The following is a 115,343-nucleotide window of genomic DNA, read 5'->3' as shown; positions in this document are numbered from 1 at the left end:
TCGCGTGGCCGCCAGGGCCGCCACCCAGTGGCTGACCAGCCAACTCGGCGACGATGGCACCCTGCGCAACCCGCTCAACGACGCGCTGCCCGACCACGGCCTCATGATCGACCTGCTCTACGCCGCCCACGCCTCAGGCGCGGGCGCGGCGGCCGAGCCGGTGGTGGACTACCTGGACGACCAGCGGCACGCCAGCGACTACTTCACCTGGGACGGCCTGCTCCCCGGCCAGGGCTTCGACGCGATCATCGTCGGTGGTTACGCCGCCAAGGTCCTTGTGGCCGCCGAGGTGGCGGGCCGGGACCCGCGCTCCTTCGGCGGTTGGGACATGGTCGCCGAGACCAAGGCCGCGATCATGCGCTCCGGTCCGCACAAGGGCCGGGTCAGCAGCTACTCCAAGAACCCCGACTTCGCCGACTTCGTCAGCAACGACACCAACATCTTCGGCCAAGCGCTGGCCGTCATCGGACTCGCGGGCGTGGCCGACAACGACCAGCTCGCGATCGACAAGCTGGTGAGCCAGCAGTGCGCCGAGGGCTACTTCCGGATCTTCTTCGGCGTCGTGCCGACCACCGAGGTCGGCGACCACGTGCTGCCCAACGGGTACAAGTTGTCCACTTGCGACGAGGGCAAGCCGTTCGACCAGTCCGCTCCGGACAACGACGCCACCGCGATGGGCCTGTCCGCGCTGCTGGCCGCCCGCGAGGCCGGTGCGACGGGGCTCGACGCGCCCATCGACCGCGCCGTGGCCTACCTCTCCGGTGCGCAGACCGCCGGCGGTGGCTGGGGCGGCGGTGTCCTGACCGAGGCGCCCAACACCAACAGCACCGGCTTGGTGGTCCAGGTCCTCACCCAGGTCGGCGGGCACGACGCCCAGGTCGACGCCGGGATGGCCTACCTCAAGTCCGCCCAGGTGGGCAGCGCTGACGCGGAGAACGCCTTGGCGGGCGACATCGGTGCGATCGCCTACAACCCGCAGGAGTACCAGGCCGCGAAGGCGACCGGTGTGTCCGGTGTGGACACCTGGATCCGGGCGGGCGCGCAGGCCGCACTGGGGCTCGCGCAGGTCAGCTTCTACGACCTCGTCACCGGCAACGTCCCGGACGACGGCGAGCAACCCCCGGTCACGACCACCCCGACAGCTACACCGACGACGGCCCCCACGACGAGCGCCCCGGTCACGGAGACCGCGACGGCGACGCGCACGACCACCGTGACCAAGGTCGTCCAACGCAAGCCGGTCAGCCCCAAGGCGGGCACCCAGGCGCCGCCGCCGAACACCCCGCCCGGCCAGGTCGTCCTCCCCGTGCCCACACCGGCCGAACCCCCGACGGCGACCCCGAGCACCCCGACCGCCCGGCTCGCCGGGTACCTGGCGGCCAGGCTCGTCGACGGCGACCACATCGAGGTCACCCAGGACGGCCGGACCTTCGTCGACTACGACGGCACCGCCGATGTCGTGTTCGCCCTGCGCGCGCTCGGTGAGGAGCAGGAGGCCGCCGACAGCACCACCAGGTTCCTGCTCGACCCCGCCTCCGTCGCCGCCTACGCCCACGGCGCCCCGTACGAGCCGAGCCCCGCCGCCTACGCGGAACCGCTGGCCAAACTCCGCCTCGCCGCCGGGTTCCTGCCCGACGAGTTCGGCAAGGACATCGCCGACCTCGACCTGGCACTGACGGAACTGCGCACCGGCGACGGCACGTTCGTCGACACCGGCAAGTTCGCGGACGCCTCCGAAGCCATCGAACGGCACGTCTGGGCCACCACGGCGACCATCGCGGCTTCGGACAGCGACGCCGGGAAGGCCGTCCAGACCCTGCTCGACCGGCAGTGCCGCGACGGCACCTTCCCGGTCGACCTGTCGGTCACCGGGTGCGGCACCGGCGACCTCACCGCCACCGCCGTCGCGATCACCGCTCTCAACGCGGGCCGGTCAGCGGCGAAGTCCAACTCGCCTGCGAACCGGGAAGGCTGGTCCCCCAAGCGGTCCACCGCCCTGGAAGCGGCCGCCGCCGCGCTCAACGAGAAGTCCACACCGGACGGAACGGTGCGGGGCGGTGATGATCAGGTCGACGTCGTCCTCACCTCGGCCGTCGCGACCGCGCGCACCGTCGCCGGACTCGACAGCACCCCCTCCGCCCGCGCGCTCGCCGCGGCCCTCGGGCCTGACGGCGGTGTCGTGACCCGGGAGGGCACCGACAGCAACCTCCCGATGAGCGTCTCCGTCGCACCCGGGCTCGCCGCCCGGTCATGGCTCTCGGCCGAGCACTCCCCGGTTGTCGCCGTGCTGCGCCTGCCGCTGCGCCCCGCCGACCGCGCGACCGCCACCGCGGCCGCCGCCACCCAGCGGGTCCCCGCGTGGATGGGCGCCGGACTCGTCGGTCTCGGCTTCCTGCTCGCGGTCACCGCCGCCGTCGCCGCACGCCTGCTGATCACCCGGAACGCCAACCGCAAGAACCCGACCCGCGAGGTGGTATCCCCATGAGACGGATCTCGACCCTGGCCGCCGGTCTGGCCCTGGCCGCGGGCCTGGCGGTGGCGGTGCCGACCGCCGCCCCGGCCATCGACCCCACCAAGGGGTACGCCGGGATCTGCACCGGCGCCGACGCCCTGAGCGGCGTCACGGTCGTCGTCGACTTCAACGAGCTCGACGGCAACGGCGGCACCGCGGCGCCGACCATCACCCGCTGCTCGCCCAACGCCAGCCCCGGCACCCAGCGCACCGGCATCAAGGCGCTGCAGGACGCGGGGATCGCCGTCGCGGGCACCAGCCAGTGGGGCCTGGGCTTCGTGTGCCGGTTGGAGAACCGGCCGTCGTCCACCGAGACCATCCCGCGCACGTCCAACCCCACCTACAAGGAGGCGTGCGTGTTCACCCCGCCCGCCGAGGCGTACTGGGGTTACTGGCACGCCGACGGCGCGGGCAGCACCTGGACCTACAGCAGCTACGGCGCGGCCAACCGCAACGTCACCCCCGGCGGGTTCGAGGGCTGGTCGTTCTCGCTGAACAAGACCTCCACCACCAACCCGGCGCCCGGTGTCACCCCGACCAACCCGGCGGTCGGCCCGAGCAACCCGACGGTGGGCCTGTCGGTCAACGACCTGGACCGCAAGATCAACCTGGGCCAGACCACCAGCCTGACCTGGACCTCCACCAACGCCACCACCGTCACCGCGCACGCGGTGTCCCCGGCATCGGGCGGCGGCACCTGGACGGGCACCCTGACCAACCCCGGCGGCACGGCGTCCATCACGCCGACCGCGAAGGGCACGTACTTGTACACGGTCAAGGCCACCGGCACCGGCGGATCGGTCTACTCCACCGCGACCCTGACGGTGCAATGAGGTTGAGGCTCCGTATCACTCCCTCCCGCCACCCACCCCCTCGTCCCCGCCCGGCATCGTCCCCGGTATGGCAGGGACCCTCTCGGCATCGTTTCGGTTCTGGCAGGAGGCTGCACGCGCTCGCGGCGGTCGCCGCACTGGTGGCTGTCGTGGGTTTCGCGCCGTCCGCCCGGGCGATCGACCACGGCAAGGGACAGCCCGGGTTCTGCACGAGTCCCACAGGGGTCACCGTCGTGGTGGACTTCCAGGACCTCGGTGGCACGACCATCGTGCGGTGCTACCCGCAGGGCACCCGGGGGACCGGGCTCGACGCGCTCAAGGGCGCCGGGTTCCAGGTCGCCGGGGTCGCGCGCTGGGGTGAGGCGTTCATCTGCCGCGTCGAGAACCGGCCGTCCGCCGTCGAGGTGCTGCCGATCCAGGGCCGCGAGGGCTACCGCGAGCTGTGCGTCGACACGCCACCGGCGGCCGGGTACTGGTCGTACTGGCACGCGGGCAACAACTGCGCGTGGACCTACAGCCAGTGGGGCGTCAAGAACCGCGACTTCGTCCAAGGCGGCTTCGAGGGCTGGACGTTCTCGCTCAACGCCACCGCGGACTCCAACCCGGTGCCGCGCGTCGCACCGGTGCGACCGGGGACCGCCGGGCAATCGTGTGTGGCGAAGGAAGAGCCGAAGCCCGACACCGACGACCCGAACGAGCGGCAGGTCCCAGCGGCCCAGACCCCGTTGACCCAGCGGAAACCCGATCCGACCACGACCACGACCGCGGCCAGGGAGACGGCGCAACCCGTGCCCGGCGGCCAGGTCACGCCGTCGAGCGGAGCCGCGCTCCCGCCGCCCATGCCGCGCACTGTGTCAGCCAAGCCGGATCCGGCGAACAACGTCGCGTTCACCGGCGGCGAGGGCGCACCTGACGTCAACGAGGTCCTGGCGGACCAGTCGGGGTCGAGCCCGTTGGCACCGTGGGTCGCGGGTGGCGTGGTGCTGCTCTTGGCCGCCGCCACCGGGTACACCGCAACTCGCCGCGCCCGCGCGCGGGAGTCATAGGTGCGGACGGCGACCTACTTCCTGCCCCGCGAGCTGCACCCGGCGGCGTGGTGGCTGTGGGCGCTCGGGCTGGCCGTGGCCGCGAGCCGGACCACGAACCCGTGGCTGCTGGGCACGATCCTGGCGGTCGCGGGGTATGTCGTGGTCGCCAGGCGCACCGACGCGCCGTGGGCGATGGCGTTCCGCATGTACCTCTACCTGGGCGCGGCCATCGTCTTCTTCCGCGTCTTCTTCAGGTTCGTCTTCGGTGGTGCCGAGGGGGAGACGATCCTGGTGCGGTTGCCGGAGATCCCGCTGCCGGAGTGGGCGGCGGGTATCCGGTTGCTTGGCGCGGTGTCGGCGGAGTCGCTGCTCGGCGGGTTCTACGACGGTCTACGCCTGGCGACGATGGTGGTGTGCCTCGGCGCGGCCAACGCGCTGGCCAACCCGAAGCGGCTGCTCAAGGCGATGCCGCCCGCGCTCTACGAGGTCGGCACGGCGGTGATCGTGGCGTTGTCGGTGTTCCCGCAGCTGGCCGAGAGCGTGGTGCGGGTCCGACGGGCGCGCAAGCTGCGTGGTGGTGGGGGAAAGCGGTTCCACGTCTTGCGGGCGATCATGATCCCGGTACTGGCCGACGCGCTGGACCGGTCGTTGCGGCTGGCGGCGTCGATGGACTCGCGGGGGTACGGCCGGGCGGGGATGGTCGATGCCCGGAAGCGGTTGGTCACCGGAGCCTTGATGATCATCGGACTGCTCGGGGTGTGCGTCGGCGTCTACGCCACTTTGGACGGTTCGACGCCCCGCTACCTCGCTGGGCCGTTCCTCGCCGGTGGGCTGGTCGTCGGCCTGCTGGGGTTCCGGACGGCGGGTGCGCGGGTGCAGCGGAGCCGGTACCGACCCGGGCAGTGGAACCTGGCCGAGGTCGTGGTCGCGCTGTGCGGGATCGCGGTGGCCGTGGTCCTGTTCACGACGTCCAGTGTGGACCCGACGAACCTGAACCCCTCGCTGATCATCCTGTCTTGGCCGATGCTGTCGTGGGCGCCGCTGTGCGGGGTGCTGGTTGGCGTGCTGCCCGCCTTCTTGACGCCGGTGCCCGACACCGAGAAGGTACCCGCGTGATCGAACTCGACCGTGTCAGCTTCTGGTACCACGGGCAGGCCGACCCGGTGCTGTCCGAGGTCACGCTCTCCGTCGGGGAGGGCGAGTTCGTGCTGATGGCCGGGCGCACGGGGTCCGGGAAGTCGACGCTGCTGGGGACGATCAACGGGCTGGTGCCGCACTTCACCGGCGGCCACCTGGACGGGACCGTCTCGGTCGACGGCGTCGCCACGCACGCCCACCCGCCGCGCGAGTTGGCGCACCTGGTCGGGGTGGTGGGGCAGGACCCGTTGGCCGGGTTCGTGACCGACACGGTGGAGGAGGAACTCGCCTACGGGATGGAGCAGTTGGGTGTCGCGCCGCAGGTGATGCGCCGCCGGGTCGAGGAGACGCTCGACCTGCTCGGTATCGCCGACCTGCGTAGACGCGCGCTGCGGACGTTGTCCGGCGGGCAGCAGCAGCGGGTGGCGATCGGCTCGGTGCTGACCATGCACCCGAAGGTCCTGGTGCTCGACGAGCCGACCTCCGCGCTGGACCCGACGGCGGCGGAGGACGTGCTGGCCACCCTGGCGCGGCTGGTGCTTGACCTGGGGACCACGGTGGTGGTGGCCGAGCACCGGATGGAGCGCGTGGTGCCGTTCGCCGACCGGATGATCTACGTCCCGGGGGACGGGTCGGTGGTCGACGGGGAGCCCGCTGACGTGCTGCGGTCGACTCCGGTGGCGCCGCCGATCGTGGAGCTGGGCCGGTTGCTCCGGTGGGACCCGCTTCCGTTGTCGGTGCGCGACGCCCGTCGCCGGGCCCGTGACCTGGACCTTCCTGCTCCGCCGGTGCGGCATGAACCGAACTCCGGGGTGGTGCTGTTATCGGCTTCCGATGTGGTGGTGCGGTATGGCGCGACCGTCGCTGTGCGGGGCGTGGACCTGACGCTGCGGGCCGGGGAGGTGCTGGCGGTGATGGGGCGCAACGGGTCCGGCAAGTCGTCGCTGCTCTGGGCATTGCAAGGCTCTGGTCCTCGGCAAGGCGGCTCGGTGACTGTGGGGGAGAAGGACCCGAAGACGTTGTCGAGCGCGGAGGCCCGCAAGGTCGTCGGCTTGGTGCCGCAGACCGCCAGTGACCTGCTCTACCTCCAGACCGTCGACGCCGAGTGCGAAGCGGCCGATCGTGAGTCCGGTGCTAGTGCTGGCACCTGTCGTGCGCTCCTGGACCGCTTGGCTCCCGATGTCGCCGCGGACCGGCATCCCCGCGACCTCTCCGAAGGTCAGCGACTGGCGCTGGTGCTGGCCGTGCAGTTGTCCGCCGCGCCTGCTGTGGTGCTGCTCGACGAACCCACCCGGGGGTTGGACTACCCGGCCAAGTCCGCGCTGACCCGCATGATCGCCGACATCGCATCTGATGGCCGCACCGTGGTCGTCGCCACGCACGACGTGGAGTTCGTCGCCACCACGGCGGCTCGGACCGTGGTCATGGCGGAGGGCGAGATCGTGTCCGATGGGCCGACCACCGAGGTTCTCGGTGGGTCACCGGCCTTCGCCACCCAGATCGCCAAGATCCTTGGGCCCGACTGGCTCACTCTCGCCGATGTCGCCGCGGCCTTACCCCAGGCGGCGCGATGACAGCGGATCAGCGCGGGGGAGTGCGTTGCCGGGATCTTCGCTGGTCGACGGGATCTGAGGAGGTGGTGCGGTGAAACGGGACTGGGGCCGGGCGGACCAAGCGGTGCGGGTGGGGCCGAGGTCGGCGGCGGTGCTGGCGCTGGTGTCGGTGGCGGGGCTGATGATGTTCATCTGGCCGCTGCTGGTCCGGGTCGAGCCGCAGAGCATGCAGCACGGGCCGGACGCGCCGTTCGTGTTCATGGGGGTGTTGCCGCTGCTCATCGTGATCGTCCTCGCCGAGCTGTCCGAGGGCGGCATGGACACCAAGGCGCTGGCGATGCTGGGCGTGCTGTCGGCGATCAACGCGGCGCTGCGACCGCTGGGTGCCGGGACGGCGGGCATCGAGACGGTGTTCTTCATGCTCGTGCTGGCGGGCCGGGTGTTCGGCGCTGGGTTCGGGTTCGTGCTCGGGTGCACCTCGTTGTTCGCCTCCGCGTTGCTCACCGCGGGGGTGGGGCCGTGGTTGCCGTTCCAGATGCTGTGCTCGGCGTGGATCGGCATGGGCGCGGGCCTGTTGCCGCGCCGGATCACCGGCAAGGCCGAGATCGCGATGCTCGTCGGGTACGGCATCGTGGTCGCGTACTTGTTCGGGCTCTTGATGAATCTCTGGTTCTGGCCGTTCATCACCGGTGTCGAGGTCCCGTACCACAGCGGCCACATCTCCTACGTCCCAGGCGATTCCGTGTGGGAGAACCTGCACCGGTTCCTGGTCTTCACCTTGCTCACGTCGACAGCGGGTTGGGACACCGGTCGTGCGATAACCAACACCGTCGCGATCCTGGTGCTCGGTCCCGCCGTCCTCGCCACCCTGCGTCGCGCTTCCCGCAAGGCGTCCTTCGGTGTGCTCCCCACTTTCGGCCTGCCTCGTCCGGATGGTCGATTGACGGGCCCGCTCGGCCTGAAAGACTGACCCGGCAACACCACGCCCGGCGACGGGGGAAGTCCGGTGCGAACCCGGCGCTGACCCGCAACGGTGTGCCACCCCAGCGGTGGCGAGCCCGATTACCCGTGCCGAGCGTCGATCCCCCACCCCGTCGTGGTCCGCGGGCCGGGAGGCGGTGCCTCGGCGCCCGCTCCGGTTCGCGGTGCCCGGAAAGGTCCACATGAGACTCCGGTCCGCACTCGCGGTCGCCATCACCTGTGCCGCCACCATCGTCGCCGCACCCGCCGCTTCGGCCGCCACCACGCACCGCCCGGCGGACGCGGCCTCGGGCTGGCTCGCCCGCCAGTTCGTCGGCGGCGACCACCTGGAGACCGACTTCGGCGGCACCAGCTACCCCGACGCGGGACTCACCCTCGACGCGGTGTTCGCCTTCGCCTCCTCCGGCAACGCCAACGACTACGGCGCCGCCGCGCTGACCTGGCTGGCCCAGCCCGCCAACCTCACCGGCTACATCGGCGACGGCACCGAGGCCTACGCCGGTGCCACCGCCAAGACCGCCCTCGCCGTCCAGGTCCGCGGCGGCAACCCGACCTCCTTCGGCGGGGTCAACCTGGTGACCAGGCTCAACTCCCTGCTCACCCCGTCGGGCCGCTTCTCCGACCAGTCCATCTACGGCGACTACACCAACGCGTTCAGCCAGTCCCTCGCCATCATCACCCTGGACCGCACCCCCGCGGGCGCCCCGGTGTCCGCGGTGGATTACGCCGCCGCCACCCAGTGCCCCGACGGCGGTTTCCCCATCGTCCTCGGCGCCCCCACCTGCTCCAGCGACACCGACGCCACCGCCCTGGTCACCCAGGCCCTGCTCGCCACCGGCCGCACCGCCAAGGCCCAGCAAGGCCTCACCTGGCTCAAGTCCAAGCAGCAAGCGGGCGGCGGCATCGCCTACGGCAACGGCTCCGGCACCCCCAACGCCAACACCACCGGCCTAGCAGGCCAGGCCTTCCGCGCAGGCAACCGCCCCGCCGCCGCCCTGAAGGCCCGCCAGTACATCCTCTCCCTCCGCCAGACCTGCACCGCCCCCACCGCCCAACGCGGCGCCATCGCCTACGACGCCACGGGCTACGACCCCACCACCGTCACCCGCGCCACCACCCAAGCAATCCTCGGCCTCCACGGCGCCCCCTTCGCCACCCTCACCTCCGCCGGCTCCACCACCGGCGCCCCCACCCTGGCCTGCTCGTAGCCCCCTTCGGGTACCGCCCCTCACCGGGCGGTACCCGAGGACTGGGTGAAAGCTCCGCCTGTCACAACGTGGGCCCTGCATGGACGACAACTTCTACGCCTGGGAGGCGGGTCGCGTGAAGGTTGTCCATAGGGACCTGCACGGTGTAGCAACCAGATCACGTGCTGGCTACCGTGTCAGCCGGTCGTCCGACGAGTCGCCGCTCCAGTTCCGCGAGCCGAGCCGGGCGCAAGGGAAGGCTGAGGCGGTAGCGGTCCACGGGCCCACCGTCACGAGCCGACCAGAACGGCTGCGATTTCCCCAAGATGCCCACGGTGCCGAGGTCCTTGCCGAGGTCCTCTGCGAAGTGCAGGTGCGGCATGCCGCTGCCGCCACGCAGTGGAGCGGGCAGTCCCGCCCGCTCGGCGAGGGCGACTACCTGCGGCGCCACCTCGGCGATCCGAGCGCGCAGGCGCGTGGTCACGTCACCCAGTCGCAGGACCGCGGCACCCAGTCGCAACGATATCGAGGAGGCGAGCATGGGTGGCACGAACCCGGTGACCACGCCGGTGAGCGCTGGCGAACTGACGCAGTAGGCCAACCGGATGCCACCGAGCCAGTACCCCTTGGACAGTCCGCGGAACACGACGAGGTTGTCGACCTGGTCGGCGATCGTCACCGCGCTGAAGCCAAGCGGTCGGTAGTTCGCGTAAGACTCGTCGACAACGACGACCGCGCCGTGGCGTGCCGCCTCCGCGCAGAGCTCACGCAGGTCGTGGAGGTCGTCGAAGGCCGTGCCGGTCGCGGACGGCCGGTCGAGCGACACCAACCGCGGTCGCGACTCCCGCACTCCCCGCAGGTGGTCGTCGGCGGTGACCAGTTCGCCGCCGAGTCGCCGCACCCAATGCGGCAGGTCCGGGTACACCTCGCCGACCACATAGGTGTTGCCACCCGGCGCGAGGGCGGCGACTGCCTGCAGCAGTGAGTTGACCCCTGCGGCGCAGACCACCCCGCATGCCCAGTCGTGCCGGTCGAACAGCGCGCTGACCACTGGGCCAAGCGCCGCTGAGCCGTGCGGGTCCTTGACCAGGTAGGTGTCCGTTGCGGCGAGGGTGGTCGCCTCCGCGGTCAGCTCCGCGCGCAGCAGCGCCGGGATGTCGACATCGAGCAGTTCGCGTTCGTCCAGTGTCCACGCGAGATTCAGGGTGTGCTCGTCGTCGCCGAGCAGCGGCAGCGAGCGGTAGGACGAGTTGGCCAGGGCCACGGGTGAACCTCCGGATGGTCGGGACGGGGGAATCCTGTTGTGGCAGGATGATCGAGTGCCATGGACGCCAGGCGAGCAGGTCGACATCGGCGGTATGCCCGCGGCCGCCGAGTGGGAGCAGTTGTCCGTCGTTCCCGTGAAGCGGGAGCTGCTCGGTGCCGATCTGTACTTCCGCGAGGGGTGGGCCGACGTCGTCGAGGTGTTCGGCGCGGACGCGATGGACGCGCTGCACGGCCTGGCGATGTTGGTCGTGAAACCGGACGCGGTTGTCGGCAGGCGGCTGGGTGTGATCCTGGACTACCTTCTCCAGCACGGGTTCACCCCGGTCGCGACGACCAGTCTCGCGTTCACCAGGCACTCCATGCGCGAGGTCTGGCGCTACGACTGGCACGTCTACACGATCGACCGCCTGCGGTTGTGCTCGTTCTGGTACGTCACCAACGACGTGCTGCTGTTCCTCGCCCGCGACACCCGGCCGGTCGCAGGCCTCCCCGCGACCGTCCGGCTCAGCGAGCTCAAGGGCTTGGGCGACCCGGCGAAGCGGGGACCGCACCACCTGCGCACCGCGCTCCGCCCGCCCAACCGCATCCTCAACTTCGTCCACGTCGGCGATGAGCCTGCCGACGTCGTCCGAGAACTGGCGATCTTCCTCGACGCCGCGGAGCGCGGGCGGTTCCTGCGGCAGTTGCGTGCCGACATCCGATCCGACCGCACCGACCAGGCGCGCGCGGCGATCACCGACATCGAGTCGCGGTACCCCGCGCACGACCTCGACATCGAGGCCGTCCTGGTGCGGCTGGCGCCGTTCGTGGCACAGCAGGCGCTGCGCCACCTGCGCGAGGTCGTCAACGGTGCGGAGAAGATCGGATGGGACGAGTTGACCGAGGCCGTACCCGTGGCGCGGGTCGATCGCTGGGACGTGATCGTGCTCGCGTCCTACGTCGTGCGCAACGAACGCCCGGTTCCGCACGCGCTGCTCCCCTCGGTGACCGCCGCGGACTGGGTCACCCGCGCCGCGGGTCAACCGTCGTAGGTCTGGTCCCCGCTCTCGCGGTGCCACACCCGGACCAGGTGCCGTGTGCGCCGGGGGTCCGTGCTGTCGGTGAAGGCACTCCGGAAGTGCGCGCACTCGAGGTTGTTCAGGTACTGCAGTTGGCCTCTCCGGATGGTGAAGTCGACCCACAGCCTGGGGTCGGTGGTGATCTCGTGCAACCGCTGCAGAGCCGCCGCCAGCAGGTCGTCCATCGGCTCACCGACCATGTCGTAGCCCCGGCGGATCAACCCGGGTACCAGACGCGCTCGCAGCCGTTCGCCGTCGTACCGCAACACGCGAGCGGACATGACCTTGGGTGCGCCCGGGGCGTGCTCGGCTTGGCGGTCGAAGTACGCGGGTTCGTAGAGCCGTCGCAGCAACCGGGGGTGTTCGGCCAACATCCGGTTGTGCACCGAGTACAGGCTGCAGAACCGGCTGACGCCCCCGGTCTCGGCTGGGCGCAGGCACAGCAGGCCCACGTAGTCCGGCAACGTCGCGCCGAAGCCGTTGTCGGTGTGGAAGGACAGTTCGATGTTGGTGGTCGACCCGCGAACGCCGTAGCCGAACCGTTTGCCGGAGTCGCGGACGTGGAAGGCCATCGTGCCGTCCCACTTGGTCGCCACCGGCGCGGCCAGGAACTGCCCGAGCAGCCAGTAGACCGAGATCGCCTCCTCCTCGGTCCACTCCTCGATCGGCAGACCGTCCACCACCGCCAACCCCATGCCGGTGGTGAGACGGGCCTTGACCGCAGCCATGCACCGTGCCGACTCGGTCAGGTCGAACCGCTCCGGCCGGAGCAGCAACATCGGCAGTGGGGCGCGGCGCAGCCGGGCGACCACGGCGTTCAGCTCGGCCACCGCCGCGCCGGTGAGGTGGACCACCCACTCGCCGGGTGCCACGCTGTCGCGCGTCCACGCCTTCGGGCCGCGGACCTCGCGCGCCAGCGCGACCCCGGTGGGCTCAGCCAACCGCAGCACCTGTTCGTCGCCTGCCAGGTCGTGGTGGTTCGGTGTCCCTGTGTGCATCGTTGTCTCCTCAACCGCGCTGCGACGTGTCGTGCGTCCGCCGCAGCGCCGCCTCCGCCCACGTCGCGATGGTGTTGAGCACCGCGCTGTTGGACTGCGGTCGCGCGGCGCTGAGCTGGAAGTAGGCCACCCCCTCCACCGGGGCGCCCAGCACCGTGATCCGGGTGTCCACAGTGCCGTCCCGGCGCACGGGGTGGAAGTCGGTGGTGACGTCGAGCCCACCCGGGTGGAAGTCGTGGCCTGGTCGCGCGGCGGGGTTGCGCCACCGGCGGACAAGGCCACGGCGCACCATGGCCGGGTACAGCGGGCGCACGTCGTGCTCGGCGTCGAACGGGTGCGACCGACCCTCCACGACGGTGCCGACGTGCCTGCGTTCACCGGTTGTCGGCCCGGTGATCCGGAAACCGGCAGCCCCGGGCGTCACCTCGGCCCCTGGCCCGATTCGCAGGTCGACGATGTCCGCCTCGACGAGGGCGAGGATCCGGCGCATCGGCTGCAGGCCGGTGCCGTTGGACATCCTGGTGTAGTGGCGCAGGTGGACCCGGGTGAACTCCCGCTGCGACTCGGCGGTGAGGCCGCCGAAGTCGACCACGGCGGAGAACACCGACCGCAGGTCGCGCCACACCCCGTCGCACGCCGCCTTCACCGGGTTGCGCAGGTTGCCCTGTGCCGCGGCGATTTGGTCTCGCCGCATCGCCGCGATGACCCCGTCCCGCCACCGCTCACCCGTCAAGTCCCTGTCGCGATCCACCGGGTCGAAGAAGCGCCGCCACGCGAACCGGTGGTCCTCGGGCGCGCTCGGGTGCGGGAAACCGCTGTCGACGACCCGCAGGAACGCCGCTGATTGCTCAGCGTCGAGGCCTACCGCGAGCACGTCGTCGTAGCAGGCGGTCACGGGAGCCAGCAGGTAGTCGATCGGGTCCTCGGTCCACCCCGCGCCGCCGTGCGCCAGGAACTCCGCGTAGCGTGGCGCCACCGCGGCGCGCACGCGGCCGCCGAACCCGTTGCCGAGCAGCGTTCGGTGGTAGACCTCGGCCAGTTCGAGCACGACGAGCGGGAACACGTGCCTGGCGAAGTCGAGTTGCCGCACCGGCCCGCTCGGCAGCACCGCGGGCACCCCGTGCCTGGCGCGCAACTCGTGCACCGCCTCGATCGTCAGGAACACCGGCCTGTGCTCCAACGCCGCGTGCCCGAGCCCGGTGCTGTCCACCGCCTTGAAGTTCTCCGCGCGGCTGCTGGTGAACATCCCGCTCGGGCTGATCGCGACGATGGGGGAGGGCTCGCGCCCGCTGGGCACGTAGCGCAGCGCCCCGGACTGGCCCGCCACGGGCTCCTCGACGAAACGACCACCCCGGCCCTCGGTCAGGTGGAGCAGGAGATCGATGGCCGTCAGGCCCAGTCCGAGCACACCCAGCGGCGCGCCGGGCGGCACCGCCCGTTCGTCCAGCCGGTGCTCGAGCGGGTACGCCTGCGGGATGTAGTTCGCGCCCGGCTCACGCTCGGCGTGCGCCGCCAGTCGGGCCGCGCGGGTGCCCGGCGCGGGTGTGTTGGTCGAGTGCCCCGTGACGAGCAGGATCCGGTCGGCGGCCACGCCTGGCGTACTGGTGCCGTGGACCAGGTACGGGTGATCCGCACCCGGTCGTGGCTCGATGTCGACGACCTCGTCCGCGTGCAGGTCGACCACGACACCCGGTACCGCGCGCAAGACGTCGACGTAGTGGTCGAACATGTCCCTGAGGGCCTGGCCGTGCAGGTGCCTGCGCGGCACGTCCTGGGGCGCGAGGTCGTACCTCGGGTCCCCGGTGGCCAGGAAGCGCTCGCGGGACCACTCCACGAGCGTGGGCCGCAATCGCCGGGGCAGCAGTGCCGTCGCGGCGCGGTTGGACTCGTCGGCGGCGAAGGCGATCTGGCTGGCCACCCGGTTCAGGTAGCTTGTCCACGCCTGGTTGTCGCTGTGCGTCGCGCCCGCCCCGAACCGACCGGTGAGCTCGAAGACCGAGATGTGGACCGGGTGTTCCGGTGGACTCGTCGACAGCAGCGCCGCGAGCCGCTCCACCGCATAGGTCCCCCACGGCCCCCCGCCCACGACCACCACTCGGTGCGGGATCACGTGACGTGCTCCGCGGGGTCGAGACGCGGGTACAGGTGGCTGACGCCCACCGCGCTCTCGAAGGCCGCGCCGACGCGCAGCACCGTGCGTTCGTCGAACGGCCTGCCGACGAGTTGGATGCCCATGGGCATCCCGGACGCGCTGAAGCCGCTGGGCACCGACAGCGCCGGGTTGCCGGTGACGTTGAACGGCGCGGTCTGCACCGCCACGGACACACCGGGTGGCGGCCAGTCACGGGGGAACTCGTCGAGTCGCGCGGCGGGGGCGAGTCCCGTCGTGGTCAGCAACACGTCGTACTTCGCGAGCGGGCCGTTGTTGAGCTCGACGGTGAGTTCACGCCGGAGCCGCTGCGCCTGCACCAGGTCCGCGGCACTCAGCGTGGCGCCCGCGGCGATCCGCTGGTAGGTGTACCTGCCGTAGTCGAGCGGGCGGGATCGCAAGGTGTCCTCGTGGATCGCGAACGCCTCGGCGAGCATGATGATCCGGCCGCAGGCCTTGAACAGGTCGAAGTCCGGCAACCGCACCTCCTCCACCACGGCGCCGAGTCCAGCCAGCAGGTGCGCGGCGGCGTCGACGGAGGCGACCACCTCGGGAGAGACGCCGGGTGTGTCGGCGAACAGGTCCCGGGCGTAGCCGATGCGCACCCCCTCGACCCCGAGGGCCAGGTCCGCGGTGTGGTCCACGACCGAGTGGGCCGCGCTGCTCGGATCACCCGGGTCGTGGCCCGCCACGACGTCCATCGCCACCGCGGCGTCGGCGACGCTGCGCGTGATCGGCCCGCAGTGGTCGAGCGAGAACGACAGCGGGTAGACACCGCGCCGCGACACCAGGCCGTAGGTGGGTTTGAGCCCCACGACGCCGCAGTGGCAGGCAGGCGAGCGGATCGACCCGCCGGTGTCGGACCCCATCGCCAGCCGGACCAGGCCCGCGCCGACCGCCGCGCCGCTGCCCGTGGAGGAGGTACCGGTGAAGTGCTCGGTGTTCCAGGGGTTGCGTGCCTGCGGGAACGGCAGGTCGGTGCCACCGCCCAGTGCGAACTCGGCGGTGTTGAGCTTGCCGACCAGCACACCGCCGCCCCGAGCCAGCCGGGTCTGCACCTCGCTGTCCTCGGCGGGGATGTTGTCCAGGAGCAACCGGGAGTTGCACGTGGTGCGGATCCCCGCCGTGGCGTAGATGTCCTTGAGCGCGTAGGGGATGCCGTGCAGCGGTCCGCGGTCGACTCCTGCGGCCAGCTCGGCGTCCGCCCGGCTGGCGTCGGCCATCGCGCGTTCGGCGGTGACGAGGATGAACGAGTCGATCCGCCCGTCGATGGCGTGGATCCGGTTGAGCGTGTGCTCGGCCAGGTCGATCGCCGTCACCGCACCGGCGCGCAGCAGGGTGCCGAGCTCGGTGATGGGGAGCTCGTGGACCTCGTGCCCGCCGTTCATCGCCGGTGCCCTGGCAGGATCGCATCGATCCGGTACTGCCCCGCGGGCTCGCTGTCCGCGTGGCGGGGGACGCGCAGCAGCGCGGCCATCGCCGCCAGTTCCCGGTGGACGGCCACCGTGCCCCGGCGCAGGTCCGGCGGCACATCGATCCCGGCTTTGCGCATCGCGTGGTCGAATGGGTCTTCCGCGGGCACCATCGCTGGACCTCCCCCAAGGCGGAACAATGCCGCGGCCCCATGGCCGCGGTTGTATCCGACAGTACCGGACAACAAGCCTGAGTGAATGAGATGTGCGTCCTCGTTCTTTGTCTCAGGTGGTCGAGGAAAACCACCTGAGACAGTCATTTCGCTATTGCGTCGACGTACCGGAAGTTCCTTGCTCGTGTTTGGTGGCTCCCGTAGGGTCGGGAGCGGCCAGTCCGCTTGGGGGAAGCGGAATAGTCGTGATGGCCATTGCCGGTCGGCTGTGTCGAGTCGTCGGTCCGGGAAATCCCCATTCGCGGTGTCAACCGGTCTCCACTCCGGAGACCCGACGTCAAGGAGGCGATGTGACGGTCGAGCACGCGCCCGGGATCCGCGCGGTCACCGAGCAGGAGGTCGACCACTACCGGGAGAAGGGGTGGGTGCGGTTGCCCGCGTTGTTCTCCCCCGAGGTCGTCGCGGGTCTGCTGGCCAGGGCCCAGTCCAGGATGGGAGTCGCCGAGCCGCTGACGGTCAGCAGGCAGTCGCCGCAGGAGTTGGAGCCCAACGAGTACGACTGGTACGCCAGGTGGGACGGCTGCTCGCACGAGGACCCGTGGATCCGCGGCGTCGGGCAGTCCCGGGCGCTCGCGACGGCGGCGAGCACGCTCATGGGCGACAAGATCCGGTTCTACTTCGACCACTTCTTCGTGAAGGTGCCCGCCGCGACCAGTGGGACGGAGACGCCATGGCACCAGGACCTGCCGCACCACCCGCTCGACCGGCAGGGCGTGTTGACCATCTGGGTGCCCCTGGTCGACTGCCCCCCGGAGAAGGGCTCACTCCGGTTCCTGTCCGGCTCGCACCGGGCAGGTCTGCTCGGCCGCTACCTCAACCGCCGCGACGACGTGCAACTGGTGGACGAGCACCCGTGGATCCTCGACGAGTACGAGATGTCCCCGCCGCTGCACCTGCGTGCCGGTGACGCCACGGTGCACAACCTCGCCATCACCCACTACGCCCCGCCGAACGCGACCGACACCGCCAGGTGGGTCTACTCCACCCAGTGGCTGCCGCACCGCACCCGCTACACCGGTGCCCCCAACCACCGCACCGACGGGCTCGGATTGCCCATCGACCGGCCGCTCGAACACCCGCGGTTCCCGATCATCGAGACCGACGCCGGGTAGCACCGGCGAGCGGCGCGCCTGCTCGCGGTCGGGAGCGGGGTTTCTGACAGGATGGGGACTCGACTTCGCAGTGACGACACCACTTCAGATGAGGAGTGACATGACCGCGATTGCGCGCGTCGTGGGACGGCAGGTCCTGGACAGCCGCGGCAACCCGACCGTCGAGGTCGACGTGCTGCTCGAGGACGGCTCCCTCGGTCGGGCGGCGGTGCCCTCCGGCGCCTCGACCGGAACCAGGGAGGCCGTCGAGCTGCGCGATGGGGACAAGTCCAAGTACCACGGCAAGGGCGTGCGCACGGCCGTGGACGCGGTCAACGGCGAGATCGCCGACGCCGTGCGCGGTCTTGAGGCCGAGGCGCAGGCCGATGTCGACCGCGTCATGGTCGAGCTGGACGGCACGCCGAACAAGGCGCGGCTGGGCGCCAACGCGACACTGGGGGTCTCGCTCGCGGTGGCCAAGGCCGCCGCGGCCGCGCACCGGCAGCCGCTCTACCGCTACGCGGGTGGTGTGTACGCGCACCTGCTGCCGATGCCGATGATGAACATCATCAACGGCGGCGCGCACGCCGACAACGCGATCGACTTCCAGGAGTTCATGATCGCCCCCGTCGGCGCGGAGAACTTCGCCGAGGCGGTGCGTGTGGGGTCGGAGATCTTCCACACCCTGCGCAAGGGCCTGCACGACGCGGGCCACAACACCAACGTCGGCGACGAGGGCGGGTTCGCCCCCAACCTCAACACCGCGGACGAGGCCCTGGAGTTCATCGTCGGCGCGATCGAGAAGTCGGGCTACACCCCCGGCGAGGACGTCGCGCTGCTCCTCGACCCGGCTGCCTCGGAGTTCTACGCCGACGGCGTGTACGACTACCGGGGCGAGGGCCGCAAGCGCTCGGTCGAGGAGCACGTCGCCTACCTGGCCGAACTGGTGCGGAGGTTCCCCATCGTGTCCATTGAGGACGCCATGGCGCAGGACGACCTGGATGGGTGGAAGCTGGTCACCGAGGCCATCGGTGGCCACTGCCAACTGGTCGGCGACGACGTGTTCTGCACCAATGCCCAGTTGCTCCGTCAGGGTATCGACCTGGGTATCGCGAACTCGATCCTGGTGAAGGTCAACCAGATCGGCACGCTCACCGAGATGCTGCTGACCGCGAACACCGCGTTCAAGGCGGGCTACTCGGTGGTGATGTCGCACCGCTCCGGCGAGACCGAGGACACCACCATCGCCGACCTGGCTGTCGCCACCAACTGCGGCCAGATCAAGACCGGCTCACTGTCGCGTTCGGACCGCACCGCCAAGTACAACCAGCTCATCCGCATCGAGGAGGAGCTCGGCTCCGAGGCGGTGTACGCGGGTCGATCCGCGCTGAGCGCTCGGCGTTGACCACCCGGTCGGGTGCGCGGCGGGCGAACGTCCGTCGCGCACCCGACGCGTTCAGCGCCAGGACCCGGGGGCGGGATTGGTGATCACCTTGCGCTCGCCGGGCTCGTCGCACACGATCAGCCCCGCGCCGAGGGCCGCCAGGTCCCAGTGGTGCACCTCAGCGCCACAGGCGCGTACCGCCTCCACCACCTCCACCCAGCCGACCGGTGCACCGGCCCGGAGCTGCTCGAGCAACTTCATCGCGTGTTCCCCGCCCTCGGCGCGCCTGAGGGCCGCTGCCACCGCGGTGCCCGCCTCGTCCGGCGCGAAGCTCCGGTGAGTGCCCGCCGCGCGCTCGGCGGTGACGAGTCTGCTCAGTTCCGCGGCCTCCTCGTCAGTGGGGCCAGCGCCCGCCGCCAGCGCCCGCAACGCGCCGCGCCGCTGCGCGGTGTCGAGCAGCAGGCCCAGTTCGCGCACCAGGTCGGCGGGCTCGTCGGCGACGTGGATGTAGCTGAAGTTGCGATTGTGCTGGCGCAGCAGGTCGCGCAGGGTGCCCGGCCGCTGCTTGGCCAGGTCGGCCGACCCCTTCAGGGAGGCGAGGCGCAGAGTCGCAGGCAGGGTGTCCGGCCGCTCGTCGCGCAGTAGGAGCAGGAGTCCGGCCCCGACGTACACCGAGTCGTTGAGGGCCAAACGATCGATGGTGGCCGAGGTGAGCTGGTAGCGCCACATCTCCCGCCACAGCAGCGGGGTGAACCCCGGTCGGCGTGCCACCACCACCGCGAACCCCCGGTCGGCGAGGAAGTCCAGGACCGCCTCGACCTTGCCCGCGGCGATGCCATCGGGTTTGACCATGAGCAGTGCGGTCGCGTGGAGCACCTCGGTCGCGCGGTCGCCGAGCACCCGCTCGACGTCGCGCAGGGCTTCTCGGTAGTAGGTCTCCCGGCGGTAGTGGTCCAACTTGCCCGGCGTGCGCGACAGCGCGGCGCGGTCGACTGTGTTGATCGTGACCCCCTGAATCGTTTCGCGGTGGACACCCGATGCTAGCAATCACCGATTTCGTCCGGTTCCCGTTCCTGGAGCAGAACGGGTGGCAGTGCTGGATTCAGCGGCAAACTGCCTGTCCCTTGAACAGGTGCGGTGGCTGGGGTAGTCTTCGGAGAAGTCTGGGTAGTCGGCGTGGGGGCATCGCGGACATTTCTGGGGTTGTCTGGTGATGTCTTTTCTGGGGCCGCGCATTCTTTCCGCCGTACCCGGCTGTTCGATTCGATCGGCACATCTGATGGCAGGGCCGGATGCCAAGCGGTATCCGTGCCAGGACCGGAGAGGATCGGCTGGCCGCATGATTTCGGAGGACACCGTGTCGCCCACGATTTCCATCGTCACCGCGCACGGCAGGCAGGTGCTGGCCGGTGACGGCGACGAGCGGCTGGTCGACCTGCTCAACCGGTACCGCGTGCCGTGGTCGGCGGTCGCGGCCTACGTGGTGCCGCACGGAGGCGGCGAGCCGAAGCTGTCGCCGTCGCTGGACACCCGGCTGGCCGACTTCGAGGACGCGGCTGAGGTGCTGCTCTACTTCAACCGCAACGTCAACCCGTTCCTGTTCGCCCTCGACGACTTCAAGACGATCGAGAGCGCTGACCCGTCGCTGGGCACCGAGTACTTCTACCAGCGGCTCGACAACGAGGCCGGGGTGGCGGAGGCGTTCCTCAAGAAGCTCAGCCCGGACGAGTGCAAGCAGATCATCGCCGAGCGGGTGGCCGAGACCGTGCGGGCGTCGGTGCCGCCGGGGTCGACCCTGGTCGTGGGCGTCAGCGGCGGCGGTGACAGCAACGCGATGCTGTGGGGCCTGAGCAGCCTGGTCGACCACGGCATCACCATCGATCCGGTCATCCTCAAGGGCATCCCGGACTGGGACGCGGGCGTGCCGCGTGCCCGAGCGCTCTGCGAGTCCTACGGGCTCGACCTCACCGTGATCGACGAGGACGAGGTGAAGGACCTGCTGGGCATCCCGGTCGACGACCCGACACCGCTCATCGACCGGTTCGAGCGCGAGTTCGCGGGTGACGACTTCGAGTTCCTCGGCACACTGCTGATCCGGCTCGCGCTGACCAAGCGGGCCAAGGACATGGGCACGTCCTACATCTGTACCGGGCTCAACCTGGAGGACGTGGTCTGCGAGGCCATGTTCCGGGTGTCCTCGGGGATGAAGCCCGCTCCCTTCCCCGCTCGCGAGATCGGCGACACCACACTGCTGTTCCCGCTGTGGATGTGCCCCAAGCGCATCATCGACGGGTGTTTCCCGAAGTACTCCTTGGACAACTACGACGCGCGCTACCCGTGCTTCTCCCTGGGGCGCAACATGTACTACAGCGTGGTCTACGCGATGCAGTCGCAGTTCCCCGGTTTCCTCGAGCAGTTGACCCGCGGCCTGTCGGCAACGAGCATGGCCGACCCGATCAGCTACACCTTCGACGAGCAGCTCGGGTTCTACACCGAGCGGGCCGTGCCCTTCCCGTTGCGCAGGCGTTTCCAGCGGATGCTGGGGCTGGCGCCCACGGGACGGTGAACGCGGTCGGACACCCGCAGTCGGTGACCGCTGTGCGGTCCCGGCTGGCGGGTTTGGTCGAGCGGCAGGCGGCGGGCGCGGGCGGGGCAGTTGTCGTGTTCGCCCTCGACGGGGTCGGCCGGGGTCTGGCCGACCGGGCCTGGCGCGCGGCCGAGGTGTGCACGATGCGGTCGGTGTTCCCGTCGACCTCGGCGGCCGCGTGGTTGAGCAGCCTCACCGGGGTCCCGGTCGCGCGGCACGGCATCCCGGGCGTCGTCTTCACCATCGACGACGACCTCGTCAACGTCTACGAACACCACCGGCCGTTGGTCGACGGCGGCCAGGGCAATGTGTTCGGTGACGCGGTCGCGCACGGCTACCGAGCCGTCGCCGCGCTGTGCGACCTGGTCAACTACCCGTGCTCGTGGCGGGACCTGTTGTTGCGGGGAGCGGAGGTGGTCGTGGGGACGCCGCTGTACACCAGACCGGGTCCGTACCGCGCACCGTCCGCGGACGAACTCGACACCGGGCTGCGGGCCGCTGTCGCGGCGGGCCTGGCGGGCGGCGACCGCTGCCTACTCTGGTGCTTCGTCGAGGTCGACACGCACATCCACCACCACGGTGACGACGCCCACGCGGTCGAGGCGCTGCGCGTGGTCGAGCGGCTCGCACTCGACCTGGTCGCCGATGGTCACGTGGTGGCCGCGCACTCCGACCACGGGCACACCCCGACCACCCACGACACCTGGCTGGCAGAGCTGCTCGACGGCCTCGCCGCGGAGTTCGGGTTCACCATGGGCGGAGCGGGGCGCACCCGATGGCTCTACCCGGCGCCGGGGACGTCTGAGGCGCTGGCCGCCCGGCTGCGCGCCGAGCTACCCGGATCGATCCGGGTGGAGCGATCCGATTCGGAGTTCCCACCCGGCACCGCCGCGCGCGACCGGGTCGGCGACCTGCTCCTGGTCGCGGAGGGGACGCGGTTCTTGACGGTCGACGGCTACCGCTTTGACCACGGTTCCCGTACGCGGGAGGAGATCGAGGTCCCGTTCGCGGTCTGGGGTGTTCGGTGAACACCACTGGTGCGCGGTCCGCGGTCGCCGGGCTGGTGCGCACGCTCCTGGCGACCGCGGACATCGACGACATGCTCAGCGCGCTCGCCGAGGTCGCGGCTTTCGACCGGTTCCAGGCGTCCGCAGGCATCCAGAGCGCGGCTGACGTGGTAGCCGCGCGCGCTGTGGCAGCGGGGCTGACCCAGGTCGAGGTCCGGCAGTACCCGGCCGACGGCGGCGCCCAGTGGTGGACGTTCGACGCCCCCACGTCGTGGACCCCTACCGCGGGCAGGATGTCGGTTCCTGGCGCGGTCGAGGTGGACCACGAACGGCACCCCTTCGCCCTGGCGACTCACTCGGCGGCGGCGTCGGTGCGCGGGGCGCCACTGGTGGGCACCGGGGCGGTCACCCGCGGCGCGGTCGTGCTCCTCCCGGCCGCCGAGTTCGCGACCGGGCACTCGATCGGTGTGCTCGAGCGCGGGGGAGCGATCGGGTTTCTCACCGACGGCGCGGCCAAGGCAGGCGGCGAGCGCGGCCGGATCGAGCTCCCCGCGGGCAGCGGGCTGTTCGGCTTCAGCCTGACCCCTGTGGAGTTCGCGGCCGCGGGCAGGCACAACCTGGTGGACGTCGAGGTCCGCCTGGGACCGGTCGCGCGGATGCCGGTGGTGACCGGTCTGCTCCCCGGGTCGGGGTCCGGTGAGGTCTGGCTGATGGGGCACCTGTGCCACCCGCGCCCCGGCGCCAACGACAACGCCTCCGGGGTGGCCGCGTTGCTCGGCGCGGCGCGGGCGTTGGCCGCGGGCCGCGGCGCGGGCAGGCTCCCGGTCTCGGAGAGGGGTGTGCGGTTCATCTGGGGACCGGAGTTCACCGGCACGGCGGCTGCCCTGCACGGTGTGCTCACCGCGGACGGTAGGCCGGGGTTGCCCGTCGCCGTGGTGAACCTGGACATGGTCGGCGAGGACCAAGCGTCGTGCGCCTCGCCCTTCGTCGTCGAGCACCCACCGCGGGCACTGGCATCACCGATGGCCGCGCTCGCCGAGGTGGTGGTCGCGGAGGCCTTCGCGCAGACCGCGGCCGACCCCGGCACGTGGTTGCCCGCCCGGTTCGCGGGCTTCTCCGACCACGCCCTGTTCGCCGATCCCTTCATCGGCACACCCGCCGTGCAGTTCTGCCACCCGGCGGACCGCTTCAACCACAGCGCGGGCGACTCCCTGGACAAGGTGTCCGCGGTCGAGATGCTGCGCTCGACCGCCGCCGCGGCGGCGTTGGCGCACCTGGTCGCCGACAGAGGCGCTGGTGTGGACCTCGCGTCCGTCGTGTCCCGGTGGTGCGATGAGGATGCCAGGCTGGTGGGCGCCGCGGCGCACCACCACCGCCACGTCGAGGGCGGTGGCTGGAGCGACCGGCTGGTCGGGCACGCCCAGCGGCACCACGCCGCCGTGCGTGCCCGCGTCGCCACCGGCCGAGCGCCCCGGGTCGAGCGAGGCGGGCGGTCCGGTGGCCTCGTGCGCACCTGGGACGGCCCGCTCAACGTCCGGGCGATGCTGGCCGCGGCACCCGCCGCGGCCAGGGACGCCGTTGCTCGGCTGGTCGCCGAGGACAAGGCCACGCTGTCGTTGGCGTTGACCTTGGGGATCACGATGGACGGTGGGTTGAGCCGGGCGCGGCTGGTCGATGAGATCTCGTTTGACCGGCTGCGCCCGGTGGACCCCGAGGTGGCGCGGGTGCTGCTCGATGCCTACGTCGACTCGGGATGGGCACGGACACAGACACCGCTCAATCGGGATTTGGGGGCTGGCGATGACCGTCGCAGTGGGCACTAGTCCGCCGAGTTGCTCGTTCTGCGGCGAGCCGCGGACCGAGCAGCGGCACCTCGTCTCGGCGCGCGACGCGCACATCTGCGACGGGTGTGTCGACGAGTGCGTCGCCGAGATAGTCGAGCGCAGGGCGGCGCGCGGTGCCGACGGCGAGGACGTGTCACTGCCGAGACCGCGTGAGATCGGTGCTCTGCTCGACCGGTACGTCGTCGACCAGCACCGGGCCAAGCGCTCGCTGGCGGTCTCGGTGTACAACCACTACAAACGGAACCTGCCGGGGCGGGCGGCCCCGGGCGGCGATGACGTGGAACTGGTCAAGTCGAACATCCTGCTGCTCGGACCCACCGGGTCCGGGAAGACGCTGTTGGCGCAGACCCTGGCCCGGATCCTGCGGGTTCCGTTCACCATCGTCGACGCGACCGGGCTCACCGAGGCGGGCTATGTCGGCGACGACGTCGACAGCGTGCTGCTCAAGCTGCTGCAGGCGGCGGGGGGCGACATCCGCCGGGCGCAGATGGGCATCGTCTACATCGACGAGATCGACAAGATCGCGCGGCGGGGCGGCGGCGCCGCGCACGGCAGCAGGGACGTCTCGGGTGAGGGCGTCCAGCAGTCGCTGCTGAAGATCATCGAGGGTGCCGTGACCACGGTGGTGCCGCGCGAGCGCGGTGGGAACCTCTCCCGCGGCAGCCGCAGCCGCACAGCGCAGGAAGGGATCCAGCTCGACACCAGCGACATCCTGTTCATCGTCGCTGGGGCCTTCGCGGGCATCGAGGACATCGTGGAGAAGCGCTTGGGGGCTGGGGGTATCGGGTTCGCGGGCGACCGGCGGCAGCGGGTGCGCCGCACCGCGTCCGAGTTGGTCGCGGAGGTGGGACCGGAGGACCTGGTCGAGTTCGGCATGATCCCGGAGTTCGTCGGCAGGCTGCCGATGATCACCTCGGTCGACCACCTCGGGCGGGCCGCGTTGCTGCGGGTGCTCACCGAGCCGAGGAACGCCCTGGTGCGCCAGTACCGACGGCTCTTCGAGATCGATGGGATCGAGCTGGAGTTCGGTCCCGGCGCGCTGGAAGCGGTGGCCGACCAGGCGATCGAGCGGGGGACCGGCGCGCGCGGCCTGCGATCCATCTTGGACAACGTGCTGATCTCGGTGATGTACGACGTGCCCTCGCTGGCCGGAGTGGCCAGGGTGGTGGTCACCGAGCGGACGATCACCCAGGCGGGGGCGCCGGAGCTCTACAGCGCTGACGGCGAGGTCCACCCGTACGACGAGGTGGCCCCGGCCTGACCCGGGGCTGTCACCACCACATTGCGCTCGGCGAGTGCCTCGACCAGTGCCCAGGTGTCGGCGATGGCGTCGAGCAGTGCGTAGCGGTACCGGTCGGCGAGGCGTGCCGCGATGTCGTGGACGGTCGCGGCACCGTCGATTGCCCGGAAGACGAACTCGGCTTCCTCGTTCAACTCGAAAGCGCGCTCGGAGGTGGCGATCACGAGGACTCCGCGGTAGCGGCGGGTGCGCACATCCGCTCGGCGCAGGGGAATCGTGTGCTCCACGGGGTTCACCTGACCTCGATGTCCAAGGCCAAGCCGCGGCACGCCGAGATCGTGTCCTGGATCCACGGCACCGGTTCGTCCTGCTCGTACCCGCTCATGGTCTCGATCGCCCAGTACTCGGACAGCCGGAGTTCGTCCGGCGAGGTCTCCTGGAACCGGCGAGCGCGCCACTTGGGGATGCGTGAACCGTAGTTGCCCCGGCTCTCCAACAGCGCGTCGACGACGTGGCCCCACGCCTGGCGGGCGGACAGCGCCGCGCTGAGGTGGTCGCCCGCGGCGAGTTGGCCCAGGGCGTCGGCCACGCGATTGTCCGCGGCGGCGAGCGAACGCGTCGTGACGAACGCGCGGAACGCGCTGTCGGCGAGTTGCGCGGAACGCCTGGCCACCCACTCCGCGCCGTCGAGGGCGACGCACGTGGTGAGCCGCTCCAGGAACAGTTCCTCGTCCTCCGCCAAAACGTCGGTGGGGGACCGGCCGCTCTCGAAGCGGTCCCAGCTCACCTTGGCCAGCATCTCGCTCACCTGTGTGTTCGTCCAGTACTTGAACTCCCACCTGCGCCCGTCGACCTGCACGACCCTGGTCGGCACGCTCGGTGTGCGCAGGGGAACCCGGATCGTGCGCGATCCGGTCGCCTGCGGCACGCGGTCCGCCACCACGTTGAAGTCGTAATCGCTGCTGCTGTTCGCCCAGCCCCTGGCCAATGAGCCGACCGCGCACACAGCGATGTGCTCGGCCGGCAGCGCGCCGTGCTCGGCCAGCGTTCCCACATCGGGAACACCGGTGATTGCGCGCGTGTGCTGAGCGATCTGAAGTCGCGCTGACAAATAAGCCCCCAGGCTGTCGCGTCCTCACGGTTTCGCCATCGTGTCGGCAAAACCGCTGACCACGTTATTCTGCCATTGCACCATCGGCGCGGGCGCGCGGTCAAGGGCGGGCAGGACAGGGGAAGGGCCGCCCCGTGTTCCGGGGCGGCCCTTCCAGGTGTTGCCGACTACTGCGCGCCGGTCTCGCAGCTGGCGCCGGTGATGGCCTCCAGGCCGTGCTTGGAGGCGGGCACCGCCGCGCCGCCGACGCGCAGCGCCTCGAGCTCGCCGACGCTCATCACGACGGTGGTCGTGACACCGGCGGACGGGATGAGCTCGACGAGCTCGGTCTTCAGGTCGAAGTTCGTGCTCTGCGTCGGGGTGGAAGTCGCCTCACGCATGACAACTGCTCCTTCGGTCCGGCCAGACTGTTGTCTCGCTCTGGTATTAATGTACTTTCTCCAGGGCCGTCGTCGACAAGGATCTTCGCGCGATTCGATAAACCTGCCGTATCAGGTGGTCGCGCAATCCCGCGAGCTTGTCTCAGGTGATTCTTGGGATATTTCTTGTTGTACCACCTTGCGTGGTCCGAAGAGGCGTTCGACGAACGTCCCGCTGAACTCGCGGATTATCCTCGGGCGGGGGCGCCGCGCCGCGGCGTCCCCGGGCGGTTGGCTGGCGCTCTCGCTCGCGCCCAGTCGCGTGTTGGCGGCGGCGGTGATCGCGTTCGCCCAACACCGAACCCCCTCGTCGAGCGCGGTGTCCGCCACCAGCAGGCCGATCGCGGTCCAGACGCCCTCGCCCGCCCACTGCGCGAACCGGCGGTGCGCCGTCTGCCACGACACCCCGAAGACCTTGGGGACCTCGCGCCACGCGCAACCGCTTGTGAGGACATAGGCGATGGCGGCGAAACTCGCCTCGTTCTGCGCGCGGGGAGTCCCGCCGCCCTGGGGGCGGGAAACCGGTCTCGGCAGCAGTGGTTCGACGTGGGGCCACAATGCCATCGGTGCGAGCCAGGTGAACCGGTCCATAGTCCCATCATGCGCTTCCTCGGCGTGTGCGCAAAGCGTCTGGTCGTGTTTTTGGTGACTGGTCGCGCTGGTGCGATATTTCACGTGGCGCGGCCACTTCGCTGCCTGTGGGTATGTGAACCGTTGGCAGTGCCTAACGTTGCAAAAGCCCGAAATATTTGAGGGTCGCGGCCGATGGCAATACGCCAATCGGGTGTTTGGCGGCGGTCAAGGATGTCGCGGGTGGTGTTGGTGCCGCTCTGTTTGGTATGCGCGGGAGGTGAATCGATTTACTACGGGGTTCGTCCGGCTGTTGTGTTGTAATCCTGCTCACTGCTGTAGGCCCCGTTGGGCGGTCGGGTGCGGTAAGGGCGGAACGGGTGAATGGTGAAGGTCGGATCTGATTCGTTTCCACCTGATTGACACCCTCTTTCGGTGCTGGCATACTCCCGTCAGTTCGCTGTGCCGGACGTATTTACTGGGGAAGGTCGAGCACGCGAGGGGGCAGTGCTGTGTCTAGCGACCGCTATGAGCTGACCTGGCGACTACTGGAACGAGTCAGTGTGCATGACGACGCCGATTCCGCCGGAGTCGCTTTCGAGTCACTTGTCGACGGCGTCGACTGGGACCTGCTGGTGGCAGGGGCACTTCGCCAGCGACTCCTGCCGAAGCTCGCCGATTTCGTCATCCGCTCCGGTGGGATGTCCGTGTTGGGAAAGGAACTGCGGAAGATCCTCGTCCAAGCGCGGCACGAGAACCGGCACAAGGGCCGCTTGGCCGCGCGTGAGGCCGCCAGGGTGGTTGAGGCGCTGACTGCCGCGGGCGTCAACGTCGTGTGCACCAAGGGGGTCGTGCACCAGGCGGCGCTCTACGACGGTTCCGGTGGCCGCGTCTTCGGCGACGTGGACCTGATGATCGACCAGGCGGGCGCGGCGGCGTGCGCGCAGGTCATGCCCGCGCTCGGCTACCTGCCCGGTCTGCGCCACGACCTCGTTGCCGACACCCTGGTCCCGCTCGAGAAGCGCGACCTCGCCATGTACAAGCTCTACCCGGACCACCTGCCGCACTTCCTGCGCCCGCTGCTGGGTGAGGCGCTGCCGTACTTCATGGTCGACTTCTGCTTCGACATCGTCTGGTACGGCGCCGCGTGGCGGATCCCCATGGCCGAGGTGCTGGCCGAGACCAGGCTGGTGACGGTGGACCTCGGCGACGGGACGGTCGAGCTCCCCGCGCTGACCCAGCCCTACGACTTCCTGTTCACGGTGACGCACCTGTTCCGGGAGGCATGGTTCGAGCGGACGGCGGCCGTGGCCAACCCCCGGCTCAACCAGTTCGCGGACCTCTGGCGGCAGTGGTCGCGGTTGTCCCCGGCGACCGTGGTCGAGTTGCGCGAGTTGGTCCATCGCCACGAGATCGGCCCGCCGGTCGCGTGGGGGTGCCACTACGTGGACCAGTTGCACGGCAGTGACATCGTCGGCGCGCTCGGTCTCGCCGAGTTCTGCGACGAGGGGTGGCTGCGCAGCGCCTCGGGCACAGGTGGGCAGTACCTGTCGTGGTCCGGTGACATGCGCGCCCGGGTCCGGGCGCTCGGCCCGCCCGAGTTCCTCCCCGCTCCCGAGCCGAGGTTCGGCTCGGGAGCCCGCGCGGTGTCCGGTCGGGTCCACGCGGGTGATCGGTGATCGACTCGGTGCCCGGTGCCGCCTCGGGCCTGTGGACCCTCCTCGCGGAGACCGCGGCCACCGCCGGGGACCGGCCCGCCGTGCGCGACAGCACGGGCGAGACGAGCTATCGCGAACTCACCCGCACCGCGCGGCGAGTCGCGGTCTGGCTGAGGGGCAGGGGGATCCGGCGCGGTGATCGGGTCCTCGTCTGCGCGTCGTCGGAGCGGGTGACCGTCGCCGTGCTGTTCGGCTGCCTGCGGATCGGCGCGGTGTTCGTGCCGTTCGGCCCAGGTGTCACCGTTCACCAGTTGGGGCAGGTGGTCGCGGACGCGCGGCCCGCGGTCCTGCTGGCCGCGAGCCAGGAACACCTGTCCTTGGTGCCCCGAGCCGCGGGTGTCCTGCTCGGCGACCTCGTCTCCGCGTTGCCCGCCGACGTCGATGGCGACGTGGTCGGCGCGGTGAGCGAGGACGACGCGGCTGTGCTGCTCTACACCTCCGGCAGCACGGCGGCGCCCAAGGCGGTGGTCTGCACGCACGCCCAGGTCCTGTTCGCCGCGCGAGCGGTCGCGTCCCGAGTTGGCTACCGCGCCGAAGACGTCGTGTTCTGCCGTCTTCCGCTGTCCTTCGACTACGGGCTCTACCAGGTTTTCCTGTGCGCCATGGCATCCGCGGCGCTGGTACTTGTCCCACCGGGGCGCGATGTCCACCTGCTCTCGGAAGTGTGCGCGGCCGGGGCCACGGTGGTGCCCGTCGTGCCGTCGATGGCCGCGATGCTCGTCGCGCTCGCCCGCGGCCGGGTGCTCGAGGGCAGCAGGGTCCGCTTGTTCACCAACACCGGTGAGCACCTACCCGCGGCCACCGCCGCCGCACTGCGCCATGCCTTCCCCGCCGCCGGGGTGCAGCTCATGTTCGGCATCACCGAGTGCAAGCGGGTGACGGTCCTGGAAGTCGACGGCGACCTCGCCCGACCCGGGTCTGTGGGACTCGCGCTGCCCGGCACCCGCGTCCGCGTCGTCGACGAATCGGGCGCCGAGGTACCCGCCGGTGTGGTCGGGGAGATCAGTGTCTACGGGCCGCACGTGATGGCGGGCTACTGGCGCGCGCCGGAACTGACCGACCAACGCTTCCGCGTGGATGCGGTCACCGGCGAGCGGTTCCTGCTCACCGGTGACTACGGGCACCTCGACGACGATGGCCACCTGTACTTCACCGGACGTCGCGACCACGTGTTCAAGCACCGCGGGGTCCGAGTCTCGACCGTGGAAATCGAATCCGCGGCGATGAGCCTGCCGGGCGTGCGTGCCGCGGCGGTGCTGCCGCCGGTCGGCACGGCGGGACCCGTGCTGTGCGTGGCGGCGAGTGGGACCGGCCAGGAAGTGCTGCGTGGACTGCGGGAGCTCCTCGGGACGGCGCGCACCCCGTCGCAGTGCCGGGTCGTTCCCGCTCTCCCGCTCACCGCCAACGGCAAGGTCGACCGGCGGAAGTTGGCTGAACTGCCGGAGGTGCGGTCGTGAACGGCTTCCGCGAGCTCGTCTCGCGCTACGGCAGCCCGCTCTACGTCTACGACTTGGACGAGGTGGACGCCGCCGCGGTGGCGCTGCGCGGTGCCCTCCCCGAGTCCGCCCTCCTCTACTACTCGCTCAAGGCCAACCCGCACGTCCTCGTGGCTCGGGCCCTGCACGCGTCCGGTTGCCGCGCGGAGATCAGCTCGGCCGGGGAGCTGCAAGCGGCCCTCGCGGCTGGCTTCGCCCCGGCGGAGTGCCTCTACAGCGGCCCCGGAAAATCCTCGGAGGAGGTCGCGGGGGCAGTGGCCGCGGGCGTCCGGCAGTTCTCCGTGGAGTCGGCTGTCGACTACCGCAGGGTTGCCGCCACCGCCCAGCGGGCCGGGGTGACGGCCCAGTGCCTGCTCCGCGTCAACCCGCCCACGGCACGCGGCCGCGGCGGGTTGCGGATGAGCGGGGTCGCCTCGCAGTTCGGGCTTGACGCCGAGCAGCTCGTCGCGGATTCCGGGCGGTTCGCACCGCTACCCGGCGCCCGGATCATCGGCCTGCACTTCTTCTCGCTCAGCAACGCCAAGGACGCCGACGCCATCGCCGCCGAGGCGGTGGCCAACATCGAACTCGCCGCGCGTCTGCGCGTCGAGGCCGATGTGGACCTGCGGGTACTCGACCTCGGCGGCGGGTTCGCCGCGCCCTACGCCGAGCCTGGTCACCGCGTGGACTACACCGGGCTGCGTTCACGGCTCGCCGCGGCACTCGACGACCACCTGCCGGACTGGCGTCTGGGCGCACCTCGGGTCGCCTTCGAGTCCGGGCGGTATCTCGCCGGTGGGTGCGGCTCGCTCGTGACGACGGTGGTGGACGTCAAGCGCAGCCGGGACCGCGTGTTCGCGGTCCTTGACACCGGCATCAACCACCTCGGCGGACTGGCGGGGTTGGGCAGGCTCCTGCCCGTCTCCGCGCGGGCGATCACCGGGGCAGGCGGGGAGCCGCACGGCCGGACGACGCTCGTCGGTCCGCTGTGCACCCCAGCCGACCAGCTCGCCAGGGAGGCCGAGATGCCTGCGTTGTCCGAAGGGGACCTGCTGGTCGTTCCGAACACCGGCGCGTACGGCCTGACCGCGAGCCTGCTCGGCTTCCTCGGCAGGCCGGTTGCCGCCGAGGTCGTCTTGCGCGGCGGAATCGCGGTCGAGGCCAGCAGGCTCGAACTCCGACGGGTGCCGCTCGCGACCACTGGGGGTGGCGCGTGAGCGCGGTGCCGTGGCGGGCGGCGCTCGTCGACCGTGTCCTGCCCGTCGTGGCCGAGCACGCGGCCGTCGTGGACACCGAGGCGGCGTTCCCAGCTCAGGGTATGGCCGAGCTCGCGGCCAGCGGGCTGCACGGCCTGCTGGTGCCAGCGGAGTTCGGCGGGCTCGGCGGTGGTCTGCACGACCTGGTCGGCACGGCCCAGGACCTGGCCGGTGCCTGCCTGTCCACCGCGATGGTGTGGGGGATGCACTGCCAGCAGGTCGACACACTCGTGCAGCACGCCACGGGTTCGCTGCGGGACGACGTGCTGCCCCGGATCGCCCGCGGCGAGCTGTACCTGGCGTCCGTCACCACCGAGCCGGGAAAGGGCGGCCACCTGTTGACCGCTGTCGCCGCGCTGCGCGACGACGGCGACGCACTGCTGGTGGACCGGGACGCCCCGGTGGTCACCGGGGGGCTGCACGCCGACGGCTTCCTGATCACCATGCGGGAAGCCGAGGACGCGGGCTCGCAACGGGTGACCCTGGTCTACGCCGACCGCGACCAGCTCGCGGTGGAGCGGTCCGGTGGGTGGGACACGGTGGGGATGCGCGGCACCGAGAGCGTCGGCCTGCGGATCGCAGGCCGGGTCCCCGCGGGCCAAGTGGTCGGGCAGCCCGGCGGCTTCCGCGAGATCGCCCTGCGCAGCATGGCCCCGGTCGGGCACCTGGTCTGGTCGGCGTGCTGGCTCGGTGCCGCGCGGGCGGCACTGGCGGACCTGGTCGGCTGGCTGCGGTCGAGCGAGCGGGGCAAGGGCGTCGACGTGCGGTCCGAGCTCACCGCCGAACGCGTCGCGCGGGTGCGGATGGACCTCGAGGTGGTCAGCGCTTACCTCAGCCGGGTCACCGACGAGGTGGTCGCCTCGCGCGCGGGCGGCGCGAGCCTGTCCGGCGTCGACGCCCAGATCCACCTCAACACCCTCAAGGTCGTCGCCGCGGAGTCCACCTTCCGCGCGGTGGACCGGATGGTGCGGATCGCGGGGCTGACAGCGGGCTACCGCAAGGACTCGCCGCTGCGGTTGGAACGCCGCTTCCGCGACCTGCGCTCGGCGAGCCTGAACTACGCCGACGACCGGCTCCTCGTGTCGACGGGCGCGCTCACCCTCATGGACCGCGCTGTGCGCCTGCTCTAGACCACCCCGACCACACAGATGGGAAGAAGTGAAGCGATGACTGGCTCGCCCTGGTCAGCCGAGTTCGAGCGGGTGCTGCGCGGCTACCTGCCCCTGCACGGCCCCGACGCGCGGCTGCGCCCAGACGACAGCCTGGCCGACCTGGGGCTCGACTCGATGGCGACGGTCGGCCTGCTGGTCGACGTCGAGGAGGAGTTCGGCATCGCGCTGGCCGACGACGACCTCACCGACCAGACCTTCGCCAGTCCCGCGGCCCTGTGGGCCGTGGTCGACCGCCTGCGGGGAGCCTCGCGGTGATCTCGCGAACCGCGCCGCTGACCTTCGGGCAGTTGTCTGTGTGGCGGATCAACGAGACCTATCCCGTTTCCCGATGGTCCGAGACCTACCTGCGGCGGACCGCTCGCCTCCCGGGCGGGTGCACCGTCGACCAGGTCTTGGCCGCGGTGGCGACGGTGTGCGCTCGTCACGAGGCACTGCGGACGCACTTCGTGGTGGGGGCGGCAGGACTGTGCCAGCTCGTGCGGCCCGCGGGTCGCGAGGTCCGGGTCGAGGTCGTGGAGCGGTCGCCGGTCACCCCCGCGGTCGCCGACGCCGTGGCCGACGAGCTGGCCGCCGACCGCATCGATCCGGCCGAGGAGTTCGGGGTGCGCTTCGCCGTCCTCACCGAGGGGGCGGCGCCGGTGCTGCTCGCGGTGGTGGTCGACCACCTCGTCGCGGACGGGACGGGCCTGCGCCGCGTCTGCGCCGAGGTGGTCGCCGCGCTGGGTGGGGATGACCCCGAGGGCGGGCGCTGGCTGGCGCAGCGACCGCCGCAACCGGTCGACCTGGCGGCCGAACAGCGAGGGGGTTCTGGTCTTCGCCGTGCCGAGGCGGCGCTCGACCACTGGCGGGCTCTGCTGCGCGACGTACCACCCGAGGTGTTCCCGCTCCCGCGCCCGCGAACGGATGAGCCCGGCCGGGTCGAGGCGATCCTCACCTCGTCGTCGGGACGCCACAACCTCGCCGCGGCTGCGGCGGCGACCGGGGTCTCCCCCCAGGACGTGCTGCTCGCGCTGACCGCCGTGGCCACGGCCGTCGTTGTCGGCAGCGACCGGGTCGTGCTGACCCTGCAGTCGGGCAACAGGTTCGGCGGTCGGTGGCACTCGATCGTGAGTTCGATGAACCAGTACGCGCCGCTGCTGGTGGACCTCGGGCCGGGGCACGTGGGCTTCGCTGACTTCGCCGAGGCGCTGCACTCGGCCACCCTCAAGGCCTACCGCGCGGGCTCCTACGACGTGGACGCCGTCACCGACCTCGTCCGCCGCGAACGCGGGATCGACCTCGGTTTCGACAACTTCTTCAACTTCATGGCCCACGACGTCGACAAGCGCCATGAGGTCACCGCCGTGCCCGCTCGGGGTGTGGTGACCGACACCGAGCCCAACCGGCAGATCGGCCCGCGCCTGGACGTGAAGGTCCGTTCCGGCCCTGATCTCCCGGTCGTCGTGCGGACCGATCCCCGGCTGCTGCCGCGGCCCGCCCTGCGTGCCCTGCTTGGCTGGTACGACGATCAGGTGCACCGCGTCGCCACCGGACGGGTCACCGTCGGGGAACTCGTGAACGACTGCGCGCGAGCGCTGGGGCGGGGGGCGCGGGCGTGAACGCGACTGCTGAGGGCCATGGACGGCTGCGGCTGCTGGGCCTGCTACCGCTGATGGGTGGCAGGGTGCTCGCGGGCTTGCTCGCCGTGCACGTGCTCGCCGTGCTGACTCCGGCGGCGACGGCTGTGGCCACTGGCTGGCTGCTCACCCGAACCCTGCGGGAGGGGACGGGCGCGGACATGGTGTTGCCGTTGGCCGCGGTGGCCGCGCTCGTGTTGGCGGGCCGGTGCCTGCTGCTCGGGCGCGAGCCGCTCGACGAACTGGCCGCCCGCCGGGTGGACGGGCGGTTGCGGGCGGAGTTGCGCCGCCAGGTCGGCGTGCCCCGCGGCTTGTCCCACCTGGACGAGGAGGAGTACGCCACCGCGGTCGCGCGGGTCTCCGAGCTCGGCGGTTGGCGGCGGCGCACCCCCGGGACCGGGGTCGTCGGGCAACTCGCGCTGGCGGCGAGGTTGACCGGGGCGGCGTTGTGCGCGGCCGTTCTCGCCACGTACTCCCCGGTGCTCGCGGCGGGGCTCCTCGCGGTCACCCTGGTGATGCGCGCGACCATCAGGCGCCAGTGGTTGCGCCTCGGGCGGGTCTGGGACGCCCACGCGGGCAGCAGGCGCCGCATGGACTACTGGGCCGACACCCTCAGCGAGGTCGCGACAGCCAAGGAGGTCCGGCTCTACGGCGTGCGGCACTGGCTCGCCGATCGGCACGCCGAGCAGGCACGCGGCTGGCTCGACGAGATCTGGGCGCACCGCAGGGGCATCCTCCGCCGCCAGTGGTGGACCTTCCTGCTCGCGGGCGCCGCGGGATTCGCGGCGCTGTACGTGCCGGGGCTGCTGCTCTCGGACGCGGCCATCGACCACGGTGACCTGATCACGATGGTGCTAGCGGCGTGGGGTGTGTTCGAGGCGGGCGCGATGGGGCACGAGGCGTTCGACATCGAGTACGCCACTGGCGCGATGGCCTCGCTGGCCGGGCTGCGCGCCCGGGCGGCCGCGGACGGCGCGCACCCCGGCGGGCAGGCGGCTCCTGGTGGCACGCCGCACATCCGGTTCGAAGGCGTGCGGTTCGCCTACCCCGGGCGCGACCGGCCGGTATTGACCGGGCTCGACCTCGACATCCGCCCGGGTGAGGTGCTCGCCGTGGTCGGCGAGAACGGCGCGGGGAAGACGACAATGCTCAAACTGCTCGCGGCCCTGCGGGAGCCGACCGGTGGACGGATCACAGTGGACGGTCAGGACCTGGCCGAGCTGGACGTGGACGGGTGGCGCAGGCGGATCTCGACGGTCTTCCAGGACTTCCTGCGCTACCCGTTGACGGCCCGGCAGAACATCGCGCTGGGCGCCCCGGAAGCGCCCGCCGACGACGAGTCCGTCCTGCGCGCCGCCGAGGCGGGCGGTGCGCGGGAGCTGATCGAGCGGCTGCCGCTCGGCCTGGACACGCTGCTCACCCGTGAGCACACCGGAGGGGTCGACCTGTCCGGCGGGCAGTGGCAGAAGATCGCCATCGCCAGGGCCATGTTCGCCGTCGCCGCGGGCAGGCGCGTGCTCGTGCTCGACGAGCCGACCGCGCACCTGGACGTGCGCGCCGAGACCGAGTTCTACGACGAGGTGATCTCCGCGGTGTCCGGGATGACCGTCGTCCTCATCTCCCACCGGCTCTCGACGGTCCGGCGCGCGGACCGCGTGGTGCTGCTCTCCGGTGGTCGAGTCGTCGAAGAGGGCTCCCACGACCAGTTGATGGCGTTGGACAAGCGCTACGCCTACCTCTACCGGCTGCAGGCTGATCGCTTCACCGCCGACGAGGCGGCCCGAGTGGACGGAGCACAGCGATGAGCGGCAGGCCCACCGTGGTGGGCAGCATCCTGCGCCTCGCCTACGCCGCCGACGCGAAGGCCACCGTGCTCGTGGTGGTGCTGGCTTGCGTGAACTCCGTTTCCGTCGCCGCCAGCGGGCTCAGCGTCCGCTGGTTGGCCGACTCGGCGCGCGCCGCCCCCGCCATGGTGCTCTGGGCGGCGCTGCTCGGGGCACTGGCCTACGCCGCGATGGCCGCCGTCGAGCGGGTGCAGCACAACGTCGAGGTCGACCTGACCGAACGCGTGGACCTCGTGCTGTCGCAGCGGTTGTTCCGGCTCACCGGCGGGGTGCCCACCGTGGAGCACCTCGAACGCGCCGAGTACCTCGACCGGTTGAGCCAGATCCGCCGCGGCACCGAGACCCTGGCCGGTGCCTGCTGGGGCGCGGTCGGCGCCGCGTCGTCGGTGTTGAGCCTGCTGCTCAGCGCCTGGCTGCTCGCCCTGGTCCACCCGGCGCTGGTGCTGCTGGTGCTGTTCGCGATCCCCCCGCTGGTCTGCGCGCGGCGCGCCAGCGGTGTCATCGGGCGGGCCAGGACTGCCGTGGCCGGGGCCGAGCGCCGAGAGGCGCGGTTGCACCGCATGGCCACCGACGCGGGCGCGGCCAAGGAGTTGCGGATCAGCGGCAGCTCGGCGGCGGTCAGCTCGGCGGCCACCGCCTTCTGGGACGAGGCGACCGAGGTGCTCGTCCGCGCGGGCAGGCGGGCCGCGTTGTGGCGGGCCGCGGGCTGGGCGCTGTTCGCCCTCGGCTACATCGGAGCACTGGCCTTCGTCGCGCTGCTCGTGGCGCGGGGCGAGCGCACACCCGGCGACCTGCTGATGGTGGCGGGCCTGTCGACCTACCTCAGGACGCAGCTGAACAACACCGTGGAGGGCTCCACCCAGCTCGCTGAGGGCCGCCACGTCATGGCCCAGTTCACCTGGCTGGAGCGGCACGCCGCCGACCGGCGGCACACCGGGATCGACCTCGTCCCGGCACGGCTCGCCGACGGCATCCACCTGCGGGGGGTCAGCTTCGCGTACCCCGGCACGGACACCCCGGTGCTCCAGGACGTGAACCTGTTCCTGCGCGCCGGGACCACGGTCGCGGTGGTCGGGTTCAACGGCGCGGGCAAGACCTCCCTGGTGAAGCTCCTGACCGGCATGTACGAGCCGACCAGCGGCGACATCGAGGTGGACGGGACGGCATTGCGCGCGATCGACCTGGACGCGTGGCGGTCCAGGACCAGCGCGGCCTTCCAGGACTTCTGGCAACCGCAGGTGAGCGCGGGCCAGGCGATCGGGCTCGGCGACCTGCCGCACGTCGACGACCGGCCCGCCGTCGCCCGCGCCGCGGCCGCGGCCAACGCGGACACCGTCGTCGCCGGTCTCCCGGCGGGGTTCGACACCCGACTCGGCCGGGTGTTCGGCGGCGCGGACCTCTCCCACGGCCAGTGGCAGCGCCTGGCCACCGGCCGGGCGCTGATGCGAGCGACGCCGCTGCTGGCCATCCTCGACGAGCCGACCGCCGCGCTCGACCCGCAGTCCGAGCACGACCTGTACGAGCGGTTCGTCGGTGCGGGCCGCGCGGACCGCACCGCGGCGGGGAGCATCACCCTGCTGGTGTCGCACCGCTTCTCGACCGTTCGAATGGCCGACCACATCGTGGTGCTCGCGGCCGGGTCGGTGGTCCAGGAGGGCAGCCACGAGCAGCTGATGGCGGCGGGCGGGCACTACGCCGACCTATACCGCACCCAGAGCCGCGCGTACACAGCCGGACGGACGCCGGATGAGTGAGGAACAGCCCTACCCACCTTCCCACGCGCAACGCGGACTGTGGTTCCTCCACCGCTTGCACGGCCCCGACACCGCCTACCACCTGCCCGTGGCGGTGGCGCTCGACGGCGACCTGGACGTGGCCGCACTGCGTGCGGCGTTGGCTGACCTGGTTCGGCGGCACGAGCCGCTGCGGACCGTCTTCCCGGAAGTCGACGGTGAACCCGTACAGGTGGTCTTGGCGCCGGAAGCTGCGCGACCGGGTTTGGCTGTTGTCGTCGTGCCGGAGGCGGAGCTGGACGAGTCGTTGCGCGACGCCGCGAGCACCCCCTTCGACATCGAGCGTGTGCCGCCGTTGCGCGCCACCTTGTTCACTCTCGCACCGGATCGCGCGGTCTTGCTGCTCACCCTGCACCACATCGCCGCGGATGGGTGGTCGATGCGTCCGCTCTTGGCGGACCTGTCCGCCGCCTACCGCTCGCACGCCGGGGGCCAGGTCTGCCCGAACCTGGCTGATCCTCCCATCCGATACGCGGATTACGCGCTGTGGCAACGGGAGTTGCTCGGTTCACGTGACGACCCCGAGAGCCTCGGTGAGCGCCAAGTATCGTTCTGGCGCGATACCCTCGCCGGGCTCGGCGAGGTGCTGAGGTTGCCGGTGGACCGGCCGCGGCTGGGGACTCGGCGCCGCACCGGCGCCCACGTGCCGATCCAGTGGCCCGCCCGCAGGCACCGCGCCGTGGCCGAACTGGCCAGGGCGGCTGGGTGCTCGGTGTTCATGGTCGTCCACGCGGCGTTGGCCGCGCTGGTGACCAGGCTCGGCGCGGGCACCGACATCCCGATCGGCACCGTCCTCGCGGGACGGACGGAGGACGGGCTCGCCGATCTCGTCGGGCTCTTCGCCAACACCGTCGTGGTGCGCGTGGACACCTCTGGTGACCCCGCGTTCCTCGACCTGCTGCACCGGGTGCGGGAGGTCGACCTCGACGCCCAGGAGAACCAGGACCTGCCGTTCGACCGCGTCGTGGAGGCGCTCAACCCCCCGCGTGGGCTGGCCCACCACCCGTTGTTCCAGGTGATGCTGGTGCTGGAGAACGTCGAGCGCGCCGATGTGGACTTCGGCTCGGTGTCGGCGCGCCCGCACGAGGTCGTCCTGCCCGCGGCCAAGGTGGACCTCACGTTCCAGCTCGTCGACCACTACGACGACGCGCGCGCGCCGCGGGGCCTGAGCGGGTATGTGGAGTACGCGGTCGACCTGTTCGACGAGGACACGGTGGTCGCACTGGTGGACCGCTTGGCCCTGCTCGTCGACATCGTCACCGCCGAACCGGGCACGCGACTCGGCGACATCGACGTGCTGCTGCCCGGTGAGCGCACCCGGGTGCTGTCCGAGTGGGTGTCGACGGCTCGCCCTTACCCCGTCGACACCCTGCACGGTCCAGTGTGGACCCAGGCGCGCCGCTGCCCGGGGGCCGTCGCCGTCGTTGACGGGGCCCGTGAGACGACCTATGCCGATCTCGTCGCCCGAGCCGACCGACTGGCGGGCGCGCTGGCGGGCCTGGGGGTGCGGCCTGGCTCCGTCGTCGCGATCGCCCTTCCACGATCGACGTCGTTGGTGGTCGCGCTGATGGCGGTGCTACGAGCAGGCGCGGCGTACCTGCCCCTCGATCCGGACGTGCCCCCGGCGCGGGTGGCGCACCAACTGCGCGACGCCAGTCCGGCCTGCGTGGTGGCGGGCAGCGACGGCGTGCCCGTTCCGCTCGCCCCCGGGGTTCCTGTCCTGGACATCACCCAGCACGCGAGGTGGTCGCTGGGGCCGCTGCCCGCGACGACAGACCCACTCTTGCCCGCGTACGTCCTCTACACCTCGGGGACCACCGGCGCTCCGAAGGGCGTCGTGGTCGCCCACCGCGCCATCGACAACCGACTGCGGTGGATGCAGGAGAACTACGGCTTGGTCGCGGGGGACCGGGTCCTGCACAAGACCCCGGTCGGGTTCGACGTGTCGATCTGGGAGCTGTTCTGGCCGCTGCGCACCGGCGCGACCCTGGTGCTCGCCGCCCCTGGGGAGCACCGTGACCCGGCCCGGCTGGCCCGCCTGATCGTCGCCCAGCGGGTCGCGGTGGCGCACTTCGTCCCCTCGGTGCTGCGCGAGTTCCTCGCCGAGCCCGTGGCGGCGGACTGCACCGGGCTGCGGTGGGTCGTGTGCAGCGGCGAGGAGCTCACCAGGGACCTGGTCGACCGCTGTAGCGACGTCCTCCCGGGCGTGGTCGTCGACAACCTGTACGGCCCGACGGAGGCCGCGGTCGACGTGACCGCACACCGTTGCGCTGTCGGCGAGGTAGGCGCGGTGCCCATCGGCGAACCGATAGCCAACACCGGCGTCCGCGTGCTCGACGAGCGGTTGCGCCCGTGCCCGGTCGGTGTCGTCGGTCAGCTCTACCTGACCGGGGTGCAACTGGCGGACGGCTACGTGGGCAACACGCCGCTCACCGCGAGCCGGTTCTGCGCGGACCCGCATGGTGGACCAGGCGAGCGGATGTACTGGACCGGCGACTTGGCGCGCTGGCGCGCTGACGGCGCGTTGGTCTACGCCGGGCGCGACGACCGGCAGGTGAAACTGCGGGGGCAGCGGCTTGAGCTCGACGAGGTCGAGGCCGTGCTGCTGGCCGCGAGTGGGGTGGCCGCAGCGTGTGCCGTGCTGCGCGATGACCAACGGCTGGCCGTCTACGCCGTCGGCGCCGCCGACCGGGTGCTCGACCCTGCCGCCTTGCGCTTGAGGTTGGCCGCCCGACTGCCCGCAGGAGTGCTGCCGGACACCATCACGGTCCTCGACAGCCTTCCACTCGGCACGAACGGCAAGGTTGACCGGTCCGCGCTGCCTGCCCCCAGCCCTGCCTCGGCCGGGACCACCGGACGCCCACCGGGCACACCGACCGAGGTGGCGCTCGCCCGGGTCTTCTGCGACCTGCTCGATCTGCCGCAGGTCCGCGTGGACGATGACTTCTTCGCCCTTGGCGGGCACTCGATGCTCGCCATCCGCCTCGTCCGCGCGGTGCGCGCGGCCACTGGTGCGGACCTGCCGGTCGAGGCGGTGTTCCGCTCCCCGACGGTCGCGGCACTCGCGGGCGAGTTCGACCGGCCAGGGCCCGGGCTCGGCGAACCGGTGCTGGTGCTGCGAGCGACGGGCGAGGCCGATCCCGTGTTCTTCGTCCACCCGGGCACCGGGCTGAGCTGGTGCTACTACCGGGTGCTCGACTCGGTCCCGCGGCAGTACCCGGTGTACGCACTGCAGTCGCGCGGGCTTGAGCCGGACTCGGCACTGCCCGCATCGCTCGCGGAGATCGTCGACGACTACGTGGCGAGGGTGCGGGCCATCTCGCCGCGTGGACCGTACCGGTTGCTGGGGTGGTCCTTCGGGGGGATCGTCGCCCACGCCGTGGCAGCCCGCCTGCGGGACTCGGGTGAGGAGGTCCCGGTGCTGCTGGTTTTCGACAGCTTCCCCAACGCCGTCGACGAGCCGCCCGCGCGGGAGCGGCTGTTGGCAGAGGCGCTGGTGAACCTCGCGGGTGGGCGCCGCCACGCGGTTGACGACCCGCGCGCGCACGCGCCGGTGCTGGCGGGCGCCTCGGACGAGGTCGTGCGGACCGTGGTCTCGGTCGGCGTCAACAACTTGCGCATCCACTACAGCGCGACGCACCCCGTCTTCGACGGTGACCTGACGCTCGTGGCCGCCGCGAGCGAGCGAGTGAGCCAGGGCGGGCAGGCCTCGGCGTGGCGGGAGCACGCCACCGGACGGGTCGACGTGCGCGTCGTCGACTGCGAGCACCACGAGATGTTCACCTCGGCGGCCGCGGCGACCGGTGCGGTCCTGCACGAGGTTCTCGCCGCGACGACCACCCAGGAGTGCCCATGAGCTCCGGAACCGATGGCCGCGACCCGAACCGCCCGATCCCGGTGCGGCGGTTCGAGGACCAGGCGCGCCGCACACCGCACGCGGTCGCGGTCGAGTGCGCGGGCGAGACCCTGACCTACGCCGAACTCGACCACTGGGCCACCTGGTTGGCGCGCGATCTGATCGCCTGCGGTGCTCGGTCGGAGCGGTCGGTGGCGGTGGTGGTGCGCAGGTCGGTCCGCTTGGTGGTCGCGCTGGTCGCCGTGGCGAAAGCCGGATCCGCTTGTCTGCCCCTGGACCCGCACCACCCCGAGGCCAGGAGAGCCGCGGTCGTGGCGGTGGCCGACCCGGTGCTCGTGCTGACCCAGGTCGCGGACGGCCCCACCGGAGGTGGTGCGGACCTCGCCGTTGACCTCGCCGCTGAGCACCTGGCCTACATCCGGTTCACCTCGGGGTCCACCGGTGCGCCCAAGGGGGTCGCGGTCACCCACGGGAACCTGTCCGCCTTGCTCGCCGAGTTCACGGCCCGGTTGCGGTTGGGCGTGGGCGATCGGTTGCTGGCCGTCACCACGACGTCGTTCGACATCGCGGAGCTGGAGGTGTGGGCGCCGCTGGTCACCGGGGCGTGCGTCGTGCTGGCTGACGAGCACGAGCACCGCGACCCGGCGCGGGTGGCCGCGCTGCTCGGCCGCGCCGCCCCGACGGTCGTCCAGGGCACGCCCACCTTGTGGCAGGCCGTTTTGGAGGCCGCGCCAGCACCGCTGGACCTCAGCGGCGTGCGGTTGCTCGTGGGCGGCGAACCGCTGTCGGAGTCGCTCGCCCGGCGGTTGCGCGCGACCGGGGCGGAGGTGACCAACGCCTACGGCCCCACCGAGACGACCGTGTGGTCCACGGCCAAATCGCTGGGTCACGCGGACGGCGAGGTCACCATCGGCACGCCGATCAAGGGCACGCGGGCCTACGTTCTCGACCCGCTGATGCGTCCCGTCGCGGCGGGGGAGATGGGAGAGCTCTACCTCGCCGGGGCAGGGGTCGCGCGGGGCTACGTCGGCAGCGCCGGCTTGACCGCGAAGCGGTTCGTCGCGGAGCCGGACGGGCCCGCTGGGGCCCGCATGTACCGCACCGGCGACCTGGTTCGGGTCCGACCCGATGGCGACCTGGTGTTCGTCGGCAGGGCTGACGACCAGGTGAAGATCCGGGGGTTCCGGGTCGAGTTGGGCGAGGTCGAGTCAGCCCTGGCCGCGTTGCCTGGCGTCGTCGGCGCGGTGGCCCAAGCGCGCGCGGACCACACGGGGGCGAGCCGGTTGGTCGCCTACGTGGTCGCGGGCGGAGGTGCTTCGGTAGGGCAGCGCGCGCTGCGGGCCGCCTTGGCCGACGTCCTGCCCGCGCACATGGTGCCGTCGGCCGTGGTGGTGTTGGACGAGTTCCCCCGATCGTCCAACGGCAAGGTCGACAAGGCGGCGTTGCCCGCGCCTGACTTCTCGGGTGCCACCGGCCGCGGCGTGCCGCGCACCGAGGGCGAACGGCGACTCTGCTCACTGTTCGCGCAGGTGCTCGGCCTTCCCGCGGTGGGTGTCGACGACGACTTCTTCGACCTCGGCGGCCACTCCCTGCTGGCGACCCGGTTGGTCGTCCGCCTGCGCGCCGACTTCGGCGTGGAGATCTCGCTGCGCGACCTGTTCGAAGCCCCGACCGCCCGCGCGGCTGCCCGCAAGCTGGCCGTTGTCGCGGTGCCCCGACCGCTGCTCGGCGCGGGCCCGCGCCCTCGTCGGATCCCGCTCTCCCCGGCGCAGCGCGGGCTGTGGTTCCTCGACCAGGTGGAGGACCTGGGCGGGACTTACACCCTGCCGCTCACCCTCCACCTCGCGGGCGTCGTCGACGCCGAGGCGTTGCGCGCCGCCTTGGCGGACCTCGTCGGACGGCACGAGAGCCTGCGCACCGCCTTCGCGGTCACCGAGGACGGCGAGCCGTGGCAGCGTGTGCTCGCGCCGGAACAGTCCGTGCCGGAGTTCCGGCTCCGATCTGCCGCCGATCCCGCTGAAGCCGCCGCTGCCCGCGACGAGTTCCTTGGCCTCGGGTTCGACCTGGCGTCGCGGCCGCCAGTGCGGGCACTGTTGATCACGATCGGCGCGGATCTCCACCAGTTCGTCCTGGCCGTGCACCACATCGTGGTCGACGGGTGGTCGATGACACCCCTGGTGGACGACCTGCTCACCGCATACGCCGCACGGCGCTCGGATCAGCCGCCGCCGTGGTCCGATCTCCCGGTGCAGTACGCGGACTACGCCTTGTGGCAGCGGCGCTTGCTCGGCGGAGCAGACGAGGCGGGTAGCGTCCACGCCCGTCAGTTGGCGTACTGGCGGACCGCGTTGGCGGGGTTGCCCGACCAGCTCGACCTGCCCTATGACCGGCCCCGGTCGGCGCGCCCATCGTACCGCGGTGGTGCGGAGCTCTTCCGGATCAGCGCCGAGACCCACCAGAGCTTGGTCCACCTCGCACGCGCCGAGGCCGCGAGCGTCTTCATGGTGTGCCACGCGGCACTGGCCGCCATGCTCACGATGCTCGGTGCCGGAACGGACATCCCGGTGGGCACCCCGGTGGCGGGCCGAGACCACCCGGCGCTCGATGACCTGGTCGGGTTCTTCGTCAACACCGTGGTCGTGCGGGTCGACACCGCGGGCGACCCGGATTTCCGCACGCTGCTCGGTCGCGTCCGCCGAGCCGGTCTCGACGCGCTCGAGCACCGCGACCTGCCGTTCGAGTCGTTGGTGGAGGCCATCAACCCGCCGAGGTCACTGGCCAGGCACCCGCTGTTCCAAGTGCTTCTGGTCAACCAGAGCACCGTGCCCGCGCCCCGCAGCGTGGGTGGGGTGGACGTCGTGGTGGATGACAGCGGTCCCGCCACGGCGAAGTTCGACCTGTCCATGAGCCTGGTGGAGCGGTGGTCCGACAGCGGCACACCCGCCGGAGTCGATGTCACCGTGGAGTTCGCGGCTGACCTGTTCGACCACGAGACCGTGCGCCGCGTGTGCCGATACTTCCAGCGTGTGCTCGACTTCGCTGCGAGCGACCCGGGAGAACCGCTCAGCCGCGTCGAGTTGGTGGCGCCTGAGGAACGACACCGGCTGTTGGTCGACCTGAACGCCACCGAGCACCCCGTCGACCAGCGCGGCTTGCCAGAACTGCTCGCCGCACAGGCGAGGAGGTCCCCTGGGGCGGTCGCCGTCGTGCACGAGGGCGCAGAACTGGACTACGCGGCGCTGGAGACGCGGTCCAACCAACTGGCGAGGGTGTTGATCGGCCGCGGCGTGGGCCCGGAGGCCACGGTGGCGCTGCTCGTGCCCCGCTCGATCGACCTGATCATCGCCATGGTCGCGGTCGTCAAGGCAGGTGCCGCCTATCTGCCGCTCGACCCCGACTACCCGGCCGAGCGCACGGCCTACATGGTCGAGGACAGCCGCCCTGTCTGCCTCCTCACCACCGCCGCCATGACCCCGAGGGCACCCGAGGGTGCTCCCGTCCACCTCCTGGACGCGCCGGAGTCGCGCGCACTGTGCGCACTCGAGTCCGGCGCCGCGGTTGCCGACGCCGAGCGCTTGAGTCCGCTGTCGCAGGACCACCCTGTCTACGTGATCTACACGTCCGGGTCGACTGGACGGCCCAAGGGGGTGGTGTTCACCGTCCGCGCGTTGGTGAACTTGCTCGCCTGGCACGCCGAGGTCGTGCCGGGTGGCCCAGGTACCGTCACCGGGCAGTTCGCGTCGCTGAGCTTCGACGCCGCGGCGCAGGAGATCTTCTCGGCGTTGACCTCCGGGAAGACGGTGGCCGTTCCGCGTGACGAGATCCGCAAGGACATGGACGAGGTGGTCCGCTGGCTCGACCACGACCGCGTCAACGAGCTGTTCGCCCCGACGCCCGCGGTCAACGGCATCGCGGTGGCCGCGCAGCGGTTGGGTACCGCGCTCTCCGAGTTGACCACCATCGCGCAGGCGGGTGAGGCGCTCACCCTGCACCGGCCGATCCAGCAGTTGTCGGCGCGCCTGCCGGATCTGCGGATCCTCAACTACTACGGCCCGACCGAGACGCACGTGGTAACCGGCTGCGCGGTGCCGCGGGAGGTGGTGCTCGGCGGCGGATCACCGCCCATCGGCCCACCGATCTGGAACACCCGCGCCTACATCCTCGACGAGACTCTGCGTCCGGTGCCCGAGGGTGTGCGCGGCGAGCTCTACCTGGCGGGTACCCAGGTCGCGCGCGGCTACCTGAACCGCCCGGGACTCACCGCGTCCCGGTTCATCGCTGACCCGTTCAGTGCCCGCGGTGATCGGATGTACCGCACCGGCGACCTTGCCCGATGGCTGTCGGACGGCAGCATCCAGTTCCTGGGCCGCAACGACTTCCAGGTGAAGGTTCGCGGGTTCCGGGTCGAGCTGGGTGAGGTCGAGTCGGCGGTGGCCGCCCTGCCCGGTGTCGAAGGTGTGGTGGTGGTCGCGAGAGAAGACTTGCCGGGCGACAAGCGCCTCGTCGCCTACGTGGTCTTGGCCGACGGTGCGAGGTCGGATCCGCTGGCGCTGCGGCGGTCCGCCCAACGTGCCCTGCCCGACTACATGGTGCCCGCGGCAGTCGTCGTGCTGGCGGAGTTCCCTCTCAACCCCAACGGGAAGGTCGACCGCGCGGTGCTGCCCGCCCCGGACTACGGGGCGTCGACCAAGGGCACCGCTCCTCGAACCGCGCGTGAGCGGCACCTGTGCCGCCTGTTCGCGGAGGTCCTCGGCGTCGAACGGGTCGGAGTCGACGACGACTTCTTCGAGCTCGGCGGTCACTCCTTGCTGGCGACGAGGCTGATCAGCCTCGTACGAGCCGAGACCCGGTGCGAATTGGGTATCCGTGACCTCTTCGACCACCCGACGGTGCTCGGCGTGGCGCGAAGCTTGGTGGAGCCGGCCGTGCCCCGGCCCGTGTTGCGTCGGACGCGCGCCGCCGAGGGGGCCGGGTGAGCGCGTCCCCCACCGGTGCGTGCCGCGTACCGCCGTCCACTACGACATGGAGGTCCGGTTGCTGACCCACCGACCGCTGGACACCTATTCCGAAAACGGGTTCGCCTATTCCGGCGACGCGCTGACCGCGGCCGAGGTGGCGCTGCTGAGCGCGGCGACAGACACAGAGTTCGGCAGGGACTCGCCCGCCAGGACCGTGGAGAAGGATGGCGAGACGGTACGCGCGGTCCACGGGTGCCACTTGGTCAACGACTTGTTCGCCCGGGTGGTGCGCCACCCCAAGCTGCTCGGCCCCGCCGTCGAGGTCCTTGGCGGGCCCGTCTACGTCCACCAGTTCAAGATCAACGCCAAGCGGGCCGTCCACGGCGACGTCTGGCCGTGGCACCAGGACTACATCTTCTGGAACCGCAGGGACGGGATGCGCGAGCCGCGCGCGGTCAACGTCGCGGTCCTGCTCGACGCCGCCACCCCGGTCAACGGCCCGTTGCTCGTCGTACCCGGGTCGCACCGTGTCGGCACGCTGGACCTGCGCGAGCGAGACGCCGGGCTCGGCTGGCGCTCGAACCTGGCAGCCGACTTGGACTACAGGATCGATGGTCCGCTCCTGGCCGAACTGGCCCGGGGCAGGGAGATCGTCCAGGTCACCGGCCATTCGGGCGCGGTGGTGCTGTTCGACCCGCAGCTGGTCCACGCGTCTGGGGCGAACATGTCGCCGCACGACCGACGGATGATCCTGGTGACCTACAACCGCACGGACAACCTCCCCGACGCCGTGGCCAGCCCGCGTCCGGAGTTCCTCGCGGGCACCGACTACCGGCCCTTGGAGCCCTGGCAGGGCGATCTCGACAACTAGCCGGTGGGTTTCCGCCACGGCGTCTTGCGACCAGTCGCGCCAGATCACTTGAGGCCCGCCGTGAAGCGCTGGAGTCCGTCGCCTGACTAGGTGAGACAGGCCGGCACTCGCACGGCGTGGGCCCGCGCCGTGCGGCGCGGGCCCGTTGGGTGGCTAGAAGTACCAGGCCTGCTGGGGTGAACCGTTGCAGGACCACTGGTAGACGGTGCCGCCGTTGTAGTTGGTGTTCGGGTTGACGTCCAGGCAGCGACCGGAGTGCACGTTCTGGATGCTGGAGCCGTTGTTGGGGTAGATCCACTTCTGCTGGTTGCCCCCGTTGCACTTCCAGAGGTACACCGTGCCGCCGTTGTAGTTCGTGTTGGGGTTGGCGTCCAGGCACATCGAGAGGTCGGCGGCGGGGCGGATCGTGCCCGTCGGTGCCGAAGCCCCACTGCTGGTTGGTGTTGCCGTTGTAGTCCCACTGGTAGACGGTGCCGCCGTTGTTGTGCAGGGTGCTCGGCTTGGCGTCGAGGTAGCGGCCTGGCCCGAGGCCGGTCCTCAGGAAGTAGACGATCGCGGGTGCGGCGGACACCTGGCCGGGAGTGGCGAGGGGGGTGGGGGGTGCGGCGGACGCCTGGCCGGGGGACAGGAGCACGGCGGCGGTGATGGCCGCGAGCACGGTCGCGGCTCTGCGTAACACGCGGGTAGTGCGCATTCGGGTTCCTCCCAGATTTGGTCTACGCCCGTTGGCGTTGACCCGCGACAAGGCTGCCGGCGGCCGACTGGCCACCGACAGCCGCCAACCGGCCGGACTTGCGCCGTCGAACGGGCAAGTGTCCGGCCGAATGGTCTAAACCAATAAATGACCATTGGATACGTTGTCGCGCTTTGGTTCTGGAGCGCGGCACTATAGCCGCGAGTACCTCCCGGGGTCAGTGTCCGATCACGATTCGCCGGTGATCGCCGGTGCGGCAGTTTGGGTGGAGGAGCTGGAATTCAAGGTGGTGAGCGAGGTTTGATTGGGCGCGTGGACGACGAATTCGCCCGTGTTCACCGTCGACGGTGAACACGGACCCTGCTAGCTGTAGAGGCTTGCGCTAGATCTGCTTGGAACCACTGGGGGTTGTGGGTCGGCAGGGCTGTCCACACGCGCCACGGATCGCGCTGCGGGTCGTGCTGCCCGCAGTGCGATCGTGGGTCGTCAGTGGCAGAGCAGGAGCGACAGGGCACTCTCGCTGCAGGTCACGGCGCTGAGGTTGCTGTAGGACTCGTCGTCGGAGATGGCGGGGGTGTCGAGGTCTTGCAGGGCGAGGATGTTCTCCATCGGGCTACTCCTTGGTGTTGGGGTGTTCGGTGAAGAAGGGGAGAGCGGGGGTGGGGGCGAGGGCGAGGAGGACGCCCGCGCCGCCGGTGGCGAGGTCCATGGACAAGCGGAGGAGTTGGTTGCCGGGAAACGCGGTGCCGCCGTGGGGGAAGGGGAGGGCGTGCCAGGCGAGTCGAGCTCGGTGGTCGGTGGCGAGTGCGGGTTGACCTGCGAGGGTGAGGGCGGCGAGCAAGCCCGCGCGACCCTGGTGCAGGCCGGGGTGGACGACGAACTCCGGGCGGCATGCTCGCAGCAGTCCGGGCAGGTGGACGACCGAGCCCGCGTCGGGCATGAGCCGGGCGAGTTGGGACAGCACGACAGCGATGCCCGCGCTCCCGGACTCGAGGTAGGGCAGCAACCGGTTGCCCTCGCGGACCTGCGTCGAGCCATCGGCGGCGGTGACGCATGCCTCAAGATCACGCGCGATGGCCTGGTCGGCCAGAGTGAGCCACCGCCGCTCGCCGGTGCGGCCGTACAGGCGCAGGTACAGCAGTGCGGGCCCGGTCCAGCCGTGCATCAAACCCGCCCGCGTGCAGGACGCCGACCCCAGGCGTTCGGCAAGGGTCACGGCCTCGTCCAGCCACTGCGGCGGCGCCCACTTTCCCGCGGCGTCAAGGAGAGTGAGAGCGATACCCGCCAGCCCGTCGGCCAGACCGCAGCCGTTCACGGGTGATCGCGCTTGGTCGATGAGGCCCCGGGCCGTGTCGTGGTGACCGAGGTGGGCCAGGACGTGGGCGATGCCGTGCGCGCCGGTGGCGAATCCGGGGCGGACAGGTCGATCACGGCGGATCGCCTCGAGCAGCCAGGCCTCGTGGTGGCGCCCGTGACCGGTGACGTCGAGAGCGTAGATGACCCCGGCGGCACCGTGAGCGAACGTCGCGGCCGCGGTGGTGAACTGCTCGATGTCACCCGGGAACAGCCGGTCGGTGCGTTCCGGGGTAGCGGAGGCCAAGATCGCCTCGGCGATGGACTTGCCGACCAGGTCCCAGTCCGGCGCGGCTCCGTCGAGTTCGGTGTGGGCGTCGGCTACCGGAACGCGCGGGCGGAGAACTGAGCGGACGCGGTCGACGTAGCCCGCAGGCAAGGGGAACTCGCGCTCGATCGTCGTCAGGTATTGGTGCAGCTTGCCCGGCTCCAGTTCCAAGACAGCGGTGAGCGGGAAGAACAACCACAGGCGTAGAGCCGCTAGCGCGTATAGGTCGATCTCCGTGCCGTGGCGGTCATTCGGCGCGCGGAACCCAGATGCGCCAAGGGCAGGACGCGACGCTTCGGTGGTCGTGAAGGCAAGTTCGAAGTCGAGCAGGCTGACGGTGTCGCTGTCATCGACGAGGATGTTGTTACCGTGCAGATCACCCCACACCACACCGCGGTCGTGCATCGCGGTGATCGCGGCTTCGACCTGGTCACCGATGGCCACCGCGCGAGCCGTGTAGGCGTCACGCTCAACCTGGGACGCGCGGTGGCCGAGGGGGTAGTTGATGCCCATCCAGGACCCGAGCGGGATGCCGGACCGGTGCTCTACGGCCAGGTACTGGTGTTCCCACACGCTGAACCGCTCGTGCACGGCCGGGATTCCCGTTACGCCTGCCAGCCGGGTGAGCATGTCGTGCTCCCGGTCCAGCCGCGTGACGGCGTCGGTCAGGTCGTGGTCCAGGCCTGCGTGCGGTCGGGCTTCCTTGATGACGAACGGTGTGCTCAGGTACACGCCGCCGCCGTTGGAATAGTGCAGGGCGCGGTCGATCCGGTACGGGAAGACGGTGTCGCTCGCGCGCGCCGCCAAGTGGGGTCGCAGACAAGGGGGCACGTCCACCCAGTCCGGCACCGTGAACGCAGGCTTGCGGACGTCGGGCACGAGTGTGCCGTCCGGGGTGGCGATCGCGGGCAGGCCGTCATCGGTCCAGCGCTGGACGAACGCGCCGTAGCGGACGTAGAGCGGGCCGCTGCCGTAGCGGAGGTCGCTGAGGATGTACGGTCCGGGCTCGCCGTGCAGGACCTCGGACAGCTCTTCGAGCACCTCCGCGAGCCGGTCGTCGTCCGGCGGGTAGAGGGTGATCAGCTTGCCGCTGGCCGCCCTGGGCGCGTACTTGGCGTTGCGGGCCAACAGCAGAGACGGCGACCGCAGGTGCTTGAAGGGCAGGGACCGCGTGCGGCAGTACTCGTAGGTCTTGCCGAGCACCAGCTCCGCGTTGGCCGGGGTCGCCGAGATGTGGACCTTCCAGCCCTGCTGGGGGAGCACGGAGGCCTCGTGGGTGAGCACGAGCCACTCGCCCATGGGCCGCGACCGCCACCCCGCACCCAGCGGCCGGAGCGACCACGACCTCCCCGGACCGTCGACCGGCCGGTCGAAGAACAACCGGTCAGCGAGACAGAACGCCTCGTACCGCCCCCGCATGCCCAACCCCGTCCCTCCCGACGACCCACCCCGACCGCCCCATCAGAACAACGTGACGGCGCGTCACCGGGAACCGACACGAGTCGATCACTCGACCGGTGCCCAGGTCTGACCCGGTCGAGTCGTCGCTCTACTGTCCGTGTCCCATCACCGACTGCCTGGGCGAGCGGTCCCCACCCCACGCCGGCCGACACGCTTGAACGCAGCGGACGCCTGGACATCGTCGTACATACCGCCACCGTGATGGCCTGCGGCACGGGGTGAACGTCTGCATCGTCAGCCTGGGCGGCATCAACACCCCCGTCTACTACCAAGGCGCGAACTACATCGGGCGCGAGGCACGGCCGCCATGGCCTGTCCTATCCCCAGAGCGAGTGGCCAAGGCTGTAGTCGCGCTGGGGACAAGCCACACAAGTACGTATCGGCGTCACTGTGGCGCGAAACTTGGGCGACGGGACGGGCTGTTCTTGGCATAGTTGGGCGCGTGGACCACAAAGCCCGCTGGGCTGGGCCGCCTGAGAGAAACGCACGCTACGGCAGGACTGGTGATCAGGGTGAATCGCACTCCAGAACCGATCCTGCCACTGGTCGTCGCGCTGCACGGAACCTTCGGTCGCGGCGCCGTGTTCGACCGGTTGGCGGTCGACCTGAGAGGTCGGGCTCGAGTGTTGGCACCCGACCAGCGCGGTCACGGCCGCGCCGCTCGAACCCCGACCTACACCCGCGCCGATTTCATTGCCGACGCCGTCGACTTCATCCGCGGGCTCGACGAGGGTCCGGTCATCTTGCTCGGCCACTCGCTCGGCGGCATCAACGCCTACCAGTTGGCGGCACGACACCCCGAACTGGTGCGTGCCCTCATCATCGAGGACGTTGGCACGACCATCACTGCGGTTCTGGACGTGACCGACTTCCCCACCGAGGCCCCGACCCGGGCCGCGCTCGCCGCCGCTCTCATCGCCAAGGGCATCCCTGACCCCACCTACTTCCTCCAGAGTGCCGCCCCAGATCCAACCGGGACCTGGCGTTTCCTGTTCTCCTGGACCGACATGATGACCGTCCAACACCAAGCCCTCGGAGACTGGTGGCCAGACTGGCTGACATCGCGATGCCCAGCCCTGCTATTCCGCGGCGGCCGCAGCCCACTGCTGTCCGCGGCAGAGGCTGACCGCATGGCCACCCTGCGCCCCGACACCACCCTCATCACCTTTCCCAACGCCACCCACTGGATCCACGACGACGAACCAGCGGCATTGGCCGCAGCGGTCTCGGCCTTCCTTGACGGACTCGTATGTCCTGTGTGGACGACCGAGCAAGGCAAGACCGAGCTGTTGTGAGAGTGTTTCGGCGATGAGGCCGGGGTAGCTGACGGTTGCGGTGGGTAGGTGATGTTCGCGATCGGCGCGGCACCCGAACGGGCCTTGTCGGCGCGACGGCCCGGACTGCGTGGACAACAAGCACGCGGTCGCGACGTTGAGCTGAGACCGAACCCGGTGGCGTGGCGGCGTCCGTTCGCGGCGCTGTCGAGCGTTGCCGCGTTCACACCGTGGCAGACGGGTGCGGCGAGAGTCGAGAGGTGGCTGCGATCGCCTCGATGAAGGGTGTGGTGCGCGGGGCTTGAGGGGCCTAGGCTGAAGGCCCCGGCCACGAACACCACGGATGGACTACGTCTCCCGGGAGCAAGCCTTGCGAATCACACGGATACTGTTGTGCGCGGTCACCGCTGTCTGTGCTGTTAGCGTGACACCAGCCGTCGCGTCGAATGCGTTCGCGTTGTCCAGTGCCGCGTTCGGCAATGGTGGCACCATCCCCAAGGTTCACGAGTGCACCAGCGGTGGCGGGAGCGACCCCGCCAAGAAGAACCAGTCGCCGCCGTTGGCGTGGACCGGTGGCCCCGCAGCAGCCAAGAGCTACGCCATCGTCATGCGCGACCTCGACAACGCCAACCTCATCCACTGGGTCATCTACGACATCCCGGCAAGCGCGACTTCGTTGCCGCAGAACGTCGATCACACGTACCGGCCCACAACCCCCAGTGGTTCCAGGCAGATCTACTACCGCGGCAGCGCGAGTCTCTACGGCTACCAGGGTCCGTGCTCACCGTCGACGGTGAACACCTACGAGTTCGTCGTCCACGCGCTCAACCAAACCTCGCTCACCGCCCTGAACTCCAGCTCCTCCACCCAAACCGCTGCCCGGGCGATCACCGCCGCCTCCATCGGCACCGCCCGGATCACCGGCGAATCCTGACCCAGGACTGATCTCCGGGTGGGCCCCCGGGACTGGGGACCCACCCGGAGCCGTTAGCGGGGCAGGGTGCAGCCGGGCAGGGTCAGGTTGAACTGGTTACCCGTGGTGATGCAGCGGGTGATGTCGTAGGTCTGCTGGGCGTAGCCGATGCCGGAGCGGACGGTGACCTGGCCGGTCTGGGAGACCTCGCAGGGGTTGTTGGTGGTGCAGCGGCCGCCGCTCTCGTTGATGGTGTTGTTGACGCCGACGACCTTGCCCGCGCCGTCGATGATGGGGGAGCCGGAGGTGCCGCCGATGACGTTGCACGGGCGGGTGTAGCGGATCGAGTCCTTCCAGGTCCAGCTGCCCTCCTTGAGCTGGTAGGCGAACCCGTCGACGGCGCAGGTGTAGGTCCGCTTCCAGTACCCGGACACGACCTGGATGCCGGTGCCCTGCGCGGGGCGGGTCGCCGACAGGTCGAGGGCGCGGGTGCCGTACTGCTGCTGGATCTGCGCGTAGGTGCTGCTGAGCTGGTAGAACGCCGCGTCGGTGTTCTTCATCGTGGCGTAGGACAGCTTGGTGGAGCGCAGGGTGCCCAGGTTGTTGCCGGACGGCCCGAGGAGCGTGAACGTGCGCGACGCCGCCTGGTTGACGATGACCTCGTTGGCGCCCATCAGCTTCACGCAGTGCCCGTTGGTCAGCACCAGCGCCGGGTCGTTGTCGGTGGCCGTCGGCGGGCGCACCACGGAGCCGGAGCAGTTGTTGAGCGCCACGATGGCGGTGAAGTCGGCGGTCTCGCGCGCGTCGGCGGGTGCGGTGGCCAGCACCGCCCCGGCCAGCGCGGCGGCGACCACGCCCACCACTCGCTTGATCATGGAGGATCCTTCCGGTAGCAGGGTTACCACCGGTCAGCGTCGACGCGATCACGTTCACTCACCACCTCCTTTCGGGTGGCAACGATCCCGGTCAGCGCCCCGTCCCCTGTGGACGTCGGCGTTTCGTCCCGTTTCGGCCGCTCAGTCCTGTGTGGACGGCAAGGGGCGGTCCCCGGCCGGGAACCGCCCCTCATCGGCCGATCAGGCAGGCTGCCGCCACAGCGGCCACATGGTCGGACCGTCGTCCGGCAACGGGTAGGGCTCGCCCAGCGGCGCGTAGCCCTCCCGCAGGTAGAGACGGGTGCTCTCCGGTGTGCTGGCCTCCAGGAACGCCGCCACACCCCGGGAATCCAGGTGGGCGTGGTGGTGGCGCAGCAACGCCTCACCCAGGCCCTGGCGCTGCTTCGCGGGGGCGACGGCCAGCAGTGCCAGGTGGTGGTGCGGCTCAGCCGGGTGGTTCGCCTCGAAAGCCGAGTCCAGCGCGTGGAACCGCTCGGCGTACCGCCCGGTCGCGGCCAGCACCCGGGCGTCGTAATTCGCCGGTGCTGGGATCGCCGCGCCGGTGCGGTCGAACCACACCGCCACCGCGTGGTCGCCGATCAGGTCGACGTGCCCGTGTGCCAGCGCGTGCTCGACCAGGATCGCGAAGTCCGCGGTCAACGCGGGCAACCGGTCGGCGGGGTCGGCGATCAGCCACGCCGTCTGGGGCAGCTCCGCGAACGACTGGGCGACGATGGCGGCGCACAGCGCGGTGTCGGCCGTGGTGGCCCGGGTGATCGCCGTCATCGGGCGTTGACCGGGGTCCGGGCCTGGCTCTTGCCGATCGTGTCGTAGACCTGCGGGCGGTTGCGGCGCAGCACGATGCCGTAGACGACACCGCCGAGGGCGACCAGGGCGAACGCGATCGGGATGCCCCAGCGCAGCGGGGAGTCCTCCGGCACGCCCAGCAGCAGCGCGTAGTTGGCCACGACCAGCACCAGGATCGCGGTGACCGCGATGGCCGCCACCGGGGGCGCGAGCTTGCGCAGGAACGAGTTCTCGACCTCGTGTTCGCGCAGGTAGCGGACGGTGGCGAAGGCGGTGGCCGAGAGCAGCAGCAGCACGCCGAGCGCACCCGCGGTGCCGCCGATGAAGAACAGCTTGGTCACCGGGTCCCAGCCGCCGATGGCGAAGGCGATGATGACGACCAGGGCGAGCGCGCTCTGCGAGATCGAGGCCGGTCCCGGCTGGCCGGTGCGCGGCGCGGTGCGGCCGAACGCGGCGGGCAGCACGTGGTCGCGGCCGAGGGCGAAGGTGTAGCGGGCGCAGGTGGCGTGGAAGCTGATCAGCGCCGCGAGCACGCTGGTGACCAGCAGGACCCGGCCCGCGCCTGCGGCCCACGAGCCCAGGTTCTGCTCGGCGAGGGCGAACAGCACCGCGGTGGGGGAGCTCTGCGCGTCGGCGACGACGGTGTCCGGACCGGCGGCCTGGATGGTCGACCAGGACGAGATGGCGTAGAGCGCACACAGCCCGCCGATGCAGATGATCGTCGCGCGCCGCACCGAGCTCGGGCTGGCCTGCTCGGAGAACACCGCGCTCTGCTCGAAGCCGACGAAGCCGAGCACGGCCAGGCCCAGCAGCGGGCCGAGCGCCGAGCCGAGCAGGTCACCGAGGGCGAGGCCGTCGAGGGTCGGGCCGCCGTCGGCCGGGTTGGCCAGGTTGGCGACGCTGTAGAGCAGCACGAGCGCGACCTCGGCGGCCAGCAGCACCAGCAGCACCCGGGCGGAGTGCTTGATCCGGCGCAACCCGAGGAACGCGACCACGGCCCAAGCGACGATCGCGATCACCCACCACGGCACGTCGACCGCGAACCAGTCCCTGAGCAGGTCGGCCATGGTCGGGCCGATCGCCCCGTACAGGCCGATCTGCAGCGCGTTGTAGGCCAGCAGCGCCACCCAGGACGCGCCGACGCCCGCGGGCCGCCCGAGGCCGAGGCTGACGTAGGTGTAGAAGGCGCCCGCGTTGGGCACCTGCCTGGCCATCGCGACGTAGCCGACGCTGAACACCGCGAGCACCGCGGCGATGATCACGAACGCCAGCGGGAGGCCGAGCTTGCCGGTGGCGGCGAGCCCGGTGGTCACGATGGCCGCGCAGACCGTCAGCGGTGTGGCGGCCGAGGCGGTGAAGAACACCACGCCCGCGGTCGACACGCGCTGCCCGGCCAAGGTCTGGGCTGCGGTAGTGGACACGCTCACTCCTTTGTGGATCTGGGTTGGGGAACTGGGACGGAGTGGGCAGCCGTACCGGTGGTGCGGTCGGTCGCCGGTCGTGGTTAGAACAGCGGGGTGACCGCTGCTGTCACGAGTACCTCGGTGGTGGTGTCGACCAGTTGGACCGCGCTGGGGCAGAGGTTCTCCCGCAGTTGGCGGTCGAGTTCGTCGTGCACCTCTGGCCCGCAGTGGCTCAGGACCTCGCGGTCGCGGCCGGTCGCGCGCAGCAGACCGGCCAGTAACAAGTCTGATGTGGACAGTGCGCGGGGCACGTTGAGGGTGCCCGCGATGCGCACCCCGGCCGCGGCCGCGGTGCTCAGCGACGGCGGGACGTAGAGTTCGAGCGGTTTGCGCAGCAGTCGCTTGCGGGTGGTCCGCACGACCTTGCCCGCGGCCAGCATCCGGTGCCGCACCAGGGTGGTGATGTCGCGCCCGACCAGGACCAGGAGCCAGTCCTTGGCCAGCACCACGCTGTGGTCCTTGCGCACCCAGAGCCGGACCCGCTCCTGCAGCGCGTCGGGCACCGCGACGTCGGCGACCCGCAGTTTGCCGTCCTCGATCACCATGTGCCTGGTGAGCAGGAGTTCGCCGATCAGCGCGGCGGCGAGGCCGACGGCGAGCGCCTGCGGTTCCAGCCGCTGCTCGCCGGTCATGTCGTCGATCCCGGCCAGGAAGAACTCGTCGGCGAGCAGCCCGGGCGGCGCTTTCCGGTAGTGCGGAGCGGTCACCTCGGGCACCGGTCGCATTCGGTGCCGTTGTCGGTGCCGCGGTGGTCCGAGCGGGTCCGCCCTCGCCACTGGACTTCTCGACTCACGTTCCTCACTTCTTCGTGGTGTGCGCGCCGCAGGATAAAGGCGATACCGACAGCGCGGGATACCCCCGTCGGGGTGACCACCCGATCGGCCCAATCCCGTACACCACGGCCGAACGGGTGCCCGCACCGGACCACGGTGTGGGATGGCAGCGCTCCCAACCGTGTGATGCCGCTGAGACGTTCGGGTGGTCGGAGCCCGGCCGCCGGGTGATCCTCAGTGGAACGCGGAGTGGACACCAGGTGTCGCGGCGCGGGTGTCCACACCGGCCGGAATGGAAAAGGTGAACGACGTTCATCAATAGTGGGACGCATTCCTCGTCGACCCGCGTGACAAACCCGGCCGCCCGGATCGCACCGCCGTGATCTGCGGTGGTGTCCCGGAAATGATTGTCTCGGCGGTCGAGAAACGTCGAGCCGACGACGTCTCAATGACTGGGTAATCCGTTTCGGCACGCGGGGCCAGGGGTATCGACCCGGCATGGACCGAACCACTGAGGTGACCCCGCTCCCGCTCTCGGCCGACGACCTCGCCGCCGAGGTGGGCTCCGCGCTGCCGACCAAGGAGGTCTACTCCCTGCTCGACCTCAACGTCGACCTCGACCTGGCGCTCGACCTCGCCGCCCCGATCGACCTCGCGGTGGCCGCCAACGCCAACGTGGCCGCACCGATCGACGCCGCCGTCGGCGCGAACGTGCTGTCCACCGACTCCACCGCGCAGGCGCTCTCGGACCAGGGCGTCGCCATCACCCAGGGCATCACCGGCGACTCGACCGCGCACAGCACGCAGGACAGCGCGATCGACCAGTCCGAGCCGGTGCCCACCACCCCGCCCGCCGCCCAGACCGGCGGCATCCAGGCCGTGGACATCCCCGACGACATCACCGGCGCCCTCGACGGCGGGCTGCTCAACCTGGACGTGAACGTCAACGCCGACCTCGACCTGACCGCCCCGATCAACGGCGCGATCGCCGCCCAGGCCAACGTCGCCGCGCCGATCGACGCCGCGGTCTCGGCCAACATCGGCTCGACCGGCTCGGAGGCCACCGCGGTCGCCCAGCAGCAGGCGATCATCACCCAGGACATCACCGGCAACGCGACGGCCACCGCGGACCAGATCAGCGACGTCGACCAGTAGGAGAGGTCCGCATGAGCGTCACCTCAGGCACCGCGCCGGACCGGGACGTCCAGGCGCCCCGCCCCGGCGCGGTGCCCTCGAGGGCCGACGGGGTGCGGCTGATCGGGGAGATGAGCGGGTCCGGCTACCGCCGCCCGCCCGCCCTGGTCCGCCGCGCCGACGGCCAGGTGTTGCAACTGACCCCGCTGCTCTACCGGGTGCTCGAGGCCGTCGACGGTGACGCCGACCACGCCGTCATCGCCGAGCGGGTCGGCCGCGCGGTGAACCGGCGGGTCGGCGCCCGGGACGTGGAGGTGCTGCTGGACAAGCTGCGGCCGCTCGGCGTGCTGCGGCTGGCGGACGGGACCGATCCCGCGCCGCGCAAGGCGAACCCGCTGCTCGGCCTGCGGATGCGCTGCGTGATCTCCGACGAGGACACCACCAGGCGGGTCACCGCGCCGTTCACCTGGCTGTTCCACCCGCTGGTGGTGGTGGCGCTGGTGCTCGCGTTCGTGGGCGTGTCGTTCTGGGTGCTGTTCGAGAAGGGCCTGGCCGGGGCCGCGTACGAGGCCTTCGAGCAGCCCTCGTTGCTGCTGCTGGTGTTCGCGGTGACGATCCTGTCCGCCGGGTTCCACGAGTTCGGGCACGCCGCGGCCGCGCGCTACGGCGGTGCGACCCCGGGCGCGATGGGCTTCGGCATGTACCTGATGTGGCCCGCCTTCTACACCGACGTGACCGACAGCTACCGGCTCGGCAAGGCCGGTCGGCTGCGCACGGACCTGGGCGGGCTGTACTTCAACGCGATCGTCTCGGTCGTGGTGTTCGGCGTCTGGCTGGTGTCCGGCTGGGACGCGCTGCTGCTGGTCATCGCCACGCAGCTGCTGCAGATGGTGCGGCAGCTGACCCCGCTGGTCCGGTTCGACGGGTACCACGTGCTCGCCGACCTGACCGGGGTGCCCGACCTGTTCCAGCGGATCAAGCCGACGCTGCTCGGGCTGCTGCCCAACCGGTGGCGCTCGCCGGAGACCACGGTGCTCAAGCCGTGGGCGCGGGTGGTCGTGACGCTGTGGGTCGTGGTCGTCGTCCCGGTGCTGCTGCTCAGCTTCGTCCTGATGGTCCTGACCCTGCCGCGCATCATCGGTACGGCGGTGCGCGGGGTGGAGCAGCAGTGGGCCGGTCTCGGCGCCGCGTTCGACGAGGGCGACCTGGCGTTGTCCGCGGTGCGGGTGCTGGGCATCGTCGCGATCGCGGTGCCGATGGCGGGCATCCTGTACCTGCTGGCGCGGATGGTGAAGCGGGCCGTGCTGAAGGTCGTCACGTGGTCGTCGGGCAAGCCGGGTCGACGGGCGGTCGCCGTGGTGGCGCTGCTCGCGGTCCTGGCCGGGCTGGCGTACGCGTGGTGGCCGGAGGGCGACCGCTACCGGCCGATCCAGCCGGGGGAGCGGGGCACGGTGCAAGACGCCCTCCCCATGGGCGCTAGCGCACCGCGCGCACTGCCCGCTGACACCGAGGCCGCGCCTGTCGCGGTCGCGGCGAAGCGGAAGGTAGTGCTACCTCAGGGCGCGGCTTTGCCCACCAAGGGCAAGCCGATCCCGGCGATGGTGCTGACTCCGGTCGGTAACCCCACCGCCCCGCGCTTGGTCTACCCGTTCCAACGCCCGGAACCGCCCGGCCCCGGCGACAACCAGGCCGTCGTCATCAACACCACCGACGGCTCGGTGCAGTACGAGGTGTCGTTCGGGCTGGTGTGGGCGACCGAGGACAAGGTGGACAACCGCAACGAGGCGTGGGCCCTGGCCAGCTGCCAGAACTGCGCCACGGTCGCGATCGCCTTCCAGATCGTCCTCGTCGTCGGCAAGGCGAACGTGGTGATCCCGGAGAACGTCGCCGTCGCGGTCAACCACACCTGCGTCGACTGCCTCACCTACGCCCTGGCCTCCCAGCTCGTGGTCACCCTCTCCGGTGAGCCGGACGAGGCGGCCAAGGCCGAGATCGCCGCCATCTGGGGCCGCATGACCGGTCTCGCCGACCGCGTCCAAGGCATGACCACCACCCAGATCCAGGCCGAGTTCGACAGCGTCAAGCGCGACATCCTCACCGTCCTGCAAAACCACGACCCGGTCACCACCACACCCGTCCCCCCGTCCTCACCGACCGGCACAACGGGCGCGACCACAACCACCACCCCCAACCCGACGGAGTCGTCATCGATCCCGCCGTCGTCGAGCACCTCCCCGGCGCCGTCGTCGAGCGAGCAGCCGACGACATCACCACCGTTGAGCGAGGGGTCGTCCGCGGTACCGACCAGTCCTTGATGGACGGATAGGCACGACACAGTGGGGGGCGGCCGAGTGGCCGCCCCCCACTGCTGTCAGGCGTTGATGGTGCGGCAGGCCGAGATGAAGGTGATCAGCTCGTCCACCTTGTCCGATCGGCTGTCCACGGCGCGGTTGAGGACCCGGATCAGGTGGTCGTAGGCGTCGGTGTGGTCGTAGCGGGCGGTGTCGGCGATCTTGAGGGCCCAGCGCCAGTAGCCGCGGATCGTGTCGGCCAGTGGCATGCGGAAGTCGGCGATGACCGAGCGGATGGGTTCGACGACCGCGTCGCCGTAGTGGACGAGGTAGCGGTGGAGCATGTCGGCGAAGAAGGTGAAGTGGCGGGCCTCGTCGCGGCTGAGGCGGTTGAGGATCTGGCCGAGGACCGGTTCGTCGATGACTTGGCGCAGGTTCTGGTAGTAGAGCTGCGTCGCCTTCTCTTGCACCAACGGGTACGTGAAAAACTGCACCGCGTCGGCGTAGCCCACGTCGAACTTCTTCTGTCCCTCAGCCGCTAGAGACAATCGCAACGCGGAGGCTTCCGCTAGTCCTGACTCCACCTGGTACCGATAGAGCACACGCGCGTGCGTGTCCTCCTCTTGCGCCCACCGGATAGAGAAGTGGTACAGCTCCCTGTTGTGTACGAACACTTCCCGTTCGACCGTGTCGTTCAAGGGGAAGTTCTCGTCATAGAGGGCGAAGTAGCCCGGTAGGTGGTCCTCGATGATGGTGATGAACTCGACCGCCGAGCGTTGGCCGTCGCTCAACCGGGACGCGTCGGCCAACGACCAGTCGAAGTCGAACTCGTCCCACCGCTGCCGCGATGGACCCGCGCGCAGGAACGAGCTGACCGCGGCGTCCACCTCGGCGGCGGGCAGCAGCGGCCCGCCGACCTGCTTGGGCACAACCATGCGTTCCCCCTCCCGGTCAGCGGCGCTTCGCGCAGGTCAGCGCGTAGTGCTTGGTGGTGAACCCCCACCCCGCGTTCGCCGTGCGCAGGTAGCGGGTCAGCTTGTCGGCCAGCCCGGCCTCGATCTCGTCGAGCCGGTCGGCGGACCGGGCCACGTTGGCCAGCCAGTCCTCGATGGTGCGGTGGTAGTGCTCGGTCAGGTCGTCCACCGCCACCACGCTGAACCCGGCGTCCTCCGCGCCCCGCACTAGCTCCGAGAGCGGCCGCATGTCGCCCCACCCGAAGATGGCGTCACGCACGAACGCGGACGAGTCGAGCTCGCTGAACTCCGCGTGCTTAGCCGCGTTGCGATAGCAGCTCTCCGACACATAGAGCATGCCCTTGGTGCGCAGCGCGGCGTGCGCGCGGGCGAAGGCGGCACCGAGGTCGGGCATGTGCACGATAGAGCCGAGCATCGTCACCGCGTCGAACGAGCGCGGCTCGATCTCCATCTCTTCCACGTGACCGACCCGGGTAGTCACCAGGTCCTCTAGCCCGCGTTCGCGCACCAGGTCGTGGATGTAAGAGTGCTGGTTGGGCGCGGGGCTGATCCCGACCACCCGCGCGCCGAACTCCTGCGCCATGAACAGGATCAGCGACCCCCACCCGCAGCCGATGTCGAGCAGCCGCTTGCCCGGTGCCAGGTTCACCCGGTCCGCGACGAACCGCAGCTTCGTGCGCTGCGCCTGCTCCAGGGTGTCCTCGGGCGAGGTGTAGAGCCCGGAGGAGTACTTGCGCATCGGGTCCAGGTAGAGCCCGAAGATCTCCGGGTCCAGGTCGTAGTGGACGTTGGTGTCAGCGACCGCCACCGCTGGGCTCCTTCTCCGCGAGGGTGGCCACGACCAGGGTCGCCGCGTCACGCACGGTCTTGAGGCCGAACACCTGGTCGTCCTCCAGCTCGATGTCGTAGGTCCGCTCGATCTTGGCGACCGCGCGCAGCACCTTCACCGAGTCGGCGCCCTCCAGCGAGCCCAGGTCCACGTCGGGCCCGATGTCGGCGGCAGGTAGGCCGAACTCCCCGGCCACGATCCCGGTGACGGTGCTGATCACGTCGTCGGACATTGCGGTCTCTCCTCCGGTTGTCACTGGCCGCGGCGCAGGTCGGCCAGGGCGCTCTCGATCAGGTCGGCCTCGGTGTCGGTCAGGTCCATCCGCTCCCGCGCCTGGGCCGGGGTCGCGGGCTGGTAGGTGCCGACGGCGGTAACGCAGGTAGCGCCGTCGGGGTCGGTGATCTCCGCGTACGCGCGGTAGGGCGGGCTGTCGACGGCGTCGGCGGTCGCCACGCACCGGTACTCGACGCCTACGGCTAACGGAGACAGGTAGCGCGTACGCAAGGTGGTCGTGAACACCGATGTGCCGACCTTGAGCACCAGCAGGTTGCCCATGATCTCGTCGCACACCGTGGTCGCGATCCCGCCGTGCACCACGCCCGGGTAAGACTCGAACGTGCGGTCCACGCGCAGCACGCACTCGATGCCGTCGCCGGAGTGCGTGAAGTTCAGCCGCAGCCCGTGCTCGTTGCTGGGGGAGCAGCCGAAGCAGCGGTAGTCCGGCAGCACCCGCCAGGGCACGTCGATCGGCGTCCCGGTGCTCACCCGAGCACCTCGGCCAGCGCCCGGCGGACCTTGCCGTTGGTGCCGAGGTCGCGGTCGACCAGCGAGCCGAACACCTGCCGGATCTTGCCCTGCAGTTCGTCGAGCTCGCCCTGGTCGGCGACCTGCTCGAGGAACAGGTCGAACCCGGTGTCGATGGTCTCGTGGTCCTCGAGCTCGACGAGGTTGCTCTTGAACATGCTCACCGGGTGCTTGATCTTCTGGTCGGAGGTGTAGACGTAGAGCGTCTCCAGCACCGACGGGATCTCCTCCGGCTTGCGCGCCAACCGCTGGCGGCAGTAGTGGATGAACTCCCGCGCGTGCCCGGCCTCGTCGCGGCTCGCGCGCAGCAGGATGTCCGCGAGCACCGGCTCCTCCACGGCCGCCGCGACCCGGCGGTAGATGTGGTTGACCGTCAGCTCGGAGATGATGTTCGTCGCCAGCGTCGCGGCCGGGGTGCTGCCGGGCGCATAAGGCTCGCGCATGGCCTGCACGGGGGCGTCGTCGACAGCCTCACCGATCGCCTCTAGCCACGACTTGAACGCATAGTGGTGCTGGACCTCCTGGTAGCCCCACACCACTGCGAAGGTAGAGAAGTCGTAGTCGTCAACGAACTCGTTGAGGAACCCGTGCACGGCAGCGATAACGTTGGACTCGCCCATCACGCCGCTCTTAGCCATCAGCACGTGCTCTGGCTTGACCAGGTCCTTGTTGACACTGCCGAAGTCGATGTCCTTGAGTTGCCAGTGGACGCGCTCGTAGTGGGTGAAGACGTCGAAGCTGTGCATGGCCCCTTCTCCTCCGTGCCGGTTGTCCGCGAGCCCTCTGGTGGTGCTAACCGAATCTGGTACGTGATGCGAGCCGCTGGAGCTTGCCGCTGCTCGTGCGCGGGATCGCGTGCGGTCCGGCGACGACCACGCGGATGTCGTCGAGCCCGGTGGCGGCGCTGACCTTCGCGCGCAGGTGGGCCCGCAGGTCGTCGGTGTCCGGGGCGGTCGACTCGACCACCAGCACCATCCGCTCGGCGGTCTCGTCCAGGTAGGCGACGCAACGCCTGCGGTGGACGGCCGGGTCGGTGCGGACGGCGGCCTCCACGTCCTCGGGGTAGTAGTTGTCCCCGCGCACGATGATCATTTCCTTGCGGCGGCCGGTGATGTGCAGCTCGCCGTCCGCCAGGTAGCCGAGGTCGCCGGTGCGCAGCCAGCCGTCCTCGGTGAACGGCTGCTCCCCGTGCAGGTATCCCGGCGTCACGGAGGCGCCGCGGATCTCGATCTCCCCGACGATCCGTTCGTCCAGCGTGACACCGGTGTCCGGATCGGTCACGCGGACCGCCATCCTTTGCACCGGTGGTCCTACCGACACGATCCCGCGTGCACCGGGCGCGTCTCTTGGCACCGCGATGGCTTCGCCCGTTGCCGCTAACCGTGCGCGGTCTACCCAGTCCGCGTGCGGTGGCTCCTTCAGCACGGAGAACGTCACCGGCAGCGTGGCCTCCGCTAGCCCATAGACAGGCAGCATCGACTCTGGACGGAAACCGGCGGGGGAAAAGTGCTCGAGAAACCCCTCTAGCGTGTCCACCGCGATCGGCTCGGCGCCGTTGAACGCCACCCGCCACTTGCTGAGGTCGTAGTCGGCGACCTCGTCCTCTGGGACGGCCCTGGCTAGAGCCTCGTAGGCGAAGTTCGGCATAGGGCACGCGGTGATGCCACTGTCAGACATCATCTTGAGCCAGTGCGCCGGATCCTTCACGAACACCGACGGCTGCCACACCGTAAGCGGGATCGGGTAGTGCAACGCGGCCAGTGAACCGAAGAGGCCCATGTCGTGGAACAGCGGCAGCCAGTTGCCTGCGCTGTCCTCACCGGTGAGCTCGATAGCACTACCGATCGCGTCTAGGCACGCGAGCACGTTCGCATGGGTCAGGCGCACGCCCTTGGGAGCCGAGGTGCTGCCGGAGGTGAACTGGACGATCAGGTCGTCGTCCCCGGTCACCTCGCTGTCAGGTGGCGCGGGGTGCTCCCCACGCAGATCCGACGTCGACAACGCCGTGATGCCGTCTAGCGCCGTACCCAGCACACCGCGCAACCGAGCCAGCCGCTCCGACAGCACTACCGTCCGGATCTCCGCAGCCGCGATGATCCCGGAGATCCGCTCCGCGTACCCATCGCGCGCCATCGTGGGCAGGGCAAACGGGCACGCGCAGGCCCCGAGCACGCCGAGTCCGATCAACACGCGAAAGAAGTCAGCCTCGTTCTGGCACAACACCCCGACGCGATCACCACGCCGCACCCCCGCCGCCGCCAATGCCCCCGCCACAGCGTGCGACTGGGCGACCAATTCGGCCAGAGTCACCTGCTCACGACCGGTGTGGAAGGTGACGGGCGTAGCAGGCGCCCGCCTCGCCGCCGCCGCCAATGCCCCGTGCAACGTAGTGGGCTCATTCATCGGCTCAGCCATGGTCGCCACCGAAGGCGGTCAGGGCTGCCGCGATCTCGTGGGCGGGGTCCCGGTGGGTGGCGGGGACCAGCGTCCACTGGCCGTCCGCTGCCATGGGGGTCCACACCTGCGTCCAGATCCGGGGTGGGGTGGCCGCGCGGACGGTGAGGGCGCAGTGGCGGTCGCCGAGGTCCACCGTCCGGGTGAGGAAGCCCGACCCGAATGGCCAGTCCACAGTGGACCACGTGTGCGTCGGGTCCTCCCGGAACCGGATGGACCGCAGCCCCGCGCGCAACCCCCGACCGCACGCCTTGGCCGCGCTCTCCTTCGCTGTCCACAACGCCCGCGCCGGGATCGCCTCGTCCAGCTCGTCCGCCGCGCAGAACCGGTCGGCGACCTCGAGTAACTCGTCCTCCGCGGCGTCCTCGACGTCGACGCCGCAGGTGACCGCGCTCTCGGCGAGGACGAGGAAGTCCTGGTCGTGGCTCGCGTTCACCACCACGTCGGCCTTCGCGACAGCCGTGGCGAGCACGCGCACCGCCTGCGCCTGGGTGCGGCGGCGGCCATGGGCGCGGCGGGCGATGGCGGCGCGTTCGGCGGCGGGCAGGGCCGGTTCGGCGGTACCGCGCACCCGGTCCAGGGCGCGCAGCGACACCAGGTGCAGCGCGACCGAGGTCATGACGTGCTCGCCCGCAGTTCGGACAGGCCGCGGAACTGGAGGTTGTCGGCGCGCCAGGTCAACCGGTCGGGCTCGACGAGCGCCAGGTCCGGGATCCGGGTGGTCAGCTCGGTCAGCGCGATCCGGCCCTCCATCCGCGACAGGCCAGCGCCGATGCAGAAGTGGACACCCAGCCCGAGACCGACGTGCCCGGTGTCGCCCCTGGTCACGTCGATCCGGTCGGGGTCGGCGAACCGCTCCGGGTCGCGGTTCGCCGATCCGCGCATGAGGTAGACCAGCTGGCCCTCGCGCAGCTGCTCACCCCGCAGCTCCACATCCCTGGTCAACAGCCGGTGGGTGAGCTGGACCGGGCCGTCCCAGCGGATGACCTCGTCGACCGCGCCGGTGATGGTCGACGGGTCGCGCTTGAGCAGGTCCCACTGGTCGCGCTGGGTCAGCAGGCCCGCCAGGCCGTTGCCCAGCATGTCGATGGTGGTCTCGAACGAGGCCGCGATCAGCAGCAGCAGGTTCGACACCAGCTCGTCGGTGCCCAGCTGGTCGCCCGCGTCGTCGGCGGCGACCAGTCGCGACACCAGGTCGTCGCGCGGCTCGACCCGCCGCTGGTCCATGATCTCGGTGAGGTAGTCGATCATCTCCCGCACCGCCTCGGCCGCGGTCTGCACGCCGCCGAGGTCGGCCGAGGCGCCGAGGAACACCTTGAGCGCGTCGCACCACTCGGTCACCAGCCGGGCGTCGGCGGGGGGCAACCCGTAGAGCCCGCAGATCACCAGCGCGGGCACCGGGAAGCAGAAGTCGGCCATCAGGTCGACCTCCTCGCGCTCGATCGCGGCGTCGACCAGGTCGTCCACGATCTTCTGCACCATCGGCTCGAGCAGCCGCACCGCGCGGGGGGTGAACCCCTGGTTCATCAGCTTGCGCATCCGGGTGTGCGTCGGCGGGTCCAGCATCCACATCCAGTGCCCGGCCAGCTCCAGCAGGCGGGCGACCGCGGGGGAGGGGTCCGCGCCGCCGCGCTGGGCCACCAGCAGCCCCATCCGGCGCGAGGAGTACGTCTCGTGGTCGCGCAACGCGGTCGTGACATCGTCGTACCGGGTGATGACCCACCCGTTCAGCTGAGTGTCGTAATACACCGGGCTTTCGGTGCGCAACCGGGCATAGGTGGGATAGGGGTCGCTCATCACAGCGCGGGTGAGTAAGGTTGTGTGGCCGATCTGATCGGTCATGTCGCGCCCTTTCCCCCGAAATCGCCCCGTGGTGGCGGGCGCTCGACTGGCCTTGTTCGCGGGGGCCTTCAGGCGCGCACGCCGAAACACCGGCGCGCTCTCCCGATCGGCCCCCATTCGCCGTTTCCCCACCCAGTGAACACGACGCCCAGTCCGATCCGCAAGGAATTGCCGGCTGGGAAAACCGGAACGCACCAACCCGGCTGTGGACAGTGGACACGCGCCGAGGCCATGGGGTATGCGCGCGCGGGAATTGCGCACTCTGTTCGGAGTAGGGGTATCGGCATTGCGCCGGTAAGGAGTATACCCGGATTAGCTATCCGGACGCCGGTGACCGGTCAGCGGTCCGCTGGGTCAGGGTCGCCGGACCATCAAGTCAGCGACTTGTCAGGACGACGGGTGCGATGCTCGGGTCGGCGGGCTGGTCGGGCGCGGTTCAGCCGAGGTCGAGCAGGCGGGCGGTGCCGGTGCCCCGCAGGACCTCGGTCGCGCCGGTGACCACGACGGTGAAGGCCAGGTCCTGCCCGTCGGCGGCGTTGACGGTGACCGAGGTGGTGATCTCGTCGCCGACGAAGACCGGGGCGAGGAACCGCAGGTCCAGGCCGGTCACGTGCACGCTGTCGTCGGCCAGCAGCGGGGTCCCGGACAGCGTGAGCAGGCCCTGGGCGACCTTCTTGCCCGCCATCCCGGCGATGTGGTGGGCGCCGAAGTCACCGGTCAGCCGCGCGCAGGCGGCGATGTCGTCGTCGCTGATGGTCCGGGTGGCGCTGGTCGTGCTCCCGACCCGCGGTGCGCTGGTCATCAGGCGTTCTCCCCGAGCACGAGGCCCTTGCTGGTGCCGGTCACCACGACCTCGTCGCCGCACCGGATCCGCGCGTCGAACCCGATCTTCGTCGCGCCCTCGACCGGCTCGAGCCGGGTGATCTCCAGTTCCGCGGTGATCTCCTCGCCGACCGCGACCGGCCTGCGCACCGACCACGTCATCCGACCGGAGAGGTAGTCGATGTCGCCACCGAGTTTCGTCAACGGCGCCACCACGAGCAGATAAGGCAGGAATCGCGGTTGCGGATTGTCCGGATATCCGGAAAGCCGCTGGAATTCCCGGACCTCGTCGACGGTATAGGTCCGCGACGTGCGCAGCACATCGCCGACCGTGACCTCACCCTGCGCGCTCGGGATCGTCGTCGTCACCGAATTCCCCTCTGCTCGACTGGATTCCGGCACCGCGAATCCCGATCTTCACCCTGGCCCGCTCCCACGCTAGCACGGGCGGCGTGGCCCGCCAACGACGGCGATATCGGGGACCGCTCGCGCGGCACATTCATCCTCAGTGGAATGTCGCGTGTGGATCGACCGGCGGCAGGCCTTCATCGCCTTGATGGCCTTGACACCTCCCCGTCCCGCACCTCAACTCCACCCCGACCGGCGCCATGTCCCCAACGCGAAAGACACCGCCCCGCCCCGGCCACTCACCGTGATCCCGTCTCCGTGCGCGGGCAACCCGCCCAGGACGCGCCCCGGCTCCACCCGGCTCCGCGACCGCCCACACCCACCGGCCCCTCCTCGCGTCCCTATGGGCGGCCCAGGCTAGTGAGCCGCACAGAGGCGGGCAAAACCTACTTGTAGGTCGTCACGAACACCCGGTCTCCATAGCGAGTAGTAGGACTGGCAACGATGGTGTTGGTGGTAGGTGCCGTTCGAAATCGCTGGTCGATAAAGCCTCGAGTACGCGCTATGAACGCTGCACGTCGTCTGCGGAGATCGACCTCAAAACGAGTTGACGCCGGTCGAGAGCCTGGCGGTGTCGGTTGAGCTGGAGTTGTCGGCGGGCTTGTCTGCGGTCGCGTCGGTACTGGCTTCGAGTGACCAGTCCGCTTCCGACTAGCACACCGATACCGAAGCTCGGGCCCAACAGAATCAGGAGGGCGATCACGCCACACCTCCGGGTAGTCACGTGGTGAGCTGGCATGACGGCAACCGGTGACCGGCCGCCTTGGTGATCATTTGCTGGCGCTACTCCAGTTGAGCGATGTCGACTCACTTCGGTTAGTACACCAGCGGAGTGCTTGACCAATCCAGAGACGTGCACTAGAGAGATGGGGCAACGGCTTGGGTAAAGACCCAAGCTCGCGTTGAACTCGAGCCCAACCGGTCGAACTCGGCGAGGAGCCTCGGTGTCGAACTCATCAGCTACTCCCAAGGCGCTGCTCGAAGCTGGTCGCCAACTCCTGCTTGAGCGGGGGTATGACCTCCTCGACCGAGGCATGGGTCACGAAGCCATCGCTGCCAAAGCCGGGTTCACGGCCACTACCTTCAACAACCACTACCCGGCGAGGAAGGGGGGTAAGCGGAGGTATCTTGAGGATTTGATGAGCTACCTCGTCTGCGACGCGCCTCGGACTACGCACACGATCCTCGGGCAAAAGATCACGGAAGCATTCATTGAGAGCAAGGGAGATCCGAGGCGGGCGATCCGCGAGGTCTGCGATTGGGATTTCCGGCAGGTCCTGCTCGACGATTCGACGGCGATTCGGTTCTTCTTGGCTGGAACGGGGCGTAACCACCTCGGGGCGATGAAGGCGATTCGCGACGAGTACTCCGACATCAACCGGCTGGGTCGCCAGGCTTATGAAGCGACGCTAGCCCACTGGGGGGTAGCACTTCGCAAGCCGTTCACGCTCGATTCTTTTGCGACGATTATGACAGCCCTTGTGGAAGGTCTGGTTCTGCGGAAATTACTCGACCCGGATGCGGTGTCGGACAACTTGTTCAGCGACGCCGCTCTCGCGATCGCGGCATCCGTCATCGACATCGACCAGCAGCACGAGCACATCGACGACGTGATGGAACCACTCGCCGAGCAGGTCATGCACGATTTCAGGCTCGGTCAGCTCGAGGCGATGCCGGAAAATCCACGAACAGCTTGCGTCGACGCGGCTCGGCAAGAGTTCGGTCAGCGCGGCTTCCACGCCACCAGTATGGCGCACATCGCGACCGTCGCAGGCGTGAAGATGGAACTTCTCAAGCGCCTGTTCCCTTCGAAAGCTCATGTCGTGCTTGGCGCGCTTCGGCCGGTCTTCGACGACCTGAGATCGCACACGGGCGATGACATCAAGATCGGCGTTGGGAACACCGCAACGGTGAAGCGCTTCATCCGTCGGCTGGCAGAGCACGCGGTGACCGAACGGGTGATGTTCGAAGCACTGCTGGTCGCCATCGCGGACAGTGCGACGATGGACCTCGCGTCGCCGCGGCACATCAAGAACGAGATCAACTTCCCGACGCTCATCGCCCCGATCATTCGAACCGGTCAAGCGTTGGGGGAGTTCGTCCCGGGCCTCGACGCGGGAGAGATCGCGGTGACGATCACCAATCTCACGCTCCTGCAAGTCTCCACGGCCGCGAGCAGGTCGCCTGAGGAGATCGCTGAGACCGTGAGCGCGCTACTGCTCGATGGGCTCACTGCCCGGTCGACGGGCTAGGCGGATGGCGCCCGGGTGCTCCTGTTCTAGCGCTTGGACAAGAGCCATCGTCGCTATGCTGCTGAATTCGCTTGTCTCGCGTGTGCGCGACGCTGTCGAAGGGCAGATCATCGCGGTTGCCTGCGGTTACGTGTTGAGGCGGTCGTGTTTGGCTTGGAGGACGGCTTGTTCGCGGGTGTTGGTGCACAGCGGGATGGCGCGGGCGAACTCGGTGCGGGCTTCGGTTGTGCGGCCCAGGCGGGAGAGGAGTTCGCCGCGGATGCTGGGGACCAGGTGGGAGTGGGGGAGGGCGTCGGTCAGGGTGTCCACGATGGACAGTGCGACGGCGGGGCCGGAGGCCATGGACACGGCGACCGCGCGGTTGAGGTCTACCACTGGAGACGGTGCGAGCGTCCCGAGCGCCTCGTACAGGGCCACGATCCGGTGCCAGTCGGTCTCGGCCACCGAGGGCGCGACGGCGTGGCACTCTGCGATCGACGCCTGCAAGCCGTACGCGCCCAGCCCCCGCCCCTGCGACGCCTGCGCCAAGGCCGCGCGGCCGCGCTGGATCGCCGAGCGGTCCCATCGCCGCCGGTCCTGGTCCTCCAGCAGCACCGGTTGCCCATCGGGACCCGTCCGGGCCGGGAACCGCGCGGCGGTCAGCTCCAACAGCGCCAGCAGCCCGTGCACCTCCGGCTCGCCCGGCACCAACCGCGCCAGCACGCGGGCCAACCGCTGGGCCTCGCCCGCCAGGTCGGACCGGATCCACTCGGTGCCGGAGCTGGCGGACGAGCCCTCGGTGAAGATCACGTACAGCACGTTGAGCACCGACCCGAGCCGGGCGGCGCGCTCGGCGGCGGGCGGCACCTCGAAGGGCACCCCCGCCGCGCCGAGCGCCTTCTTGGCCCGGGTGATGCGCGCCTGCACCGTCGCGGTCGGCACCAGGAACGCCTTGGCGATCTCGTCGCTGGTCAGTCCGCCGACGACACGCAGCGTGAGCGCCACCCTGGCCTCGCGCGCCAACACCGGGTGACACGCGGTGAAGATCAACGCCAGCACGTCGTCGTCGATCTGGTCCGGGTCCCAGCCGACCGGTTCGACGGTGCCCTCGCCCAGGTCGTGCGCGAGGGCGGCGTACCGGTCGTCGAGCGCGGAGCGCCTGCGGTACCCGTCGATCGCCCGCCGCTTGCCGACGGTGAGCAACCACGCACCCGGGTTACCCGGCACACCCTCACGTGGCCACGTCACCAACGCCTCGGCCAGGGCCTCCTGCGCGAGGTCCTCGGCCATCCCGAAGTCCCCGGTGTAGCGGGCCAGCGCGCCGACGATGCGCGCCGACTCGATCCGCCACACGGCCGCGACAGCGTCACGACCCGCGCTCCCCAGACCCGCACCGCCGCTTCGCCCGCCGCCGCCCGGACCCGCACTGCCGCCGGGCCGTGTGTCGCCGCCTGGACCCGCTCCGCTGTCGGGCCGTGCGTCACCGCGTTGACCCGCACCGCCACCCGGCCCAGCGCCGTCGCTCAGGCCCGCATCGCCGCCCGGTCCGGCACCACCGCTCAACCCAGCACCGCCGCCAGGCCCGGCACCACCAGGCCCGGAGCCGCCGCTCAGAGCTGCCCGGTCGACTCCCGCCACGCCCGCTCCTTCTGGATCCACTCGTTGTCCTGCGGGAACTCGTCGATCGTGGTGACCCGCCGGATCTCGGTCTTGAAGCCGGCCCCGCTGATCGGCGAGCGCCGTGCCCACTCCACGGCCTCCTCCAACGACGCCACGTTGAGGATGTAGAAGCCGTTGAACAGCTCCTTGGTCTCCCCGTACGGCCCGTCGGTCACCACCGGCGGCTCGGTGGAGTAGTCCACGACCACGCCCTCGGCCGCGTCGGCCAGCCCCTCCGCCGCCACCAGCACCCCGGCGCGGATCAGCTCGTCGTTGTACTTGCCGATCGTCTCCAGCATCTCGCCGAAGTCGATGTCGCCCATCGCGGCGAAGGCCTCGTCGGTCGCGCGCATGATCAGCATGTACTTCATCGTCGGTCTCCCTGACGCTCCGGCTGGTCCGTTCTCGGCCCCGCTCACCCCTGCGTCGAGCGGCGCGGACGCGGATCGACAGCCGGGCGGAACTTTTTTCCAGCGGGCCACCGGCAGCCTAGGTCCAGCCGCCCCCGATTGGCCCATCCGGGTGGCGCCCAGCCCGCCTACCTGCGGAAACGGCCGATGGCGGACCGGTGAGACCGGTCCGCCATCGGCTAGGGGGTGGGGAGAGATCAGTACTGGAACTTGGCCACCAGCGCGCGCAGGTGCGCCGAGAGCTGCTCGAGGTCGACCGCGGCCTGCTTGCTGCTGTCGATCTCCTGGGTGGCGGTCGCCGTGGCGCTGGCCACGTGCCCGATGCTGCCCGCGATCTGCGAGCTGCCCGAGGCCGCCTCGGCGATGCTGCGGCTCATCTCGTTGGTGGTCGCGGTCTGCTCCTCCACCGCGGAGGCGATCACCAGCTGGTAGTCGTTGATCTTGGCGATGATCTCCGAGATCTCGCCGATCGTGCCGACCGCCTGCGCGGTGTCGGACTGGATGGCCTCGACCTTGCGGGCGATGTCCTCGGTGGCCTTCGCGGTCTCCTGCGCCAGCTCCTTGACCTCGCTGGCCACGACCGCGAAGCCGCGGCCCGCGTCGCCAGCCCGCGCCGCCTCGATGGTGGCGTTGAGCGCGAGCAGGTTGGTCTGCTCGGCGATCGAGGTGATGACCTTGACGACGTTGCCGATCTGCGCCGACGAGTCACCCAGCTTGGCGACCACGTCGGTGGTGGAGGCCGCGACCTCGACCGCGTGCGAGGCCACGTTCGCGCCCTCGTTCGCGCTGTGCGCGATCTCCTTGATCGACGACCCGAGCTCCTCGGCGCCGGTGGCCACGGTCTGCAGGTTCAGCGACACGTTGTCGGCCGCCGCGGCGACCTGGGTGGCCTGGGTGTTGGCCCCGGTGGTGGAGTCCAGCAGCCGGTCGCTGACCTGCACCAGGCGGGTCGAGTCGGACTGCAGGGTCTGCGCGGTGGTGGCCAGCGCGGCCACCGCGGCGCCGAAGTTCTCCCGCGCCCGGTTGAACGCGGTGCCCAGCTGCCCGACCTCGTCGCGGCCCTGGACCACGGCGGGCTTGCTCAGGTCGCCGTCGGCCATCTGCTGGGCGACGACGGTGATCTGGCGCAGCGGACGCACGATCCGACCGGCGACCAGCAGCGCGAGCAGGATGGCCGCGGCGAGGCCGACGATCATCGAGATCAGCACCACGGTCCACGCGCTGTTGTAGGCGTCGCGCCCCTCGGCGGCGGCCCGCTCGGCACTGGTCCGCTCGATCACGGCCAGCTCGTCGATGCCCTTGTCGATGTTGGCGATCAGCGTGGTGAACTCGTTCATGTCGGTGATCGGGGTGTAGCCCGCGGGCACCGGGTCGCCGTAGCTGATGTCGCGCTCGACGCGGAACTTCTTCTGGTCGGCCAGAAGCTGCGCGGCGCGGACCCGGCCCGACTCCTCGGTGGTGTGCGACAGGTACGCCTCGACCGAGGTGTCGATCTTGCCGTCGGCCGCGTGCTGGCCGTCGCGGGCGCGCTTCTGGCCCTCGGTGCTGTTGTCGACGTACCACATGGCGGCCCAGTGGTTGATGTCCCCCTGCGCGCCCCGGATGTCCCCGAGGTCGCTCAGCGCCGCCGCGTTCCCGGTGGCGACCCGGTTGAGCTGGTTGTCCAGGTTCGACATCTGGATCATCGCCAGCACCCCGATGAGCACCGCGACGGCGACCACCGCGCTCAACGCGGCCAAGATCTTCGCCCGGATACCCCAGTTGGCCACGAGCCCGGCCAGTCCCCGCGTCTTCTCGATCTCGGTTGCGTTCGCGCCCATCGCCCTACCCTCACGCTCCTGTGTCATCCGCCGGCATCCTTGCCTGCCCCGGTGGAGTCGGCAGCACCCCGCGTGAGCTGAGGATTCACCCCCGCCCCCACTGGTCCGTCCCGGTATTCAGCCAGCTCGCAGGTGCCTTTCCAGGTGCCCCTCAGGTGCTTCTCGGGTGCGTTCCGCCCCGGGCGCGGCCCCGGCGCGGGTGATGCTGGGGTGGGAGGGTTCTACTGAGCGGGCGGACCGGCGGGGGGCTGGTTGGCGACGCGGACCAGGTCGTCGCCCGGGAGGGTGATGCCGAAGTCGCCGCCGGGGTTGATGATGAGGGTGATGCCGGTCAGGGCCCTGGCCAGGTCGCGGCCGTTGGCCTGTTGGACGTTCTGGGCGGTCGGCGGCACGAAGCGCGGGGAGGAGTAGACGGCGAGGAACTGGCCGTTGGCGTCGACCCCGACGCGGAGGCCGCCTTGGCCGTCGGACTCCAGGATGAACGGGGACTCCAGGACCGCGGCGAGGATCCGCTCGTGCGGCAGCCACCCGGCGGCCACGTAGCCCAGGACCTGCTCGAAGTGCGTGTGCGGCTCGGGGTAGCCGCGGCGGCGCGGGCTGGGGCGGTAGTCCTCGTTGATGTAGGTCTCACCGGTGAGGACGCCGTCCGGGCCGACCTTGTAGCCGCCGAGCAGGACCGGCAGCGGCATGCCCTCGATGAACCGCGGGTCGGCGTCCGGGTCGGCGCAGTACAGCCAGCCGCCGGGGTTGCGGGCGGCCTCGGCGCGCATCCCGTCGGTCACCGGGGGGAGACCCGGGTGGCCCGCCATCGGGATCTCCGTGAAGTGCCCAGACCCCAGGTAGTACTCGACGGTCTGCGGCAGCACGTAGCCGACACCACCCGCCGCGGTGGTGACGGCGAGCAGGCCCCACGACTCGTCGCTGAGCCGGTACCGGTGGTACGGCCGTTCGGCGTGCTCCGGGGGCAGGCCGCGCAGTTCGAAGGGGGTGTCCGCGACGAACACCAGGTTGCCGTCGGGCTCGCCGTACCGGTCGACCTCGATGGGGCCGATCCTGACCTTGGTGATGGACGCGAACGACTCCACCGGCGGGTCGTCACCGAGCACCCTCAGCGGCGACTGCCAGGGCGGGATCGGCTCGCCCTCCTGCAGCTTGAGCTGGCTGGCGTTGGTGAGCAGTTGGCCGGCGAGGTAGGCCGCGGCCTGCCGGACGTCGTCGAACAGGACCGCGTCGTCCGGGTCGGACCGCACCTGGTACCGGTCGCCGTCGCGGAACAGGGACCAGGCGTGCTCCCGGTCCTCGAGCACGCTGTAGTACCGCGGGCTGATCTGCCGTTCGATGATCACCGACTCGACCGCGCCCATCGCCGCGTGCGCCGCGGTCTCCGCCTCGGACTCGTCCCACGGCCTGCCCATGGCCAGCGCCGACGCCCGGTCCAGGGCGATCGCGGGGACGCGGTCCGGCAGCCGGTGCCGCACGGCCCTGATGTGCTCGACGAGCCGCTGTGCGGGCGGCACCCCGTGGTTGTGCAGGTAGTACGCGACGGCCGTTGGCCAGACGAACCGGCCGTCGGTGTGGAAGGCCATCGGCACGGCGGACTCGTCGGTGCCCAGCTCATCAGGGGTCCGACCGCGCGCGGACAGCACGATCGGCGCGTCCGACAGGTACTCCACGATCGCCTCGCGCTCCCGCGCGCCGAGCACCGGCCGGTACCAGATCGGCCGCCCGTCGCTGCCCACGCCGTCGAACACCCGGACGAACTCGGCAGGCCCGGCGTCCGGCGTCTCGGCGTACCCGGCCCGCGCGGCCTGCGAACTGCGGAGAGCGGCCGCGATCAGCCAGTCCGGGATGGCGTTCGCGTTGCGCGGCAACAGGCGCAGCTCGTCGGCGGCGTCCTCATCGGACAGTTCGCTTGGGGCAGTGGTGAAGTCGAGGTTGTGGGTCAGCGGGGTGCCGGGGGCGAGGTCGAACGTGGCGCGGAACCAGGTGCCCCGACCCGGGTGGAAGTCGTGGAGGCGCAACCGGTGCAACCACTGCCCGACCATCGCGGGCGGTGACCAGTACTTCACGGACCCGTCTTGCGCGGTGACGGAGGCGGTGACGGCCATCCACGAACCCACCGCCTCGCACTCGACCCGCAGCTGGGCCCACCCCTGCGGCGCGGCTTCGGTCAGCGCCTTGCCCAGGGCCTCGAGGACATCGCTCTCCGGCGCGCTCTCTGGGGCGGCATCGGTTGGCAGGGAGGGGAACCAGACGGCGACACGCTCGTCCCTCGGGGCCTCGCGAACCTGCCGCACCGGCTCAACCGCCAGATACCCACTCAGCGGATGCGCCTCGGGAACCTCCACCCCGTCCCGCAGCGTCCGCAGCGTGAACACCGACTCGAACTCGTCCCACCCCTCATCCCCAACTACACCCGCGACGTCCCCATCAACCCCGATGTACCTGCTCACCCGTCATCCTTCGGTACCCCGTCCACGTCCCACCCCACGCTAGTACCCCCACCCCAGGTGGCGCCGTGGTTTCACCGGACCGAGTCCTTCATCACCGCTCCGTCACCGCTCAACGAACTTCTCGGCCCAGAGCCGGAAACTGTCGTGCAGTCTTGGCTTCCGGGACCAGTCATCGCCGTCCGCGTCGATTGCCGCGTACACTTCGGCGATCTCACGATCCGGGTCCAAGGTGCGTCGAATTTCCTCGATGCGGACGATCCAGTCCTCCTGGGTGACCCGTGTGCCCGGTCCGGTGACTACTGTCTCGGCGTCGGCTTGGTCGGTGGCGATGATCCTGCCGGTGGTGGTGTCGAGCCGCCATGCCATGGTCGGGATGCCGTCGTCGCTGAGGTCCACCCGTACGGGATCGGAGTCGATGATGAAGTACGCCCGGCGCAGTTGGTGTTGTCGCCACATCTCGTAGGTGGCGTGGCGGGTCTGCTCGGTTGTCCCATCGCGTGCGGCCTGTTCGTAGGCGGCGAAGATCTCCGGCGCGTCCCGCCGGTGATAGCCCGATTCGTGCAGGAGGCGCTCGCGTCGGCTTTCCACTCGGGCGATGAACTCGTCCTCGTTGGTCAGTGGCCAGGTCTCGCCTTCGTTGTCCACGTTCCTCGCAACCAGCACGGCGTTGCGGGTGTTGGCCTCGATCTCCCCCGTGAAGCCGTTGAGGGCATACGCCTCCACGCGGACGCCGAACACGGGATCGATCGGCCCACCTCCCCGTGGGAAGATCTTGACGAGCTGACCCCAGGTCTCGAAGTGGACCCCGTCGTACATCGGCGGGAGCGGGACGTCCGACATCGGCCCGGCAGAGGGGTGCACCTTTACCGGTACCGGCTTGGGCCAGGGGTAGACCGGTCCGTAGACGTCGAGGTACTGGCGGAACTCGGTCCAGCTCGGCCACAGGGCGAGCTCGGTTTCGCTCGACCGGATTGACGAGGGGGTGAAGTCCGCGAGCTGCATCCGCTCGCTGGTTTGCTGGAGCGCCGCGAGAACCGCGGCACGGGCTTGTTCGGCATCCGCGTAATCGCGCCCGTCGATGACGTAAGCAGCCTTCGGTAGACCGTACTGCCCGACGACGATCCGCACGAACACCAGGCGCTCGTGGAAGTTGATCCTGTCCAGGTTCAGCGGGATCACCGGGTCTCCTCGTCGACCTCGGCTTTCGCGAACTTCTCCGCCCAGAGATCGAAGCTAGCGCTCAGATATGCTCTTGGGTAAGAACGGCCAGGTTCTACGGCGACTATTGCATACATCTTGGCAATTTCACCGTCCACCTTGAGCGTAGAACGGATCTTTTCCACCGCAAAGACCCAAGCGTCCTCGGTCACTCGATTACTCGCGCCGATAAACACGGCCTCCGCGTCGGCTTGGTTGGTAGAGACGATCCCCCCAGTCGTTGGGGCCAGTCGCCAGGCCATCGCTGGGGCACCACCGTCAGTCAAGTCCACCCGCACTGGTTCGGCGTCGATGACGAAGAACGCCCGGCGTCGTTGGTGTTGTTGCCACATCTCGTAGGTCGTGCGGCGGGTCTGCTTGGTGGTTCCGTCGCGGGCGGCTTGCTCGTAGGCGGCGAAGATCTTCGGCTTGTCCCGTCGGTGGTAGGCCGAGTTTCGCAGAAGGTACTCGCGTTGATCCTCAACCGCTTGGATGAAGTCGTCCTCGTCGTGCATCGGCCAGACGTCATCTTCGTCTCGGCCGTACCGTGCGACTTTCAGGGACTTGGGCGTGTTGGCCTCGAACTCCCCGGTGTAGCTGTTGAGGCCGCAAGCCTCTGCTTGAACACCGAGAACGGGATCCATCGGCCCCTCGCCGCGCGGATAGATCTTGATCAGCTGCCCCCAGGCCTCGAAGTGCACTCCGTCGTGCAGCGGCGGCAGCACAACGCCCGATTCAGGCCCGACCGGAGGCTGTGTCCTTGGTGGTGCATTTTTGACCCAAGGATAGATCGGACCGTATATATCGAGAAACTCCTTGAATTTGGCCCAGCTTCGCCAACGGGATAGTTCGGCCTCCTTCGATCGAATAATGGCTGGCGCGACTCTGGCTACGGGTACTCGTTCATCAGTTCGTTCGACTGCTTCGCGGATCGCGGCTCGCGCTAGATCATTGTCCGCGTAGTCGCGACCGTCGATGACGAAGGCACCCTCGTGCTCCCCGTGGGGTCCGGTCGCGATCCACACGAACACCAGGCGCTCGTGGAAGTCGATGCCTTCCAGGTTCAGCGGTATCACCGGGCCTCCTCCTGGTCGAGCGCAGCGGCCTCGGCGAGCATCTGTCTCACCCTCTCCCGTTCTACCTTCGATAGCCCTTCATCGACGACGATGCACTGGTATAGATCGACGGCAGTCGCTGACCGTCGTGTGTACAACTGTAGCTCGAACGTGTACGGAAGCCCGTCGACATCCACCCGCGTGGCGACCGAGATGTGCCGACCACCCGGATCGACCGCGCTGGGCTGAGCGTAGCTATTGTTGATCTCCAGAATGCGGCCGTGGTCGCCAACGCCGAAATGGTTCTTCGCGGCCGCCAGGATCCGTGCCAGGTCGTGCGTCGTGGACGTCGTGATCCGTGCGGTCACCGCGTCGACGACATCGCCCGCTCGATAGGTGGACTTTCCCGTGCGTGACGCATGGTCGACGCCCTGTTCTTCCACTGCATTCACGATGTCGCCCGCAGGTTTCGTCCAAACGCTCACAGATGAGTCAGGCGTGATCTTCTCCACGAATCCGCGCACTTCGGCTTCGACCGCAGGTCGTACGCCCTCGTGCAGCCGCCGGACATAGTCGGTCAGTTGCGCGGATGGTGCCTCCCGAGCAGCACGGGCTGGATCGAGTCGCTTGGCCTCATCGCTCAACACGACCTTGCGTTCCCGGCCTGTCGCATCGCTGTTGGTCGACGGATCGACCTGGTCGAACAACGGCCCCCGACCTGGGTTCGCCACGCGGTACTCGTCGAGCGTTCGGCCATTGAGCAACTGCCCCTCTGCCAGTTCTCTTATGGTGCCGATCGTGGCGTCCCGCGTCATCGGGTCGGTGAGAGCCTTTGCGAGGCCAGTGGGGTTCGTTACCGAGTCCACCACTACCTGTCGTGCCATCGATGCGACATCAGGGTGGTCGACGAGGAGCTCGAACAACCTGCTGCAGGCCATCTCCCGGTTCCACGCCGCGCCGTACTCCCGACGGGCGTGGGTTTCGGCCGCAGCCTTGATCAGTGACTCGACGCAGGTCAACGGCCTCTGCTCGGCCGAGGCGGTCGAATCCAGGTCGCGACGCACCTCGTACACCGGGTGCTCCGCCGAGTCGACCGCTTGGAACGACCGCAATGTGTACTTGAGCTCACCCACGTGCCCGTCGACCCGGACGTTCATCCGGATGCTGCGGTTCCCGCTCTCCGCGGCATCGGCGACCTTGTCCTTGATCCGCACGATGTCCACTCGCGGATCATTCTTCAGCTTTTCCAGTGCTCGGTAGAGATCATCAACACTCTGAAAGCTGATCTCCGCGCCCACAACGTCGACGAGCATCGACGCGTCGCCGTCTTTTTTCTCGTCAACGTACTCTCTTACCTTCTTCAGGCAGCGGGCTTCGTCCTTGACCTGCTTGCGCCATGACGCCGTGCCGTCGTTCTCGGCCGCGATCCCGATGGCGATCTGATTGAGCTGCTGCTGGACCCGCGGAGCTTCAGCCCGCAGCCGGTCGACACATTCTTGCTGGTAGGTTAGATCATTGCGCCTGCTCAGGTCGAAGCCCGACTGGAGGTAGCCGTTCTTCGTTGTGCCTGCCTCGATCTCCTTGCTGATCGCGAGTTGTTGTGCTCGGGTGAGTTTCTCGTTGCCGTACTGCGACGCCAGGTCGTTGGTGATCGAGTTGGCCTTGGAGAGGACTTCGGGGGTGGGGGCGTCGTCGCGGATGGCTTCGGTGATGCCTGCGGTCTCGAGGCGGGTGTGGAGGTCCTGGAGGGCGGCGTCGAGGAGGGTTATGGAGTTGGGGTGGGAGAGGAGGTTGTTGCGGGTCACGGCGTTGTCGGTGAGGACTCGGTCGAGTTCGGGCCAGGAGTGGCGGAGGTCGGCCAGTTTCTGGCGGGTGGCGTCGGTGGGGTCGGAGCCGCGGCGGGTTGCGGTGGGGGAGCGGGTCGGGATGTCGTCGCCCCACGTGGGGCGGAGGCCGGGTGGGTAGGGTCCTCTGTGGACTGTTTGGTCGCCGTCCGGGGAGAATGTCTGCCACTCGCCGTTCGGTGGCCACGTCGGCGCGTGGTTCCCGCGCTCGGTGCGGGTCGTGGACGAGGCGAACACGTTGCCGTTGTTGTCCACCCAGGCGTCCCGGGTGGGGGCGGTGACCGGGGCGCCCAGCTCCCTGGCCAGCCGCGCGGCGAACCCGTCGGGCCGCTTGCCGGTGTCGCAGCCGAGCAGGGTGACCGGACCGCCGTCGTAGTCCGGGTTGGCGCGGATGATCGTGGCGAGGTCTCGCGGCGACAGCGCCGCGTCCCCGACCCGCACCGAGTCCGCCGACCCGTGCAGGTCAACGACGAACTGGCCGGGGATCTTCGGCACCCGTTCGGCCGTGCTCAGATCGTTGTGGTGTTCGCGCCGTTGGAAGGCGTTCGGCTCGTCGGCCGGGGCGAACGCCGACATGCCGCCCTCGGTGGACCGCAGGTGCGGCCGCAGCCGGTCCAGCCGAGGATCGTCGAACGCTGCCATCCGGTCGCCCAGGCTCGGCCGAGGGCCTGTGGCAGGCGACTGGTCCGGGTCGGTGTTCGAGTGGGCAGGACGGTCAGGTGCGGGCGTGCCGGTCGGGTCGGCGGGGCCAGCCAGCGGGAGTGGGCTGGTGTCCGCGTGGCTGGTGGTGCCGAGTGGATCGGACTGGTTGCTGCCCGGGCCGAAGTCCCAGCGCGGCTCGGGCACGCCCTGGACGTCAATGGTCCGCTGACCCGGCGACACCGGTGGATCGGAGTCGACGGGATACCGCTGAGGCTGGCCTGCGGCACTGTGGTGGTGAGTGGACGCGCCCCCGGCTCGACCAGCCGGCTGCGGCTGATCACCGGCCCGGCGCGACTGATCGGGGTATCCGGCAGGCGGCGGGTTGGTCGACCGGGTGGTGTCACCTGTCTGGCGCGGTCGGTCCCCTGGGCCGGTCGGTGCGTGGTGGGAAGTGCCGGTGGGCAGCGGGGCCGTCGGTTGGTGGAAGGCGTTGGCCTGCGGGTGCGGCCCGGGCTCGAACGGGCGGCCAGGCGGCGGGGCTGTCGGGGAGCCGTGATGGCTCGGGGACGTGCTGGCGGCGGGGCGGTCGCCGACGTAGTCCGGGTTGGGGACGAAGGGGCCCGCCACGAAGCCGGTGCCGGGCTCGTAGCGCATCTCGCGCCAGCCGCGGACGTACGCCCAGTTGATGCCGCCCGGGAACAGGACCTCGCCCTCGCCGTGGGATTCCTTGCCGGTCTCCGGGTGCAGGGTCGGGTCGGTGTAGATGCCGCCGGGGGCGTTGATCTCGTAGAGGTACCGGCTGACCGCGAAGTCCTCGCCGACGCCGCGGTCGGTCGAGGTGGACACGAACGCGTTCGTCTCGCCGCCGACGTGCTTGGCGATGTCCGGCGTGGCCCAGTCCGGGTTGTTCTCCCAGCCCTCCCGGCTCATGTACGGCGGCCGGAACCCGCCCTCGGCCTTGATCTCCGCCGGGGACCGCGCGTCACCCCGGTAGAGCGTCTCGTCCTCGCTCCGCCAGTCCGGGACGTCACGGGACACGACCCGCCGCACGCCGTACTGCGACGGGTCGGTGGCCACGATCGCGACCGGGGGCAACCCGCCGTCCTGCCGCTGACCCGGATACGACGGCGGGGTGCTCGCATGGCCACCCTGCGGCTGGGGCGGAGTCGCATGGCCACCCCGCGGCAGGGGCGCTGGCGCGTAGCCACCCTGGGGGACCGGCCTCTGCGGCTGACCGTGACCCCACGCCTGTGGTTGGCCGTGTACCGGGGGCCTGCCAGGTCCTTGCGCCTGGTCGCGTGTCGGAGGCCTGCCCTGGTCGCGTACCGGCGGCATGCCGTGGCCTGGCGGTCGACCGTGTGCGGGCACCGTGCCAGGTCCCGGGGGCTGGTCGTGCGCTGGTGGCCTGCCAGGTCCCTGTGCCGGAGGCGAACTGGGCCTTGGCGGTTGGCCGTGAGCTAGCGGCGCGCCCGGGCCCGGCGGTTGGCCGTATCCCGGAGGTCCCGGCGGTCGACCAAATCCCTGCGGCTGCCCGTAGTTCTGCGGCTGGCCGTACCCCTGCGGCGGGGGATAACCCCGCTGCCCCTGCGGCGCCCCACCGGGAACCCCCTGCGGCGCGGGTGCACCACCAGGACGACCCCACTGCTGCCCAGGACTCCCATACTGCCCACCAGGCGCCCCGGCACCCGGGCGACCACCAGCTTGAGCAGGCCAGTTCCCCGGATGCTGGGGCACCGGTCCGCCACCGCGGGGAACTCCGCCCGGCGCAGACGCCGGATGGCCTCCTGGATGACTACCGCCGCTTGGGCGTCCGCCAGCCGGAGGGGATGAGGCACCTGCACGGCCCGCTGGGTGGTTGCCGGAAGCGGGAACGCCACTGATCGGCCGCCCGCCTGGAGGCGCTTGCGCTGGTGGGCCCGCAGGGTGACTGCCACCGCCGGGCACACCACTGCCCGGGCGCCCACCACCTGCGGGTACCGGTCCCGCGTGGCTTCCTGGGGCTCCGCCGCGTGGGCGGCCGCCGCCTGGAGTGGCTGGCGATCCCGCATGACCCATCGGCTGGTTGCCCGCACCGGGAGCGCCGCTGGTCGGGCGTCCGCCACCCGTTCCCGTGTGGCCACTCGGAGGGTTGCCGCTTGGAGCGCCGGTCTGGCGTCCGCCGCTTGGGGAAGCCGATCCCGCGTGGCTCGCTGGTTGGTTGCCGCTGGTCAGGCGTCCGCTGCTGGTGGCAGGCGATCCGCCGTGGTTGGCGCCGCTTGGCGGAGGTGCTGTGGTTCCCGGGCGGGCTGCTGGTTGCGGCGCGCCGGGGCGTTTAGGAGGAGGTGGGCTGGTCCCGGGTCGGCCGCTCTGCTGGACAGGTGGTCCGCCGGTGGTCGGGTGCCCGACTCCGCGGCCAGGTGTGCTCGCGCTGGGGCGCCCGGACGACGGGCCGAGTGGTCCGCCGACGGTTGGTCGCGCGCCCTGGGGAGTCGACCCCGGGCGGCCGCCGGGGATCGGGCCGGGGGATCCGGGCGTGGCACGCACGGGTGCGGACGGTGACCGCTGGCCCGGTGTGCTCGACGAGACCGGCGCCGACGTGCTCGGTGCGCGTGGGGGAGCGCTCGAGGCCTTGGCCGGGGCCGGGCTGCTTGTCGCGGCCTTGGGTGCCGACTTGCCCAGGTCGTTGCCCGACTGCCCCAGGCTCGACGCGTTCGACCGGTCGGTCCCGCGAACCGACTGGGCGGTGTCCTTGACCTTCTGACCCGTGGACTCCGCCGAGATCGCCGCGCGTTCGGCGCCTTCGCGGGCCGTGCGGATGGCCTCGTCCGCCCGGACCATCGCGACCTGGCCGAACACGCCCGCGCTCTGCGACGACGCGCCGATGTTGAGCTTGCCGCCCACGCCGTCGCGGATCTGGCTGCCGCGGCTGGTGAACCGGCGGCCCATCTCGTCGACGGCGTCCGGGTCCATGCCGGTGCCCTTGCCCGCGGCCGGACCGGGGCCAGGGCCGGGACCAGAGCCAGGGCCGGGACCGCTCGGTCCACCGTGCTGCCCGGTTCCCCCGTGGTGGGACGAACCGTCGTGCCTGCGCGCCATGGTCCTGTCAGCCGGCCACGCCGGGGGCCTGCGGCATCTCGTACGGCTTGACCGCGTCGTAGGCGGTCTTCGCGTAGTCGCCGTACTCCGAGAACCGCTCCAGGCCCTTCATCAGCCCGGACATCTTCTCCGACAGCCGCGCCATCCGGCCGCCGAAGCGCTCCATCGCCGACATCAGCTTGCCCAGCCGGGTCGCCATCTTGGTCGCCAGCATCGCCGCCCGGCCGCCCGCGTACCCGCAGTACGCCGCGATCGAGCCACCGAGGGTCACCGCGGCCGAGGCCAGGGCGATGAGCGCGCCGGTGATCAGTTCGCCGATCAGGTCGGCGATCCAGTCGAAGACCAACGCGCGCAGCTCGCAGACCAGGGCGCCGGACAGGGCGTAGACCGCCGCCGTGCCGTCCATGGTCTTGCCCAGCGCCTCGTAGTGGTCCGCGGCCTGGTCCTGCGCGGAGCGGAACGCCTCGTTCGACTCGCCGGACCAGGACATCCCCATCGCCTCGACGTCCTGGCGGTGCTCCTGGGCGATCATCCGCATCTCCAGCGCGGCGGTCTTGAGCTGGTCGGTGTTGGCGTTGATCTCGTCGGGGTCGCCCAGCAGCGCGTCCAGCGGCTCCCGCAGGAAGCTGACGTGCTCCAGCAGCCACCCGACCCCGGCGGAGAACACCGCGCCCAGCGGGTTCGCCGCCGAGCCGACCAGGTCGACGACCATCCCGGCACCGCCGAGGGCGGCGTCGATGACGTCCACACCCTCGCCCTCGGACTCCGTGGTCAGGGTGTCAACGAACCCGGCGACGCTCTCCACGACGCCCGCGCCCTCGTACCACTCGGTCACAGTCCCCCCACCGGCTCCGCCTGCGCTTGTCCGCCCAAGATTTCACATCGAACCCGGGCGCAGAGCGGGAACGGCGAACTCCGCGGGGTGCGGCGTTGATCACTTGTCGCCGTAGATGGACTCGCCGCTGTAGTCGTCATCGTCGTCACCCGGGCGCGGTGTGACGGGTCGCCGGGGCGGATCACGCCGGACCGGCGCCTCGTCGACCTCTGGCGCGAACCGGGGCTGCTCCCGTTGCGGCCCTTCGGGTTCCGGCTCGGGCAGGTACTCGGTGATCACCCGGTAGGTCTCGGAATCCGTGCCCTCGATCGCCCCGAACGTCTCCGCGACCTGAACCGCCGCCGACCGCTGAGCGGCCCGTGCGACCGTCATGATCTCGGCGGCGAGTTGGGTGTGCGTCAACCGCATCGCCTCCGGGGTCAGCGTGACCCCCGTCAACGCCCCGTTCGGCGCGACCGTCACCGCGACCGACCCGTCCTTGGACGCCGACATCCCTTGCGCCCCAGCCAAACCCTCCCGAACCGCCGCCGCCTTACGCTGCGCCTCGGCGATCCGCCCCTCGAACTCCCGCATCCACTCGTCCGGCGCCTTCACCCCTGCTCCCCTCACCACCGACGGCGAGCAGCATCGCACAACCCACCACCGGCGTTGACCGCAATGCCCGCTCTACCGCGTTCGGTTCCGGGCCACCCTCCGCCAGGCGACGATCGTGACGACCACCCCCAGGCCCATCAGGACGTAGGCGACGATCCTCACCGGCGTACCTGCCTCTGGATACGCGGCCAGCAGAACGAAGACAGCCGCGTACAAGACGGCGATCACGACGGCGAGAACGACCACGCGCCGCGTGCGGTTAGCGGGTGTCACGATGGAGGAACTCCTTGTCTTCGCGAAAGTTGTCAAAGGCAGCAGGGCGTTCCCAGGACGATCGGCTGTCAGTCCCGGAGTGCGGATGCGCTGCCCCGCGGAGGTCATCTCTCCGCGGGGCAGCGCATCTTGTTCACAACGCGAACGTGTGTCACCCAAGATCCGTTCTCGCGTCAGAACGGCGCGGTCTGCGAGGACGACTCGGTGATTCTGGATGGTCGAGGCGGGAAGGTCAGGTGTTCCGGTTCAGCCACCCTTTTCGCGCGACGATCGCTCCGGCAAGCACGGCCAGGATGGCGATGACCACGTAGGCCCACCCAGGCGTCGCACCTGCCAGAGCGGCAAGAACGCCTGCGATTGCCGCGGACAGCACCACGACGCCGAGGATCGCTGCCCGCGTGGTTCGGGACGCCTTGGCCATGCCTGCTCCATTCGCTGAGATCTTGCGCTAGTCGCCGAGAATGCGCTTGGTGATCGAGTAGGAAATGCCGAAACTGAGTCCTGACAACCCGCCCACGAGGCCGCCCGCGGCAGCACCGGCAGGACATCCGGCACTGGTGACCACGCAACCTATTCCCGCGCCGCCGATAGCGCCGACCTCGATCGAACTGGCGACGAATCCCAAGTCGTCCTCGAAGTCGTCTTGACTGTAGTCGCCGCGCGGATCAGAGCGATTGATGGGGTCGGACTGGGCGTAGGCGTAGGTGTTGCGTTCTTGACCAGTGGGGTCGGGGCCGAAGAAGCGACCCCAGTTGGGGTTGTAGTAGCGGTAGCCGAGCAGTGCCAGGCCGCCCCGGAGGGTGTATCCGCCGAGGTAGCGGAATGGGTTGCTGCCTGCCGCGGCGCCGGTGCCGGTCCCGCCACCGTAGGGCAGGTAGGTGTAAGTGGCGGCGAATGCGCCTGTGGTGTCGACCAGGCCGAGGACGCTGCCCTGGTGGTCGGTGACGAGGTTGTAGCGGGTGCTGCCGATCTTCTCGGTGATCAGCTTGCCGTCGGGGTCGCGGGAGACGCTGGTTCGAGTGGTGCCGTTGTCCAGGACGCTGCTGATGCCCAAGGCGGTCTGGGTGAAGACGTGGCCGGTCGTTGTCCCGGACACCGTCTCAGTGATGGTGCGGGGTTGGGTCTGGTCAGCGGTGTCGTAGGCGGCGGTGAAGTCCTGGACGCCGCCTCGGGTCGCACGGGTGAACTGGTTGGAGGCGGAGAACTCGTTAGCAGTGGTAGGCGTGGTGGTCCCGCTGACGTTGCCCGCGTTGTCGTAGGACAGGTTCAGCGATCCGATCGCGGTGACCTGGTTCGCGGCGTTGTTGGTGTAGGCGGTACCCGCGAAGTTGGTGATGTTGTCGGCCTTGTCGACCGAGTAGGTCGCCGAGCCCGCGCCAGTCAAGTGGCGCTGGGTGTCGTAGGTGTACGCGGTGGACACTCCCGCGATTGTCTTGGACTGGAGCAGATCACTGTCCGCGGCGGCGCTCGTGGTGTAGCTGTAGGTGGCCCGAAGGGTCTCGGTACCACCGGTGTTCTTGACGCTGAGACTGGTCAGACGGCCCGAGTTGTCGAAGGCGTTGGTCTGCGTGCCTGCCCCGGGCCAGGTGGTCACCGTGCGGCGGTCGGCGTTGTCGTAGGCGAAGGTGGCGCCGTCGGTGATGCTCGTGATCCGCGACAGCGAGTCGTAGCTGTAGCGGGTCACGCCGAGCGGGGCGGGCGGGGTCACGGTGATCAAGTTCCCCGGACCGTCGTAGGCGTAACGGGTGATGTTGCCGTTCGCGTCGGTGACGGTCGCCAAGAGGCCCTTGGGGCCGGTGTACGTGCGTTGCTCCAGGTCGGCGGCCAGCGGTGTGGAACGGACCTTCGTCAGGTTTCCCAGGGCGTCGTACTGGCGGGTGGTCTCGTTGCCCGCGGGGTCCTTCACCGAGGTCGGGAGGTTCGGCAGCGCGGTGTTGGTGTAGGAGGCTGTGCTCTGCGCGCCGGTGGGGAGCGTGGTCGACAGGAGGTTGCCCGCCGTGTCGTAGGCGGCGGTCGTGGAGTTGCTCAGCCCGTCGGTCACCGACTGCACGTCGCTGCCCGCGGTCCACGTCTTGGACTGGATGTGCCCCAAGGCGTCTGTTGCCGAGATCTGCCTGCCCTTGGTGTCCAGCGTGTGGACGACCTGGTTGCCGTTGGCGTCGGTCACGGTCGTCCGGTCGTTGGCGAAGTCGTAGCTGAACAGCGTGTCCGCCGCTCCCGCCTGCCGTGGTGCGGTGACCTTGGAAACCTGGTAGTCGAACCCGCTCGGGTAGCCGATCGCCCACGAACGGCCCACTGGGTCGGTGAACGCCACGAGCTTGGCGTAGTCCGGTTCGAACGTGATGGTGACGACCTTGCCGTCGCGGTCGGTGATGGTGGGGGGAGAGTCCAGCGCGCTGGTAATTCGCGGCGACGGTGCCGGTCGGGTCGATGATCTTCTGGACATCCCCGTTCGCGTCGTTGGCGAACGTGGTCACCCGGCCCTGGGTGTCGACGACCGAGGCCAGGCTGCCGTCGGAGTTGTAGAGGTAGGTGACGGAGTTGCCGTTGCGGTCGGTGCGGTTCAGGGGCCAGCGGCGCCCGTTGAACGCCCACGTCTCACCGGTGTCGAAGAATCGCGCGGTGAAGGAACCGCCGGGTTCTTGACGAGATTCACCCTGGACCCGTGGTCGCCTGGGTCGTACGTGCCATCCGCCCGGGGCCAGAAGTTCACGCACGCTCCAGTGTCCACCGGCATCGCGACGACGCTGCTGCCCAGGTGCAACGCCATGTCTCGCCCGGCGGTGAAACGCCAATCCGGGCCGAAGGCGGCCTGACCGTTGAAGGAGTAGCCGAGGTTCAGGTTCAACCCGGTGCCGCGGATGGTCAGTCCCCGGTGCTGCCACCACAGGTTGCCGTCGGCCAGGTTCACCCCGAACTGCAGCCGATCGCTGACCTTGAACCTCTCCATCGGGTAGTCCGGCAACACCCCCTTGTTCGGGGAACCGCACCACCCCGTCATCGCCACCGCCGACTCTCGCGGATCGCGCTCGGGCGGTGGCCCGCCCACGGGCACCCGCTTCACCTCCTTCGGTGCCACCCATACCGACCCTGGCGTGGGCCGCACCGACTCGGCGGCCGATACCAACGGCGCCTGGATCACCGGCACCGCGAGAGCGAGCGCCGAGACCACCCCAATACCGAACACGCGCAGCCCAAAACCACGCGACGATCTCCGTGACATCGAAGAACCCTTCCCCAGAACGACCCGGCGAGCACCGGACCAGCGACCGCCCGATGGCGAACCACCCGATGCGACGAGTCCAACCCCAGTGGCGTGACCAACTCACGCCGCTCTCGATCTGACCAGGTTGACCCACGCAGCACACCCGCCGACCAGGAGTGACCTCCTTCACCAACTGTCACCGGCTCGCAGTGTTTCGTCGCGGGACGTCGAGCACCACTGCGCCTATGGAGCCAGGTTGTCAACCAAACTCCGCCATTCGTCGGCTGTGAGGCACCAGCCTCACGACATCGCCTTCGGATGCACTGAGTCCGCGATCCCGACGAGGCCACCCCCGCGAAACCCTTGCTGGGTTACCTTGTTTCGGGTAGGTCGAAAGTCGCCAGGCTGAATCGAGACACTACGTTTGACCAGCGCAGGTAGATCTCGTTCGGGAGATCTGGTGCGAGGTCTTCGATGCTGGTGTCCTCACCCTCTTCCGCGGGGTTGCCGGATCGCAGGCGGAGGAACCAGCGGCGGGCCTGGTCGGGGTCCTTGACGGAGGCCGCTAGCAAGAGCAGTACCACCCGGTATTCGGCGACCAGGAACGCGTCCAGGTCGCTCGCGGGGATGCCGGAGCGGACGATGCGGTAGAGGTTGATGAGTTTCTTCACCGCGCGCGGGGTCGTCAGCAACGGTGCCAGTGCCTTGATCTCGTCCCGTTCGGCCGCCAGCAACCGCAGTTGGTCCGGGCGCCTCCTCGTCGGCGAGGTCGGTGGCCTGATGTCCACGGGATCCGAGGACGCCTTCACGGCTGTGGACGGTCGCGGTGCGGGGGAGTCGGGCGTGGGCGCGGCAGGAGCCTGCTCGGAGGAGCGGGTTTCGTGCAGGGGGACCAGTTCGTCGATGAGGGCGTCCGCGCGGCGGCCGAGGGGGTTCAGGGCGAAGGTGATCTGGAAGATCTTGTCCAGGTACTCCAGGGCCCCGGAGTGGACGACCTGTTCGGCCATCGCCGCGCGCAGCCACCGGGGGTCGACGGCCACCACGATCACGAACAGCGGCATCGCGAGCAGCAGGTGCACCGCGGCCAGGACGTCGACCACCCGCTCGGGCGTGCACCGGTCCAGGTCGTCCACGTAGAGCACGATCCGCTCGATCGGCGCGTCCCCGCCCTGCCCACTCATGGTGGCGGACAGCGATTCCAGGTGCCTGCGGGCCCGTCCGAGCACACCCCGGTCGGCCGCGTACCCACCCGCGCGCACCTCGTCGATGAGCTTGGCCAGCCGCTCCTGCGGGCCGACCTCTCCGAGCACCTGCTCGGCCTCGGCGAGGTCCTTGTCGACCTTCTCCCGAGCCTCGCGCATTCGTTTAGACAGATCGGGTCCCATGCCGCGGACCTTCGACAGCGCCGACTGCCCGGCCACCACCGCTCCGACCGCCGCGACCCCCGAGGCGATCGCCGCGCCCGCGAAGGTCACGCTTCCAGGGACGACGATGGCAACGACCACAGCGGCCGCGCCCACCAGCAAGGCCATGAGGAACAACAGGATCAGCAGCCACGGGCGGTTGGGCAGCACTGCCCTTTCGCGCCACAACAGGGGGAGAAGGTGGAGCGTCCGGGGCCCGCCCCACCTGTCCAACTCCGCGTTGATCCGCGTACTGCGCTTCTTGAGCTCCTCGGACTTCTCCCGCACCTCAACGACGCGCGAGAGATCGACAGGCGGCGCGGGGTCGGCCAAGCCCTCGAAGAGACTCTCCACCAAACCGACCCACAGCCGGTCGTCGCTGAAAGCCCAAGCGTTGAAGCGCACCTGCCGGACCTGCGACACATAGACGTCACCCGACACGCCGGCTTCTCCGGCCAATGTGGACACCCTGGCCTCGAGCTGTCGGATGAAGCTGGACTTGCCTGAGCCCCACAGACCCAGCAGCGCGATCGACAGCGGCGGCACGGTGGCCCGATCGGCGATGAGCGCGGCGAGGGAGTCGACGTCGGGACCGAAGGCCAGTCTGTCCACTGTGGGCGGCTCGTCGTTGACGACACCCGTCCGCGTGCGGTGGACCTGCGGGGCGGCCATCCCGGTCCCGTCCACCTGCTCGCCGCTTCCGGTGTCCCAGAAGCGGATCGTGCCGTCCTTGCCCCCGGTGATCAGCCTGCCGTCCGGGGCGAACACCATGGCCTGCACGGTCCCGTCGTGCCCGGTCATGAGTCCGCCGGACGAGGTCCAGACCTGCCCGGTCGTGAAACCCGCCGCGACGACCCCCTTCTCGCTGACGGCCACCGCTGTGACGGCCCCCGGGCTGGCGTGCACTCGTTGAGCCCCCGCAGGGCCTGCCACGACCCACACGCTTCCGCCCGCGTCACCCACGGCGACCGGGTAGTGGTCCGATGCCACAGCGACCGCGGTGAGGTTCGCGGTTCCCGCGGGGACGACGAACCGGGGATCCACCTCGGGGTAGTTCCAGAACACCAGCTCGCCGTGCGCGCCGCACGTCACCGCTGAAGACCCCGGTCCCAGCGCGACCCCCGTCAAGCCGACCTGCGAGTGGTCGCCTGCGAAGAACATCGTGGTGGTGGTCGCGTCGTGGAACGCCTGGGACGACTGCCTGCCGGTCAACGACCCGTCGGCCCGCCCGGTCAGCGTCCGCCCGTCCCCGGTGATCACCGCCGCGACCACGTTGGCGGCCGTCTGGCGGTTCCCCGGGGCGGCGACGGCGCCTCCAGGTCCCCAGCTGAGCATCGCGCCGTCGGCGGCCCTGGCCAGCACGGTGTCGCCGACCAAGGCGACCGCGCGCACCTCGGACTCGGTCAACCGCGGGAGTTCACGCCCGCTGCCCTCGGTCAGCGACCAAGTGCGCACGGCACAGTCGTCACCGCCGCTCACCAGGATGTCGCCCGCGACGGCAAGGGTCCGCACCCCGCCTTGGTGCCCGCGCAGCTCGACCTCGGCGCCGTCCCCCAGCACCGGACCGACCCACACCGACCGCCAAGAGCGGATCCGCAGGTTCCCGTGCACCACCGCGGCGCACACCCGTTCCTCGGCGGGAAGCTCGGTCACCGACTCGTTCTGGAAGTCCCACGTGCACCGCGTCCCGGCGTGGGTGACGATCACGATGTTGTCCCCGTCGACGCTCAACCCGGCCGTAGCGTCGGACCTGCGCACCGACACCTCATGCGAGCGCGTGCGGCGGTTCCAGGCGGTGACCAGCCCGTCAGCACAGCCCGCGATGACGTAACCCTGCACCACGACCAGGCACAGCACGGGGGAGGCGGTGGTGAAGAGCGGTTCGTCCTGGTCGTGTTGGAGAACCGTGCCCACGTCGTCGGAGAAGAACAGCGAGCCCTCCCAGCCCGCGAGCGCGACGGCGGGCGCGCCACTGCGCAACCGAACCGGGGTGTCCATGGCGCAGGCGACGAGACCCTCGTTGCCCGCGACCGCCAAGCCCAGCCGTCCGGTGTCCCAGTTCAGGGCGTTGACCCCACCGACGCCGGGTCGCAGGCACCGCGATTGTCGTTTTGTGTCCAGATCCCACACCCGCACGGTGCCGTCCTCGCCGCCGGTGGCCACCATGCGGCCGTCCGGGGACACGGTCAAGCCGTGGACCAGGCCGGGGTGGCCTGAGAACCGCTCGGTGTCGATCACGGGCCCAGTGTGGCGCGCCGGACCAGCACCGTCCGGCGATTGAACAGACTCACTCGGGCACCGGTCGAATGACACCCGAACGGCCGTACCGGAAATTGCGCTTCCGGGACCGGGATATCGGTCGACAGCGTCTCGGCTCGACGATTATTGGATTCGCTTTCGCGCGGCCGCGGGTTAGTGTCGGTGGATGGGAGTCGCAGTGGCGATGCGCGCGTGGTTCGGCGCCGTTGTGCCCAGGGAGCCGGCGGCGATCAGGTTCACGCTGTTGTCGCTGGTGCAGTCCGCGGGCAATGGCGTCTTCCTGACGTCCAGCCCGTTCTTCTTCACCAGCGTTGTCGGTATCCCGCCCAGTCGGGTCGGCGTTGGTCTCACCATCGCGGGGTTGTGCGGACTGCTCGCGTGCGTGCCGATGGGAATCGCGGGAGACCGTTTCGGGACGCGCCGGGTGCTGGTCGTCGCGTTCACAGCCCTGGCGGGGTTGTTCGCGCTGTACGGACTCGTCACGTCATTCCTGTGGTTCGTGGTCGTCGCCTGCGCGGTCGCGGTGTTCGAGTCGTCCTGCGGATCACTGGCCGCCGCGCTGGTGTACTCGCACTACCGGGACAACGCGAGAGCGATCGAAGTGCGCGCGCAGGTCCGAAGCGCGATCAACGTCGGTTTCCCGATCGGCGCGGCGGCCGCTGGCGTGGCGATCGGCGTCGGGACACGAACCGCGTTCACCGTTGTGGTGATCGCGACCGCCGCCGTCCACGTTGTGTGCGCGTTGTTGGCGATCGGACTCGGCCGCGCGGGGACACCGACCACCCGGCGCGGTCCCGCCGCGGTGTCGCAAGCCGCACTGAAGGACGTCCGGTTCGTGGCGGTCGCGGTGGTCAACGGCCTGATCCAGATGAACGAGGTGATCCTCACCCTCGGTGTTCCGCTGTGGCTCGTGGCGAGCACCTCCGCCGCGCCGAGCGTGACGGCAGTGGTGCTGATCGCCAACAGCGTGCTGGTCGTCGCGCTGCAGGTGCTATTCAGCCGGAGGGTGACCACGGTGGACACCGCCGCTCGCGCCCTGCGGCGGGCAGGAGTGCTGGTCGCGGTGGCGTGCCTGATCTACTCGACCAGCCAGGGGCCCGTCGCCTGGGTAGTCGTGCTGATCCTCTTGGCGGGCGTCACCGTGCAGACGATCGGGGAGATCTCCCAGGCCTCCGGAGCGTTCACCGCCGCGTTCGAGCTCGCGGTACCGGACCGGATCGCGGAGTACCAGGGTGTGATGGCACTCGGTGTCGCGCTGCGGCAGTTCCTGGGACCGGTGGTCGTGGGCTCGCTCGTGATCGGGCTCGGCAGGCCGGGGTGGTGGGCGCTGGGGGCGCTGTTCACCGGGCTCGGGTTCGTCGCCGTGCCGCTGGTGCGCGCCCTGGCCCGGCATCGCGCGGTGCCGGAACCCAGGGTCGGTTAGCCTGTTGTCGCAGTTCAGCGACGCAGGGAGTGGATTCTGGGAGCGCTGACCGGGGTCGCGCGTCCACCGCGGCCGACCTCGAGGGCTGAGCGCCGTCAGCGTCGGCCGGTGGCCAGGATGACCAGGAACTGCCCGCCGCCCGCCTCGACGTTCGCGGTGACCGGCAGCCCCGGGACCAGGCGCGAGAACCGGTCCACCAGCCACTCCGCCGTCTCCTGCGCGTCCTGCTTCGTCGGGCACCGCCCGACCATCTCCCGGCCGCCCTTGCGCTCCAACCGCCCGGCCACGGTGATCAACGGCGCGGGCTCCACCACGTGCAACCGGTCCGGCCACGGGATGACCACCTTGACCGCGCCCTTGCGCGTGTTGCACCCGCGGTGCGCCAGCCGCTCCGCGACCTTCGCCTTCCGGTCCGCGGTCCGGCTGTCCACGCTCGGCCCGCGCGCGTCGTTCACCGACATGTCGGCGTCGACCGGCTCATCGCACACCCAGCAGCGCCAACCATCACGCTCGGCCACGTCATCCAGAAGACTCACCAGGGCAAACTAGCCTGCCCGCCCGCCCGCTGCGGTGCGCCCCCTCGCTACGCCGACGACGCCCCGGGGAACTTGATCATCATGAAGACGCGTGTGGTTGTCCTCGGCACGGTGGTCCTGATCAGCGCCGTCGCGGGTGTGGCGGCCGCCCTCGCAGGCGCCGCTCCGGGTTGGGATTACGCGATCGTGGCCGTGCTCGGCGGGTTCGCGGCGGTGGTCGTGGTGCGCAAGGGGTGGTTGGACCGGGACTCGTGATCGCGTCCGGATCGCCCCGTCTGGGCGTATCGGTGGCAGGCATCTTCCTCTAGTTTGGTCTAGACCATTGCTCCGGTACGAGGAGGATCATGTCCGGGAAGAGGTGGGGTGCCGTCGTCGCGGCCGGTGCCGTGGCGGTCGGGTTGGCGGTTGTCGGATCGCCCGCTCAGGCGCACGGCGGTGGCGGCGGGGAGACGCGCACGGTCGGGTACTACACGCAGTGGAGCCACAAGGATCGAGGCATCCCGGTCCGCTACATCGTCGACAACGGCACGGCGGCGCGGCTGACCCACGTCAACTACGCCTTCGGTCTGCTCGACGAACGGGGCGGGTGCGTCAGTTCCGACCCGGTCGCCGACTACCAGCGGCTGATCCCGGCCCACGAGTCCGTCAACGGCAAGGCCGACAAGCCCGGCCAGCCGCTCGCGGGCAACCTCAACCAGCTCAAGCAACTCAAGCAGAAGTACCCGAAGCTGCGCCTCTACATCTCCCTCGGCGGCTGGATCGGCTCGACCTACTTCTCCAACGCCGCGCTGACCCAGCAGTCCCGCGCCGCGCATGTGAAGTCCTGCATCGACCTGTGGCTCGAGGGAAATCTCCCCGGTGCGCCCGCCGGTGCGGCCAAGGGTGTGTTCGACGGCATCGACCTCGACTGGGAGTGGCCCGCGACCGAGGGCAACGTGGGCAACGTCGTCCGCCCCGAGGACAAGGTCAACTTCACCGCGCTGCTGCGGGAGTACCGGGTCCAGCTCGACCGGCAGGGGCACAAGGACCACAAGAGGTACGACCTCACCGCGTTCCTGCCCGCCAACCGTGAGGCGTTGGACCGCGGCTTCGAGGTCGCCGAGGTGTTCCGGCTGCTGACCTTCGCCACTGTCCAGGGCTACGACTACCACGGTGCTTGGGAGAAGACCGCCAACCAGCAGTCGGCCCTGCGCGTGCCCGACGGCGATCCGACCACGCCCAAGGACAGCGGCGAGATCGTCGTCGACGCCTACCTGGACCGCGGCGCACCCCGGGACAAGATCACCCTCGGCGTCCCGTATTACGGCCGCGGCTGGACCGGCCTGCCCAACGCCAACAACGGTCTGTTCCAGCAATCCACCGGCCCCGCCCCGGGCACTTACGAGGCGGGCTACGACGACTACCGCATCCTCAAGGCGTTGCTGACGAGCGGGAAGTCCAAGCTGTACCGCGACAACAAGGCCGGTCACGCCTGGTTGTTCGACGGCACCACGTTCTGGACCTACGACGACCCCACCGAACTCACCCGCAAGGGCCGCTACATCAAGGACCGCAAGCTCGGCGGCGCCATGATCTGGTCCCTGGACGGCGATACGCCGCAGGGTGAACTCATCCGCGCCCTCTCGACCGGCTTGCACCGGCGCTGACCCCGCGCGTGCCTCCTCGCTCACGAGCGGGGAGGCACGCGTCGCTGGGGTTCCGCGACATAGCTGTCCATGATCTCGGCGGCCCGATCCCGCAGGGCACCCCGCAGCCATTCCGGGGTAAGCACTTCCGCGCGCGGCGATACCTGCCACAGCGCCCACTCCGCGTGACGCCGGTCCTGGAACGTCACGTCCAAGCGCAGCCAGCCGTCCCCGTCGGCCTGCTCGGTGCCCACGGACAGTGCCGTGTCCACCAGACTGTCCCGCCGCGCCGGGTCGACCCTTGCCAGCACGGTGACCGTGTCCCCGCCGGAACGGAACCGGCTGCTCCGCTCCTGCCAGGCCTGGTCCAGGTCGACCTGTTCCGGGCGTTGCGCGGGCTCGTCGAGTGCCTCGGCGGCCAGGACACGGGAGAGGCGGTAGGTGCGGTCCGCGCCCGCCCGGGTGGCCAGCAGGTAGCTCTGCGTGCCGACCGTGACCAGGCCGATCGGGTCGATGGTGCGCCAGTCCGGGTCTCGATCTGTTGCCTGGTAGTGGATGCGCAGCTTGCGGCCCGCGAACACCGCCCGGCGCACCTCCCGCACCACGGCGTCGGGGACCTCCTCGGCGGTGACCTTGCGGGCGAGCAGGTCGGTCTCCGGGTCGATCAACAGCCGTTGGACCGCGCCCGCCGCCGTCGTCCGGTGGTCTTCCGGCAGCGCGTCGACCACCTTGCGCATGCCGGACGCGAGCGCGGGACCGAGGCCGAACGCCTGCGCCCGGCGTCGGGACCCGGCGACCAGCAGGGCCAGGGCCTCGTCGTGGTTGAGGCCGGTCAACTCGGTCTGGAAGCCGGGGAGCAGCGCGAACCCGCCGTTGCGGCCGCGCTCGGCGTACACGGGGACGCCCGCCGCGGAGAGGGCCTCGATGTCGCGCAGCACGGTGCGGGTGGAGACCTCCAGCTCACGCGCCAGAGCCGTGGCCGACAGCCTGCCGTGCTGCCGCAGGAGCAGCACCAGCGAGACGAGCCGGTCCGCGCGCATGGCGGGATTCTAGCGGAATACATGACAGAGGATGTCGTGATTCGCTGGGAGGCTCATCGGCAGCGGCCCGACGTGGGCCCGCGAAGATCCGATGGAGCAGCTGTGGCACTTGAGAGAACCGCCGTCAACCCGGTCACCTGGTCGATCGACATGGGCTTCAACCAGGGGGAGGTCGTGACGGGGCAGACCAGGACGCTCTACTGCTCCGGTCAGACCGCCATGAGCCCGGACGGCCGCCCCGAACACGACGGCGACATGGCCAAGCAATTGGCCCTGACCATCGACAACCTCGAGGCCGTCCTCGCCGGGGCCGACATGACCCTCGCCAACCTCGTCCGCCTGAACGTCTACACCACCGACGTCGACCTGCTCTTCCAGCACTACGGCGTCCTAGCCGCCCGCCTGGGCGCCGCCCAAGTGGCCCCAACCACCACCATGCTCGGTGTCACCCGCCTGGCGATCCCCGGCCAACTGGTCGAACTGGAAGGCACCGCGGTCGCCTGACCATGAGTTGGCCCCCGCGCCGCACCACGGCCGGGGGCCTCGGGCTCAAAACCGGGACGACGCGTCTACATGGGACGGCTGTCTCCCTTGGCCTGCGGGGCTCACTTTTCGGTGGCGACGCGGTTGTTGAGTAGGTCGCGCCAGAGGTTCTTGGGGTGCGTGGGGTAGTGCGCCGTGTGCGCGCCAGGGGCGGTCTCGATGAGGTGCAGCAGGGTCCAGGACATGCCGTAGCAGTTGTCCGGACCGAAGATCATGGCCAGTGCTCGGGCCTCCTCGTCGGTCACCGGCGCGGCGACGCGTTCCAGGAGATGCTGGGTGCGCTCGATGCTCTCCTCGTCGGCGTCCTCATCCGGGAACGAACCCGCGTCGACTAGGTCCCTCACTTCTGGCCGCATCCCCATCCCCTTTCGCTGCCTGCCGAGGACACCATAGGGCCGCGTCGTGATCGTGGTGGGGGAGTGCGGCCAAGAGGTCGGCGAGGCCACCGGAAGCGCGGCCCTGGGTGCGGGCGCTGGTGGTGACGGGGACGTCCTCGGTGTAGGTGCGGTGGTAGCCCCGTCGGCCGAGACGACGCCAGAGGTCGTGGTCCTCGCCGGTGCGGATCGGGGCGAAGCCGCCGACGGCGTGGTAGGCGTCGGCGCGGATGGCGAGGTTGGCGCCGTAGACGTTGCCGTGGCCCTCGGGGATGCGCGCCAGGTCGAGCACGCGGGCGTAGCTGAGGGCCGCTTCGCTGGTCAGGCCCGCGGGGTGGTCGAGCAGGGCGGTTCCCGCGATGGCGTGGGCGCCGGTGGCCGCGAGCGCGAGATATCCGGTGAGCCAGTGGGCGGGCACGATGGTGTCGGCGTCGGTGGACAGCAGCCACGTGTGGGCCGGATCATGCGGCCCGAGCAATGCGGTGGCGTGCCGCAGTCCGAGGTCGCGCAGCGTCCCCAGTGGACGATCAGCCTCGTTCTCGACCACTACGGCGGGCAGTTCGGCTAGCTCGGACCTGGCGATGCGAGCGGTGGAGTCCATGCAGCGGTCGGCGACCACGCACACCGCCCAAGCTGTGTCATGGGGCAGGGCTTGAGCGGCGGCGACGATGGCACGCAGACAGGCCTGTACCCGCTCGCTCTCATCGCGGGCCGGGACAGCGATGGCCACTTTCACCGGCGGCGCAGCACATGCACGACGAACTCCTGGTCCACATGTTCGACCAGTGCATCGAGGTCGGGGTGAGCGAGCAGGCGGCGATGAGCGTCCATCCCGTCGCGTGGAGCCTCCGGCGCCCAGGGGAGCCAGTGCGCTGCCAGCAGGTGGCCGCCTGGGCGCAGGGCTGCCACGGCGGCGTCCATAGTGGAGTCCAGGTCGGCATCGCTGAGGTAGTAGAGGATCTCGCTGAACACCACCAAGTCCACGGGGCCAGCAGGGAACTCCGGCAACGCGCCCACATCGACGCGGACATGCGGCAGGTGCGCGACACGGGCTCTGGCACGCTCGACAGCCGACGCGACCGGGTCGAACGCGATCAACTGGTCGCACCGATTGGCGACGTCGACGCTCAACTGTCCGATGCCGCAGGCGGGCTCCACAATGGTTCCGTACCGCTCATCGGGCAGACAGGCGAGGCTGATCGCGCGCTTGCGTCGCTCGTACCAGCTGTCCAGCACCGACCACGGGTCGTCCTGCTCGGCGTAGAGGTCGGCGAACCGGGCCGGGGGAGCGCTGTCACGTGGGGGTTCCCGGAACACGACCTCCAGATCGCGGTCGAAGTGGCTCAACGTGGCCGAGTCGAGGATCGGCGTCCCCTCCGGCCCTGGCCGCAGCTGCGAGGCGAACGCTGCGATCCCAGCGGACTTGCGCTCCCGCCGCGCCGGGTCGAGAGGCACGCCAGCGGCCCGCGACCGTGGGACAGCGGGGTCGTCGGGACGCAACCAGTGCCACATCCAGATCGGATACGACCAGCGATGCGCGGTCACCGGAGCCACTCGCAGCGCGATCTCCCCGGCGCACTGGTGATCGGGGTGCGGGTCTCCCGGCCATGGCGCCAGCACCAAGTCGGCGTCCGCGAGCGCTCCCGTCAGCAACTCGGCAAGTTCCGTGCGATGCCGGGTCAGGTCGGAGTCCGGCAACCCTAGCCAATGTATATCCACTGAGGACATTCCTTGGATGTGCAGCGAATCCGTGAGTTCTCGGCGTCGCACCCGCCCAAGCTCGGCGCGGTCGGCCGTTGACAGAGTGGGAAACGCGGCCTCCCCATCAGTGGCGACCACGAGCCGAACGTCAGTCCCGCGTTCATGCAGAACCTGCATCAGCCCACTCACACCCAACGTCTCGTCGTCCGGGTGCGCCGCGACCACCACGACGCGCTCGTACTGCTGGTCCGGGAACTCGCGCAGCCCGGCCAACCAGGGCGTCCACGCGGCCTCATCAGTGACCCGCCGCTTACTTACCGAGGTGTCCAGGTGGTCTCGCGGGTTCATCGGGCCGCCAGTACGGCTCTGCCCAGGGCGGCGAGGTCGCGTTCGGCGTGGTGTTGGCGGACGTAGACCTGCAGGTCGGCCAGGCGTTGGGCGAATGCTCGGTCGCGGCTCAGGGGCGTCGGTCCGACGGCGCGTGGAACCCGGTCCACCGCCTCCCATGCCGCGCGCTCGACCACGGCTCGGCAGGTGGCCAGGTGCGTCTCGGTAGCGGTGCCAGCGTCGACCAGGCGGGCGGTGTGCTCGAGGTGCGTGGCCGCGCTCGTCACCGCCGCGTGCAGGGCACCCAGGTGAGCCAGTTGGTGCTCGTCCGCCTTGTCCCGCAACAGATCGACTACGTCATCCAGCACCCCAGCCGCGCCACCCAGCCATACCGCAGCCACCCCGCCACCGCCCAGGAGAAACCCCTTGCGATCGGTGTACCAACCGGGTGGACCCACCGTCGCCACAGGGACGACGCGATCAAACCGCACGTCGGCGCTATCGGAAGCGTCCATCCCGATGGCCTGCCAACTGGCCGGGTCCGAGGTGATGCCGGGACCAGTGAGGTCGACCTCCACCAGCCTCGCCACCCCCGCGTCGTCCAGAGCGACCACAAGCGCTCGATCCAGTCCACGCGCCCCAGAACAGAACCGCACCGTCCCGTCCACCCGCCCGTTCACCAACCGCGCCCCAACCCCACCCGACCGCGACGCCCACACCCCATACAGCGCGCCCGGCACCACCGACCGCCCCGCCTCGGCAAGTACGGCGACCGCGTCCGTGTGCCCCTCAGCCAACCGAGCAAGCGCCAGATCCGTCCGCCCCAACGCCGCCAACCCCGACCACCGCGCCACCGTGTCCACACCAGCCAGCGGCAACTCCAACTCCCCACGCCGCAATCGATCCCTTACCGCGGCAACAATCCCCTCGGCGGTCCGCGCTCCACTCAGCCGGGCAGGCCGTCCCTCACCCAGCACCCCCACGCCCAGACCAGTGGACAACGCGCCTCCCAACACCACGACCCGCCCTCACGGCGAGACCGCCCAGGCATACCCCACCGCCCCGACATCCATGCCGGACCACACGCGACCTCGACCACAGTCCGGCCGCCACCGAGCGTGACGAAGCGGCCGTAGGCTCACGGCACCGACGGGCGCCCCGCCGACGTAGAACCCTGCCGTTTCCCGCGCGACTTCAAGCCATCAGCGACGTCCGGGTGAACGAGGCAGCCCTTGCCCGTAGCACCGACGGTGCTCGGATGTCTTCGCCCAGTTGTGGTGCGTGTTCACGCGCTGGCGAGCCGGAGCCGCACCGCTCCCGTCCGGGCGATGAAGCGGTAGTGGGTCTCCTCCTCAGGCGTCAGGGCGACGAGGTCGAGCGGGAGATCCAGGTCCGCGGTGTAGAGGAGTTGCCGCAGGTGGTCGACGTGTCGCGCGTCGCGGTAGATGACGAGGATGTCGAGGTCGTCCGGGTGTTCGGTCGCGGTCAGTGCGGAGCCGAAGACGTACAGCTCCAGGCCGGGGTCGCACGTGCGCGCGATCTCGGCCACCACGCGCAGATCGCGCTCGACGGCTATTCCCACGGCACGGTGAGGTGGTCCATGAACTCGCCCCAGTGCAGGATGTGGCGACCCGCCCGCACGCCGACGTCCCGGGCTTGCGGCGATATCGCGAGGGCGTACTGGTTGGAGGTGACGTACGCGTCGAAGTACGGGTACTTGTCGATGGCCCGGCGGATCTCGTCGGCGGACAGCTCGTACACGTAGTCGAGGAACACCACAACCGGGTTCAGGTCGTACCGCAGGATCCGGTAGCAGGAATCGTCGACCCGCTCCAGCGCCTCCACCTGGCGGTGCTGCCTGATGGCCCGCTCCTGGTACCGCGTCTCCCGGTGGACGTAGTCCGCCATGACCTCCTCGCTGAGCACCGTGCCCAGCCGCTGGGTCGTCCCGATTCCCACGCCCGCCGCGGCGCACAGCCCGAACACCACGCCGAGGACGCGCGGGCGCTGGTGGATGTTGGCGATGTAGGCCAAGCGCGGGTAGCGGGCCATGAGCTCGGTGACGATCTCGCCGGTCACCACCGGTTCCATGACGCAGGCGATCCGGACCGCCGGGTGGTCGCGGCGGTGCACCAGGACGAGCGTGTCGTCGACCAACTCGGGCCGGTTGGTGTCCGACCAGTAGGCCTCGATCCTGCGGACCACCCGTCGCGCGGAGGACTCAGCCATCGCCCTCCTCCGCGAACAGGTGATCAACCTTGTCCGGGTACCGCAAGCCAGCGCCCCTCGGGGGGTCCTGGCGGTGGCGGCGCTCGAAGTCCTCGACGTGGACCCGGAACAGCTCGACCACCTCCCACTCGCCCACGCGGAGCAGGTGCTGGTTGTGGTCCAGCAACCGCAGGACGGCCCGGTTGGTCGGCAGGACCGTCCGGTGCACGTGCTCGCGCCACAGCGCCGGGACCTCGCTGTCCGGGTCGAACCGGTGCTCGGTCAGCGGCCCGTACAGGTCGAACACGGTCTTCGCGCGGCGCCGGTGGACGAGCAGCGCCGCCCTGGCCTCGGCTCGCGTGTCCATCCTGCGCGCGCTGAACGCCTCGTCGATCCGCCGCTGGTGCCCGGCCTTCCAGCCCCGCAGCAGGGCGACGGGGTGGTCGTGCTCGGCCTTGTCGATCACCGTGTGGCACGTCGGGCACAGCAGGATCAGGTTGTCGACGGCCGCGCGCAGCTCCAGCGGGAGGTGCGGCTCCCCGCGAGGACCGCCGTCCCCAGCCGCGATGATGTGAGCCACCTCCGCCACGTGCACCGTCCGGCTCGGCAACTCCACGAACAGTTCCCGCAGGCAGCCGGGGTTCTGACAGCGCCCCGCCGACTCGGCGAACAAGCGGTACCGGGTCGACCCGTCGGGCTCGGCCCGGCCTCGAACGCACCCCATCACGGCTGCCGCGGGCTACCGACGAACGCCGCCGGGTCGAAGCCCGCTCGGTATGCGACGAGGTCGTCCATGCTGGGTTCTCCGCGACACAGTGTGGGGTGGGACGTCGGCGGTCCGTGGCAGCGGAGGTTATCAGGCCTCGGGCTAGGTTGATCGACTTGTTCAAGCCCGCACGGCGATGAGGGTCTGCTGGCCGACCGCGACCAAGGTGGGCCGCTCGTCGCTATCGATGGCGTGCACCTCCAGCGTGCAGACCGACAGGGTGCGGCCGGACTTGACCACCGTGCCGACCGCCTCCAACCGCACACCGGTGGCAGGGGCCAGCAGGTTGAGCTTGTACTCGACGGTGAGCACCTCGGCGTTGTCGGCCATCAAGGTGAGCGCCGCATAACCACCCGCGCTGTCAGCGATCGCACTGGTGGCCCCGGCATGGACGTACCCGTGCTGCTGGGAGACCTCCGGTGTACTCGGCAACGCGATCCGCACCCTCCCCGCCCCCACCTCCACCAGTCGCGCCCCGATCAGCCGCATCAGCCCTTGTCGCTCGAAGCTCGCCTGTACCCGAGCCACAACCTGGTCATCCGCCGACATGGGACTCCTCGCTCTTGTGCCTCCCCAGGAACCTCCACTATGTCCGGCCAAGGCGAAGCCCGCAGCCGCAGCGGTAGGAGATCATGCTCCGGTGACGGTGACCGGACGTGAGCGGTTCTCCCACCGACGAGTTCGCCAGACGCAACCTCGGCGTTGCCCCTTCGCGGTCTGGTTGCTATCACAGGAGTTCCAAGCAGTGGAGCAACGATGTCGCCGCTGGCGAGTACGCGCCGAGGTGCGTGGAGATCACGTTGGCTTGGGCGAGGAGGCGTTACAAGTACATCGGCTCACGCAACGGAGGAGAGGTGACGACTGTGTCCTTGACCGCCCAGTTGCGCGGTGGTGAGTTGGCAGCGTGGTGTGCGTCCCGGTTGCCCGGGACTGCGGTTCTGGCCGCGGAAATCAGTGCCGCTGCTCGACAACGGAAACCGGTGCGCCCGGCCAGTGGCCGCGTTGCGCCTCGGTGGTGGGCTGAGATCGGGGGCGCGTTCGGTGCGCGCTTGGCCGCTGTGGTTGAACCGTCCCCGCCGTATTACGCCCTTTATGGGCTGGCGAGCGCTGGTGTGGTGTCGCGGGCGTGGGCCGACGCGCAGGCTGGGGAGTGGCCGACGCACAGCGGTTTGCGACCGCGGGAGTTGCGGCGGGCCCTTGAGCTGCGTCCGAGTCCGACTGGGTGGCGGGACCTTGGCGGACCTACTGGCACCCGGGTTGCTCGTGGCCCCGCCGAACCCGTGCTGGGAGAGTGGTTCGCCCGTGCTCGGCGCTATCTCGCCGAGCACGCCCCGCCGGGCCAACTCGGCACGTCCGGGGCCGAGGCCGGGCTGGCGCGTGTGTTCTGGCTGGTCTCGGCATTCGAGGACGCGTACCGCAGCGGTGATCCGGGTCCTGTTGTTGAGTTGTTCGGTGTGTCTTCGTCGGTGGACACTCTGCACGGAGTCGCTCCTGCGGCCGCGGTGGCGGAATTGGTCGAACTCGCCCAGTTGCTGCGCGAGAGCGGCAGCCTGGACCGGTTGCGTGCCCTGGCGGGCGACTCGGGCCCGGGGCTCGGGTGGGCAGGGCCGGTGTTCGCGCACCACTGGGCCGACGGTGATCTGGTGGTCGGTGACACCCTGCTCGATGTCAAGACCGTCATCCGCACCGACGACGTCGAACGCGCTAGCCGCTGGCTGTGGCAACTGCTCGGGTACGCCTGGCTCGATGTCCACGATCGGTGGCGCATTCGCGCTGTGGGCCTGTACTTGGCACGCCACGGTCTTGTGCTCACCTGGCCCGCCGACGAGTTCGCGGCACGACTGCTCGGAGGTCGCGGCGCCAACCAGCTCCAAGCCCGCGATGAGTTCCTGGCCGTCGCCACCCGCGTCCTGACCGCCGAAGGCTCACAACTCCTGGCATGACACCAAGGAACAACTGTGGCAAGCGGTCGTGTCAGTGCCGCACTGTGTGCCTGTCCCCGCGCTGCTCGCCAGTTGGGGGAAAGTAATTCTGCTTTGCGCTGGTACGTGCCCGAGCTTGCCAGGTCGTGATTTCTTCAGCGCAGTGCGATCAAGCGCGTCCTTGGTCTTCTCCGGAGCGAAGTGCTGCCGAGGCGTGTGGGAGGGTGGTTCGCGTGAAGGGTCGGGCGGGGTGGGCCGCGGTGGCTGTGGTGATCGTCGCCGGTGTCGTGTGGTTGTCGTTGACGTCGGTGGAGCCGTCGCGGGTGGGGCCGGTGACGTCGTGCGGGACGGCGTGGGGTCGGTCGGACGAAGTCGCGGCGTTGCTGGGTGGTGGCTCATCTGGGCTGCCGCAGAGGCTGGTGTCCGGCGAGGTGGGCGCGGTGCTCGCTGACTGCTCGGACGGTCTGGCATCGCGGCGGTGGTGGTGTGCCGGGTTGCTGGTGCTGGCAATCGGAGCGGGCCTGCTGTCGTGGCGCGGCCATACGGCCCGTCCGGAACGGTGAGTGCCGCGACGGTGTCGCCGAGTTCGGCGGCCGGAGTGCCTGCCGTCACAACAGCCCGGTAATCAGGACTGGGCCATCCGGGTAGAGGACGGGACCTTCCTACCTGATAGCGATGTTTGTGGGTAATCTTTGCCCGGCTGGGTGCGGCGATTGGGGGCCGCGTCCACTGGGGAAAGGAACTGAACGTCCATGCGACGTCTAGCCCTGCGGGGCTTTATTTGTGCTGCCATTGTTTCCTTGCTCGGCGTCGGACCGGTCGCGTCAGCGGGCGCGCGCGCCGCTGAAGCCAGTGCCTGCCAACGGGAACCACGCGATGCCGTGGCCCAGATGTGCGGGGACCAGTCGGAGTACATGTACGGGGTCTTCGTCACGTTCGCGTTCCCCACTCCGACCTATTCCGCGCCCGCGCCGTTCGGCTCGGCGGACTTCTACAACGAGACGGAGTTCTTCACCGATGACGCCATGACCAAGTCGTTCGCGTTCGGTCTTGACATGCGCTACTCGAGCACGGGCACGGTGTTCCAGCCGTACTGGGTCGACTACAGCAACGATTACGTCTACCACAACGTCGGCACCGCTTTGTCCGCCCCGGACGGGCGTCTGCACACGTTCATGGCGATCCCGAGTTGCGACAACTGCTCGACGTGGGACGTGTTCTACGACTTCGCGAAGGTCGGCACGACCGGTGGCCAACCAGGGCCATCGTCGCACCACCTGATGACCGGGTGGCTGCTGTCGGGTATGTCCGGGCAGATGGGCCTGAGCGCCACCAGCAACCGGGTCATGTACCTCAACGGCAACTACCAGTTCCAGCGGTTCGGCCGGTCGGCGGTGACCAGCCGGGCCCCCGCGGGCAACTGCTCGCCGGGCGCGAACCCCAAGTACTGCTTCCGGTTCGACACCGCGATCACCACATCCCCTGGCACCGGCGAGAACTTCGTCGTCTCCTGGGACGTCACCAAGCCGATGGTCAGCCCTGGTCTCGTCGCGCACCCGGCCCCGACCAGTGGCGGCGCGGGCCTCGACGACACCGCCAGCCTCGAACAGCGGGCCCAGCGGCTGGTCGACGCACACCTGGGAGGCAAGCGATGATGCGCCGTGCTGTCACCCTTCTAGCCGCCGTTGGTGCGCTGCTGGTCTCGGTCATCCCCGCCACCACGTCCGCGGCGGCGGTCACTGCCTCGCGGGTGTCGGCGCGAGCGGTCACCGACCTGCGCAGCGAGTGCGCCGCCCACCAGGCAGAGGCGGGCCGCGTGCAGGGGTGGGCCCGAAGCCGGTTCGAGCAGTGCCACCACTACACCGAGAAGGTGTCGCTGTACAAGACGAACGGCTCGTACCTGGGGTACTTCGACTTCGAGCTGTGGATCCTGGCGTTCGCCTACGACGGCAGCCGCCGCGTGGACTACGTGACCAGCGTCGAGAACGTCCACCAGTCGACCACCATGAGCGACGAGCTCACCTGGTTGACCATCAGGTTCGACTGCCGCGGCACTGACCTGGTGTGCCCGGCGGGGTTGTCGCGGGCAGACACCATCGCCGGGTGGTACGCGCGCTCGACGATGGACACCGTCACCATCACCTCTCCCGACACCGCTGGCTCCGGCCCGTACAAGACGGTCGCCCTGACCGAGACCGTGGGCTTCACCGGGGAATACCGCGATGGCCGCACGACCCCGTTCTACAAGGACACCGAAGCGATCAACCACGTGCGGTTCGACAGTGCGGACTCGGCGCTGGGCAACGGCAAGTACAAGGGCACGGTCTTCACCGACCACGTGCCCCGCTTCGCCCTCGCTCGCACGGGTGAAGGCGCCGACGAGGAGGCTCGGCACGTCGACGACACGCTCCACCACCCGGAGCGCACGTTCCCGGCGGTCATCGGCAAGAACGCCCCAGGCGAGAACGCGCCGCTGCATCGGCTGATGGATCCGACCAAACGCCGGGCCAACCACGACGCCGCCGTGCGCGTGTGCACCAACGTCTGGGGTACCAACTACGCCGCGGGCGGGATGGAGTGCGACGAGTACCCGTTCCAGTCCACCTACGAGGGGGCAGCGGAGTCCACCGGCAACCAACCCGGTTTGTGGAACGGATCGGCCCGCCCCATCCCGGCCGCGGACAACGGTCGGGGTGGCACCTTGCTGGCGAACTTCTACGGAGCCAACCGGGTGCTGGACAACGACGCGTTCTTCATCGCCCTCACCGGCTGAGCGCGGGTGCTGGGGCGGCCCTAGACTGCTCGGGTCGCCCCAGCACCACACCGAAACGGCCACACCCCATGCCGAACGTCCTCGACGAACGCAACGTCGTCCTCACCCCGGCGTACCGAATCCTGACCTTGCGCGACGCCGACGCGGACGCCGGGCACGATCCGGACAACGCCCTCGGCCAGGCCTACGCCACGGTGGCGGCGAGCACCGGTACGGAGCTCTACCTGGTGTGCGCACAGGCTGAACTGCCCGTCGCGGTGGCTCTTCGGTTGTGGGACACGGATCCGGCCATAACCGCGCAGGGCGACGGAGCTGGCCTCACGGCGCCGCTCGAAGTGGAGTTCGCCACCGGCTTGGTCGTGCTGTCCTCACCCACTGCGGAAGCGGTCGATTTCCGACTGCTCACCGGCCCCGGGACCTATGCCGCTGTGGTCGAGCACAGCGGCCGAACCCTGGCCGCGCAGCACCGTCCTGCCAGCAGCGAACTCCTCCCCGAGAGGTACACAATCAACCTGTGGCGCACCGGCGACATCGAGGACGACTAGGCGTTCCCTGCCCCACCTCCTCCACGCGGTTCGGGAGCGCCGCGCTGCGGACGGTCACAGCCACTTCCTGGAGCCGCGGGCGCCGGAGGCCCGGCTGGGGCAAGACCGATCCCGTCGACCTGGTTTTCGAGTCCAACCCGTGGCTGGGCGTACACGGGTCAGCGGGCCACCAGCAGTTCGTGACGGAGTTCGCCACGTGAACCGGGCAAGTGGGCCTGGCCCCTTCGGCCGCGTCTGATCGTCCCACCCAGCCTACCCGCTCCGGGGATCGCCGGGTTTGGTCGGCCGCCGGGCCTGGGTGGGCGTCTAGGCTGCGGTGGTGGATGCGCGAAGAGAGACGTGGCACGGTCTGTTGAGCCACATCATCGACCGCGCGCACCAGGCGACCGCGACGGACTTCGTGGGTGTGGTCACCGAGGCCTGCGCCCGGGTCGACGTCCAAGTGGGACTGCACGTCGTCGACATGGCGCAGCGCGAGTTGAACCTGTTCTCGCCCCGGGGAGGCTCCGGCGGGCGGCTGGCCGTGGACGGCACGCAGGCGGGACGCGCTTTCCAGCTCGCCGAGATCGTGGTCGACGAGGTCGCGGGGCACCGGCCGGTGCTGTGGGTTCCCGTGGTCAACGGGACCGAGCGGCTCGGGGTGGTCGAACTGCGCCTGCCGGTCGGCACCGACCCCGATGACCGCGTGGTGCGGGAACGCTGCTGGACGCTGGCGGGACTCATCGGACATCTTGTGGTCTCCAAGCGGTCTTACAGCGACCGGCTGCACACCCTGCGTCGCTCCCAGCCCCTGTCCGTGGCCAGTGAGCTGCTGTGGCAGTTGCTCCCGCCGCAGACCTTCGCCAGTCGGGACCTGGTGGTCTCGGCGACCATGGAGCCCTTCGACCGGGTCGGCGGCGACGGCTACGACTACGCGGTGGACGAGGACCGCGCCTACTTCGCCGTGTTCGACGCCACCGGCCACGACCTTGCGGCCGGGTTGATCACCGCCATGGTGTTGGCCGCCACCCGCAACGCCCGCAGGCAGGGCGGTGACCTGGCGGCGATGGCGGCCGCGGCCGACGAGGTGCTCGGCGACCACCCCACGGCAGACATGTGCACGGCCGTCCTGGCTGACCTGGACCTCACCACCGGCGAATTGCGCTACCTGCTCGCGGGCCACCCGCCCCCGGTGATCCTGCGCGGCGGGCGCGCCACCGGTCCACTGGGCACAAGCCCCCGGCTGCCCCTGGGGCTCAACCGCACGGGTGTGGACGGCGTGGGTGTCGAGCACCTGCGCCCGGGCGACCGCCTCCTGCTGCACACCGACGGGATCACCGAGGCCCGCGCCCCCGGCGGGGCGTTCTTCGGGCTCGATCGGCTTGTCGCGCTCACCGAGCACCACGAGGCCGCGGGCCTACCCGCCCCGGAGACGTTGCGGCGCATCACCCGCGCTGTGCTGGAACACCAGAACGGCACCCTCCAGGACGACGCCACCCTGGTGCTCGTGGAGTGGTCACCCACCGCCAGTGACAACCTGCTGCCCCAGGAGAACCCGGTCGACCGGATCTGATCACGAAGACGTCCAGCAGTGGATCCGTTGTGGACGGTCCACCCCCGTCCACCGGTGAGGTCACCGCCCGCCTCGACAAGGTGCAGCACCGGCGGCGGATCGTGCGTTCGCGCCGCCGGAGCAGTCGAGCTGATCCGTGTCCCGCCAACCGACGCCGCCGCGTGGCTCGCACAGCCGATCGCCGTGCGGTGACTTGATCAGTGTTCGTCCTCCGGTTGGGCGTACCGCGGTCGGGGTAGACCGTGCCGGAATGGAGGCGCGGTGGTTGAGGTAGGGGCGGTGGTGTACGCGGCGGCCGGGGTGGCGACGCTGTTGGCCGCGGTGTTGCCGCGGGTGGTGAGTCGTGTTCCGGTGTCGGTGCCGATGGTGTTCCTGGGGTTGGGGGCGGCGGTGTTCGCCGTGTTCGGGGGGCTGCCCGCGCCGGATCCGGTGGCGCACGGGTCGGTGGCGCGGCACCTGACGGAGTTGTGCGTGGTGACGTCGTTGATGGGGGCCGGGCTGGCGCTGAACCGGCCGGTCGGGGTGCGGCGGTGGGGGACGGTGTGGCGGCTGTTGGGGATCTCCATGCCGCTGTCGGTGGTGGCCGTCGGTGTGCTCGGGTGGGGTGTGCTCGGACTGGGGGTGGCGGCATCGGTGCTGGTGGCGGCGGCGCTGGCGCCGACTGACCCGGTGTTGGCGACCGAGGTCCAAGTGGGGGAGCCCGCCGAGAACCCCGATGACGACGAGGACGAGGTGCGGTTCGCCCTCACCGCGGAGGCCGGGCTCAACGACGGCTTGGCCTTCCCGTTCACCCACGTCGCCGTCGCCATCAGCGTGGTCGGTGTCCTGCCCTCGGCCTGGCTGGGGCACTGGATCGCGGTCGACGTCCTGTGGCGCCTGGCGGCCGGTGTGGTGCTGGGCCTGGCCACCGGATGGCTGCTGCGCAAGCTGTTCTTCGGCTCCCGCTCTCCGAAGCTGCGCTTGGCCGAGCAGGCCGAAGGGTTCGTGGCCCTGGCGGCGACCTTCCTCACCTACGGGGTCACGGAGCTGGTGAGTGGCTACGGTTTCGTGGCCGTCTTCGTCTGCGCGTGCACGATCCGTGCCGCGGAGCGGTCCCACGGTTACCACCGCATCCTGCACCAGTACGTCGAGCAGACCGAGCGGATGCTGACCGTCGTCGTCGTGTTCCTGCTCGGCGGTGCCGCGGTGACCGGGCTCTTCGACGGCCTGCGCTGGTCGGAGGCGCTGTTCGCTGGCGCGGTCCTGGTGCTGGTACGTCCGGCGGCGGGCTTGGCTGGGCTGGCGTGGGGCAGGACGGGACCGCGCGAGCGGGTGGCCATCTCGTTCTTCGGCGTCCGCGGCGTCGGGTCGCTGTTCTACATCGCGTACGCGATCGGCACGGGCGACTTCGCGGACCCGGCGCGGCTGTGGCGTGTGGTGGGCCTGGTGGTGATCGGGTCCATCCTGCTCCACGGCGCGAGCGCGACCCCGGTGATGCGCCTGCTGGACCGCCTGCGCCGCCGAGAGGCCGACCCGGGACACGCCCCGGAGGCCACCCCGGTATGACAAACGGACGGATCGCCACGCGCACGGCGAGCCCGTCCCGGGACCCGACCGATCAGACCGCGGTGAAACGCTCCCGCACACGGTGCGACGTGAGCAGCCGCGTGAACACCTCATCCAGGTCGTCGCCAGCGACCGTACCGGGCGCGTCGGCCGGATACCCGCTACCGCCAGGTCCGTGCCCAACGTGCCGATCGCCTTTCCGCGGCGGAACAGCGGGATCACCCGTTGACCGACGGCGTAGGGTGCCCGCCTCTGCGTTGCGGCTGGGCAGCGCGGCATGTGGCGCCGCCACGGGACCATCGGTCTCCCCGCCACGGCGGGGGGCGGTCGACCGCCCCCCGCCATGACAGCGATGAGCTCCCCGCGATCAGATCACCCGCGTGCAGGTGGACCCTACGCGGTGCCTGGATCTCAGCGGCGGGAACCGCCGGTGTAGCCGCCGTTGCCGGAACGGGCGAATGACGTCGGGGTGGACTGGTAGTAGTACGAGATCTCGTTGGCGTCGCGGAAGGTGATGAGAACCTGCCCGCCGCCGACGGTGATCAGCGTTGGCTCGGTGTCCGAGGGGGAGCGGCTTCCCGAGACACCGTCCGCCAAGGCGGTCCACGCGTCGTAGGTGGTGCTGCCGGGGGCCGATTGCGCTGTCACGTACACGTAGGAGTCCGTTGAGCGGACCGCGAGGCGGATGCCGCCGTTTCCGTGCACCGTCGCGGCTGGCGAGCCGACGACCGACACACCGGCGATCGCGGACCAGGTGCCGGGGAAACCGGAGGTGGTCTCGCGCTGGGTGTGGAGCAGCCCGTCGGCGCGGCGAGCGTACACCTGGAGCTTGCCATCGGGGTTGACCACCGCGGCGGGCCGGTCGGTGATGGTTCCGCCGCCGACCGTGCGCCAGGTGCCCAGGGTGGTGCCGGTGTTCTTGGCCACCACCAGGGTCCCGGAGCTGTTGCGCACCAGGATCTCGAACGCCGTCCCGGACCGCACGACGGTGAAGTCCTGGGTGAGGTTGGTGCCGCCCAGCTTCACCCACGGCAGCAGCGGGCCGTCCACAGCGGCCTGCCAACGCGACCACAGCGCGCCCGCCGAGTCGACAGCGAAGCCGCGAACCAGGTTGTCACTGCCGCGCACGAAGGTGGCCGGACCAGGGGTCCAACCGCCCAGTGACGACGGTGCCGACCAGCTGAGCCAGTCCGCGGACTCGGTGCCCGTGCGGGTCTCGCCGTCCTGGCCGAGCACGAAGGTCTGCAGGCGGTCGCCGGAGCCGAGTACCGCCGCGGGTGTCTTGGTGTTGTTCGTCTCCGCGAACGGCGCCAGCTGCACGGTCCTGGGATCCGTGCCGACCTGCTTGCCGTGGACGACCCGGCCGTAGCCGTCGACGTAGAAGTACTGCGGCACACCGTTCTTGCCCAGCAGCGCCCTGGTCGGCGCCAGGTTGTCCAGCGGCACGGTGACCCTGCTCGGGAACGGGTTGGGGCTGAGCTTGCAGGCGTCGCTCATCGCGGTGGTGTCGACCTCGTTGCCCCACGCCGAGCCGACCTGCACGCCCTGGTTGTCGCCGCCGACCCACTCGTCGCTCGCCTCCAGGTAGCGGTACCAGAGCAGGTCGCCGTCCTCGGTGACGCCGTAGAGGATGTCGGCACCGGGGGAGAAGACCCGGATGAAGCCGTCCCACCCGGTGTCGACCTGCTTGTCGCGCTGCACGAACCGCTGGGACTCGGCGTGGTAGCGGAAGCGGATCAGTTGCCCGGTCGGCTTGCGGGCGTAGATCACGCCCGCGCCCGCCGCGGTGATCAGGTCGTACTGGCCCCAGCCGGTGGCGACCACGTCACCGGCGGCGTTCGCCCACGTCTGGCTGGTGTTGTCCCACAGGTAGGCGCGCAGCGCGCCCGCGGCGTCGACGGCGTAGATGC

General features: G+C 70.1%; 94 protein-coding genes (2 of these 94 only partly in view). 42 read left to right on the top strand and 52 right to left on the bottom strand.

Annotated elements, in window-relative coordinates; translation table 11 throughout:
* The 7 genes from LV79_RS18520 to LV79_RS34005 all read left to right on the top strand — a co-directional run.
* Positions 1-2,485: the 3' portion of a hypothetical protein gene (locus tag LV79_RS18520; protein ID WP_253838389.1), read on the top strand. Its footprint begins 113 nt before the window's first position; 2,485 of the gene's 2,598 nt are visible here — the last part of the coding sequence; its start codon lies off the left edge, out of view; its stop codon occupies positions 2,483-2,485.
* Positions 2,482-3,345: an ABC transporter substrate-binding protein gene (locus LV79_RS18515; protein WP_253838388.1), complete on the top strand. Its 864-nt coding sequence runs from the start codon at positions 2,482-2,484 to the stop codon at positions 3,343-3,345. The genes LV79_RS18520 and LV79_RS18515 overlap by 4 nt, the downstream gene beginning before the upstream one ends.
* A 149-nt stretch (positions 3,346-3,494) precedes the next feature.
* The gene (locus tag LV79_RS18510; protein ID WP_253838386.1) at positions 3,495-4,391 is read left to right on the top strand and encodes an ABC transporter substrate-binding protein; all 897 of its coding nucleotides are present in this window, start codon (positions 3,495-3,497) and stop codon (positions 4,389-4,391) included.
* Positions 4,392-5,489, top strand: a complete 1,098-nt coding sequence (locus tag LV79_RS18505) for an energy-coupling factor transporter transmembrane component T (protein WP_253838384.1) — start codon at positions 4,392-4,394, stop codon at positions 5,487-5,489.
* On the top strand, positions 5,486-7,084 hold the full coding sequence (locus LV79_RS18500; protein WP_253838382.1) for an ABC transporter ATP-binding protein: 1,599 nt from the start codon (positions 5,486-5,488) through the stop codon (positions 7,082-7,084). Before LV79_RS18505 ends, LV79_RS18500 begins: the two co-directional genes overlap by 4 nt.
* Positions 7,085-7,154: 70 nt before the next feature.
* Complete coding sequence (locus LV79_RS18495; protein ID WP_253838377.1) at positions 7,155-8,033, top strand: ECF transporter S component; 879 nt, start codon at positions 7,155-7,157, stop codon at positions 8,031-8,033.
* Between the two features lie 193 nt (positions 8,034-8,226).
* Complete coding sequence (locus tag LV79_RS34005; protein ID WP_285469957.1) at positions 8,227-9,252, top strand: prenyltransferase/squalene oxidase repeat-containing protein; 1,026 nt, start codon at positions 8,227-8,229, stop codon at positions 9,250-9,252.
* A gap of 157 nt (positions 9,253-9,409) precedes the next feature.
* Here LV79_RS34005 and LV79_RS18485 read toward each other — a convergent pair whose 3' ends face one another.
* Positions 9,410-10,495, bottom strand: a complete 1,086-nt coding sequence (locus LV79_RS18485; RefSeq protein WP_253838375.1) for an aminotransferase class I/II-fold pyridoxal phosphate-dependent enzyme — start codon at positions 10,493-10,495, stop codon at positions 9,410-9,412.
* Between the two features lie 55 nt (positions 10,496-10,550).
* On the opposite strand from LV79_RS18485, the gene LV79_RS18480 reads away from it, so the two are divergent.
* Positions 10,551-11,528 carry a nucleoside-diphosphate kinase gene (locus tag LV79_RS18480; RefSeq protein ID WP_253838372.1) on the top strand — a complete coding sequence of 326 codons (978 nt, stop codon included), beginning with the start codon at positions 10,551-10,553 and terminating at the stop codon, positions 11,526-11,528.
* Here LV79_RS18480 and LV79_RS18475 read toward each other — a convergent pair.
* The 4 genes from LV79_RS18475 to LV79_RS18460 are packed head-to-tail and all read right to left on the bottom strand — an operon-like array spanning position 11,516 to position 16,287.
* Complete coding sequence (locus LV79_RS18475) at positions 11,516-12,553, bottom strand: TauD/TfdA family dioxygenase (protein ID WP_253838369.1); 1,038 nt, start codon at positions 12,551-12,553, stop codon at positions 11,516-11,518. The genes LV79_RS18480 and LV79_RS18475 overlap by 13 nt on opposite strands.
* 10 nt (positions 12,554-12,563) lie before the next feature.
* On the bottom strand, positions 12,564-14,663 hold the full coding sequence (locus LV79_RS18470; RefSeq protein WP_253838367.1) for an FAD/NAD(P)-binding protein: 2,100 nt from the start codon (positions 14,661-14,663) through the stop codon (positions 12,564-12,566).
* Positions 14,660-16,090, bottom strand: a complete 1,431-nt coding sequence (locus tag LV79_RS18465) for an amidase (RefSeq protein ID WP_253838365.1) — start codon at positions 16,088-16,090, stop codon at positions 14,660-14,662. The genes LV79_RS18470 and LV79_RS18465 overlap by 4 nt, the downstream gene beginning before the upstream one ends.
* On the bottom strand, positions 16,087-16,287 hold the full coding sequence (locus LV79_RS18460) for a hypothetical protein (protein ID WP_253838363.1): 201 nt from the start codon (positions 16,285-16,287) through the stop codon (positions 16,087-16,089). The genes LV79_RS18465 and LV79_RS18460 overlap by 4 nt, the downstream gene beginning before the upstream one ends.
* A gap of 350 nt (positions 16,288-16,637) precedes the next feature.
* Between LV79_RS18460 and LV79_RS18455 the strand changes: the two genes are divergently transcribed.
* Positions 16,638-17,459: a phytanoyl-CoA dioxygenase family protein gene (locus LV79_RS18455; protein ID WP_253838362.1), complete on the top strand. Its 822-nt coding sequence runs from the start codon at positions 16,638-16,640 to the stop codon at positions 17,457-17,459.
* Between the two features lie 100 nt (positions 17,460-17,559).
* Positions 17,560-18,843: a phosphopyruvate hydratase gene (gene eno, locus LV79_RS18450; RefSeq protein ID WP_253838360.1), complete on the top strand. Its 1,284-nt coding sequence runs from the start codon at positions 17,560-17,562 to the stop codon at positions 18,841-18,843.
* Positions 18,844-18,894: 51 nt separating this feature from the next.
* Here the strand turns inward: eno and LV79_RS18445 are convergent, their stop codons facing one another.
* Entirely contained in the window at positions 18,895-19,779 is an 885-nt protein-coding gene (locus LV79_RS18445) for a nucleoside-diphosphate kinase (RefSeq protein WP_253838358.1), read from the bottom strand.
* Between the two features lie 382 nt (positions 19,780-20,161).
* On the opposite strand from LV79_RS18445, the gene LV79_RS18440 reads away from it, so the two are divergent.
* Genes LV79_RS18440 through clpX form a run of 4 tightly spaced genes read left to right on the top strand, consistent with a single transcriptional unit; the run spans position 20,162 to position 25,521 of the window.
* Positions 20,162-21,388, top strand: a complete 1,227-nt coding sequence (locus LV79_RS18440; protein WP_253838357.1) for a tRNA lysidine(34) synthetase — start codon at positions 20,162-20,164, stop codon at positions 21,386-21,388.
* A 23-nt stretch (positions 21,389-21,411) separates the two neighbouring features.
* On the top strand, positions 21,412-22,437 hold the full coding sequence (locus tag LV79_RS18435; RefSeq protein WP_253838356.1) for an alkaline phosphatase family protein: 1,026 nt from the start codon (positions 21,412-21,414) through the stop codon (positions 22,435-22,437).
* Complete coding sequence (locus LV79_RS34560) at positions 22,434-24,239, top strand: M28 family peptidase (RefSeq protein WP_253838355.1); 1,806 nt, start codon at positions 22,434-22,436, stop codon at positions 24,237-24,239. Before LV79_RS18435 ends, LV79_RS34560 begins: the two co-directional genes overlap by 4 nt.
* Positions 24,217-25,521, top strand: coding sequence for an ATP-dependent Clp protease ATP-binding subunit ClpX (gene clpX, locus LV79_RS18425; protein ID WP_253838354.1), 1,305 nt, complete (start codon positions 24,217-24,219; stop codon positions 25,519-25,521). Before LV79_RS34560 ends, clpX begins: the two co-directional genes overlap by 23 nt.
* Here clpX and LV79_RS18420 read toward each other — a convergent pair.
* The 4 genes from LV79_RS18420 to LV79_RS18405 all read right to left on the bottom strand — a co-directional run bounded on the left by LV79_RS18420 (position 25,470) and on the right by LV79_RS18405 (position 27,621).
* Positions 25,470-25,787, bottom strand: coding sequence for a PqqD family protein (locus tag LV79_RS18420; protein WP_253838352.1), 318 nt, complete (start codon positions 25,785-25,787; stop codon positions 25,470-25,472). The genes clpX and LV79_RS18420 overlap by 52 nt on opposite strands.
* Positions 25,788-25,792: 5 nt before the next feature.
* A complete protein-coding gene (locus LV79_RS18415) occupies positions 25,793-26,554 on the bottom strand; it encodes a hypothetical protein (protein WP_253838350.1) in 762 nt (253 codons plus the stop codon).
* 224 nt (positions 26,555-26,778) lie between these two features.
* Positions 26,779-26,991, bottom strand: coding sequence for a hypothetical protein (locus tag LV79_RS18410; protein ID WP_253838349.1), 213 nt, complete (start codon positions 26,989-26,991; stop codon positions 26,779-26,781).
* Positions 26,992-27,102: 111 nt separating this feature from the next.
* On the bottom strand, positions 27,103-27,621 hold the full coding sequence (locus LV79_RS18405) for a transposase (protein ID WP_253838348.1): 519 nt from the start codon (positions 27,619-27,621) through the stop codon (positions 27,103-27,105).
* Positions 27,622-28,163: 542 nt separating this feature from the next.
* On the opposite strand from LV79_RS18405, the gene LV79_RS18400 reads away from it, so the two are divergent.
* From LV79_RS18400 to LV79_RS18350, 11 genes are read left to right on the top strand one after another with little or no spacing between them, the layout of a single operon-like run.
* A complete protein-coding gene (locus tag LV79_RS18400; protein ID WP_253838347.1) occupies positions 28,164-29,279 on the top strand; it encodes a nucleotidyltransferase family protein in 1,116 nt (371 codons plus the stop codon).
* Positions 29,276-30,775, top strand: a complete 1,500-nt coding sequence (locus tag LV79_RS18395) for a class I adenylate-forming enzyme family protein (protein ID WP_253838346.1) — start codon at positions 29,276-29,278, stop codon at positions 30,773-30,775. The genes LV79_RS18400 and LV79_RS18395 overlap by 4 nt, the downstream gene beginning before the upstream one ends.
* The gene (locus LV79_RS18390) at positions 30,772-32,010 is read left to right on the top strand and encodes a type III PLP-dependent enzyme domain-containing protein (protein ID WP_253838345.1); all 1,239 of its coding nucleotides are present in this window, start codon (positions 30,772-30,774) and stop codon (positions 32,008-32,010) included. Before LV79_RS18395 ends, LV79_RS18390 begins: the two co-directional genes overlap by 4 nt.
* Positions 32,007-33,179 carry an acyl-CoA dehydrogenase family protein gene (locus LV79_RS18385; protein ID WP_253838344.1) on the top strand — a complete coding sequence of 391 codons (1,173 nt, stop codon included), beginning with the start codon at positions 32,007-32,009 and terminating at the stop codon, positions 33,177-33,179. The genes LV79_RS18390 and LV79_RS18385 overlap by 4 nt, the downstream gene beginning before the upstream one ends.
* Before the next feature lie 36 nt (positions 33,180-33,215).
* The gene (locus LV79_RS18380; RefSeq protein ID WP_253838343.1) at positions 33,216-33,476 is read left to right on the top strand and encodes an acyl carrier protein; all 261 of its coding nucleotides are present in this window, start codon (positions 33,216-33,218) and stop codon (positions 33,474-33,476) included.
* The gene (locus LV79_RS18375; protein WP_253838341.1) at positions 33,473-34,819 is read left to right on the top strand and encodes a condensation domain-containing protein; all 1,347 of its coding nucleotides are present in this window, start codon (positions 33,473-33,475) and stop codon (positions 34,817-34,819) included. Before LV79_RS18380 ends, LV79_RS18375 begins: the two co-directional genes overlap by 4 nt.
* Positions 34,816-36,642, top strand: coding sequence for an ABC transporter ATP-binding protein (locus tag LV79_RS34555; RefSeq protein ID WP_253838340.1), 1,827 nt, complete (start codon positions 34,816-34,818; stop codon positions 36,640-36,642). Before LV79_RS18375 ends, LV79_RS34555 begins: the two co-directional genes overlap by 4 nt.
* On the top strand, positions 36,639-38,435 hold the full coding sequence (locus tag LV79_RS18365) for an ATP-binding cassette domain-containing protein (RefSeq protein WP_253838339.1): 1,797 nt from the start codon (positions 36,639-36,641) through the stop codon (positions 38,433-38,435). Before LV79_RS34555 ends, LV79_RS18365 begins: the two co-directional genes overlap by 4 nt.
* The gene (locus tag LV79_RS18360) at positions 38,428-42,330 is read left to right on the top strand and encodes a non-ribosomal peptide synthetase (RefSeq protein WP_253838338.1); all 3,903 of its coding nucleotides are present in this window, start codon (positions 38,428-38,430) and stop codon (positions 42,328-42,330) included. The genes LV79_RS18365 and LV79_RS18360 overlap by 8 nt, the downstream gene beginning before the upstream one ends.
* Positions 42,327-47,306, top strand: coding sequence for a non-ribosomal peptide synthetase (locus LV79_RS18355; protein WP_253838337.1), 4,980 nt, complete (start codon positions 42,327-42,329; stop codon positions 47,304-47,306). Before LV79_RS18360 ends, LV79_RS18355 begins: the two co-directional genes overlap by 4 nt.
* A gap of 19 nt (positions 47,307-47,325) precedes the next feature.
* A complete protein-coding gene (locus LV79_RS18350) occupies positions 47,326-48,159 on the top strand; it encodes a phytanoyl-CoA dioxygenase family protein (protein WP_253838334.1) in 834 nt (277 codons plus the stop codon).
* Between the two features lie 153 nt (positions 48,160-48,312).
* On the opposite strand, the gene LV79_RS18345 is transcribed toward LV79_RS18350, so the two are convergent.
* The 3 genes from LV79_RS18345 to lanKC form a co-directional block, all read right to left on the bottom strand.
* A complete protein-coding gene (locus LV79_RS18345) occupies positions 48,313-48,564 on the bottom strand; it encodes an RICIN domain-containing protein (RefSeq protein ID WP_285470239.1) in 252 nt (83 codons plus the stop codon).
* 775 nt (positions 48,565-49,339) lie between these two features.
* The gene (locus tag LV79_RS18340) at positions 49,340-49,462 is read right to left on the bottom strand and encodes a SapB/AmfS family lanthipeptide (protein ID WP_253838331.1); all 123 of its coding nucleotides are present in this window, start codon (positions 49,460-49,462) and stop codon (positions 49,340-49,342) included.
* A gap of 4 nt (positions 49,463-49,466) precedes the next feature.
* The gene (gene lanKC, locus LV79_RS18335) at positions 49,467-51,893 is read right to left on the bottom strand and encodes a class III lanthionine synthetase LanKC (RefSeq protein ID WP_253838329.1); all 2,427 of its coding nucleotides are present in this window, start codon (positions 51,891-51,893) and stop codon (positions 49,467-49,469) included.
* 554 nt (positions 51,894-52,447) lie between these two features.
* Between lanKC and LV79_RS18330 the strand changes: the two genes are divergently transcribed.
* Positions 52,448-53,230: an alpha/beta fold hydrolase gene (locus LV79_RS18330; RefSeq protein WP_253838326.1), complete on the top strand. Its 783-nt coding sequence runs from the start codon at positions 52,448-52,450 to the stop codon at positions 53,228-53,230.
* Between the two features lie 367 nt (positions 53,231-53,597).
* A complete protein-coding gene (locus tag LV79_RS18325) occupies positions 53,598-54,143 on the top strand; it encodes a YbhB/YbcL family Raf kinase inhibitor-like protein (RefSeq protein WP_253838566.1) in 546 nt (181 codons plus the stop codon).
* Between the two features lie 53 nt (positions 54,144-54,196).
* Here the strand turns inward: LV79_RS18325 and LV79_RS18320 are convergent, their stop codons facing one another.
* The 4 genes from LV79_RS18320 to LV79_RS18305 all read right to left on the bottom strand — a co-directional run bounded on the left by LV79_RS18320 (position 54,197) and on the right by LV79_RS18305 (position 57,974).
* Positions 54,197-54,997, bottom strand: a complete 801-nt coding sequence (locus LV79_RS18320; protein WP_253838325.1) for a S1 family peptidase — start codon at positions 54,995-54,997, stop codon at positions 54,197-54,199.
* Between the two features lie 201 nt (positions 54,998-55,198).
* On the bottom strand, positions 55,199-55,783 hold the full coding sequence (locus LV79_RS18315) for a GNAT family N-acetyltransferase (protein ID WP_253838322.1): 585 nt from the start codon (positions 55,781-55,783) through the stop codon (positions 55,199-55,201).
* Positions 55,780-57,225 carry an APC family permease gene (locus tag LV79_RS18310; protein ID WP_253838321.1) on the bottom strand — a complete coding sequence of 482 codons (1,446 nt, stop codon included), beginning with the start codon at positions 57,223-57,225 and terminating at the stop codon, positions 55,780-55,782. Before LV79_RS18310 ends, LV79_RS18315 begins: the two co-directional genes overlap by 4 nt.
* 83 nt (positions 57,226-57,308) lie before the next feature.
* Positions 57,309-57,974, bottom strand: coding sequence for a GPP34 family phosphoprotein (locus LV79_RS18305; protein WP_253838319.1), 666 nt, complete (start codon positions 57,972-57,974; stop codon positions 57,309-57,311).
* Between the two features lie 564 nt (positions 57,975-58,538).
* On the opposite strand from LV79_RS18305, the gene LV79_RS18300 reads away from it, so the two are divergent.
* The gene (locus LV79_RS18300; RefSeq protein ID WP_253838318.1) at positions 58,539-59,195 is read left to right on the top strand and encodes a peptidoglycan-binding protein; all 657 of its coding nucleotides are present in this window, start codon (positions 58,539-58,541) and stop codon (positions 59,193-59,195) included.
* Between the two features lie 11 nt (positions 59,196-59,206).
* Complete coding sequence (locus LV79_RS18295) at positions 59,207-61,489, top strand: zinc metalloprotease (protein ID WP_253838316.1); 2,283 nt, start codon at positions 59,207-59,209, stop codon at positions 61,487-61,489.
* 56 nt (positions 61,490-61,545) lie between these two features.
* On the opposite strand, the gene LV79_RS18290 is transcribed toward LV79_RS18295, so the two are convergent.
* The 10 genes from LV79_RS18290 to LV79_RS18245 form a co-directional block, all read right to left on the bottom strand.
* A complete protein-coding gene (locus LV79_RS18290; protein WP_253838314.1) occupies positions 61,546-62,400 on the bottom strand; it encodes an acyl-ACP desaturase in 855 nt (284 codons plus the stop codon).
* A gap of 16 nt (positions 62,401-62,416) precedes the next feature.
* Entirely contained in the window at positions 62,417-63,247 is an 831-nt protein-coding gene (locus LV79_RS18285) for a class I SAM-dependent methyltransferase (RefSeq protein ID WP_253838313.1), read from the bottom strand.
* A complete protein-coding gene (locus LV79_RS18280) occupies positions 63,234-63,500 on the bottom strand; it encodes an acyl carrier protein (RefSeq protein WP_253838312.1) in 267 nt (88 codons plus the stop codon). The genes LV79_RS18285 and LV79_RS18280 overlap by 14 nt, the downstream gene beginning before the upstream one ends.
* A gap of 20 nt (positions 63,501-63,520) precedes the next feature.
* Positions 63,521-64,033, bottom strand: coding sequence for a hotdog domain-containing protein (locus tag LV79_RS18275; RefSeq protein WP_253838311.1), 513 nt, complete (start codon positions 64,031-64,033; stop codon positions 63,521-63,523).
* Positions 64,030-64,818, bottom strand: coding sequence for a ferritin-like domain-containing protein (locus LV79_RS18270; RefSeq protein WP_253838310.1), 789 nt, complete (start codon positions 64,816-64,818; stop codon positions 64,030-64,032). The genes LV79_RS18275 and LV79_RS18270 overlap by 4 nt, the downstream gene beginning before the upstream one ends.
* A gap of 46 nt (positions 64,819-64,864) precedes the next feature.
* On the bottom strand, positions 64,865-66,487 hold the full coding sequence (locus LV79_RS18265) for an AMP-binding protein (RefSeq protein WP_253838309.1): 1,623 nt from the start codon (positions 66,485-66,487) through the stop codon (positions 64,865-64,867).
* The gene (locus tag LV79_RS18260; RefSeq protein WP_253838308.1) at positions 66,480-67,145 is read right to left on the bottom strand and encodes a 4'-phosphopantetheinyl transferase family protein; all 666 of its coding nucleotides are present in this window, start codon (positions 67,143-67,145) and stop codon (positions 66,480-66,482) included. Before LV79_RS18260 ends, LV79_RS18265 begins: the two co-directional genes overlap by 8 nt.
* Positions 67,142-68,323: a cytochrome P450 gene (locus LV79_RS18255; protein ID WP_253838306.1), complete on the bottom strand. Its 1,182-nt coding sequence runs from the start codon at positions 68,321-68,323 to the stop codon at positions 67,142-67,144. Before LV79_RS18255 ends, LV79_RS18260 begins: the two co-directional genes overlap by 4 nt.
* A 481-nt stretch (positions 68,324-68,804) precedes the next feature.
* The gene (locus LV79_RS18250; protein ID WP_253838304.1) at positions 68,805-69,170 is read right to left on the bottom strand and encodes a MaoC/PaaZ C-terminal domain-containing protein; all 366 of its coding nucleotides are present in this window, start codon (positions 69,168-69,170) and stop codon (positions 68,805-68,807) included.
* Positions 69,170-69,559 carry a hotdog family protein gene (locus tag LV79_RS18245; protein ID WP_253838302.1) on the bottom strand — a complete coding sequence of 130 codons (390 nt, stop codon included), beginning with the start codon at positions 69,557-69,559 and terminating at the stop codon, positions 69,170-69,172. The genes LV79_RS18250 and LV79_RS18245 overlap by 1 nt, the downstream gene beginning before the upstream one ends.
* Positions 69,560-70,542: 983 nt before the next feature.
* Here LV79_RS18245 and LV79_RS34550 point away from each other — a divergent pair.
* On the top strand, positions 70,543-71,850 hold the full coding sequence (locus tag LV79_RS34550) for a TetR/AcrR family transcriptional regulator (protein WP_253838300.1): 1,308 nt from the start codon (positions 70,543-70,545) through the stop codon (positions 71,848-71,850).
* A gap of 126 nt (positions 71,851-71,976) precedes the next feature.
* On the opposite strand, the gene LV79_RS18235 is transcribed toward LV79_RS34550, so the two are convergent.
* From LV79_RS18235 to LV79_RS18205, 7 genes are all read right to left on the bottom strand, one after another.
* Positions 71,977-73,182 (bottom strand): RNA polymerase sigma factor, encoded by a 1,206-nt coding sequence (locus LV79_RS18235; protein ID WP_253838298.1) that lies wholly within the window; start codon positions 73,180-73,182, stop codon positions 71,977-71,979.
* A gap of 257 nt (positions 73,183-73,439) precedes the next feature.
* Positions 73,440-73,859, bottom strand: a complete 420-nt coding sequence (locus LV79_RS18230) for a YciI family protein (protein ID WP_253838296.1) — start codon at positions 73,857-73,859, stop codon at positions 73,440-73,442.
* 236 nt (positions 73,860-74,095) lie between these two features.
* Complete coding sequence (locus LV79_RS18225; RefSeq protein ID WP_253838294.1) at positions 74,096-75,718, bottom strand: methyl-accepting chemotaxis protein; 1,623 nt, start codon at positions 75,716-75,718, stop codon at positions 74,096-74,098.
* A gap of 221 nt (positions 75,719-75,939) precedes the next feature.
* A complete protein-coding gene (locus tag LV79_RS34545) occupies positions 75,940-78,171 on the bottom strand; it encodes a glycohydrolase toxin TNT-related protein (protein WP_253838292.1) in 2,232 nt (743 codons plus the stop codon).
* 102 nt (positions 78,172-78,273) lie between these two features.
* Positions 78,274-79,350, bottom strand: coding sequence for a hypothetical protein (locus LV79_RS18215; RefSeq protein WP_253838290.1), 1,077 nt, complete (start codon positions 79,348-79,350; stop codon positions 78,274-78,276).
* Positions 79,347-80,444: a hypothetical protein gene (locus LV79_RS18210; protein WP_253838288.1), complete on the bottom strand. Its 1,098-nt coding sequence runs from the start codon at positions 80,442-80,444 to the stop codon at positions 79,347-79,349. The genes LV79_RS18215 and LV79_RS18210 overlap by 4 nt, the downstream gene beginning before the upstream one ends.
* Positions 80,441-84,004, bottom strand: coding sequence for a DUF8616 domain-containing protein (locus tag LV79_RS18205; protein ID WP_253838286.1), 3,564 nt, complete (start codon positions 84,002-84,004; stop codon positions 80,441-80,443). The genes LV79_RS18210 and LV79_RS18205 overlap by 4 nt, the downstream gene beginning before the upstream one ends.
* 1,417 nt (positions 84,005-85,421) lie before the next feature.
* On the opposite strand from LV79_RS18205, the gene LV79_RS18200 reads away from it, so the two are divergent.
* Positions 85,422-85,649: a hypothetical protein gene (locus LV79_RS18200; protein WP_253838285.1), complete on the top strand. Its 228-nt coding sequence runs from the start codon at positions 85,422-85,424 to the stop codon at positions 85,647-85,649.
* Positions 85,650-85,991: 342 nt separating this feature from the next.
* On the opposite strand, the gene LV79_RS18195 is transcribed toward LV79_RS18200, so the two are convergent.
* From LV79_RS18195 to LV79_RS34540, 7 genes are all read right to left on the bottom strand, one after another.
* Positions 85,992-86,819: a WXG100 family type VII secretion target gene (locus LV79_RS18195; protein WP_253838284.1), complete on the bottom strand. Its 828-nt coding sequence runs from the start codon at positions 86,817-86,819 to the stop codon at positions 85,992-85,994.
* 99 nt (positions 86,820-86,918) lie between these two features.
* The gene (locus tag LV79_RS18190; RefSeq protein WP_253838283.1) at positions 86,919-87,413 is read right to left on the bottom strand and encodes a YbaB/EbfC family nucleoid-associated protein; all 495 of its coding nucleotides are present in this window, start codon (positions 87,411-87,413) and stop codon (positions 86,919-86,921) included.
* A gap of 72 nt (positions 87,414-87,485) precedes the next feature.
* Positions 87,486-87,686, bottom strand: a complete 201-nt coding sequence (locus LV79_RS18185) for a hypothetical protein (RefSeq protein ID WP_253838281.1) — start codon at positions 87,684-87,686, stop codon at positions 87,486-87,488.
* Between the two features lie 232 nt (positions 87,687-87,918).
* On the bottom strand, positions 87,919-88,107 hold the full coding sequence (locus LV79_RS18180) for a hypothetical protein (RefSeq protein WP_253838278.1): 189 nt from the start codon (positions 88,105-88,107) through the stop codon (positions 87,919-87,921).
* Positions 88,108-88,134: 27 nt separating this feature from the next.
* On the bottom strand, positions 88,135-90,132 hold the full coding sequence (locus LV79_RS18175; RefSeq protein WP_253838276.1) for an RHS repeat-associated core domain-containing protein: 1,998 nt from the start codon (positions 90,130-90,132) through the stop codon (positions 88,135-88,137).
* 117 nt (positions 90,133-90,249) lie between these two features.
* Positions 90,250-90,765 (bottom strand): hypothetical protein, encoded by a 516-nt coding sequence (locus LV79_RS18170; RefSeq protein ID WP_253838274.1) that lies wholly within the window; start codon positions 90,763-90,765, stop codon positions 90,250-90,252.
* 497 nt (positions 90,766-91,262) lie between these two features.
* Positions 91,263-94,532: a P-loop NTPase fold protein gene (locus LV79_RS34540; protein WP_253838272.1), complete on the bottom strand. Its 3,270-nt coding sequence runs from the start codon at positions 94,530-94,532 to the stop codon at positions 91,263-91,265.
* A gap of 187 nt (positions 94,533-94,719) precedes the next feature.
* On the opposite strand from LV79_RS34540, the gene LV79_RS18160 reads away from it, so the two are divergent.
* Positions 94,720-95,976, top strand: coding sequence for an MFS transporter (locus LV79_RS18160; RefSeq protein WP_253838270.1), 1,257 nt, complete (start codon positions 94,720-94,722; stop codon positions 95,974-95,976).
* A 95-nt stretch (positions 95,977-96,071) separates the two neighbouring features.
* Here LV79_RS18160 and LV79_RS18155 read toward each other — a convergent pair whose 3' ends face one another.
* On the bottom strand, positions 96,072-96,512 hold the full coding sequence (locus LV79_RS18155; protein ID WP_253838269.1) for a hypothetical protein: 441 nt from the start codon (positions 96,510-96,512) through the stop codon (positions 96,072-96,074).
* A gap of 81 nt (positions 96,513-96,593) precedes the next feature.
* On the opposite strand from LV79_RS18155, the gene LV79_RS18150 reads away from it, so the two are divergent.
* Entirely contained in the window at positions 96,594-96,767 is a 174-nt protein-coding gene (locus tag LV79_RS18150) for a hypothetical protein (RefSeq protein ID WP_253838268.1), read from the top strand.
* An 89-nt stretch (positions 96,768-96,856) separates the two neighbouring features.
* Positions 96,857-98,158, top strand: coding sequence for a glycoside hydrolase family 18 protein (locus LV79_RS18145; RefSeq protein ID WP_253838267.1), 1,302 nt, complete (start codon positions 96,857-96,859; stop codon positions 98,156-98,158).
* A gap of 20 nt (positions 98,159-98,178) precedes the next feature.
* On the opposite strand, the gene LV79_RS18140 is transcribed toward LV79_RS18145, so the two are convergent.
* Positions 98,179-99,177, bottom strand: coding sequence for a helix-turn-helix transcriptional regulator (locus LV79_RS18140; protein WP_253838266.1), 999 nt, complete (start codon positions 99,175-99,177; stop codon positions 98,179-98,181).
* A gap of 150 nt (positions 99,178-99,327) precedes the next feature.
* On the opposite strand from LV79_RS18140, the gene LV79_RS18135 reads away from it, so the two are divergent.
* Complete coding sequence (locus LV79_RS18135) at positions 99,328-99,681, top strand: RidA family protein (RefSeq protein ID WP_253838565.1); 354 nt, start codon at positions 99,328-99,330, stop codon at positions 99,679-99,681.
* A gap of 101 nt (positions 99,682-99,782) precedes the next feature.
* On the opposite strand, the gene LV79_RS18130 is transcribed toward LV79_RS18135, so the two are convergent.
* The 8 genes from LV79_RS18130 to LV79_RS18095 all read right to left on the bottom strand — a co-directional run bounded on the left by LV79_RS18130 (position 99,783) and on the right by LV79_RS18095 (position 105,645).
* A complete protein-coding gene (locus LV79_RS18130) occupies positions 99,783-100,064 on the bottom strand; it encodes a hypothetical protein (RefSeq protein WP_253838264.1) in 282 nt (93 codons plus the stop codon).
* Positions 100,027-100,830: a glycosyltransferase family 2 protein gene (locus LV79_RS18125; RefSeq protein WP_253838263.1), complete on the bottom strand. Its 804-nt coding sequence runs from the start codon at positions 100,828-100,830 to the stop codon at positions 100,027-100,029. Before LV79_RS18125 ends, LV79_RS18130 begins: the two co-directional genes overlap by 38 nt.
* Complete coding sequence (locus LV79_RS18120) at positions 100,827-102,143, bottom strand: bifunctional PIG-L family deacetylase/class I SAM-dependent methyltransferase (RefSeq protein WP_253838262.1); 1,317 nt, start codon at positions 102,141-102,143, stop codon at positions 100,827-100,829. The genes LV79_RS18125 and LV79_RS18120 overlap by 4 nt, the downstream gene beginning before the upstream one ends.
* The gene (locus tag LV79_RS18115) at positions 102,140-103,123 is read right to left on the bottom strand and encodes an acyl-CoA dehydrogenase family protein (RefSeq protein WP_253838261.1); all 984 of its coding nucleotides are present in this window, start codon (positions 103,121-103,123) and stop codon (positions 102,140-102,142) included. The genes LV79_RS18120 and LV79_RS18115 overlap by 4 nt, the downstream gene beginning before the upstream one ends.
* Positions 103,124-103,407: 284 nt before the next feature.
* Positions 103,408-103,704 carry a nucleotidyltransferase domain-containing protein gene (locus LV79_RS18110; RefSeq protein ID WP_253838260.1) on the bottom strand — a complete coding sequence of 99 codons (297 nt, stop codon included), beginning with the start codon at positions 103,702-103,704 and terminating at the stop codon, positions 103,408-103,410.
* Positions 103,695-104,351 (bottom strand): hypothetical protein, encoded by a 657-nt coding sequence (locus tag LV79_RS18105; RefSeq protein ID WP_253838259.1) that lies wholly within the window; start codon positions 104,349-104,351, stop codon positions 103,695-103,697. Before LV79_RS18105 ends, LV79_RS18110 begins: the two co-directional genes overlap by 10 nt.
* The gene (locus tag LV79_RS18100) at positions 104,344-105,054 is read right to left on the bottom strand and encodes a hypothetical protein (protein ID WP_253838256.1); all 711 of its coding nucleotides are present in this window, start codon (positions 105,052-105,054) and stop codon (positions 104,344-104,346) included. The genes LV79_RS18105 and LV79_RS18100 overlap by 8 nt, the downstream gene beginning before the upstream one ends.
* A 162-nt stretch (positions 105,055-105,216) precedes the next feature.
* The gene (locus LV79_RS18095; RefSeq protein WP_253838255.1) at positions 105,217-105,645 is read right to left on the bottom strand and encodes a PaaI family thioesterase; all 429 of its coding nucleotides are present in this window, start codon (positions 105,643-105,645) and stop codon (positions 105,217-105,219) included.
* A gap of 731 nt (positions 105,646-106,376) precedes the next feature.
* Between LV79_RS18095 and LV79_RS18090 the strand changes: the two genes are divergently transcribed.
* From LV79_RS18090 to LV79_RS18055, 7 genes are all read left to right on the top strand, one after another.
* Positions 106,377-107,039, top strand: coding sequence for a hypothetical protein (locus tag LV79_RS18090; protein WP_253838253.1), 663 nt, complete (start codon positions 106,377-106,379; stop codon positions 107,037-107,039).
* A gap of 239 nt (positions 107,040-107,278) precedes the next feature.
* The gene (locus LV79_RS18085) at positions 107,279-107,581 is read left to right on the top strand and encodes a hypothetical protein (protein ID WP_253838251.1); all 303 of its coding nucleotides are present in this window, start codon (positions 107,279-107,281) and stop codon (positions 107,579-107,581) included.
* A gap of 327 nt (positions 107,582-107,908) precedes the next feature.
* Positions 107,909-108,673 (top strand): hypothetical protein, encoded by a 765-nt coding sequence (locus LV79_RS18080; protein WP_253838249.1) that lies wholly within the window; start codon positions 107,909-107,911, stop codon positions 108,671-108,673.
* Entirely contained in the window at positions 108,670-109,791 is a 1,122-nt protein-coding gene (locus LV79_RS18075) for a NucA/NucB deoxyribonuclease domain-containing protein (protein ID WP_253838247.1), read from the top strand. Before LV79_RS18080 ends, LV79_RS18075 begins: the two co-directional genes overlap by 4 nt.
* 68 nt (positions 109,792-109,859) lie before the next feature.
* On the top strand, positions 109,860-110,336 hold the full coding sequence (locus LV79_RS18070) for a hypothetical protein (protein WP_253838243.1): 477 nt from the start codon (positions 109,860-109,862) through the stop codon (positions 110,334-110,336).
* A gap of 319 nt (positions 110,337-110,655) precedes the next feature.
* A complete protein-coding gene (locus LV79_RS18065) occupies positions 110,656-111,888 on the top strand; it encodes a PP2C family protein-serine/threonine phosphatase (protein WP_253838241.1) in 1,233 nt (410 codons plus the stop codon).
* 261 nt (positions 111,889-112,149) lie between these two features.
* A complete protein-coding gene (locus LV79_RS18055) occupies positions 112,150-113,433 on the top strand; it encodes a cation:proton antiporter (RefSeq protein ID WP_285469960.1) in 1,284 nt (427 codons plus the stop codon).
* A 411-nt stretch (positions 113,434-113,844) separates the two neighbouring features.
* Here the strand turns inward: LV79_RS18055 and LV79_RS18050 are convergent, their stop codons facing one another.
* Positions 113,845-115,343, bottom strand: the 3' portion of a protein-coding gene (locus tag LV79_RS18050; protein ID WP_253838239.1) for a tachylectin-related carbohydrate-binding protein. The gene runs 415 nt beyond the window's last position; 1,499 of the gene's 1,914 nt are visible here — the last part of the coding sequence; the start codon falls outside the window, past its right edge — the gene reads right to left on this strand; its stop codon occupies positions 113,845-113,847.

This window comes from Actinokineospora globicatena (assembly GCF_024171945.1).
GTDB classification, from domain to species: Bacteria; Actinomycetota; Actinomycetes; order Mycobacteriales; family Pseudonocardiaceae; genus Actinokineospora; species Actinokineospora globicatena.
The sequence above is the reverse complement of the archived record's forward strand: the minus strand, read 5'-3'. Positions and strand labels throughout refer to the sequence as shown.

What these genes read in the sequence shown, in the direction of transcription:
- LV79_RS18515 (WP_253838388.1), top strand. Translation starts at nt 2,482, where the DNA reads ATGAGACGGATCTCGACCCTGGCCGCCGGTCTGGCCCTGGCCGCGGGC.
- LV79_RS34005 (WP_285469957.1), top strand. Translation starts at nt 8,227, where the DNA reads ATGAGACTCCGGTCCGCACTCGCGGTCGCCATCACCTGTGCCGCCACC.
- LV79_RS18475 (WP_253838369.1), bottom strand. Translation starts at nt 12,553, where the DNA reads ATGCACACAGGGACACCGAACCACCACGACCTGGCAGGCGACGAACAG.
- LV79_RS18465 (WP_253838365.1), bottom strand. Translation starts at nt 16,090, where the DNA reads ATGAACGGCGGGCACGAGGTCCACGAGCTCCCCATCACCGAGCTCGGC.
- LV79_RS18460 (WP_253838363.1), bottom strand. Translation starts at nt 16,287, where the DNA reads ATGGTGCCCGCGGAAGACCCATTCGACCACGCGATGCGCAAAGCCGGG.
- eno (WP_253838360.1), top strand. Translation starts at nt 17,560, where the DNA reads ATGACCGCGATTGCGCGCGTCGTGGGACGGCAGGTCCTGGACAGCCGC.
- LV79_RS18440 (WP_253838357.1), top strand. Translation starts at nt 20,162, where the DNA reads ATGATTTCGGAGGACACCGTGTCGCCCACGATTTCCATCGTCACCGCG.
- clpX (WP_253838354.1), top strand. Translation starts at nt 24,217, where the DNA reads ATGACCGTCGCAGTGGGCACTAGTCCGCCGAGTTGCTCGTTCTGCGGC.
- LV79_RS18410 (WP_253838349.1), bottom strand. Translation starts at nt 26,991, where the DNA reads ATGCGTGAGGCGACTTCCACCCCGACGCAGAGCACGAACTTCGACCTG.
- LV79_RS18405 (WP_253838348.1), bottom strand. Translation starts at nt 27,621, where the DNA reads ATGGACCGGTTCACCTGGCTCGCACCGATGGCATTGTGGCCCCACGTC.
- LV79_RS18380 (WP_253838343.1), top strand. Translation starts at nt 33,216, where the DNA reads ATGACTGGCTCGCCCTGGTCAGCCGAGTTCGAGCGGGTGCTGCGCGGC.
- LV79_RS18365 (WP_253838339.1), top strand. Translation starts at nt 36,639, where the DNA reads ATGAGCGGCAGGCCCACCGTGGTGGGCAGCATCCTGCGCCTCGCCTAC.
- LV79_RS18360 (WP_253838338.1), top strand. Translation starts at nt 38,428, where the DNA reads ATGAGTGAGGAACAGCCCTACCCACCTTCCCACGCGCAACGCGGACTG.
- LV79_RS18355 (WP_253838337.1), top strand. Translation starts at nt 42,327, where the DNA reads ATGAGCTCCGGAACCGATGGCCGCGACCCGAACCGCCCGATCCCGGTG.
- LV79_RS18340 (WP_253838331.1), bottom strand. Translation starts at nt 49,462, where the DNA reads ATGGAGAACATCCTCGCCCTGCAAGACCTCGACACCCCCGCCATCTCC.
- lanKC (WP_253838329.1), bottom strand. Translation starts at nt 51,893, where the DNA reads ATGCGGGGGCGGTACGAGGCGTTCTGTCTCGCTGACCGGTTGTTCTTC.
- LV79_RS18320 (WP_253838325.1), bottom strand. Translation starts at nt 54,997, where the DNA reads ATGATCAAGCGAGTGGTGGGCGTGGTCGCCGCCGCGCTGGCCGGGGCG.
- LV79_RS18315 (WP_253838322.1), bottom strand. Translation starts at nt 55,783, where the DNA reads ATGACGGCGATCACCCGGGCCACCACGGCCGACACCGCGCTGTGCGCC.
- LV79_RS18300 (WP_253838318.1), top strand. Translation starts at nt 58,539, where the DNA reads ATGGACCGAACCACTGAGGTGACCCCGCTCCCGCTCTCGGCCGACGAC.
- LV79_RS18295 (WP_253838316.1), top strand. Translation starts at nt 59,207, where the DNA reads ATGAGCGTCACCTCAGGCACCGCGCCGGACCGGGACGTCCAGGCGCCC.
- LV79_RS18290 (WP_253838314.1), bottom strand. Translation starts at nt 62,400, where the DNA reads ATGGTTGTGCCCAAGCAGGTCGGCGGGCCGCTGCTGCCCGCCGCCGAG.
- LV79_RS18280 (WP_253838312.1), bottom strand. Translation starts at nt 63,500, where the DNA reads ATGTCCGACGACGTGATCAGCACCGTCACCGGGATCGTGGCCGGGGAG.
- LV79_RS18270 (WP_253838310.1), bottom strand. Translation starts at nt 64,818, where the DNA reads ATGCACAGCTTCGACGTCTTCACCCACTACGAGCGCGTCCACTGGCAA.
- LV79_RS18265 (WP_253838309.1), bottom strand. Translation starts at nt 66,487, where the DNA reads ATGGCTGAGCCGATGAATGAGCCCACTACGTTGCACGGGGCATTGGCG.
- LV79_RS18260 (WP_253838308.1), bottom strand. Translation starts at nt 67,145, where the DNA reads ATGACCTCGGTCGCGCTGCACCTGGTGTCGCTGCGCGCCCTGGACCGG.
- LV79_RS18255 (WP_253838306.1), bottom strand. Translation starts at nt 68,323, where the DNA reads ATGAGCGACCCCTATCCCACCTATGCCCGGTTGCGCACCGAAAGCCCG.
- LV79_RS18250 (WP_253838304.1), bottom strand. Translation starts at nt 69,170, where the DNA reads ATGACCAGCGCACCGCGGGTCGGGAGCACGACCAGCGCCACCCGGACC.
- LV79_RS18230 (WP_253838296.1), bottom strand. Translation starts at nt 73,859, where the DNA reads ATGAAGTACATGCTGATCATGCGCGCGACCGACGAGGCCTTCGCCGCG.
- LV79_RS18225 (WP_253838294.1), bottom strand. Translation starts at nt 75,718, where the DNA reads ATGGGCGCGAACGCAACCGAGATCGAGAAGACGCGGGGACTGGCCGGG.
- LV79_RS18180 (WP_253838278.1), bottom strand. Translation starts at nt 88,107, where the DNA reads ATGGCCAAGGCGTCCCGAACCACGCGGGCAGCGATCCTCGGCGTCGTG.
- LV79_RS18175 (WP_253838276.1), bottom strand. Translation starts at nt 90,132, where the DNA reads ATGTCCAGAAGATCATCGACCCGACCGGCACCGTCGCCGCGAATTACC.
- LV79_RS18160 (WP_253838270.1), top strand. Translation starts at nt 94,720, where the DNA reads ATGGGAGTCGCAGTGGCGATGCGCGCGTGGTTCGGCGCCGTTGTGCCC.
- LV79_RS18150 (WP_253838268.1), top strand. Translation starts at nt 96,594, where the DNA reads ATGAAGACGCGTGTGGTTGTCCTCGGCACGGTGGTCCTGATCAGCGCC.
- LV79_RS18145 (WP_253838267.1), top strand. Translation starts at nt 96,857, where the DNA reads ATGTCCGGGAAGAGGTGGGGTGCCGTCGTCGCGGCCGGTGCCGTGGCG.
- LV79_RS18140 (WP_253838266.1), bottom strand. Translation starts at nt 99,177, where the DNA reads ATGCGCGCGGACCGGCTCGTCTCGCTGGTGCTGCTCCTGCGGCAGCAC.
- LV79_RS18135 (WP_253838565.1), top strand. Translation starts at nt 99,328, where the DNA reads ATGGGCTTCAACCAGGGGGAGGTCGTGACGGGGCAGACCAGGACGCTC.
- LV79_RS18120 (WP_253838262.1), bottom strand. Translation starts at nt 102,143, where the DNA reads ATGAACCCGCGAGACCACCTGGACACCTCGGTAAGTAAGCGGCGGGTC.
- LV79_RS18105 (WP_253838259.1), bottom strand. Translation starts at nt 104,351, where the DNA reads ATGGCTGAGTCCTCCGCGCGACGGGTGGTCCGCAGGATCGAGGCCTAC.
- LV79_RS18100 (WP_253838256.1), bottom strand. Translation starts at nt 105,054, where the DNA reads ATGGGGTGCGTTCGAGGCCGGGCCGAGCCCGACGGGTCGACCCGGTAC.
- LV79_RS18095 (WP_253838255.1), bottom strand. Translation starts at nt 105,645, where the DNA reads ATGTCGGCGGATGACCAGGTTGTGGCTCGGGTACAGGCGAGCTTCGAG.
- LV79_RS18080 (WP_253838249.1), top strand. Translation starts at nt 107,909, where the DNA reads ATGTGCGGGGACCAGTCGGAGTACATGTACGGGGTCTTCGTCACGTTC.
- LV79_RS18075 (WP_253838247.1), top strand. Translation starts at nt 108,670, where the DNA reads ATGATGCGCCGTGCTGTCACCCTTCTAGCCGCCGTTGGTGCGCTGCTG.
- LV79_RS18070 (WP_253838243.1), top strand. Translation starts at nt 109,860, where the DNA reads ATGCCGAACGTCCTCGACGAACGCAACGTCGTCCTCACCCCGGCGTAC.